This is a genomic window from Alteromonas sp. 009811495 (assembly GCF_028865455.1).
GTDB lineage: Bacteria > Pseudomonadota > Gammaproteobacteria > Enterobacterales > Alteromonadaceae > Alteromonas.
In genome coordinates this window covers 4,151,407-4,266,749 of the sequence record NZ_CP113972.1, presented here as the reverse complement: position 1 = coordinate 4,266,749, position 115,343 = coordinate 4,151,407, and the positions used below count along the sequence as shown (strand labels likewise).

The following is a 115,343-nucleotide window of genomic DNA, read 5'->3' as shown; positions in this document are numbered from 1 at the left end:
CAAAACATACAGTGCACGAAAAATGTATTCTTTTGTCGACTAGTAAAATGTTGAAGTAAACTTATACAATTAGCCGTTGATGTTACTTCTGAGTATCTACCTTTTTTATGCGCCTATTTTCTCTTTTTGCCAGCCTTCTTATTTGCATTCATACAAGCTGTGCCAAAGAACTCGATGTCGTGGTTGGATGGGACAAGCCACCATACGTGGTGTCCGCCGATCATTCCGGTTTCGAAATTGACTTGGTACGGGCCATTTTTGCTGAAATGGGTCATGACATTTCGCCAATTTATGTTCCTTTTGGCAGAACTGCGCGCTTGTTAAAAGACGATGCGGTAGATGTGGCGCTTACCATCAATGATTCACACAAGGTCGACCCTACGCTACTAACCGACTTTTATATCGTTTATCAAAATGTTGCAGTGACACGCGCTGACCGCAATTTAGCTATCACCTCAATTCAAGATCTTACTGATAAAAGTGTTATTGCCTTTCAAACGGCAAGTGCGGTGTTAGGCGAGGAGTTTGGTGGTGCGTTATCTTCTTTACCAACATATATAGAGATGGCACGACAAGATAGGCAAGTGAACATGTTGATGCTTGGAAGCGTTGATGCCATTGTGTTGGACCGTAATATCTTCAATTTTTTAAAAGCGCGTAACGACATGTATGCCAACGATGGAACTGTCTTTCACGAGCTATTCCCAATTACGCCATACCGCGCAGCTATTCCAGACCCAACGTTGCGTGAAGCATTTAATACTACCTTACGCCTATTCATCGAAGACGGACGTTATCAAGCCTTACTCGACAAGTACGGCCTTGAAAACTTATTTAACAAGCTATCTCTCCCTGACGTTCACCCATAAGCTAAACGACTGTATTTGTGGATTGACATCGGCGTTCAAAAAATAGTCTTATTTCTGTAGACAGTGAACTATTTCTGCGACAGCGTATAAAAAGTACGACTGGCTCAACTCTGGGCATGTTTGCTGAAACAAGGAAATAACGATGATTAAAAAAGGGTATGTACTACTGACTACAGTACTTCTGCTGTGCAGTGCTTGTGCAACAAAAGCCACTACTAAAAAACAAATAGACACATGGTTAGACAAACCAGCTCATGTTCAGGTACAAGCAATAAAGGCGGGAGACATTACCTCTGCCGATTTAGTTGCAGGTTATTTGGCTCGTATAGAAGCACGCGATACTAAAGTAAACAGCGTACTTTCCCTAAACCCAAATGCGCTTGAACAAGCGAAAGCGTTAGATAAGCGCATTGCAAATGGTGAGCAGGTTGGCGTGTTAGCAGGCCTTCCGATATTGCTTAAAGACAACATTGAGTCGACTGAATTGCCGACTACCGCAGGTTCACTGGCGTTGTTGAATAATGACACCGGACGTGACGCGCCGATTGTATCGAAGCTGAAAGCTGCAGATGCCATTGTTTTAGGAAAAACCAATTTGTCAGAGTGGGCGAATTTTCGTTCTGAATCATCAATCAGCGGATGGAGTGGCGTAGGCGGCCTTACCCGCAATCCACACATATTATCACGCAGCGCGTGTGGTTCTTCTTCTGGCTCGGGAGCGGCCATGGCACTGCGTTTAGCCTCTCTCGCAGTAGGCACTGAGACGAATGGCTCGGTAATCTGCCCATCTTCAATTAACGGAATTGTGGGTTTTAAACCAACGGTGGGCTTATTGTCACGTACCCACATTGTACCCATCTCATTTAGCCAAGATACCGCGGGCCCAATGTCCGCTACGGTGCAAGATGCTTGGTTGATGACGTCAGTGATGGCAGGTAGCGATGCTCAAGATAAAGCAACTGCTGATGCAGATACGCATATTCCAACATTACCTACGTCCTCTTTAATAGCGACAGACTTAAAAGGTATCTCTGTAGGCGTTGTGCGTTATCGTCAAGGTGATAACCCTCACGTACTTGCCATTTACGAGCAAGCACTTGAGCAACTTAAAGCATCTGGCGCTACGCTAGTTGAAATTAGCGATTTCAATCAGCCAGACAGCTTCTGGCGAGACTCGTACAACGTACTGCTAAGTGAATTCCATGCTTCTATTAATGAATACCTGGCCTCTTCGCCGGCACAGTTACCCGCTCGAGACCTCGAAGGCCTGATAGCATTTAATAACCAAAGTGAGCGCGAACTAGCATTGTTCGATCAGAGTATTTTCGAGAAGTCGTTGGCATCTGATTCACTGGAAAGTGAAAACTATAAGAATGCCGTGTCGCTAATTCAAGATACAGCAGGTAAGAGTGGTATTGATGCGTTGATGGCAAAGCACAAAGTTGATGTGCTTGTCGCACCTTCAAATAGCCCCTCGTTTCTCATTGATGGCGTTTATGGCGATCACTCACCTGCAGGGTTTATCGGTATTGGCTACTTAGCCGCAGTTGCTGGGTATCCGCACCTAACCATTCCTGCTGGTGCAGTAAAAGATTTGCCCGTGGGAATAAGCTTTATTGGGGCGAAGTGGCAAGATGAAAAAGTGCTTGGTATTGGCAGTGTATTTGAAGCAAAACACGGTTTTTACATCACGCCAAGCTTGCTACCTACTCGATTTGATAACCCTGCACTTAAAGCTGTAACAAAGCCTTATCAGCCAAAGCGTGAGGTTAACTGACACATAAAAAAGCCCCGATGTGTCGTCGGGGCTTTCAAATGTGAATAACAAAAAGCGGCAGTATAACTGGCTGTTAGCCTGGCTTTTTCACCCATGCACTACACCAACCGTCTGCATTTACCAGCTTGTTCGGGAAGATGTTACAAGGACGGTATTGCTCACCATCACTACCTTGTACATACATGCAGTTAGCACACTTAGCACCATCAACGGTTGATGATGGGGTGTAGTTTAATGCTTTTGCAGTTGCATCATCTGCACTTAATTGCTCTTGTGCTTGCGCGCGAAGCGCAACGCCACCTAATGTAAGACCAATTACTGTAGAGCCTGACAGCTTAAGAAAGTCGCGGCGATTTACAGATTTCATAACACTCTCCTTAAGAGATAGAAACGATAATGATTCTTTTTTATTCAGCGCCTTAAACGCAAAAACCTGCCAAAGCGGCAGGTTTTTTTACATAACTAGATACTATCTCTTTTTCAAAAAAGATCGAATAAAAACGTACACTTTCTATTGATCTACATTAAATAAACGTCACACGCCTATTTGTTAGATATAGCATCTAGGGCAAAGTTCACTTCGTTTTTAGCGCTATACCGGGCTTGGCGTAGGCGAACTGAGCCAAACGGCTTGTTGAGTGATAACTATCTAGACCTGATATACAGGCGCTCTTCAGCCCTTCAATATCAACAAACCCATCACTTGCAATATAGTCTTTGCTGATATGTAGCTCTTGAATTTCGCCTATGATCATCTCTGTATCGTTGATGAGCGTGAAATGTTGTGCCACTTTAAGCCCGATTTTCACTGCACTTTCTTTTACAAAAGGTGCCGAAAAGGTCTCACTAAAAAAAGGTGTTAGGCCCACGGCGTCAAATTCACTTTCATCCGGTGCATAGCGTGCAGAGGTTTGGTGTGCTTTATCAATCCAGTCGGTACTGACGTGGTTTAGCGTATAAACGCCACTTTTTTTAATATTACCCAATGAGTCTCGTTGTACCGTGTGCGGGCGCATGATCATGCCAAGTAGCGGCGGATTAGCACCGATGTGCACCACCGAACTGATAATTGCGATATTGTGCGTAGTACCATCGGAGGTGCCCAACAGTACCGCTGGCTTAAAGCCGGATAAGCTGTTTATAAGGTTAGCGCGATAGCGCTGCTCCATGCTGTCGATGTCGGTTTTAAACAAGGGGCTAGTCATTTTCTCGCGTGGCCTCTAGTTGAAGTTCATCGCCATGCTGGTACACGTTAAGTTCAATAGGTTGGCAACATACCTGACAGTCAAGTACTTGCACTTGTCCAACATCATTTATTTCATCAATTTCAACGTCGTTAGGGGCCATACAATAAGGGCAAGAAAAGCCCATCGCGCGGGTTAAGCTCATAAAATTTTTCACCGTTTCACTCTAGTACTTTCTGGTACGTGGTGAAGGCGGCGGGTGATCATCTTTCAACAGGTTTTCGCTGTAGGCAATTGGCACACGTAAACGTAAGCCGAGGCGCACGAGAGTTGTTAATTTATCTGTATAAATATACACTATTTGCGTGTTCAGCATTACAGCAATTACTATGCGAAAAGACTTGCCTCCTCGTTATTATTTAACGCATTTTTATGAATTCTTGCACTTCTTTGAGGGGGCAAGCGCGACGCTGTTAACTGATGAAGCGGCGCTTTTTATTGCCAATTTCAAAGCCCTTGATGAAGATAAACAGTGCGTTGTGGTTCGCGCGGCAAATAGAAAGTATGCCGTTATTGATCGCAGGCAGTTTAATTATGCAGAAATTACCGCCCCTCAACAGCAGATAGACTGGTTGATAGACAATGGCTGGTTTGGCGATCTTTCAAGCGCGTCAATAAACGATATTGCCGGTGTTTTAACCAAAGAGGCACTGCTGGGGTTACTTGGCGAGTACACCAGTGTGAGTGGTCTTGCATCGCTGACGAAACCCAAACTAGTCACACTGCTTCGCAATGAAGTTGAACAAAAGGGCTGGCCAGCGAGTTTCTCTAGTGATGATTATTTGGTGTGCCTGTTTGATGAAGCGCTGCGCTTCTTATTATTTTTGTATTTTGGTAACACCAAAAGCCGTTTAAATCAGTTTTCAATGCGCGACTTGGGGGTAATGCGAACACGCGCAGATTCTGTTAGCGACGTTGCGCGTTTTGAAACAAAAGAAGACACGCAGGCGGCATGGTTTTATGCAAACTGCTATCGACAGCTAAATGACTTAAATGATAGCGAATTAGAAACCCTATCTCGAAGTGACTTTCCGCAAACCCATGGTGTGTCTGCATGCTTTTATAAAGATCAATTGTTATACGCCCTCGGACTTAAACTGCTTGGCATAACGCGCAGTCGTGCGTTAGAAGTCTTAGCACGTGCGCAAAGCGATAAAGCAAAAGAAAAGTGGCTTAGAGAAAGTTATAAAGATGGCGCGACAGACGAAGTAAAAGCCGCCCTTGAAGAGATTATTGATAACCCGCAATCAGATACCTTATTAGCCTTTGCTGAAGACTTTTACGCAAGAAAATACCACAAGAAACGCACGAGTGCGGTAACTGACATGCTGCGCAATGCAAGCCGCTCTTTGGAAATAGATGTGAGTCAAAATCAGCAGGTGGAGCGCGGTGTGCTAGCCCATTATGCGCGACATGGTATTGCCGGTTGGCGGACAGAAAACCGGCTGTGGCGCAGCTTGTTTGGACTGCTATTTTGGCAGCAACTATACGAAGAAGATACGCTGGTTACAGAGTTTGATAGGCGACCATTGTCACTTAAGCAAAACAACTTTTATGCTAAGTTCGAGTCAAGTATTGAAGCGTTATTATCGCGCTTAAATTCAAAAGAGAAGTTGCGTTTACACATACACAAAATGGCTACACAGCACTATGGCAAAGTGAATAGTCTGTTTATGTGGTCGAGTCATTTACTTGAGCCCATTGACGCACTGATTTGTCATGGAGCGCTTGACGCAATTTATGCGTTGCTGCGTATGATGAGCAAAGACTTCGAAAACCTTCGCGATGGGTTTCCCGATGTTATGGTGTTTGATGGCACGCTGAGATTTGAAGAGATTAAAGCTCCGGGCGATCAACTACGTCGCAATCAACTCGTTACTATTCAACGGTTACAGCAAGCTGGTTTTCCCGTTGCTGTAACCACTGTGAAGTGGGTGAGAGATCCACAGCAGCCATACGTTGTGGTAGACATTGAAACCACCGGAGGCAACAACAGCTACAATCGCATCACTGAAGTTGGCATGGTGAAACTAATTGCTGGTGTTGAAGTTGACCGCTTTCAAACGCTGATTAATCCACAGCGTCGAATTCCTGCCAATATTACGCGGCTGACAGGCATTTCAGATGATATGGTTCAAGACGCGCCTACTTTTGCCGAGGTAGCTGATGCCGTTGCCCAGTTTACTCAAGATGCGGTATTCGTTGCGCACAACGTTAACTTTGACTATGGCTTCATAAAACAAGAATTCGCACGTTTGGAGCGCGATTTTCGTCGTCCCAAAATGTGTACCGTAAGAGAGATGCGTCGAACCTATCCCGGTTTACCGTCGTATTCTCTTGCTAATTTAACACGACATTTTGATATTGAAATGGAGCAGCATCACCGCGCATTAAGCGACGCTAAGGCTGCGGCGCAATTGTTGACGCTAGTCTTTGCAAAAGATGATGAAAGCGTTGCCTAGTATTTGACACAGTGAACAAAAATCGACAACTCGCGTATTAGTGCTCACATAAGTTTATAACGAGATATTACTATGAGCTTAACTGAAGAGCAGCAATCCCGAATTATCGAAATGGCGTGGGAAGACAGAACACCGTTCGAGGCTATTGAGCGGCTTTATGGCTTGCCTGAGAAAGACGTGATTAAGTTAATGCGTAGCCACTTAAAAGAAAAAACGTTTAAAAACTGGCGCGAGCGAGTGAGTGGACGAAAAACGAAACACGCGAGCTTGCGACCTGTTGGTGTGGATAGAGGCTACTGTCCATCGCAATATAAACCAAAAGGAGCGAATAAGTAGTCTGAGATCACTCCTCGTTTGACGACGCACAGACTGTTGTTATTGGGAGTAGAAACGTTGTTATCTGCTGACGCAGTGGGCTTGGAAATACAAAGGTATTTCCTGCCTTATTAACATTTTTGGCGTGATGAACTTGACGTAACAAGTTAGCGTAAGTGTCGTTGTTTGCCTGTATGTGCTCAATGTCGCACATGACTTTCTCAATAAATTCAGCCGAAGATAAATGACTGTTTTGTTTTATTTCTTCTGCTAGCGCTTTTAATACGTAAGCTTCCCACTCTTTCCGGTAGCTTTCTTCCATCCGCTCCGGAAATAACGAGAGTTCCGATATATCTTGTGCAAGGTCAACGATATCCAGGGGATCATCAAAGCGTAGTCGAAATGCAAGTAATACTTCATCTGATAACTGGGAGATGGGAAGCTTTTCTTTTAGTTGAGAATAGCGACTGGACACGATCACACCTTTTAATCTTTCAATACGTCTAACTAAGCCGTTGGCTTAGTTATTAGACTAAAGTATAAAAAATGAAGCCAAAATTTTAAACCGCAAAAGATTAAAAATAAGTAACAAATTTGCAATGAACTCAAGCTGTTCACGTCGCGTAAAAACGAATGCACTGTTAAAGTGTGTACGCGTTCTTGCTGTTTGGCCCATCATTTGATGGGCCTTTTTTATGAACATGTGCGTCAACCCCCAAAGCTTCGCCATTTGTCTAGTTGCGACTAGGCAGCACGTTCGCGTATATTACAGTTACGTTAACGTGGTTTTTTACGGTGATGAGCGAAACATTCAGACATCAGTTTCCCTCTAGAACTTGGGCATATATCTGCAAGGGCACACGCTTGCTTTTTCGTATGACAAGTTTGTTGTGCGTGGCTTTGATGGTCATTACCACAACCTCTGCACCCGTAATGTCGTCACCTGAACCCGTCATTTCCCCGTCCGTTATCTCTACATCTAGTGTGTCATTAGAAGCAGTAGCCCCCGATAATGAGATTAAGCCCTTCGTGATAGGAGTCACGCCACGTCCGGTTTTTGTGACGGTGGACGAACAGGGTAATCTTGATGGTCTTGATATTGCGCTGGCCAAGGCAATATTTGCCGAAGCAGGAATGCAAATAAGCTTTCAAGTATACCCTTGGAAGCGAATAGTCCATTTGCTCGAAAATGGAGAGGTTGATGTGGCGTTGTCTGCATCAGATTCTGACCAACGGCGTGAGTTTGCGCATTTCTCTTCTGAAGCATTTCGCTTAGGTCATAATCTCCTCTTTACGAGTAAGAAGAACGCAGCATTGTTCGACCCTAATAAAGGCCTTTCTCAACTTGAAGGAAAGTCGGTTCGACTAGGCGTTCAACGGGGTGTGGCTTACTCTCATGAATATGATGAAATGTTAAAGTCTGAAGCGTTTCGCCGTAAACTCGTGGTCGTTGACACGCCTCCTCGTCTGGTCGACCTATTGTTGATTGACCGTGTTGATGCTTTTTTGGGTTCTGAACGAGATTTACATCGCGAAATAATTAAACACGATGCAGAAGGGCAAATTGTTCCTGTGTTTTATTTAATGAACGACCAGGAAGCGAGTTCTCACATTATGTTTTCGAAAGCGTCAGTGCAAACACAGTGGGTTGAAAAAGTTGATGAGGCAATGCGAACACTTAAAGCCTCAGGCCGCTACGACGAAATATTGAGCTCGTTTTAGGTTTAAATGTTTTAAAAACTCACTGCGCGTTTAAAATTCGTCAAATTACTGCGCACTAGGCCCAAGTATTTTATTGTTTGAATGACATTTTTACCCCTGCTAATAGTCGGCTGACACTATCTACCACATCAACTCTGACAAACCATTCGAGCTTGTGCTGTTTTGATGCGACACCACTAAACTCTAGCGAGCCGCCGTGCCCTGTGCCAAGAAAATCTTCAATAAGCTCGGCCCTAGGTCCAAATACCGTATCGATATAGCTATAGTATGCAAAGTATTCAATAGGGTAGGAGGTATTGCCGATGGCGGAAGTAAACTCGCCGCTTGCACCCAACACAATTTTGGCAGCGGCTTCGTCTGTGCGTTGCACTAATTCGAAAAATAGAGTGTCGGCATCGTTTAAACGGTATCTGTACTCACCACGAACAAAGCTACCTTCAATAATGCGCTCTACACTGACTTCGTAACTATGGCGTTCACCCATTCGTGCAGAGTACTCCAACTCAATATATTCCTCTTCATTACCGACGTTAAACGCCTCGCTAGCTTGGGCATTGCCAAGCTGTCCAATGACTACTTCAAGCGCGCTGTTATTTTTTAAATTGCGTACGTGTCGTAAGCCAGTAATCCACCCATCCTTAGACAAACCGGTAGACGAAACACGCCCTTTATAGGTGGGAATAATGCCTACTTCTGTTTTGCCATAACTGGATTTATGACGAAGATACAAACGGCGTGCGTATAAATGGTCAGTCGTGCTGCTGCCAAACGTGTTATGACTTGAAGAAAAGTCATCACCTGTCACCACGAAACTGTTAAGTGACCAGTCATCAGAAAGCGTTAACGCGGGATAATAGCGCAAGCGATATTGCTCGCGACTAGGTCGGTTTGAGCGATTATCAAAGCGCACTTGTACATCAAGTTTTTGTGAGAATGTTAGTTCAGATGCAACGCCATACTTTTGTGTGAATGACGTACAGAAGAGTAGTGCTAACAAAACGGCAATACCGCGCACGCGTAGTCCTTAATTACTCGATTATGCTTCTTATACGTATCTTGCCTGTACATGGGGTTAAAGTAAAAAAAAGCCGGCAAGGGTGCCGGCCATAAGTGGAGGTGGACTCCAATGAGGGTTGAACTAGTTCATTAAACAGTTCGGGAACACACATTTCAAAACAGGGAGATGTCTTAAAACTTGAAATAAGTATAGGGCGGGTATTTAAATAAAAAAATCGCTAAAAATTGATTGTTGTAATCGTATTTATAGAATTTGCTGAATAGCGAATAGCGAATAGCGAATAGCGAATAGCGAATAGCGAATAGCGAATAGCGAGAAAATTGGGCTACACAAAAAACAGCGTGTAGCCCAAAGGGGGGATTAGGCTAAACCTAGTTTCTTCTCTAGATAGTGGATGTTGGTTCCACCTGCAAAGAAGTTTTCGTCGGCCATAATGGCGCGTTGAAGTGGAATGTTGGTTTTAATACCTTCAACAACAATCTCTTCAAGCGCATGGCGCATACGAGCGATAGCTTCATCACGGCTTTCACCGTAGGTAATAAGTTTACCAATCATAGAGTCGTAATAAGGCGGTACGTGGTAGCCTGCGTAAATGTGCGACTCCCAACGAATACCAAGACCACCCGGTGCATGGAACATATCGATAGGTCCAGGGCTTGGGATGAAGGTCTTAGGATCTTCCGCGTTTATACGACATTCAATCGCGTGACCACGAATTTGAATTTGCGACTGATCAATTGACAGCGGTTGTCCTGCCGCAATGCGCAATTGCTCTTTAATCAAGTCGACGCCAGTGATCATTTCAGATACCGGGTGCTCAACCTGGATACGCGTATTCATTTCAATGAAGTAAAACTCACCGTTTTCATACAAGAATTCGAATGTGCCTGCCCCGCGATAGCCAATTTCAATACAGGCTTTGCGACAGCGGTCACCAATTTTTGTACGCATTTGTTCAGAAATACCAGGTGCAGGTGCTTCTTCAACGACTTTTTGGTGGCGACGTTGCATAGAGCAGTCACGTTCACCTAGGTGAATAGCATTACCTTGACCATCAGCAAGTACCTGGATTTCCACGTGACGAGGGTTCTCAAGGAATTTTTCCATGTATACCGTCGAATTACCAAACGCGGCACCAGCTTCTGCTTGCGTGGTTTCAATGGCTTTAATAAGTTCGTCTTCGCTGCGTACAACACGCATACCACGACCACCACCGCCACCTGCGGCCTTAACAATAATTGGATAACCAATACGCTTAGCAATGGCTTTATTGCGTTCTACGTCGTCAGTAAGAGGGCCGTCAGACCCTGGTACACACGGAACGCCTGCTTTTTTCATTGCATTAATTGCCGAAACTTTATCACCCATTAGGTTAATGGTTTCTGCTTTAGGGCCAATGAAGATAAAACCGCTCTTTTCAACGGCTTCGGCAAAATCGGCATTCTCTGCTAAGAAGCCGTAGCCTGGGTGAATAGCAATTGAGTTTGTTACTTCAGCAGCGGCAATAATGCGCGGTATATTAAGATAGCTTTCGGTTGCTGACGCTTTGCCGATACAAATCGACTCATCGGCAAGCAACACGTGCTTTAAGTTTTTATCCGCAGTGGAATGCACCGCAACGGTCTTGATGCCTAATTCTTTACAGGCTCTCAAGATTCGTAGGGCAATTTCACCACGGTTAGCAATTAGTACTTTATCTAGCATAGTGAAGTACTCGCTTATTCAATGATAAACATTGGCTGGTCGAATTCTACAGGGTCTTGGTTGTCTACCAAGATAGCCTTCACAACACCTGCTTTATCAGCTTCAATTTGGTTCATCATCTTCATTGCTTCTACGATACAAAGCGTATCGCCCACTTTAACTTGCTGACCTACTTCAGCGAAAGGCTTCGCTGTAGGTGAAGATGCACGGTAGAAAGTACCTACCATTGGAGACTTAACTACGTGTCCGTCTGGCTGTGCTGGCTCGGCAGGAGCTTCTGATGCTGTTGTTGCCGCAGCTGCTGGTGCATGAGCTACTTGAGGTGCAGCAGGTGCCGCAAAGCTGTAGTTTACTGGCGCTTGAACACCAGTAGGGCCACGGTGAATGCGTACTGACTCTTCGCCTTCAGTGATCTCAAGCTCGGCAATGCCTGATTCTTCCACTAGCTCGATGAGTTTTTTAATCTTTCTAATATCCATGTTCTGTCTCTGCGTTATTTTTGCGATTTCGGTAAATTGATTGCCGCAGTTAGCGCGAGCGAATAGCCCATGGCACCAAGACCAACAATGACGCCAGCTGCAACATCAGAAAAATAGGAATGATGACGAAACGGCTCACGGGCGTGAACGTTCGACAAATGCACTTCAATAAACGGGATATTGACACTCAGTAATGCATCGCGCAGTGCGACACTGGTGTGCGTAAAAGCAGCAGGGTTGATGATAATCGCGTCAACGTTACCCATAGCAGCATGTACACGTTCAATCAGCGCATGCTCCGCATTTGATTGAAAATGCGAGAGGGTTACGTCACTTGACGCAGCCTGTGCCGTCAAGTCATCTACAATGTCTTGAAGCGTTTGTGTGCCATACTTATCGGGTTCACGTTGGCCTAACATATTTAAGTTAGGGCCATTTAATAACAAAATATTCATCTAGTTTGCTGCTATCTTCGGGAAAATGTCACTGTTATTGCCATTTCAACAAACTTTTGTGACAGTTGCACGAAAAAAAGCCAATTTCTTTGCTCGTTTATTGTGTCAATAGATGATTATAGAGATAGAGAAAGATTTCGCAGCAAAATACTGGTCTAATCAGGTGTTTTCGGCGCAAAGTTAAGTGGAATTTTGCGTGCTTAATGGCTTATTGGGAAGACAGTTCGAAAGGCACACTTTGGTAGCCGCCGTGAAACTTTGCTACATAGATGCCGAAATGCAAGTGCGGCAATGACGAAAAACCCGTATTACCGGTGTAACCGATTAGTTGCCCCTGCTGAACTTCTTGACCTTGTTTGACCGCTACTCCCTTGTATTTCATGTGGTAGTATTCGCCTGTGGTGCCATCGCTATGCAATATAACCACGTAATTAGCATGTTTGGCAAAACGACTCGATGCCCCGCCTTTTTTCCCATCGTCTTTAGTATCGATCACCACACCGCTGCGCGCTGCTAAGATGGGCGTACCCACCGGCGCTGCAAAATCCAGAGCATAGCGCGACGAACCTGTGTGGCTAAAATTGCCGTTGAAGCCTTGAACAATGCGGTACTGCTTGGCAGGTTGTAATGGCGGCAAATACTTGATGTTGTCATCGTGAGTCGCGTTTATGTCGCCTACGGTCCATTTTACGCGCATTGTGCGCCAAAATTGGCGCGTGCTGGCTACCTCGCCAAGTACAATGGGGTCATCTGAATCTAAGAATGCGTTTGCGTGCGCAATTGGCTTGCGTGTTGATGCTTCTGATACCCCGTGATGCTCTTTATGGGAATAAAGCGCATCTGAATATAGGGTAAGTGCAACAGGTAGCGGTACATACCGTTTTACGGTTACTTGGTATCGGGTTTTATCATGAGAAAGTGGGGTGAGTTCAAAACAAAATCGACGATTGTCAAAGCACCCTTCATTTTTATTGTTTGCATTGGCTGGTATAAGCGATACGAGCGAAAATACCAACAACACAACAAACACAACACATGAGACAATAAGCCGAGGCTGAATATTGCCCCGGCTTTCTCTATGTTCACTATTGGTTTGCATTTCCATTAACGGTGGCATTGATATGCGAGGTGAACTCGTCTGCGTTCATAAAGCCGGTAACACGTGCTTTATTAATTTCGCTGCCGCTGGTATCGAAAAACAATATTGTGGGCAGCCCGAGTATTTCAAACTCATCAAACACTTCTTGACGCTCTGGTGTATTTTCAGTCAAGTCCATTTGCATCCATACTGTATTACTCAGGGCGTTCACGACGTTTGCCTCTGGGAAGGTGTACTTCTCGAATTCTTTACATGCCACACACCAGTCAGCATATAAGTCGACCATCACGGTTTTGCCTAGCGCATTAGCGTCAGCTATTTTGCGTTGTAAATCGCTTAAGTTTTTGGCGACAACAAACTCAGGGTGCCCTTTCTTATCTCCCCAGTAACCTGTGTTCTCACCTGCTTGATAAATCATCCCAACGCTGCCCATCACGCCCATGGCCACAACAACTGCGCGCAGTAATTTCATTTTACTATTCGGCGTGGCGCGATTTATCGTCCAATAGTAACCAAATAACCCAGTCGCTAGTGCAGCCCACAAGAAGTCGGAATAAGGACTGTTCCACAAACGCTCAATAAAGACGATAGCAACTGCCAGCATCATAAAGCCGAATGTAACCTTAACTACATTCATCCAATTACCCGCTTTGGGTAGCAGTTTGCCGCCAGTCATACCGAATAGAATAAGTGGTACGCCCATGCCTATCGACAATAGGTATAGCGAAATAAAGCCCAATGTCATATCGCCAGTTTGCGCAATAAAAAGCAAAATGCCGGTAAGCGGTGCTGTAGTACAAGGCGAAGCAATAAGGCCAGACAGTACACCCATAACAAACACGCCAACAAAGCTGCCTGGTGTTTGGTTATTACTCATATGCGTGAGCTTTTCTTGATACTTAGCGGGCAGTTGAATTTCAAAGCCACCAAAAAGTGCCACTGCCAATAGCACAAAAAGTACAATGAATACCGCTAATACCACAGGGTGCTGAAGCGCTGCCTGAAATTGTGCCCCTGCCACCGCAACCACTAAACCTAGCAGCGAGTAGGTGATGGCCATGCCTTGCACATAAACAAACGTAAGCCAAAATGCATGCGACGTCGTTTTAGGTTTTCCCTGTCCAATAACAATACCCGACACGATGGGATACATTGGAAAAACACAAGGCGTAAAGGCAAGGCCAATACCTAGTGCAAAGAAAAGGGCTAAAGTAAGCGGTAAATTGTCTTTATTAATTAGCTTTTCAGCAAGAGTGAACTGCTCACTAACCGGCGTGTCGGTGTTATTGGTGGGTGTAGCTGCCGCATTAGCCGCATTGGCACTGTCTAATGCACTTAAGTAAACCACTTTCACCGTTGGGGGGTAACATAAACCGGCGTCAGCGCAACCCTGGTAGCGTACTTTCACCACACCATTATCATCGGCACTTTCGATGGGCAGGGTAATCGTTACGGTGTTGTAAAACACTTCAGATTCACCAAAAAATTCATCTTGGATCATAGTGCCTTGTGGATAGATCGCCTCACCCACCTCGGCTTGCTTTGTAACGTATTTAAATTGCTTTTTATACAGGTAATAACCTTCGGCAATAGAAAAGGTAAGCGTTAAAGTAGTGCCTTGTTGGTTGAAGTCGAAAACAAACGCCTGATCGACATCAAGAAATTGAGGTTCGTTTGCAAAAGGGTCGTCAAACCCGCCCGCAATCTGAGCATTGGCCTGTAGTGCAAAACACGCAAGCATGAGCAGCATACACACAAGCGTGAATGCACGTGCTACAAGTGAACGAGGTGCGCTGCTGTGCTCGCCCGAAAATTTCGATAATGTCGTTGTCATAGCGTATAAATCAATCTTACTTCTTTAACTCGTTATTATTGCAAGGTGGCTTGCAGCCAGTGGCCATAAGCATGACTGGCCTCGGCATTAAGCTCAAGCCATTCTGGTACATCGTATGGGTGTAGCTTGCTCACCTTTTCATATGCTTGCAATACCTTCTGGGTATTCGTTTTGATAATTAGCTGACACTCGGTATCTGTTTCAATCTTACCTTGCCACTCATAAACTGACCGTATGCCTTCTATTATATTTACACAGGCAGCCAGTTTGTTTTGCAACAGAGCGTACGCAATATCGTTCGCAACGTCTTCATTTGGTACCGTGCAAAGTATTAATTTGATTGTCATGGTGCATGCCCTTCTGTCGAATGAATTGTGCATCGACTCAGTCACCACAGTATACGCAGACCGTTTATGCGCACACATTCTTTCACACCTTTAAACGTGTAAGCGTGTTATCGGTCGCTAGCACTGACCGATTGACCGATTCAATGGCACCTTTTCTTGTTATTACGTTCAAAGACCCTATAACAGAGTATGAGAATATGAAAGAGGAACCATTTTGCGGGTTTTATTTATACTTTTTGCCGTATTACCAATTATCGAAATCGCCCTACTTGTTAATGTTGGCAGCATGATTGGTGGTTGGAATACTATTGGTTTAGTTATTTTAACTGCCTTTATTGGCGCTTATTTTGTTAAGCGTGAAGGTATTAGCACCCTTCAAACCGCACAAGCGAAAATGCAGCGCAACGAAGTACCAGGGCGAGAACTCGTAGAAGGCCTAATGCTTGTCGTGGCGGGCGTGTTATTGGTCACGCCTGGGTTTATCACTGATATTTTCGGGTTTATGTTTGCATTACCAGGCTCAAGACACTTGCTTGCCGCGCAAGTAACCAAACATTTGAAAATGCATGTTGTCGCAGGCAGCGCGGGCGTAGCGGGTGCGTTTGGGCAAGGATTTAATCCCAATCAACAAAATCCGTTTAATCAACCTAATTCCCAGCATGGCAATGGTGATGTGTTTGAAGGAGAGTATTCAGATAACACGACCAACGATCCAGATAAGCGCCTTAAGTAGCCGTCAGATTGTGAAAGCGCACCATCGACCTTCACGCCGTTTAGCGCGACAAACGGCGTTTACTTGCCTAGCAAAATTAAGTATTTAGCCAAAAAACCAAATTTTTTACATTTTTTTGCTTAAAAACCCTTGAAGTTGTCTGGGTACTACCCCATCTATCCGTGCAGAAACGATTTTAACTGCTCAGTAATGAGCAACCCAGGCACACAACATTCAGGCAGTCTGAGTGTTGGTAATCACATAAACTTGAATAGTGGAATTTTCAGGAGACTTGAAAATGGCAATTCGTCCTTTACACGACCGCGTTATCCTTAAGCGCGCAGAGCAAGAAAGCAAATCTGCAGGCGGTATCGTTCTGACTGGTTCTGCAGCAGAAAAATCTACACGCGGCGAAGTAATCGCAGTAGGTAACGGTCGCATTCTTGAGAACGGCGAAGTTAAAGCGCTAGACGTTAAAGTAGGCGACACCGTTATTTTCAACGACGGTTACGGCGTTAAAACAGAAAAGCTGGATGGTGAAGAAGTACTTATCCTAAGCGAAAGCGACATTCTAGCGATTGTTGAGTAATTACAACTAACGTTAAAACGAATTTTAGAGGAATTTAATCATGGCAGCTAAAGAAGTACGTTTTGGTGATGACGCTCGCAGCAAAATGCTAAAAGGCGTAAACACACTAGCTAACGCAGTAAAAGTAACACTAGGTCCAAAAGGCCGTAACGTTGTTCTAGACAAATCTTTCGGTGCACCGACTATCACTAAAGATGGTGTGTCTGTAGCGAAAGAAATCGAGCTTGAAGACAAGTTCGAGAACATGGGCGCGCAAATGGTAAAAGAAGTTGCGTCTAAAGCGAACGACGAAGCAGGTGACGGTACAACTACCGCAACTGTTCTAGCGCAAGCTATCGTAACTGAAGGCCTTAAGAGCGTTGCAGCGGGTATGAACCCAATGGACCTTAAGCGCGGTATCGACAAAGCAGTTGCAGCTGCAGTTGAAGGTCTTAAGTCACTTTCTACTGATTGTGCAGACAGCAAGTCTATCGCTCAAGTAGGTACTATCTCTGCAAACTCTGATTCAGAAGTTGGCGACATCATTGCTCAAGCAATGGAAAAAGTAGGTAAAGAAGGTGTTATCACTGTAGAAGAAGGTCAGGCACTTCAAAACGAACTAGACGTTGTTGAAGGTATGCAGTTCGACCGTGGTTACCTATCTCCATACTTCATCAACAACCAAGAAAACGGTACTGTTGAACTAGACAACCCGTTCATCCTATTGGTTGACAAGAAGATTTCTAACATCCGCGAACTACTCCCTACCCTTGAAGGCGTAGCGAAAGCAGGTAAGCCGCTTATGATCATCGCTGAAGATGTTGAAGGCGAAGCGCTTGCTACACTAGTAGTTAACAACATGCGCGGTATTGTTAAAGTTGCAGCGGTTAAAGCACCAGGTTTTGGTGACCGTCGTAAAGCAATGCTTCAAGACATCGCTATCCTAACTGGCGGTACAGTTATCTCTGAAGAGATTGGTCTAGACCTTGAAAAAGTGCAACTTGAAGACCTAGGTACTGCTAAGCGCGTAGTTATCAACAAAGACAACACAACTGTTGTTGATGGTAACGGCGACCAAGAAGCGATTGAAGGCCGTTGTGCTCAAATCAAAGGTCAAATTGAAGAGTCTACGTCTGACTACGACAAAGAGAAGCTTCAAGAGCGTCTAGCTAAGCTTTCAGGCGGTGTTGCAGTAATTAAAGTTGGTGCAGCAACTGAAGTTGAAATGAAAGAGAAGAAAGACCGCGTAGAAGATGCACTACACGCAACGCGCGCAGCGGTTGAAGAAGGTGTGGTACCTGGTGGTGGTGTAGCACTAGTTCGTGCAGCAGCTAAACTTGCTGACCTAACGGGTGACAACGACGACCAAACTGTAGGTATTAAGCTTGCACTACGTGCAATGGAAGCGCCTCTACGTCAAATCGCGTCTAACGCAGGTGCTGAAGCGTCTGTTGTTATCAACGCAGTTAAAGGCGGCGAAGGTAACTACGGTTACAACGCAGGTAACGACACTTACGGCGATATGCTAGAGATGGGTATTCTTGACCCAACTAAAGTTACGCGCTCTGCACTACAGTTCGCATCGTCAATTGCTTCACTAATGATCACGACTGAAGCAATGGTAGCTGAGCTACCTAAAGACGAAGCTGCGCCTGCAATGCCTGATATGGGCGGCATGGGCGGAATGGGCGGCATGATGTAATCAATTGCTGTCTATTTTAGCCCTTTGAAATCAATTGTTTACGTTCAATGTATACAGTTAAGTATACGCAAATGTAGACAATGATGTAGGGCGAAAAGAAGCTTTGAGAAAGGCGTTGGGTTTAGACTCAGCGCCTTTTTTGTCTCTATTGCTTTCCCGTTAGTTTGAGAACGCCAATAGCTTTAGATGCTAGTCCGAATTTTTTACTTTCATCAACTAACTGAGTACTTATAAAAAGTTGGTCAACCTTTTCTTTGAATTGGTCTGGGTTTGAAATATTAAGGTCATCAGCATTGTCAAAAGGCAACTCCATTCTCGCTATGAACGTAATTATTTCATGTCTCTTATTACCCATTTGCTTAGATGGAACTAGGTGAAAAACTCTGAAAAAATCCATTACATTATTAACAGTTGCTTTACCGTTATATATTGATTCTGCTAACGCTGGTTCGAGAGCGTAAGTAATCACTCCAAATGCGGTCAATAAGGCATCTCCATGTCGGCCTTGATAGTCCAACTGATTTACCGAGAGTTGGTAATAAATTTCTATATACCTAACTAGGGTCTCAATTTCTCTCAGTGAATAGTTATGACAGTCGATGGCGCGTTCCGAAAGGGCTACAAAGCTCGAATATAGCTCTTTTGATTGAGTTAAAAGCTCATTAGTTCCTGTTAGTTCTTTAAAGTGCTTCTTGCTAACGTGTGTTTTCAGTGGTTCCGATATTTCAGTTAGTAGAGGTAGTTTGACGGTGAACTTTATAAATTTCTCTAGATACCTCTGTGCATCTACACCTTGACCATAGCAGTGATTAACAGAAGCTCTTATTTGCTCCAAGTTGGTGACTAGAACAAAGTGAATCCCCTTTATGTCAAACGTGTGCTTGATGAGTTCTAGAGTCTCTAGCGCGTAATTGGGTTTGCATCTATCCAGTTCGTCAATGAACACAATTAACTGTTTCTTCTCTGCCGCTTTCCTTAGCACACTTTTCAATTGTTCTAGATTTTCCTTCGCATTAACGTGGCAATGAATAAGTCGATCAACTGCGGAATCAATGGCCTTGTCCGAAGCTTTACTTATATCTTTGTCAAACTCCTCTACGGCGTCTGCCATGTCTTGCCTCAAAACATGAGAAACAGCTGCTTTAAGAACTATTTTTGTACTGCTCTTTATCGCCGGAATAGCCTTTTGGATAAAAGTCTTTTTCTCGCTTTCTGGCATTATGGAAGCTAATGCAGCGATAAGACTTAATAGTGGCTCGTTCGCATGGTCAGCTTGAAAAGCATCTATGTAAACTGTTTCAAACTTGTCTTCCTCTTTTACAAGCGCGATTAACTTCTTGCAAAACTCGGACTTGCCAGTTCCCCAGCCCCCATCAATTACCAAAGGTGTAATGTCCAAATTAGATTCGATGAGTCGTGTTATTGATTCGGCGATAGGTTTTCTGTTGTATTCATCACGAGTTTTAAACGTTAAATCGGACACAAATACTCCCTTTCATGTGAATTTCTTGTTTTAGTTAAATTGTTATTTGGTTTAATAAGTGTTCCCGTATCTCTTTCTCAGAGCTAAATTTCATTGGGCAATCTTGTAGTGGCGGCTGAGCCAATATTTTGTGCGTCTTTGTATAGGAGTAAACTTTGATGATAGTCCTGCGCTTCTGCATCAGTCAGAAATTCTACATCAGGCTTTAACTCTTCAAGTTTGCCTTTCAGTTCAGCTAAGTCTACTCTGAAAAACTCTTTACGGTTGTTTACTAGGTTTATCCGATGCTCATTGAAATGACGATGCAGTTCAGCTTCAAGTGCTGGCGCATCCTCGGAGTAAATAAGAGCATGAACATCAAAAGTGAACGGTACACTGGCGTCTCCAAGTTCACGCACACGGTCGAGGGGCTCAAGTCTTCTGGTCATCCCAATTTTGAATACTCCATCACCAAATGAACCAATATTGCTAATGATATAAACGTAACCGGATTTAGTCTGTTGAGCCATTGAAAGAGCTCGTTCTGATTTTGCTCTTGCCTCACTAAGTTGTGCCTCAAGTTCTTCAAGTTCAGACTTTAAGCGCTCTAGCTCGTCACCAGTAGCTTTATTAGCTCTATCATTGGCTTTAGCTACAAGTTCTTCGTATTTATGTTGCTCTCTTTCTGCTGCCTCTTGCTCTTTTATAAGTTGTTGTTCTTCCCTGAGTTGCCGTCTAGCTTCGGCTCGGTCTTCCTTCTCTTGTCTTAGTTTCTCAGCATATTCGTAAGTGAGCCTGAGTTCTTGTAACTTTAGCTGGAAATAAGACTCCGCTATTTGAATATTGTTAGACTTGTTGAGCTTATCTATGGCTTCTCTGGCTTTAGTTAATCGCTCTTCCATTCTACGTATATTATTCCATCTCACGTTTGATACTGCTGCGTCACATTCATTATTGAAAGCTCTTAGCGTTAGTTTGAGTGCTCTATTTGTCATCGTTTGACCTTCTCTGGCACTGTTATTAACTTTCCACTCAGTATGACAAACGGCAGCTTGTTTGGCTTTAAGCATATCTTTCTGCCGCTCGCGCACAGCAGTAATCTCAGCTTTGAATCTATCTGAAGTTCCAAAGTCGAAATGAGGCTCATAGTACCCCAATGTGGACAGCTCGATTTTTTCATCGAATACAGCCAACTCTCTTTCAAGTTCGTCAAATAGTTTTCGTTTAGTCGCATAAGACGCCCGAAGCGCCTGAATGTTTGATGTGATTACTTCTGACTCGGCATTAAGTTCCTTCACACGAGTCTCAATAGAGCTTATCGGTTGGTACTTATCAAGCAGCTCTGTTGTTCTTTGCTTCGAGTCTTGAAGGTGAGATTTGACTTTGTTGAGCTCTGACTTTAGCTCGCGAGATTTTAATAGTGAAAACACTAGCAACGATATGACTGCGAAAATCAAAGCGTAGGTAATGATATGTCCATAATCACCTGGAAGAGCTTCAATCGAGCCCATAACTGTAATCCGTGTCTGCTAATCCTTCTGACAACATTATAACAAGTGCTCATTCAATACAAAGTCAAGCCATTATTGGGAGTCCTTTCCCTTAGGTGTTATCAGGCTATAGATGCCTCCATCCCCGTATTTATTTCATACTGTTCGTGCATAGCTTGACGTAACTGCTGAGCTTTTGACTCAGGAACTATAAAGCTGTCATGAACAGGAATCACAGGAATAGCTTCTTGCGTTAATGAATCCATAACATCATTTGCAATCTTGCTATCGATATTCTGAAGTGTTTGCCAAGCATTGCGGTAAAGTAAGTCTGAAATAGCCTTATGTCTGGCTTCAAACATCCCTAGAAGGCTACCCGCCTTTTTAGCGTTGACTTTAAGGTGGAAAGATACAGCTCTGACTGCTTGGTTTTTGCTGCTGGTACTGGTCGCAATCAAGGCTATCTTTTTAACTTTGTCTCTTGTTACTCCTTCGATGTCGTAGCAATCACTAGGAGCTTCTGCGCCTGATAAATGATACAGAAGGCGAGGGTGCATCGACTTGTAGTCAAGTTCAACACAAGGCTCTCCATTAATCGTAATGGTGCTTCTGACAACTTGAGGTAGGTTCTGCGCATCACAGTAAAACCTGCCACCAATGCACCATTGCCCTTTGAATATCCGTCTGCATGAGAGGTCAGACTGCGATAGTTGAATGGTTCTGTTGTCTTCAGATGTATATACCCAGTTGTAACTTGTACGTACCTCATTATGTTCCATTATCGACTTTCTCATACGAAGAGTGCTTGGTTCGTCGCTGTAGTTAACGTAATCATAAGGATTGTTGCGAAGAATGAGCGGGTCGATAGGAACAGAGATGTCAGTTACCTCATGTGCTTCCATAAGGCGAGCTTGATTGATACAAGTCTCAGTGGGGAGAATAAGTGACGGAATGCCAGACGTGTAGTTCTCGCTTTTGAATCCTCGCTCAATCTTAATCAAGCCTAGCTGTTCTCCTTGCGCCAGCAAGGTGTTCATCGTGTCTCTGCTGTAAGGCTCCCTACGAAATCTCTTCGGGATAGCTTTTAGGCGCTTACCTAGCGAGTATACGAAACCTGTATCGGCGCCTAAGTTCATCGCACAGGCAAGATTGACAGCTATACACTTAACCGCTTGGATTGTTGGCTTGGTAATACGTTGTCGCCCTTGTGTCAGCTGTTCAGTGAGCCAGTCGGTAAACTGTGAATCTACTCCCTTATGGGTTCTTAGTGGGAAGGTGAATATTGGGTTTGCATTTGGTGTATTGGACTTTCCCTTGAGGGCTTGTGTCCACTGGAAGTTTTCTTGTGGTGTAACCATCAGTTGGTTCATAAGCGTTCTCCTTGTCTTATTCCCCCCTATAGTGCTGCTGGTGGTCTCCTCGTCTGTCGCTAAGTCGCTTTTGGGTTGTATTTACCAATAACTAACCAAGTTATCGTTATAGGTTAATTGATGGATGGATGCACCTCAGACACGTCTAAGGCAGGACTAAGAGACAGAGAAGACAGTCAGGGGAAGTTGAATTGATTGAATTAAAGGTGATAACTGATTGATAGTCAGTCACCGAATAGTTTGGATTGACAAAACAGGGTATGAGAAACGAACGGCTAAACACAAAATAAGTGATTGTGTTAACTTTTCGCTTCCCCCTCCCATGGTCAGGGAGTCGTGTATCCCTTGAATTTAAAGGGCTCGCGCTATATTGGCTAATTCTAATTTTTTGGAGGGATTTTATGGTCATTGGGTCTAACCAACCGATAAGCGAGAAGTGCGGATACAAAGCCTCATCACAGATCGACAACGGCTTTCTACGAGCCTTTCTGGGTACAATTAATACGATTGCATTAGGTGAGATAACTCGATCTGAGAGGGCTTTACAGAGCCTCAAACAGTTAGGCGTGAGGCGCCGTTGTGATAGTGCTGAAGATGTCTAACAGAGGAGTAGTAGACCACATGAATCCTTGGCTTTATATTTCGAATTTACTCGGTTTATTATTTTGCTTAATGAACTCACTGATTATCTTATGCACCGCTCCCTTACTACAGCTTAATTCTTCAGCAATCTTAGCCATGCTCAAGCCTTCTTCTCGTAGCTGGTGGACTCTCTCACGGTCTACAGATTTCTTACGCCCAAACTTAACGCCTTTCTCTTGCGCCTTAGCGATGCCTTCCATCTGTCTTTCGTAACGTAGAGACAACTCGAACTCAGCTACAGCAGCAATCATGTGGAACATTAGCTTGCCGTGTGGTGTTGTCGTGTCGATGCCTTGGTCAATCACAATGAGACCTACGCCTTTATCATCGAGTAACTTCGAGATATTCGCTAGGTCAGCCACAGAACGACCTAAACGGTCTAGCTTGGTCACAACAATAGCTTCACCTTCACGTACGTAATCAAGCATCTTCTCTAACTCTGGACGGTCTGCTGTCTTACCTGAGCGCTTCTCTTGGTAAATCTTAACGCAGCCTTTCGCCTTCAATGCGTCTAACTGAACGTCTAGCTTCTGGCCTGTGGTAGATACTCGTGCGTAACCGATAAGTTGACCTGTCATGATAAATCCATCCTGTTCAATAAAGTCTAAAGGTTAAGTGACCAATAAGATAATGAACGGTAAGTGAACGGTCAATAGGTAAGTTCAAAAAAGTTTACTTTTGTGGACACTCCCTTGTAACTAAACGCTGTAATTGACATGGGAATATTTATTAATATCATGCACCTACCACAATTCAGGAGGATGTATGAAGAAGAATTTGTTTATTGGTCTTGGTGTTAACTTTGGCATAGTGTGGTGTTTTATGTGGTTCCATGACCTTCTAGTAATAAATTTTTCAAGAGCGATTGAGACCATGGACTTTTGGGAAAGTAGAATACGAGAAACTCTAGTGTATTACTTTCTTGATGATGTAATCGGTCTATACCGAAGTACAGCCATAAATACTTGGTATGTAATTTTTATTATTGGACTTGTAGCTGCTTGGATGCTCAGAGCGAGGACGGCAATTTTGATTGAGGCTATTATTAGAAAAGTGTAAAGGGTAGGACACAAATCAACAGGATGCCTCGAATATCCCGCACAAGTACCCTAGGGGGGGATATTGACTGAGCTTCATTGTTGATTGCCCTCTCATATTTTTTCAATAATTTTGCTCTGGTTGTTTTTTATCCAGCTCAGTATTGTCACGAAGCTACTAACACCCTACTCTGTATCTAAAATACTCTAACATGGATGTGAAGTGTAATGGCCCAATACGAAGTGCAAGGTCTTGGAATTACCACTGGTCGTAAACGGAAGAAAGTCTACAGAGCTTCAAGTGAAGAAGAAGCCCGACAATTAGCTTATAAAGACGGAACTGAGGCTGAATCAATCACTGAACTGCCGCCCGAGCCGCCTACTGAAATGCAGCTGGAATATGCCAATGGGATAGGCTTGAAGATTCCTGAAGGTGTCACTGGCGCTGAACTTAGTAGTTTGCTGACCAATGAAGAAGAGCGTGACAAAGTAGCAACGGAGAGACACCGTAAGTTTGCTGAACGTTACGGCGTACAATTCACGAAGTATACCGGTAAGAAAACTCTGTTTGACAGCATTCAGGCTCACCTTACAGAAACTGGTAATGAACGCGATATGCTCAGTTGGTTCACCTATCGCATCTACCGTCAATTGGTTAAGGGCAAGCTTAATGTGCCTATAGAATCACCAGATGATGCGGCAATACAGTCAATAGTCGATGAGCTTATTGAAGACGATAGCATTATAAAGTCAGTCAGGCGCTACAACGGTAGAGACCTGATATGGTTTGGTAAGTGGACAACACCTGATGGTTATACTGTTCAAGGCGGCAGTGAAAGAACTATGGCCTACAAAAAAGCTGAAGAGCTACTAAAAGCCAAACTTGATATTGTTAAGCCAGCAGCAACGCCAGCGCCCAAACCCAATACTTCAACACGCGCCAAACCTAAGGAAGTTGCAAAAAGTGAAACGTCAGGTTGCCTGGGGACATTCCTTTTTATCGCCGCAATACCAACTTCGATAGCATTAAGCTCCTTGGTCGACCTGATATAGCGAGAGCTACGTGAATGGGTTGAGTTTAACTGGTGGTTAGTCATCAGAATTCACGTAGCAGTGCCCGTTTTCTAGCCTAGAAAGTGGAGTGTTGGTTTAGGTTATTACTATTTCACCTTTTTTGGGGGCATGCTCATAGACATCATACGCTCAAATAGCCAATTGCTTTGTCAGCTGCCTCCTTCAACTTCTTCAACTCATGGCCTTTTGAATAGTAGCCGTATGACATCGTCTTGCCCCTTTCATGACCCACTATTTGAGCCGTGATATTTTCTTCAATACCTGCTCGTTCCATAGCTGTGATGTACATATGTCTGAATGAGTGAAAGCCTTTAAGCTTGTTTTTAGTAACGTGCTTAGTTTTGAAGCTAGAGAAAGTCCGGCTTGCTGTTTTACTGCCAATACCAATAACTAGGTCTTCCTCCTGCTTCCTTTCAATGTGCTTAAGTAGCTGCTCACCAATGAAGTCTGGCAAAGGTACTGTGCGAGTAGCAGCCTTAGTCTTACCTTTCTCAATGTTAATAGCGATGATGCCCTCATCCACAACCACATGCCTTTTCCTGAGATTACACAACTCACTGATGCGGCAGCCCGAATAAATACCCAGCTCCACTAGCAACTTATAGACTGGCTTTTCCCAGTTATGTGAACGAATTAGCTTCACCTCATCAGTAGTGAAAGGTTCGCGTTTCTCAGTTTGATGTTCTTCTGCTGATGAGTACTTATGGCCAGAAAAGGGGTTAGCGCCCTGAACTTCCTCCATCGTTTCTGCAAACTCCCAAACCACTTTTAGCCTACTTACCTTTGCTTGTACAGTTGCTTTCTTGTATGACTTCTCCAAATGCTTGATGTACTGGTACACCATCTTCCTGCTGATATCATCAAGTGCAATGTCAGCTTGGTCAATCCAGTCAAACCGCTTGAAACAGAATCTGCTGAAGTCAGTAACGGCCTTATTCACCTTATTTAATGTGTCTACCGTCTTATCCTTTCCCCAATCTTCCTTCCACATCTTGGCGGCCTCAGATATGCGCATTTTATATTTACTGCTGAAGTCTCTTGCGCCATTAGCAGTCATGTAAGCTTCAAGCTCTAGTATTCTACCCTGTTTCCGAAGCTCTTCTGGATAAATAGCTAAGTCCCATACATCTGGATGGTTCTTTCTGTCTCGCTTCATCTCTCGAACCAGCTCTCTAAACCGCTGACTTTCGGTACTCACAGTTGTTCTTAGGGCTTTGCTCTCGAGCTCACCATTCAAGATGTCTCGCTTTCTGCGCGCCTCACGAATGTCGCCAGTATCGAGGCTTACTTGTATGAAAGATTGGTCTGGATAGTGGTTTATTAGGTGTTTGGGAACGCGGCGTTGATACCACCAGATATTTCCGCGTAACTTTAGGTGCTTTGTGTCTGTCTTCTTGCTCATATCATTGCGTAATGTAGCCAACAATGTAGACAGTATTGTTTCCATAACTAACTGAAAGTCAACAGGAAAGAGGGCTGCAAGTGTATTTTCTCGGCATGATGTAATCATCCCCCAAGCTTAACGCTTAAAAGAAAGGCGCTACTCGATGAGTTAGCGCCTTTTTTGTATCTACTGCTTCTCGCTTAACTTTACCCCTAACCACCTAATTCCTTGCGAAAATGTATCGGGCACCGCACTGGTGTGATCGCTATCTGAAATTACGCTTAGTTGTTCTACATTAACTCCCTGCGCTTCGTAATGTTCGAGCAACTCAACAAATTCGTTGGTGAGTGCCATTCTGGCTGTTTCTAATTCACCAATCGACACAAACACATCTGTGTGAATTGGGTTTTGTGTTGATGCTTCATATTTCAACGTCTTCAAAAAACTAAGACTTGTGGTATCGAGTGAAGGGCTACCCAATAGATAGTAGTTAAAAGTAGTGGGTGCGCTAAGTAGTATGAACCCACCAAACTCAGCGCCCATCGAGTAACCTAAGTAGGCTCTTTCATCTGGCAATGTGCGGTAGTGCTCTTCTATGTAGGGAATAATGTCTTGCTGTATAAAGCGAAGGTGCTTATCGCCTTGCCCGAACTGGTATTTGGCTTGTATATCAGGTTTGTCGTGCGGTACAAATGAATAGTCTTTGAAGCGACTAGCAAAGGCTCTTCTTTCACCATAATCAAGGTCGGTTGGCATATTGTGTTGCCAGGAAATACCCACCAAAATTACATCAGGTAAAAGAAACTCTGTTACACCCGACAGCAAGTCCATATGCCATACGGCGTCAGTGGTATAAATAACCGGGTAGTGCTTTAGCGGCTTTACATCAGATAATGCTTGGTCGCTTTCTTCTGTTTTGGTGTGATACGCATCGGGTAGTTTTATGTATAGTGTGTAGTGACCGCCAGTTACTTTGTTTTCGATTGGGTGCGCATGAGTTCTCGGCATTTCATAGGGGGCAGAGGCAGCGAACTCTGCTATAGCAAAAAAGGGCATTAACGCTAGCCACGTAAAAAACATAAAACGCATAAAGCTTTTCCTTAACATAATGAAAGTACAGTAATTGACCTGAATAATTGGCCTTCTAATGTACGCCCACGTAGGAAAGAAGCTTGATGTGTCGCTGATTTATTGCTGATTTACTTGTGATGCCCTTGCTTTCTTACTGCAGAGTTAATTCAACCACATCTTTTCTCGCCGCAACTCTAAGAGTGAGTAAAATGGCATTGTCATTAATGTCGGTAATGTAATCGACGGTATCTGGTAATTGCCCCAGTAACTCAAATGCACCGTTTTCAAGGGTATATCGCCACAACTGAAAGTCATCGTTAATGCCATACAACGTATTACCCTTAGCGATAAAATGTTTATCGCTGCCTTGGTGTTCCAATTCACTAATAAGGGTATTTTCAATGCTACCCACTTGCCAAAATCGTCCCATTGCATCGGTGAAAATAAGTGCGTCACTCTCTGTTTTGACCGCCCACGTTACCGCGTTGTCTGAAAGTGGAGTGAAAGCACCTGTGGTCAGGTCGATACTGACAAAAGTCAGCACGCCTTGGTAAAGAATATTGGCAAGTATGGTTTGTTGCTCGCTATCCCAATGAAACAAATTGCGCACGGGGTAATCAAGTTCAATGCTAGTTTCGGTGCCCGGCTCGAACCCGCTTAAATACCTGTGCTTTAATTCAGATGACGCATTAATTAGCATACTGTTGCCATCTTTTGACCACAGCACATCGCGCACGTAACTATTAGTGGGAAAATGGCTAAAGGGCTTGCCTGAGTGAGGAAAGCTTGCACTTTGTGTGTGCACTTCTGCTGTCCACACTTGCGATGTGCCGTCACCTTCTGACGAGTAGGCAATAAGTGAACCATTAGGTTGATACTTCGCTCTATTTTCCTCCTGAATCGAGCGTATAAGCGTGTAAAAATTGATGTCAGTAGTCTGTACGTCATCCCTATCGGGTTGTGTTTCAAGTGCCGTGTTGTAAGCGGCAAACTGCGCCATAGGGACCGCTACAATATCACTGTCGTAATGGCCTTTTATGGCCAGCATTTTCTTTTCAAAAGGATGGAAAATTGGTGTGCCTATCGCGTCTGTCAAAGGCATAGTAATGCGATTAATAGTGCCATCAAAATCCACGGTAAAAAGCTGCTTTCCGGTACTGAAGATAAGGTCAGCTTGCTCTGGCATGACATTGGGGTAGATATAACTATAGGGCGGAATAACGCCTTGATAGTCAATGGGCGTACTTGAAAGCAATTCCCCGTTGATACTCAGTTTTTCTATATGGAGAATACCTTTCTCGTGCACGGTGGTAAGCGCGATAGTGTTGTCATGCGCCGCGAAATCGAAAGATACAATGCTACCGTTAGCAACGTCATACAGTGGTGAGCTCGCGTTTTCACTTATTACATAGCGAATAAGTCGCCATCGTTCTTGCGTTTTTTGCAGTAATGCAATGGTGTCACCATCTAACCAAATAGGGCTTTTAATTTCCGTATTTTTACACTCCATCAGTGTTGTTGGTGCTTGGGGGCCTGACAATGCCTTATCAAAGTCAAGAGACTGCAGGTGGAAGCACTTCTTCTGCTGTACAGGTGCAGTACAGTTGTTTTCTTTAACGAAAGTAAGTGAAGTTCCATCGTGAGAAAACGCTAAACTGCCGTAGGAGCCAAGCGCTTGTGTTAGCTGAAATTCTTGTTGAGTTTCAATATGCTTTGCCCATAAGTGACTCTGACACATCACCTCAGGAAACCGCTGAAATACAATATACTGCCCATCCGGTGAGTAAGTGCTGGCCAGTTCTCTGTTGTCGGTTGAGGTCAGCAAGCGGATGTCATCTATTTGAAGTACATGCTTAGGATCAGAGGAAGGCAAGAATGCGACAATAGTAACTATCACCGCGACAACACACGCGAAGGCGGCGGGTAACAAACGAACAGGCTTTTTGCTATCTAAGGTAGTCGCTGATGACAGGGCTTGTTTATCCGATATTTCATGAACTGCAGGTGACGAAGTTGGCTTATTGGGTGTTAGCGCGTTTTCCCATCGAATATCCGATTCTAGGCTATAGCCTTTTTTAGCGTGGGTTTTTATAAAGCTCTGCACTTTGCCATCATCGCCAAATGCTTTTCTTAATTGCGCGATACATCGTTGCAGCGTGTTGGGTGACACCACAGTACCCTTCCACACATTGGTTAATAGCTCGTCTTGGCTTACCACCTCACCTTGGCGCTCGGCTAAATAGGTTAAAACGGCGAGCGCTTTGGGTGGCAGTGTTTGGGCTTGTTTATTGTGAGTAATTTGGTTTCGGGGCACATCAACAAAAAAGCCACCAATCCAATATCGTTCCGTCATACGCAATCTAACCAATCAATAATTATCGCATTGTGCTTAGCAATGCGTTTTCGCTGGCAATACCGTATCACTATAAGCTGTTGATAAGAATAAGATGTTTGCTGAACACGCATAAATCAGCAAAAAATCAGCACTTTTTCATGTATCAAAAATCACGTTTTGCCATGTTACTAACCGGCTGCGCTGCAACACGGTGTGAATTTGTTAAGTGCCGCGCCATTTTACCCATCGCCTTTGCACTACTGTGAAGGCGCATCCATGAAAAAGGAAAAAACCATGACAGCGAAAACACGCGGGATGTTTGCACTAATGTGTGTGTTGGGTGTTAGCAGTTTAGCTCCCTCTTTTGCGGGAAATAAGCAACTAATGCCGCCTATGGCTACAAAAGAAGAAGCGCAAATAGTGCACTGGCGAATGCCTGAAATAGAAAAGCGATTTATGGATATTCCAGAGTTGCCTTCACCCTATATAGCGGTTTCGCCCGTGGTGTTAGATGACAATTTACCCGTTAGTACCCTTGCTAAAGCCGGTATTAATACAAAGGAAATTGTCACGCTCGCTGAAGAAATCTCAACAGGTAAATACGGTAAATATGACAGTATGCTAATTGCTCAAAACGGCAAGTTAGTGTTTGAGTCGTACTTTAAGCGTGGACGGGTTGACCTGTCACATCCGCAATCATCAGCAACTAAAAGCTATACCTCTCTGGCGTTAGGTCGTGTCATACAAATGGGCTATTTAAGCATGGACGATTTAGACAAACCGGTATTAAGTTTTTTAGGCAAAGTTGATCGCAGTAAGCTAGTGGACGGGGCCGAGAAAATAACCTTGCGGCATGCGCTTACTATGACCACAGGCATTGTGATAAGCGAAGACGGCTGGGAGGCCATGGAGCAAGATACAGCACGTATTCAGGGGCAGGGTCATATCCAAGCTATTTTAGAAGATAGCGCACCTATTACTGATGAAAGCCAAACGTTTAAATACGGTACTGGCCCTCAATTTGTAATGCAGGTCATAGAAGCCGTGGTACCAGGTTCTGCCAAAACGTTTATCGACAAAGAATTGTTCGGCAAACTGGGTATCACTAATTACCATTGGCGCACGGCACCAAGTGGTTTACCCGAATCTGGTTGGAAGGTAAGCGTAACCGCAAGGGATATGCTTAAGCTTGGTTTGTTAGTGAGCAATAACGGTAAGTGGAATAATCAGCAGCTAATTTCACCTGAATACTTAGACCAGGCCACGCAACGACAAATTATCACAGGTGATGATGATATTTATGGGGGCGGAGAGCTTGTTTCGCACCAAGGCTATGGGTTTTTCTGGTGGGGCACTGACATTGAGCATAACGGTAAAAAACACTATGCGTTTTCTGCCCAAGGTGGTGGCGGAATGTATATTCTGTTAGTACCTGATTTTGACTTGGTTGTTGTGGTTACCGCACATGAACGCGATGACATTACGCAGCAACTGGTTGCTGATCGCATACTGCCACTTGTTGCCAGAGGCTAGGACGCTGACGCGTCCTAATTTTTTGATAAGGCACTTGTCGGAATTGCTGTACGAATGAGGTTTTATGATTTGGTTAGCGCGATTTTCTCGCCGTCATCCAATAAGCGATAAAAGGAATCTTGCTGAATCATTAAACCTTCTGAGTGTTTAATCGGTATGCTTGCGCGGTAATCGTTGGGGTGTTTTACATCAATGGCGAAGAGTTTGTCGTCATAGTGACTATTTACGCTGAATTGCAGGGTATGCCCAACAGTTATCGACTTGGCCGAAAAGTGTGTAAGCGTCTGATCAAATAATACTTTGTCTACTTCGTCTTTAAAGTAACCTCGATACCATGCTGGGCCTGTGGTGGTAGAGATTACAACCGACGTTCTTTCATCTGCAAGTCCAGGGTAGTACATGCGTTGATAGTAGCGTCGATTAATGGTGTTGATCTCATCAATGGAAAAGTCGAGTTTGACTATGTCAGGGTGAATGCCACCGTGAACAAACAGGTGCCCATTAATACGTTCAATGGTGTTTTTGGTAGCCAGCCAGCGACCTAAAAAAGCGTCTTCGCCAAGCAGCTCAGAGGGTGACTTTTCTAGAAAGCCTGCAATGGGAATGTATTTGTTGGCCGCAGACTTAACATTACCTTGCATATTTTTTATTTCGTGATTGCCTACGATAACATGCACTTTACCACCGGCTTTACGGGCATCTTGTTCCAACTTGTAGATAAACCAGAGTAGTTGGGTGGTAGAAAAGCCTCTATCAACCATATCGCCAAGTAACACCAGATGACCGTCGTTAAAAGACCATTCTAGTTCGGGTGTGATGACATTATTGGCTATCAAGAAGTCGCGCAACGCCTTGTAATTCCCTTCCAAATCGCTAATAGCAATAATGGGCGATGAAGTGTCGTATACGGCTTGCTCTATGGAATTCAGTGGCGAAATAGTAAAGTCAAACGTACTGTCATCTAATGCAAAATACGCCGAGGCAGAAACTGGTTCATGCGCAGGGTAGTGCTTTTTTTCAACGCTAAAGCCACTATCACGGTTTCCTCTGATATAACTTACGGCAAGCTTATCTTCTTCATAAAAAACATAAGGGCCCTCGTTACCTACCTTATACGCAAGCGGAGCGTCGCCTAAACTGATAGACGCGTGTTGAGTAAAACCAACGACAGCACCAATCGATACAATAACAAGCGACACCAATAGAAAGTGACCTAGCGAGCGCATTATGGATTTAATCATGATGGGCCTCAGATGAAAATTGGCGAATAAACTGAAGCACTTTGTGTGTCATCATGAGTATAAGATAACCAGCAATTAGCGCTACAGGTGATAGCCAAAAGCCGCGTATTACCTCATTGTTTTCTTGTGCGAGCATAGGGTTTTCTAGCATGCCGATAACGATTGAGTTGCCATCAGCTTCACTCCAAACACCAATGCCATTGGGAATGAGTAAATTGGCAAATGCTAAAGCGATTAGTGCGATGCCACAAAAATACCCAAAACACATAAGACTCACGCTTACTGTGCGCGAAAGCCCCTTTTTAACGAGCGGGATGGCGGCAAAGCCTGTTGGAGGTGGTGTACCATGCTGAATGTGTCCAACATACTGCTGTGCTAATTCTCTTGGGGCGCCCAGACGGTCTAAGATAACCTCAACGTCAGCAATTTCTCCCCGTATTTCAATATCATCAATGGTATCGTAAATATGAGATTCTATTTCTCTAACCACTTCCTGAGCTTCATAATCACTTAATGGGCTCAAGTAGCGATTGAGGTTATCCAAATACTGTCTTACCTTTTTTCTTTCACTCATTGTCAGATTCCTTCTTTTTTAATGGTGCATCCAAAAGCTGCTGTAAATCTTCAACTGAACGCTGCCAGCGCGCACTGAGTTCGTTGAGTTTTTGATGCCCTAATGTGGTAAGTGCATAGAACTTTCTGGGGCGTTGCTCGCCTTCTTGCTGCCATGAGGCGGTTAGCACACCTTCTCGCTTCAATCTGTCCAACAATGGATACAGTGTGCCTTCGGTGATCTGCATTGTGTCGAAAGTGCGAAAGTAATTAAGAAGTGCCAGGCCATACTTGGCTTCGTGCTGCAAGGCACCGAGTACCGCAAGTTCAAGCGTGCCCTTTCGCAACTGCGCATCCCATTTTGCATTGGCGTCGTTTGTTTCCGTCATTTTTAAATGTATAACCTTATACTATGCAATACATAGTATAAGGTTATAGCAATAGAGCTAAGAACTAGCAAGCTGATTAATTGTTAGGCGCCATATTGAGTTGTAAGCAAGTGTTACTTACTGTGCATGTGCTTATCTCGCACTGTGTATTCGCAAAGGTCAAAGGGCTTGAAATCTTAACGGCATAAGCGGGTTGCGTTATAATAACGGCTATATTTACTTACTGAGCACACACATGGCCACAGCATCTGCCGTTCACATCTTGGTTAAAACCGAAAAAGAAGCCTTGTCTATTCTTGAGCAGTTAAAGAAAGGAAAAGATTTTGCTACGCTTGCAAAACGCCACTCTACCTGTCCTTCTGGCAAGCGCGGCGGCGATTTGGGAGAGTTTCGTCGTGGTCAGATGGTGAAAGCTTTTGACGATGTGGTGTTTAAGAAAGAAGTACTTAAGGTACACGGTCCTGTGAAAACGCGTTTTGGTTATCACCTTATAAAAACCCTTTATCGCAGCAAGTAAGCGCGCCATTGCGTTATTTATGCGTGTTGTTACGCGCTACGAATATTGTTGCTCTGATTGCGAGACAGTACTGTGGTTATACTCTGCATATTGATTCTTGCCTGCATGTTTCGCCTGATAGAGTGCTTTGTCGGCATGAGAGTACAATTCAGTTACCGTTAATAGCGCTTCTTCTGGCTTTGCAAATGCAATTCCACATGAAGCCGTCACTATTTTATGAGGCGGGTTGCTGATATGCTCAATGTTCAGTTGGGCAACTTGCTCACACAGTGATTGGCAGAATTTGAGTCCGTTTTCGCGGTTATCGCATGTCGCCACGAACGCAAATTCTTCTCCGCCAGTGCGAAACGCGTATTCATTTGCCCTTCTACTGAGACGAGTTAATAGCTTTCCTACTCGTTCTATTACGGCATCCCCTTCAGGATGCCCATATTTATCATTATATCGTTTGAACTCATCTAAATCTAAAATGATGAGCATTAACAGACTCTTCTCGCGATGAGCGCGATTAATCTCGTATTTCATTACCCGATTAAATTCGCGACGATTTAACAGCCCCGAGAGTTCATCTTCTTTCGCAACCCCTTCAATTGCCTTTTCAGTAAGCCGCACGTAGCGAATAAGGAAATACCACAGTACAAGGACAAACAAAAAAGAGATAACCATCGAAAGGATCAAATAGAAACCACGCTGCTCTTGGCTTCTATTTATGTCGAACTGTGTGCGTTTAAGTACTTCATCTATGGCATTGGTCAGTCCGTCACTAAACGCCATTTTATAAGCTTGATATTGATCACTTTTCAATAGTTGTATGGCTTGGGCCCGTTGATTTTGGGCTGCTAATTCAAAAGCGCGTTTTTCAAGGGCAATTAATTGATTATTAGCTTGTGCGGTATCTTCAAAGAAACGTGCAATGCTAGGGTCTAACTCTGATGCCTTTTGAAGGGATTCATCTAGCGAGGCTTCGTACTTGAGGTATCGGTCACGCCATTTGTCATCGTCATCCAAGGCGGCAGCCAGTGCTGACATAGAAAGCACTTCATCGTGATAGGTAATTTCCTGAGCAAGCAATTTGAGCGAATGAAACTGCGAGCTTAAAGTATACTGTTTATTGAAAAAGTACACGGTATTGGGGGCCGTAAAAATAAGTGCCACTAGCGCAATACTAAGCAATACAAATAATGTTAAGCGCAATGAGTAGATGCGCTTGGGTACAAAGTGACTTTTTTTCAGAGCATCTTACCTATTAATGACCGTAAGGTAAGTGTAGAAGTCTCCCGCTAATGTGTCGAAACTGTTGCTCGTAAAAAACATTAAATTGTTGTGGAGCCTATACATACTAGTTACCGGGTATCCATTTTTCACCACACACACTGTGCTTGGTGTAAATGGCGTAAGGGCTGCCTTTTTCATGGATATCGCGGCGTAATGCTTCGTTGTGATCAACGGTAATAAAGGGCGTTATAGCTGCCGTACCTTCGCTATCTAGCCGGTAATAGCTGCTAGAATAATTCGCAAGCAGCATTCTATTATCAATACCGTTATCGGTTAAACGAACCCGAGTTACTGCCTTAAATGTGGTATTGGGATTGGTAAGTCCTACTATTTTCTTAAAGTAATACCCTTTGTCAGACTGTAGCTGCGAAAAGCTGTTGAGGGTCTCAATGAGGTTTTTAAGGGTGATAGCTTCGCGCTGAAGCATAAAATCGTGGTGTACGCTGCTGCCGTCTTTGCCCGCGGTATAGGCTTGCTCAGACTCCAAGCTACTTAGTTGAGCTTGTCCTTCTTCGGTGTAGTGCACTAATGCTTGTGTATTCATATTTACGTAATAGTCACTGATACCAGCAGGGACAACTTCAAATAACATGATGTCAGGGGTTGCTGCACCACGTTCTTCAGGTGTTTGTGGGCCTTTGGCAACGCATTTGTCTGATATGAAATAATAATACTGCCCTGCCTCAATGGCATAGACTGGCGCTGTCGCTATGCTGCCAAGTACTGTTATTAACAGCATTAATACAGTTCTTATGCGTTGGGTATTTTGTTGGTTTGTATTAAGAGGCATAGCGATATGACCTTTACTATCATTTCTATTTCGGTGAAACGTTATTGTAAGGGCTTAGTACTAAAAGGGCGAGAGGTGCTTCGCTTTTGCGTGTTACTGCACGCGCGAGCGAAGCACAATGGTATCGTCAGTATAGTCTGTCGAAATTTGTAAATTGTCTGCCAATGTCGCAATTAGTGCATCAACATCGTTGGTGTTAAATAGGCCTGCAACTTGTAGATTGGCTAACGAGGTATCGCCAAGCACTACGGTCTTGTCAGTGTAGCGGCTAACCTCTTCAATAACATTTATGAGCGTTTCACCGCGAAATACAATTTTGCCTTCACGCCAACTCAAGTCATTGGCAATATCTTGTTCTGAAATAGGCTCCACAGTGCTATTTGGTAAAGAGAGCACTGACTTTTGACCTTGAACCAAGGTCATCGCATTGTTTGTGGATTTGATCACTGGGGCCAAAAGTCTATTGCCGTCGGTTTGCGTTAACGTATAGCTGGCTACCTCTACGACACCCTCAGTAACAACAAGCTCTAGGTCGCCGCGATGATATTGCACATTAAATGCGGTACCAACGGCTTGAATCGCTTTCCCTGCCGCCAGCACATTAAGCGGTCGCTGTTTGTCTTTGGCTACTTCTATATGAAGTTCACCGCGCAGAAGTTCTATCGTGCGAGACGTATCAGTAAACGCAATATTGACCTGCGAATTGGTGTTGAGCCACAGTGTACTGCCATCTTCTAAACTAATGCTTTTGTGTTCACCGGGTTTAGTCGATGCTTGTAATGAATAGCGCGCCACTTGCGCAATATCGTTACTTTGCGGTTGCGATGAGAAAATCTGAAAACCTTGAAAACTCAACACCCCCACTAACAGCAAGGACGCAGCAATAGCCATCGGACGCTTCCAGCGCAAATTAGCCAAGTGCGTTACGGTCTTATCGCTAGACTCAGGCGCGTGAGGTACGATATCCGCCAACTCATTAAGTACCGACATTTTGTCCCATAGTGCCACCATTTCTAAAAAGGTGTCGCGATGCAAAGGAATAGCCAACCACGCTTTAAGTGCGTTCGTTTGTTCAGCGTCGAGCCCACTCTCTAGCTTAACCAACCACATGCTTGCTTCATCCAGCACGCGCTCGTCGCTTTTTAAAGGTACTACATTGTCTGGCGACTGGTTTGGTGAATTAGTCATGTGCGTCTCTCTTTACCCGCTCACTGTTTGAATGCCCACTACGTATATAAGCGCTTGGCCGTGATTGCGGGCTGCTTTCGCTACCTTGCCGGCGCATAAACAAGGTGCATCGTTTTATACCTTCGGCAATATGTTTTTCCACGGTTTTTTCGCTTATCTCTAACTCTTGGGCAATCTCTTTAAGAGAGTAGCCATACACTTTCTTTAATACAAATGCGCGCCTACATTGTTTTGGGAGCGCGCGCACTGCATCACAAAATAGCTTAAATTCTTGTTGTGTAGCATTGTTGTTGAACGTTTCATCGTCAATACCACTTATCGCGCTTTCAAGCGCTTGTGCCACTTCAACACTGTCGTCGACCATACGCGTATCGGCGCGTTTTAAATGGTCGTATGCCAAATTTTTTGCTGTTTTAAACAAAAATGATTTGGGCTCTTTAATATGCTCTGTCGATTTCGCCTGACATAAACGCACGTAGGTATCCTGGAGAATATCATCCACTTCTTTAGGCGGCACAAGTCGCGATAGCATTTTAGCCATCGAACCACGGGCCGACATATAGGCATTATGTATGGCTGTTTCTATGGGCATATTGTTATTTTTTATCGTTGTTACTTATACAGACGAGTGCGCGGTCATTTTCCCCCAATGTTTTTTCAATTAGCAATGAAAAACATCAATGAGAAATTAAATTTGTTAATAGGTTGTATATAATGCGCCGCTAGTTTAAAACAAAAAAGCAGTTGAATTTGGTAACTTCGCGTTCAAAAAAATACTGAGACGCTAGAGCCTGCAATAAAAAAACTAATGAAAATAATAAGATAATGCCTTTGGGAATACGCCACCGCTCAACGCTAGCTTTGCTGCCATTTACGCCGCGCACTGTGTCGCTAGCGGTAAGTTTGGTAGTTGGTGGGCTGTGCTTACCCGTATGTGCACAATCTGTCTTACCCCACGAGCAGTCTGATGCCCAGTATTTACGCCAAAGTACTGACCCAAGCACCGATAAAAGCGCCGATAAAAGTACCGATAAAAGTACCGATAAAAGCACAAATGCCACAGAACACCCCGCAGTTCACCAGGTAATCGCCTTTTCAATTCCTGCCCAAAGTGCCGACGAGGCACTCATTGCGTTTGCTAGTCAAGCCGGGCTAACAGTTGTCTTTCCATACAACGAAGTACGCCATACTTTTGCAAATGAAGTGAGTGGTAACTATACACCGCAAGAAGCAATAGCAATGCTTTTGGCAAATACGCACTTACAAGCGAATATTGTTGATAAGAGTCGTATAAAAATTGAATCTACACGTAATAAGCCGCGCGATGAGCATGTCATTTCGCGACTATTTAGTTCACTTACAGCGCAAGATGAAAGCTTAGTCACCGTACCTGATGATAAGGGCAATTACCGCATTGAGTTTATCGAAGTAAGAGGGCTTCGTGCGAAGGTAGCGCAATCGGTTGGTATTAAGCGAAATGCCAGTGTCATTATGGACACGATTGGTGCCGTTGATATGGGCAAGTTCCCCGACCAAAATCTTGCTGAAGCCCTACAGCGTGTCTCGGGCGTTTCTATCGACCGCGCTGAGGGTGAAGGTCAGTTGGTCACGGTACGCGGTTTTGGGCCAGAGTTTAATCGTGTATTGCTTAATGGCAGGCCTATGGCCAGTGATAAGCTGGGCCGCGAGTTTAGTTTTGATACCCTAGCCTCTGAAATTGTAAGTAGCGTTACCGTGTACAAACAAAATCAGGCAGCAATGCAGTCGGGTGGTATAGGCTCTACCATTGATATACAAACTGCCAAGCCATTGTCCTTTAAGGGGATGCGCGCTGCAGGTAGTGTAAAAATGCAGTACGACACCAATTCCAAGGCCTATACGCCTTCAACAACAGCGTTGTTTAGTAATACCTACTTAAACAATACGCTTGGCGTATTAGCGTCGTTCAATCAATACCAACGAGAAGCACGTCTTGATGAGGCGCAAATTGACGGGTGGTTGGTAAATACTAATATTCCAGCTGATGAACTATCAGCAAGCACAAACACGCTTTACGTGCCAAGAAATTATGATCAACGAGTGAGGTTTGACGAGCGTACACGAACAGGTGGTACGCTGGTTGTTCAATATCGCCCAAACAGTACGTTTGAATTGTCAGCGGATTACTTAGGGTCAACGTTCGATGTTGAAACATCGGCAACCTCTATGGGTCATTGGTTTACTTCAAGCAATTTAGAGGACGTGACATTAGACCCTAATGGTACGGCCGTAGCGTTTTCTCAAAATAGCGGTCATGCCACCGATTTTCATGCTAGAACCTTCAACCGCTCTTCGTCACTGCATAGTTATGGCGTAGATGCTAACTGGATTGTTGCGCCCAATATTATTATGGATGCGGATGTTTCATACTCATCTGCATCAGTGAATGACAACAATGGCGAGGGTAATGCACTTTCACTCATTGGATATTTAAATCGCTCTTCGTTCGATCACACACGAAACACGGTGCTACCCGCAATTTTTGGTTTTGAAGCCGCCAATCCAGCGCAAGTTAATGCGCTCGGAGAGCCCGTAGGCGTTGGACCTTATCTTGATGCCGCTAATGGTCGCGCACATGTTATGTTGAGACGAGGGTGGAGCATCGATGATGACATTGGCCAAGCAAAGGTCAATATCAGTGTGCTAGGTGAGCAGCAGTGGTTTAGTAAACTTGATATGGGCGCGGCGGTAACGCAGCGAGAAAAAGCTAACGAACGACGAGATAATGAAGCGGATGCCAGACACTGCACTTTTTGTGGGTATTTCGACTCCCCTGATATTCCCGACAATTTTCAATCGGTATTCGACGCGGGTGATGATTTCTTAAGTACTATTAGTGGACACGAGCATATACCTAATCAGTGGTTGCGCCACGACGGCGATACGTTGTTTCGTTTTTTGGAACAAGCAGGCAATGTGAGTTTGGCGCCAGAAACGCGGGGCAGCTCATTTGCAGTGAAAGAAACCGTCTATGCTGCCTATGCACAAGCTGCTATAGAGAAAGATTTCGCGCCGTGGTTTGTTGATATACATGCTGGCATTCGCGCTGAATATACTGATGTAAATGTGACAGGTGTCGATGAGCAACTTTCGGCATTAGTGATACTTGATCAAACCGAGCTGGGGCAAGAATTTGGTGCCTCTGTTGGCATTGAAGAAGCATCTAACTATAGTAATTTCCTTCCTAGTTTCAGTGTTAAAGCGAATTGGCTTGATCAGTGGGTATTTCGCGTTGCCTATAGCCACAGTATTACTCAACCAACACTAGAACAGATGTCGCCAGGCGTTACTTATACCACTACCCGCCAAGGCGGTGATTTACGTGCTCGCATTGGTAACGCGCAATTGAAACCTTTCGAAGCCCAAAACATCGACTTGGCTATTGAGCACTATTATCAAGACAACAGCTATTTGTCGGCGAGTTATTTTCGAAAAACCGTAGATAATTTTATTGTTAGCCAAAGCAATACGCTTTCGTTTAATGGTGTCACCGACCCAAGTACCGGAAGTAATACCAACGCGCCAGATGATCAAGATGAATTAGCGCAGTTTTCAGTAATATCGCCTAACAATGGACGCTCGGCCACCGTTGAAGGCGTTGAAATAGCCGTGCAACATTTGTTTGGTGAGTCAGGTTGGGGTATTCAAGCTAACGCCAGTTTTGTAGATAGTAACGCCGAGCTAGATACAGCCAACGTGCAGTCTACCTTTGCTCTTACTGGCTTGTCAGGGGCGAAAAACATGGTGCTGTTTTACGAGAGAGATGCATTGCAGTGGCGATTGGCGTGGAACCACCGCGACGGTTTCTTGCAATCATTAAACCAAACTCAAAGCACTGAACCCACCTTTGTTAGTCCTTATGAACAGTGGGATGTGAGTGCGTCTTACCAGTTAAGCCCGCATTTATCGGTATTTTTTGAAGGCATTAATATCACTAATGAAACTGTGCATAAGCGCGGTCGTTTTAGTAATCACCTGCTGTTAGTGCAAGATGCCGGCGCTCGTTATGCGTTGGGTGTTAATCTTATTTACTAATGCCTATTTAGGATTTTCTAAACGCTCAATTTCCTTCCACAGTTCTTCTGATTGGGCAGTAAGCATTGAATAAGTTTTTATATCGCCGTTGCGCTGAGCATGCATCGCTTTTTCAAGTAAAGCATCGTATTGCTTGCGAAGTTTTTTGGTAGGGTTTGATTTAAAAAGGCCAAACATTACAGGTACTCACTAATAAAATGTTACCCAATTAACGCACTAAGAGAGACTTTCGATCACATCCCCATCTATTTTTAGCGTAAACGCAAAAAGCGAAGCCACCTGAATAAGGCAAGCTTCGCTTTTTAATGCGCAGTGTATCAATTAAAACTGATACGTAACGTAGGCGCTTATGCTTCTACCTGGTTCAGAGAAACGCTGATAGCCGTTGTCGCTAACGCCAGAGAAAAAGCCACCTGTACCTGTACGCACGTTGTTCATTACTTCCCAGCGGTAATACTCTTTGTCAGTTAAATTATAAATCGCTGTGGTAAAGCGCAAGTTATCAGTAATATCGTAAAACGCCATCAAATCAAACACGGTGTAACCACTTGGGTAATATGCCGGGCCGTCGCCATTGTTAAGTGAGGTGAAGCTCGTTTGCGAGGTTTCATCAACGCCCTTACTGGTAATAGCAACCAACTCAGCGCCCCAGTCACGGTTGTCAGAAACATACGAAAGTGCCATGGTGGCGGTATCTGGTGCAATGGTTTCTAAATCATCACCGGCATCATTAAAGCTCGACGCTGTGTCGTATTCGCCGTTCAATGCGGTGTAAGCAAATTGCCCACGCCAGTTGGCTGTGAAGTCATAAGAGGCTGATACTTCAATACCGTCAACGGTAATTTCTCCGGTATTTTGAGGTTGCGTGAAGGTATCTTCGCTGCTTACTTCAACGGAACAACCAAAGCGACTGCACACCTGCTGGGTAAGTACGGCATCATAAGGGTTTGAGAAAGTTTCATCTTGAATCATGTTGGTGTAGTCGGTTCTAAATACAGACACACTCACGTTACCATTTTCAAAATTACCCACGTAGGTAAGCTCATAATTCATCGACTCTTGTGCTTCTAGCTCACCATTTGCAATACGGTCAAGGTCAATAAACGTGTTACCTGTCACAATATCTACTGCTTCGTCGCCCGAATTAGTGCCAAAGTAAAGGTCTTGAAGTGTAGGGGCTTGATAGCCTTGCGCAATTCGCGCATTGAGTGAATGACCCTTCGCAAATGTGTAGGTTGCCCCTAGTTCACCTACAACAGCACTAAAGTCAGCATCTTGAATACTTAGCCCTGTTGGGTCAGAGAATGTATCGTCAATAGTTGGCGTGTATTCTGTAGTATCGTATCTAAGGCCTGCATTTACGGTGAGTACATCGCTAAGCGTAACAGTGTCAGCAAGGTAGGCGGTAAATATCGTTTTTTCAGATTCAGGTACAAAGCTTTGGTCGCGAATGGGGTAGCCGTCAAGTATACCTGCACTTACTGTAGCGCCTGCATAGCGACGGTCGTACATTTGTGCACTGGCATCAACTTGCTGATAGCTCAGGCCATAAATAATCTCATGATTAATATCACCATTAATTGACTTGGCGATATCGACATTCAGGCTTACTTGTTCTTGAGTAAAATTACGGTCTTCAGAGCGTAAAATAGGGTCGGTGGGGCCAGCGGCAAACAAAAAGTTGGTTACACCAGCGGTATACAATTCTTGGTAATTTAGTCGTACATCGATACTGTCTGCTAATGCCGATTGTACGTTATCAGCACTATAAAATGCACCAAGTCGTTCGCGGTTATTTTGGTCTTGCGAAGTAAAATCAAAATAGGTGCTGCTTTCTCGTGACAGAAGGATGCCGTCGGTATCGCGCTGGGTGTTTTCATAAACCAAACCGAATTGCTGGTGGTCTGAATAATTGTAAGCCAGTTTAATTAACACGGCGTCCAATTGTGAATCCATTGGATCTGCTTGTCCGCGACCTGCCCCCTCAATGGCATTGCCATTACTATGCGCTTGTGTCTCGCTGCTATCGCGCATTGTGTATTGCACTAACGATTCTAGGTTATTCGTTCTATTGGCTACAGTACCGTGAACAAGCCATTCGTCAGACCGCGCATCAAACCCGGTTTTAAGTTTAAAGGTTGTGTCGTCGCCAGTGCTTGCTAAGAAATCGGCGGCATCATTGGTCACATACGTGACTGAGCCTGCCAATGAGCCTGAGCCTTGTGCCACCGCGCTAGGTCCCTTGGTAATAGTGATAGCCTTTACGTGCTCAACTTCTACCTCACCACGACTCGAGCCAAACATACCGTAAGCTGCAAATGAACCAGGGTTAAGGGTTTCACCCTGACCAATACCGTCAATGGTTACTGCAACAGCGTCGCCTTCAAGACCACGAATGTTAAAGCCATCGTTACCGAAGCGGTTACCAGTGTCGTTTACCTGAACACCAGGAATATAGCGCGCGGTGTCTTCAATGTTTGTAATTGAACGCTTTGACAGGGCGTCTGTATCAAGCACAGCCTCAACTGTGGTGGTAAGCGTTTCTTCGCTTTCTGCTTTGGTCACCGCCAATTCAGTTTGTTGTGCCACAGCAGGTAGTGATAGCGCACAGCCTAATGCAATAGAAACTAAAGAGAGTCTAAAAGTCATGTCTTTCCCAAATAATCTAGAGTGTGAGTGAAGTGTTTCGCGTTATTTTCTCGTGCCTGTCAAAACGAGATTCGACACATCCCGGTGTCAAAATTTGATCTAAATACTATTGATAACAATTATCATTTGCAATAGTATATTTTCACTTTTTCACTACCAGAACAAAAAAACACCATGAAAAAACACTCGCTTATCAGCCTTAACTTGTTGCTTGCTAGCTGTCTTAGTGGCAGTGCATTGGCTCATGTTGCTTACTTAAAGCCACTTCAGTTTGAACCTGTTCGCGGCGGCAAAATAACGCTAGACGCTTCGTTCGCCGAGCAGTTTTTTGTGCCAGAAGCGGCCGTTTCCAACGCGTCATTTGAAGTGATAACGCCAAGTGGTAACAAACAGAATGTGGATGAGGTGGTTAACTTGTCTACGCGCAATGTGCTGGAGCACACGTTAGAAGAAGAAGGTACGTACCAGTTTTCTACCGGTAAGCGAATGGGCGCGGTGTTTCGTGTTTACATGAAAGATGGCGAGCGAGGCTCAATGCGTGGTAACGACAAGCCGCTGCCAGAAGGTGCAGAGCTCACTGAGCATTTTCAGTCTGTTACTTTCGCCAGTACCTATGTCACCAAAAAAGGCCCAACTGAGACTGCCCTTAAACCGCGCAACGAAGGGCTTGAGATAGTGCCCGTTATGCACCCTAACAGCCTTTTTAGCGGCGAGAGTTTCGACTTTAATGTGCTTTACAACGGTGAACCAGTTGCGAACCACGAAGTGGCATTTTATGAAGGCAAAGATCAGTTTGCCGAAGAATCAGATGTGGAGAAAGTCACTACGAACAATGCCGGAGAAGCGTCATTCACCCCCGAAAAGCAAGGCGTTTATTTGATGCAGGTTCGCTTGCGCACCGATGCGCCAAAAGGCGCTGATGTGCCGACGTATAGCTACACCACCACGCTTTCATTCGAAGCCTTTTAATCACAACGCAGACCGGAGAAAACAACAATGAAACAAGTAACCGCAGCAGTGAAAACCGCATTCCTTATCGCGGCAGGCGCAGTGGCTTTAGGAGGCACCGCTACGGCTGCCCCGCATAGCGCGAGCGGCATTATTCTTACCTACGACTTAAACAAAGATCAGTCTTTGCCTTTAGAGGAATTTGTTGATGCACGCCGTGCGCGATTTGCTGCCTCTGACAAGAATGGTGATGGCGTGCTTGATGAGAGCGAGTATGTGTACGAGTGGGAAGGCAAAATGGAAACGCGCTTGGCTGAAGACAGAAAAGCCTCGGTGAAGCAAACGCATATCCGTTTTCATGCGGTAGATAAAAATGATGATGATCGCATTACCTTAGACGAAGTTGAAGCCGTGGGCGAACGCAGCTTTGCCCGTATGGATGCCGACAAAGATGGCGTTGTTGCGAAAGGTGACCCTGAACCAGCCCCACGTCGCGCCTCGCAAAGTGATGCCGATAGCGCGCCTACACTTAAGCAGCGCCCTATGTTACGTATGCCAACAAGCCACAATATTGAAGGCTTTGTGACGCTTTATGATCAAAATGGCGATGATGTTGTGACTAAAGACGAGTTTAATGCTGTTCGCGAAGCACAGTTTCAGCGCACCGACGAAAATAGCGACGGGTCGCTTACCGAGCAAGAGTATGTGCTTGAGTTTGAAGATAGGCTTGATGCTCAAATTAAAAAAACATACGACGGGCAAATTAAGCAAACCTACGTACGTTTTGGTGTGTTAGATACTGACGAAGATAAAAAGATGACCTTTGCCGAGTATATGGTATCGGGCTTTGCAGCATTTAATCGTTATGACACTAATGGCGATGGCTTTCTAACGCTTGCCGACCCTGCACCTAAGCCGCGAGAGCGTGAGCAAAACACGACTACTACTGCACAAGCTAGCGAATAATGGCCTTGCGTAGTTTATTGGTAATAACAGCACTAGCGGCGTTAGCTGCTAGTGTTTCGGTTTTTGCTGAGTCATATACATTTCCCGCGCCCAACGGCCAGCCTGCTCCTGTTATCACGCTTGATAGCAATAGCACGCTTAATGAAATTCAGCGAACCAATATCGAAGCACTAGTGAAAGATACTTACCTTTCGCTCGACAGAAATAACATCCATGGCGCGCTTTACGCGTTAAATCAAGGCGATTCTACGCCATTGCCAACATGGCTTTTCAACGCCATTGAGCGGTGCGAAAAATGGTTCCAAAAAACCGAAGGAAACATTAGCTGTCGTAATGGCGCACTCTATGATTATTGGCGAGACTACAGCTATGGAAAAAGCGGCGTTTCAAGCACAAGTTTAAGTACAGACAACGATAAGGCGGGTACGTTGCTCTCGCGTCGCGAAGTAAGGCGCCTTGCACGCGTGGCCAGAATTGCCGATGTAGCGTTTAACAAGAACAATAGCATTGCGTTTTCAGCACCTATTCAGTGGGATTTAACCACCTTTGCATCAGCACTTGTGGTAGAGCGCATTGCCGATTTCCTCTCGTCAGCCGGGGTTTCTGAATTTCATATAAGCGTGGATGCGCTGCAAACGCATTTCTCTACAAACAATGCGAAATGGCAAAGTCAGGTTGATGGGCGTGCGATGGGTTTATCTAACGCAACGTTGGCACACTTGAAGCCGTGGCAACGGCCCGCCTATTTAGATACGCAGGTAGTATCGCAAGAAAAAGGTGTGATAAGCCACAGCGACGGCTGGCCAAGCGCGCGTTTTGAAGTGACGGCACTTGCTAGCAACGCGTTTGATGCTGCATTGCTGCTACATTTTGGCGCAACGAAAACGGCGCAGCAGTCGCTAGATTTAGTGAATTCGCAGCCCTCGCTTGCCCTAAAGCTAGTCGATGCAAATGGACGGGTGTTTACAAGCGACACCTTTGCCTCTCGCACGGGCGTAAGTGATAAAACAGGTACGGTGAGTGATGGAATAATCATAGATGTCGCGCTACCCATGTTTGATATTGCGGATTATCGTGGGCCATACGTCAGTGTGTGGATAAGCGACGACAAAAATAGACTCGTTAAAAGTTTAGCGCTTCGAGGCACCAGTGAACGTTGGCTAAGCGAACTGCGCACATGGTGGCGCAGAGTTGGCAGAAAAGAAGCTGGCCGCAATAACGAAAGCTTAATTGATGGCTTTTCCGGTGCAACGAAGAAAAACAAGCCGCTTCATATAGTATGGGATGGGCTGGATGATTACGGCAATGTAGCCATCGACAAACCGCTCGTTTTGCATGTGGAAGTGGCCAGAGAGCATGGTGGTAGAAGTTATGAAAAAATCTCCTTCGCTATTGATGGGCTAACGCAGCCAATAGAAGTGAAAGGGGGCGAGGAGATTGCTTTTATTAAGCTGTCAGCTAAAGGCGCTTCTCAATAAGCATTCTAGCTACACAGCAACAGTATGCTAGTCAAAAAGAATGCTGGCATTGGCAGTTAGCCTCGCATGTTTGATATCGAGATGACGACCATGTGAAGCAGTTTGGTCTATGTCGTTAGGTAAACAGCCGCTATGCAGCAAGTTCGCAGGGTAGAGTAGCGCACGATTAAACTGCGCCTCTACACAGGCGATCTGTTTAAACAGCGCAGTATCACCATTGATGTACGCTTTAGCAGGCAAGCCTACCGAGGTGGCTTGGCGCTTTAGCGTAGAAAAATAGTGATGATATTGGTTGGCATTAACCCGCTCTAGCCCCGTTTCTTTGTGTCGATAGAAGGCTGTGCCCCCTAAAGGAACACAAAACAAATAGTGAACTAATGCCCATTCATTATCGCGTTGAGTATCAATATGAGGAATACACTGAATGGGAGATAGCTGGCTTGGATGTTGGTTGGCAATAGAAAGCTGCGCCATTGCCAGCTGAGGCTGAGAGGTATCGACCAAAGCCCCGTTTAATTCAGCGAACAGCGCAGGCAACGTGCGATTTAGGTGAGCGACATACGCATCAGGCGCATGACTTCTTACACCAGGGTAAAAGTCATCTGTTTTTTTCTCAAAGCGATGATGCTTGGCGATAACGTCGACCATGCTTTGCGCATCAGGCAAAAAGTCATCAATCACAATGACCGGCGTGGCGCGTTCGCCCACGTTAATTAGTTGGTAGTTTGAAACCATGCGTCTGCGTTTTTGTTCGCTTTATTCTTTTTATCAATAAGCGCGTAAATCTGTGCATTTGACGCTACCAGCGTATAGATACTTTGCAACAAATTTTGCGCATGTAAATCGGCAATGGCTTGTGGGCTTAGTGCCGCAAGCTTGTCTTCGTCTATGGTGTACAGCCCGGTAATTGACGTTTTACTTTCGTTTTCAAACGTAATGTCGAGGGTAAATGGCGTAATAAGATTGTGTTGCACTAGCGCGGCGATAAAGCGCTGATTTTGCGTTTCGCCATCAAGCAGCTGCGCCAATATTTGCTGTTTTTCTACAAGGTAAGAGGTTGGTTCACCCATGTTGTCGAAAAGTGGGCTACCGTCTTGTTCATTGACCGATGAATTATCCATATCGATGCACAGCACACGGTTAGCCTGTGCGTTTGTATTTGACTGCTCTGTGCCTACATAAAAAGGCAGGCGCTCAAACTGTGCAGGAATATAAACCCCATCCCACTGGCCTTGTTGCCAAAACAAATTCTCGTTTTCTTCAAACCCAAGTAACGCCGATAAGCCAAATTGACCCGAGTCATCTAATTTGGTGATTACAACAGGATAGTGCACTACAAGTTTGTTTAGCTCAGACACTACGACAGGTACTAGGTGCTGATTAGCGCTAAGGTTTAAAGCGTCGCTAGTGACTTTAAGGCCTGCATGCTCTTTATTATTAATAGCAACCATGTTTGTCATACGCGGGTCCTTTTTCTTGTTAGTCGATTAAACGGCTTGTAAGCCGAACTGGTGAATTTTATTAATTAGCTCGCGATGTTGTGGCAGCTTTTCTACGGCCATGGCGCGTGCTTTTCTATTTTGCATTAGCTGTTGGCTGGCAAAGTCGGCATTCACCCACTGCTGATGTGCACCAAGCTCAGAGGTAAAGCCCATGCCGTAGAGCACATACTGATAGCTTGCTGCGGGGAATACTTCATTGTTACTGGTGAAGTCTTTATCGCTTGGCGGGTGGTATTGCCACAATGCCAGTAGCTCTTTGAGTGAGTCAGGGATAGTCTGGCTATCACGGTTGTCTCGCCAAAACGCGCTATCATCGCGCTTGCTTAACATATAGTGCAGCTTCAAAAAGTCGATAATGCGTGCCCAGCGATACGAAAAAGTATCGTTAAAGCGTTTAGCCACAATATCCATAACCGCGCGGTTTGCGGGCAGTTGCTCGGCAATCATTGACGCGGACAGTTCCACTAATACCAGCGCTGAGGCTTCAAGGGGCTCTAAAAAGCCCGCTGCCAGGCCAACGGCAACACAGTTGTTTTGCCAAAAACGCTGTCTGTGACCACTTTGAATAGTAATGTCCTTTATATTCAAGTCACCAATACCGTTTAGCGCGCTGGTCTGGCGTACGTAGGTGTCTAGTCGTGCATAGGCATCGTCTTTGCTTTGGTGCCGGCTTGAATATACATGGCCTACACCGCGACGGGACTGTAGCCCAATATCCCACACCCAACCGGCGTCTTGTGCGGTGGAAATGGTGTGTGAAGCAATAGGGCTATGCGCATTCTCGTAAGGTACATGTACCGCTAGCGCTCGGTCGATAAATAACACATCGTCGCAGGGGACAAAGGGTACTTTGAAGTGTTCGCCCAACAAGAGCGATTTAAAGCCCGTGCAGTCTACAAACAAATCACCCTCAATAACGACGCCTTGCTGCGTATGAAGCGCCTTAATGTCGCCATTATCTGCACTTTGCACTTGGCTCACATCGGCTAAAACATGGTTAACGCCAAGGTTTTCAGTGCAATGTTTGGTTAAAAATGTAGTGAACTTGCCCGCGTCCAAATGGTAGGCATAGTTTGCTGTGCCTGCGAACTCTGCGTGACGAATGCTTTTAGGTGCTAAGCCTGCTTCGCATATGGCTTCTTGAACGCATACGGCTTGTGAGAATGACTCATTTAAATCTGGCGCTACCGTTTGCCAGTAAGGCCCTAAATTCCCTTGTGAAAACCCTTGCGGCAGCATCAGTGGATGATAGTAGAAGTCGTCTTCTTCACCGGTCGTCCACTTTGCAAACTTGGCTCCCTGTTTAAAGGTGGCATCGCATTCTTTGATAAAGGTGGTTTCACTTATGCCCAGTGCAATAAGCGTGGAGCGCATCGTGGGCCAGGTGCCTTCACCCACACCAATTATCGGTACATTAGGGCTTTCAACTAGCGTTACTTTAATATTGTTGCGGGTAGCACACTGATGTTGTGCCGCAATACGACCAGCTGTAAGCCACCCTGCGCTGCCGCCACCGACTACTACAATGTGCGTTATGGGAGTTGCTGTTGTCATATCGAGTTCCTGAATAAAAACTGTGGCTACCAAGTGGTAGCCACGAATGTAGGGCCAACAATCGCTGGCCCTAAATACGCGAAATTAAAAGTTTCCGCGCACACCGAAAGCCCAACGTCTGCCGCTGTCTTCAACCAACAACAAGTGATTAGCGAAGCGTCCGCGCTTGTGTACAAACTCTTCTGTTAGGTTAATACCTTCAAAGAAAATTTCTACATTGTCTGTCACGCTGTAGCTACCGCTAATGTCAAGTTGTTGATAAGACTCAACAATAGTTGGGCCGTCACCCTGCCCTTGTGTTAACGACTGAACAAATTCGTCACGCCAGTTGTAGGCAAGACGAATTTGATAGTCGTCAGTTTCATAAAAAGCCACTAAGTTGTAAGAATCACTCAACCCAGTTAGCGCAAATACTTGGTTAATATCGAATGGATCAAGCTCGGCATCACTGTCAACAATTGTGCCGTTGGCAAGTACACCAAAGCCGTTATCGAATGTGTGTTGAAGGGCAAGCTCGAAGCCGTCCACCGTGGCGTCTTCACCATTGTTTGGTAAGGTGTTTGTAAATACCGCTACGGCGTCACTGGCATCTGGCGCGCCTGCATTGCTGCCCGTTGACGGGTCAGTCAGCAAGCTACCATCAGCCAGTTCAAAGGTTTTGTCTTCTTGACTGTTCACGATGAAGTTAGAAACCAGCTTTCTGAAGTAACCAATTGAGGCGTAGCTTGCTTCGTCGTAATAGTATTCAAGTGATAAGTCGAGGTTATCTGACTTAAACGGTTCAAGTGCTGGGTTACCGCTGGTCGACGTTAAATCACCGCCTTGACGCGTTGTTGTGATAACTGTTACTGGCGACATGCTATTAAGCGTTGGTCTAGTAATGGTTGAGCTCGCGGCAAAGCGCGCAATTAAGTCGTCAGTAATTTCTAGACGTACACTGAAGTTAGGTAATAGCACATCATAGTCTGATTCAGTGGCTATGCTTTGTGCGTCACCAAACCCGGCTAGCATTTCGGTTTGATCCAAAATGGTCAGGCCGGTAATAGGGGCTTGTGTGCCGTTAACGGTCACGTCTGTCATTTCGTAGCGCACGCCTGCGGTTGCACTTAAGAACATGTCAGCCACTTCGCCTTCAAAATCGAACTCTAAGTAAGTAGAGATAATATCTTCTTCTACTTCAAAGCTATTGTTACGACGCACCGCATCAAAACTAATGGCTTCGCCATTAACGCTTTGGTAGTAAGACTCTAGAAACGCAAAGTTGGCTTCGCCATCGTGGGCTAACCAAGAGGTTGGCATACGGCCGCTACCACTAACATCTGAAAGGAAGTCGCTACCGGCATCAAAAACGTATTGGCTACCTGCTGGAATTTCAGGTAAATCAGGGTAACCACAGTACGTACAGTGAATACCAACGCCTTCGTTGTCCCAGCGCGTTAGTGATTTGGTTTCGGTGCTGTACTGTGCGCCAAAGCGAATTTCAGTCAGGCCGCTTCCGTCAGTGACATATTCACCGTCAAAACGCAGCTGGCTTACTTCGTCTTCTACTGCCCATCCGCGACGTAGCATTACGTGGGCACGACTATTCGCTTCATCAAGGTGATTACTTACTCCGTCAGGCGTTAGTGCAGGGTTGTAAATAGGGAAACCGTCTGGACCAGTAACAATAGCGCCATTCAACTCTTGCTGCCCGCTATAGATATTCGCGTTGGGCGAGGCAAACATGCTAGCCACAGGTAAGATGTTGTCGTCAACTTGAAAGCGTACACGGTTCGCATACCCGATAAGTGATAACTGATCGCCACCACCGTTATTTGCTTCGCGCTCTGCTTCTGAGTGGCTTAAGTCGAATGACAAGTTCAAGTTATCAGAATACTGATAATCGAAGTTAAGGCCTACGGCATACGTGTCGGTCAAACGGTCAAACGTCTTGGCGTGCATATCAGTTGCCAAACCGACTTCTTGATACAAGTCGATGATAGTGCCGTTAGCATCAACGGTTGGGCTACGGCGATTACCGTTTGTATCAAATAAGCTACCATCATCCCCTACGCCTTGGATATTAGGCGCAGTAAACCAGTGCCCATAAGAGGTGGCTTCTGACTCTACATCGAAATCTGAATAAAGTGCATCTGCTGTAACCACTAGCTTGTCATTAGGGGCATATTGGAATACCAAATTAGCATTGGTACGCGTACGTTCTTCGAAGGTTACTTTGTGATCGTAGTTGCGTGGCGAAAACACGTTGCCTGTCCATGCTTGACCCGACTCAGTGACAGGGGTTGGCACACCAACGTTTTCAAGCCATCCATCCATTTGAGCCTGATTAAGGCGTGTTTTACGTTCTTGGTGTGAAACCGCCAATAACACACCAAACGTGTCATCGTTAAATGTATTGCTAATGAGTCCAGAAAACTGTGGCGTAGTTTCTTCGCTGTTTTCGTCGTAAACGCCTTTCACAGAGCCAGCCATTTTGAAGCCGTTCAGCGCGAAAGGACGTGCCGTATTGATGTTGATAGTTGAACCCACACCACCTGATTGCATAGTAGCCGTAGACGTTTTATGAACGTCAAGGCTGCTAACAAGCTCAGAGGCAATAGTGTCGAAGCTAAACGCGCGCGAATCGTTTTCAGATGCCATTTGACGGCCGTTAACAAGCACCGTATTAAACTGAGGACCAAAACCACGAACGGTAATAAGTTGACCCTCACCGCCCGAGCGGTCGATGGATACGCCTGTAATACGCTGTAGTGATTCAGCTAAGTTGGTATCGGGAAAGTCGCCAATATCTTCTGCACTAATGGCGTCAACTACGCCAGCAGAACTGCGTTTAACATCCATTGATTTTGCAACCGATGAACGAATACCACTTACCTCAATCACTTCTACGTCATTGTTGGGTTGCGCGTCTTGGGCAAATGCACTATTTGCAGAAATAGCTGACGCTAAAACTGCTGCCACTGAGCATGCAAGCTTGGTTTTCCTATACATGATGGTGTGTGTCCTAAAAGTTAGTTTTAATGTGCCAAATGGTGTGCACCCCATGTGGCTTTTCTCACAGCATTTCGCTGTTAACTCTTCAAGACGACACGGTTTGTAAAATCCCCCAAATTAATTTAACAAAATTTTAAAAAGTGCTGTTTACGCATCATTTTTACGCGTCGATTACACCTTTACGTATGTTTGTTTTTTGTACAATAAATGGTGTATTCACAAGATATATGGAACTGTATTGGGTGTATTAATCAACAATATGCCAAATGTTTATAAATGTTAGTTATGACTATGAAGTAAAAGATACTAGTTGTTGATGGTGTTTTCGCGTAGTTTTGATGCGCCATTGCGCGAAAAGTAATCGCTACAAGCGCTTTTCGGCCTTGCAGTATAAACAAAACGATTGGTTGGTTTGGTTTTAATTTCGACAACGAATGATAAGCATAAGCGAATTAAATGGCTTTAATTTGATTAAAGGGTGTCATTCTCGAAAGAGTCCAAATAAGAGGAAAAGCGTGTGAAAATCATAATAATTAATGAATCTACATCGCCAGATCCGCTGAATAATGTGGAAAAGCGCTGTGCAGCTACGCCAAGTAGTGCACAACGACTGGTAAAGAAAGGGGCGACACTGCTGCTTGAAAAAGGTGCTGGTCTGTCCTCTGGTTATTCAGATAAAGAATATGAAGATGTTGGTGTTACTGTTATAGATAATGTGAATGAAGATTTATCATCAGCAGATATGGTCGTAGCAGTTAACAAGCCTACCGATGTTCAATTGGGGCTGATGAAAAAAGGGGCCATTGTGGTGGGCCATCTCGACCCTTTCTTTCAGCAGTCGCTGGTAGAGAGCATTGCCCAAAAAGGTTTGACGGCTATTTCTGTGGAAATGATTCCACGTTCATCTCGCGCGCAGAAAATGGATGCATTGAGCTCACAGGCAAGTCTTGCGGGTTATGTCATGGTAATGCAGGCGGCAAATCAGCTTCCTTCCATCTTACCCATGATGATGACGCCGTCAGGCACCATTAAGCCTGCAAAAGTATTCATCATCGGTGCGGGAGTGGCAGGTTTGCAAGCGATAGCGACAGCGAAACGCTTAGGGGCGAATGTGCTTGCATACGATACGCGCCCTGTTGTGGCCGAGCAGGTGGAATCGCTAGGCGGCAAATTCCTTAAAATAGATATCGGCGAGACAGGGCAAACCAAAGACGGTTATGCGAAAGAGCTCACCGAAGAGCAAAAAGCAAAGCAGCAAGATGCACAGCGTGATGCTATTGCAGATTCCGACATTGTGATCACAACAGCGCAGCTATTTGGGCGTAAACCTCCCGTTCTTATTTCGAAAGATACATTAGCACTTATGAAACCCGGTAGCGTGGTCGTTGATATGGCGGCCACATCGGGGGGGAATGTTGAAGGCTCTGTAGCCGGTGAGACAGTTGAAATAAACGGTGTAAAAGTGATTGGCAATGGTAACTGGAGTCAGTATGTGGCCAAAGCGGCAACCGACATGTACGCCAACAACATTTATAACCTAATTGATGAGTTCTTTGATGACGATAGTAAGTCGTTTGATTTGAATCTTGAGGACGACATTCTGGCCGGTTGTGTGATTGCGCACGATGGCAAGGTAATCAATGACATGCTTATTAACGCCTATAAAGGAGCCTAATCATGGAAATCATCTACTTACTTTTCATTGTACTGTTGGCTGCGTTCTTAGGCTTTGAGCTTATTCGAAAAGTACCTGCAACCTTGCACACGCCTTTAATGTCAGGTTCGAACGCTATTTCGGGGATCACCTTAGTAGGTGCGCTGGTTGCTTCGGGTAGTGATAACAATCTGCTGACCACTATTTTAGGTACAGTGGCAGTGGCCTTGGCAAGTATTAACGTTGTTGGTGGCTATCTGGTTACCGACCGCATGCTTGGCATGTTCAAAAAGAAAGATAAATAAGGAGTACGCAAGTGAATGATATCGTAACCATAATCAACCTTGCGTACGTAGTTGCTGCTGCACTATTTATAATAGGTCTTAAATTACTCAGCCACCCAGATACCGCCAAAAAAGGAAACTTTGTTTCAGCAGTAGGTATGCTAGTAGCGGTTGTTGTTACCCTGCTTGATCAACAAATTATCAGCTATCACTATATTCTGCTTGGCTTTGTGCTAGGCGGTGCATTTGGTGCGTGGAAAGCGAAAACGGTTGAAATGACCGCCATGCCAGAAATGGTTTCTCTGTTTAATGGTTTTGGTGGTGCGGCATCGTTACTACTAGGGTGGGCGACGCTTGCAGGCATGAGTGTGGTAACGCTCAATACACAAAGCACATTTACCTTCGTAACCCTGTTTTTCACAATTTTAGTGGGGGGGATTACCTTTTCTGGCTCTGTGGTCGCGTGGGGAAAACTGTCAGGTAAAATGAGCTCTAAGGCGGTTATTTTTACTGGCCTTCGCGAACTCTCGGTCTTGCACCTTATTGGCATGGGTGTAGTGGGCTATCTATTTACCACAGAACCAAGCAATACCCTTTGGATTTACTGTGCAATAGCGCTGTCATTAAGCTTTGGGTTGTGGGCCACTATCTCCATCGGCGGTGCAGATATGCCAGTGGTTATTGCACTGCTTAACAGCTATTCAGGCGTAGCGGCTTCTGCAGCTGGTCTTGCCACCGGAAATACCATTTTGATTGTGACCGGTCTTTTAGTGGGTGCGTCAGGTCTTATTCTTACCAATATTATGTGTAAAGCCATGAATCGCTCGCTAATGAACGTGCTGTTGTCTGGCTTTGCGAAACCTATTGAGGCAGGTGAGAAGATAGAAGGTGAAATTAAAGTGCTTTCTGCGCAAGATGCCTTTTATGTACTTGAAGCTGCGCAAGCCGTTTTGGTGGTGCCAGGTTACGGTATGGCGGTAGCACAAGCACAGCATGCGGTTCGCGAATTACAGTCGCTGCTTGAAGAAAACGGATGTACGGTAGATTACGCTATTCACGCAGTTGCAGGGCGCATGCCTGGACACATGAACGTGCTGCTTGCAGAGGCTGATGTGCCTTATGACCAGCTGTATGAAATGGATGATGTTAACCCGCGTATGGAAAACTACGACGTGGTTATTGTTATCGGTGCTAATGACGTAGTGAATCCTGCTGCCAAAGAGATGAAAGGTAGCCCGATTTACGGTATGCCGGTCATTGAAGCATACCGTGCTAAGACTGTCTTTGTATTGAAGCGATCAGCGAATGCAGGTTTTGCGGGTGTTGATAACCCACTGTTCTTTAAAGATAACACCCGTATGGTGTTAGGGGATGCAAAAGATACCATCAATAGCATTATTCGCGAATTTGGCGATGACTAAGCAAATGGCTTAGAATCTGTAGTAAGATGCTAAAAAAGGAAGCCATAGTGCTTCCTTTTTTGTTCTATACACTACGTTTAGTATATGAAACCGTAATGCAATTATTTTGCTCAAGAGAAGTAAACACAAATGCTAGTCGCGCCGTATCACATTGAACAGTTTAAAAACTGCATCCTAGTCACGCTTCGCGGTGATTGGGATATGGCGACAAATATCCGGTATTTGGGAGAATTGTCTGACTGTCTTAAAAGGCGAAGCGGAAAGCCGTTTCATTTGATTGTCGATATGCGGTCATGGCAAGACCCAAAGTCTGATTCAAATATGAGAATGAAATCGACCATCAGATTAGACCGGCGTAATCAGTTGAGTGAACTTTGGTTGGAAGACGAAAAAAGCGATACAGGCCATATTGTAGAGAACTTTTTTGCTGACGTTTCGTTTCCCCTCGACAGAACACAGAGTCTCACAGAGTTTTTCTCGCTTTGTGAAACTAAGGCAGAGCCTTTGGTTGTAGAGTACATAAAGTCTTGGGTTGCCCAAAACAGTTGATTCGACAAGTTCGATAAACAAAATTAGTCGCGACCATAGATATTTTACATCGCAACAATAGTTGTGTTGTCTATAATACGCTGCTTAATTTTGCACTTACCATGCTAGGCATGCGCTTAGCTCATTAGATATAGGTGAATACATTGACAGATTGGAGTATCGAAGAAGCAGAGCGCGTCTATGGCGTGTCTCAGTGGGGTGGTGGCTATTTCAAAGTGGGTGAAAATGGCAACGTACATATTACCCCAGTGCCAGAGGATCCAAGTATCCAAATCGACTTTAATTCGGTCATTGAAGACATTCGCAAAGAGGGTGTGCAGTTTCCTGTTGTTGTGCGCTTTCATGACATTCTGCGATCGCAAGTTGCCGGTCTAAATAAAGCATTTCGAAGCACAATCGAAGAAGCCGAGTATAAAGGTGAATACCAAGGTGTTTATCCGGTTAAAGTTAACCAGATGCGCGAAGTCGTTGAAGAGATTGTTGACGCGGGAAAACCGTTTAACTATGGCTTAGAAGCAGGCTCGAAAGCTGAGTTACTGACCGTGTTGGCGATGAACACCAATGAAGACTCACTCACTATCCTAAATGGCTATAAAGACGATGAAGTGATGCGTCTTGCTTTATTAGGTAGAAAGCTAGGCCGTCGCGTAGTGGTGGTGGTTGAAAAATACACCGAGCTGCTGTTGCTGGTTAAGATTGCAAAAGAACTTAATATCGAGCCCATTATTGGTGTGCGCTCCAAAATGACGGTAAAAGGTCGTGGGAAGTGGGAAAGCTCCGGTGGTGAACGCGCCAAATTCGGTCTAACTATCACAGAGATTATCAATGCTGCACGTTACCTAGAAGAGCAAGGTATGGCGCACTGCTTGAAACTTCTGCACTTCCATATTGGAAGCCAATTAACGGATATTCGAGCGGTGAAAGAAGCCATCACCGAAGGTGCGCGTATATATGCAGACTTGCACAAAATGGGCTTTGAACTGGACTACGTTGACGTAGGTGGTGGTCTTGGCATCGACTATGACGGCAGTAACTCGACCAATGAGTCTTCGCGCAACTATAGCATGCAAGAATACGTTGCAGATGTTGTGTATGGCATGAAGGAAATGTGTGACTTGGAAGGCGTTCCTCATCCAAACTTGGTCAGTGAAAGTGGTCGCGCAATTACGGCGCATCACAGCTGTGTTATTACTGAAATTGTGGGTGAAATTAAATCAAACGCGTCTCAAATGGATACGTCAGCAAAAGAAGACGAACATGTTTTCCTTAAAAACATGCGCGAGCTTGCTGATACCTTTGATGAGCAGACCAACATGCATGAAATCTACAATGACGCTTCGCAATACAAAGAGCAGGCCCTTGATGCGTTTAAGCTTCGCGTATTGCCACTAGAAGAACTTGGCAAGATTGAAACATTGTATTGGCAGATAATGGAGCGCTTACAGAAGCACTACCGCAACGAGGAATATGTGCCTGAGGAGCTACAAGAGCTAGATTACAGCTTGTCATCTCAGTATCTGTGTAATTTCTCTATATTCCAGTCTGCTGCAGATACGTGGGCAATTGATCAATTGTTGCCAGTGGTGCCGCTTACGCGTATGAACGAAAAGCCAACAGTTAATTGTTCACTGGTTGATATTACGTGTGACAGTGACGGTAAAATTGACCAGTTTACTATTGGCCGTGAAATTACCGATGTACTGCCTATGCATCCGCTGAAAAAAGGTGAGCCGTACTACGTTGGTCTATTTTTAACGGGCGCGTATCAAGACGTTATGGGCGATATGCATAATTTGTTTGGTCGTTTAAACGAAGTACACATCTACAGCTATGATGACGATCCTGAAGACTTCTATATTGAAGAAGTTGTGAAAGGTTCATCAGTTGAAGACGTGCTTAATGTTATGCAATATAACCCCCGCGCCATGGCATCAGACGTTAAACGTCTTATCGACAAACAAGTGTGGGATGGCAAGCTTAATCCGCGTGAAGGTGTGCGTTGGACTGACTTCTATGAAAGTTGCTTAAGCGGCTATACTTACCTTAAGCAATAATATGTAAATAGCCGGCACTACGATTTGTTAGCGTCGGCTTTTTCGAAAAAACGCTTCCACAACTGCGCAGTGGTCGAATTGATCATATTCGACTCTGCGTTCATGAGCATGACATATCCCACCTTGTGCTCTGGTGAAAACGCCACATCGGCACGATAACCTTTCACCCAGCCACCATGATAATTCAGCTTAACGCCGTCAATATTATAAATACGCCAGCCCAACCCATAATGGGCATCGTCAATCATGCCTCGCCAACCGCGTCTGTAGGTTTCTCGCTTAGTTTTGACCCGTTCGGTCGTGACATACTCTACCATTTCTGGCGACATAACCGTGGGAAACTCACCTAAGAGTGCTTGCAAGTAAATAGTCATATCACTGATGCTCGCATTCACACCTGCCGCGGGAGAAAAGCGGTAATAGTTACTCTCGACATTCCCTTCACGCCATTTATTACGGGCAATGGCAATATGAGGGTGAGCCCAAGATGAAGATGAAAGTAGGCCACCTTTACCTACACTTGCGGTTTTCATTCCTAATGGCGCAAAAAGTTGCGTATGCATTTGCGCCGAATATGACGTGTTGTGATTACTAAAGTAATACTCTAAGGCACCAAATAGGGCGTTTTGGTAGGTATAACATTCGCCAGGTTTACATAAGGGCTCTAATTCGCCAAGCGACTTTAATACGCGTTCTAATGAGTAGTCTGCTTCTATTAGGTTGTCGTAGGCATTGGGCATGAAGCCGCTAGATTGCCCCACAATATGTTGCAACTGAAGTGATTGCATACCATTGCCTTTAAACGGAATATCAGGCAGCAATGTGCTAATAGGCGTAGTCCAAGATAGCTGGTTTTGTTCTACCAGTTTTGCAGATAATAGTGCGGTAAACGTTTTCGATACTGACGCTAATCGAAAAACAGTGTTTTCGGTTATCTTCTTGCCATTGCGCTTAGCCGTTTTACCATAAACGTATACGCGAGGAGCTTTGCCTTGCTCGTAAAAAACAAACGCGTAGCCGGGTACATTAAACTTATCAGCTTCACTTTGAACATACTTTGCATAATCATCCAACCAGTCTGCATGTACTGGAAAAGTATGCGTAATCAGTATGAGTAACAGCCATGTTAGGGATTTGCGCGACATCAATTTGCGCAATGAATTCAGCATATAAGTCGCTCTGTAGGCCGCGTTGCTCAACTAAAAAATGAGTGGCGGTCGTTTTTATTGTTTCGATATTATGCGGATAGCGCGGCTAATGATCAAATTCACGTCTTTTTTGTATGCTCACATAAAAACAATTGTGAGATCCGATTTTGTCGCGCACTGTGTATCAATGCGCTATAGACTAGCACTGTTCATTCAATAAGGCGCTGTAAATTCTTTATGTCAGAGCTTCAACTTAAAAACGGTACTAGTGTTGATTCCCAGACCTTAACTAAAGCTCGGCTAAGTCGCGACCCACGTTTTGACGGTACTTTCTTTGTGGCAGTCAAAACAACGGGGATCTTTTGTCGCCCGATTTGCCCCGCCAAGTTACCGAATGAAGAAAATGTAACTTACTATCAGCATGCGACCACTGCCATGGCACATGGTTTTAGACCTTGCTTTCGATGTCGCCCAGATAGTGCGCCTCACTCGCCAGCGTGGAGTGGCGTGGGTGCAACGGTAAATCGTGCAATTGCGTTGCTATCGGTTATTCCTTCAGAATCAGTGTCTGGTGTCGCAGCACGGTTAGGGATAAGTGAGCGTTATCTCAATAAGTTGATGGTGAATGCATTAGGTTTGTCTCCTAAGTCATTTCAAAATATGCATCGTGCTTTATTCGCCAAGCAGCTTATTCAACAGTCTTCACTGTCGATAACTGATGTGGCATTTACGGCTGGGTATCAGTCATTACGACAACTGCAGCGCGCCATGGCCCAGTATTGCGATACTACACCGTCACAGCTTCGCAAACACCAAAGTCATACTGAACAACAAATCACGTTATTTTTGTCTTATAGACCACCTTACAACTGGCCTTATGTTCGCCAGTTTTTGGCACTTCGCGCTATCCCAAGGATGGAGCAGGTGACAGAAGATACTTACGAACGTTGGTTTGAATGGGAAGGAGCTGATGGCTATTTCAGTGTTAAACACGACCCTAAACGCAGTGGATTTTCAGTAGCACTTACGCTTTCAAATTTAATGCATTTACATCGCGTTATTGAAAACATTAAAGCTATGCTCGACCTTAATGCAGACCCCATATTGATTGAAGAAAGTTTAACCAAAGCGGGGCTTGCGCCGCAACAGCTTACCTGCGGTTTACGACTTCCTAGCGCATGGAGCGTGTTTGAAAGCGGATGTCGCGCTATTGTAGGGCAACAGGTGAGTGTTAAAGCCGCTATTGGGCAAGTATCGTTACTGGTACACCATTTAGGACGGCAGGCGATACATTCACAAGATAACTTGGATGCTCATGCTGAAAAAGCACCAGCACAGTCGCACGTTTATTTCCCAACACCTGACGATGTAGCGTCGAGTGACCTTGCGTTTTTGCGTATGCCGCAGGCTAGAAAAAATGCTATTCGTCAGTTCGCCAGTTTATTCGCGCAAAGTAAAATGCCATCGCACGATGATATTTTATCGATAAAAGGCATAGGACAATGGACACTGGATTGCTTAAGAATGCGCGGTGAACGAAACCCGGATGTGTACCTCTCTGGCGATTTAATAGTACGTAAAACCGCAGAAAAATTTGTCGTGCGTTCAGAAGACGCAGCGCCCTGGCGTAGTTATCTTACGCTTCAGATGTGGCAGTTGAGTGAGCACAATACATAAACACATTAATTAGTTGAAACTGCGTGTTACAAGCACGTATTGAGAGTGCAACAAGAAAAGGGCTTTTATGGAATACACACAGCATATTGAAACGCCTGAAGGCTACGTGCAAGTGCATGCCAACACACAGGGTGTTACTGCGATTGCGTTTGTGGATGCACCCGAGAAAACCGCAATAAGTAATGTGTTAACTCAAGAAGCGTGTGCACAACTTAATGCCTATTTTGCCAGAAAACTTACCCAATTTGACTTACCTTTAGCTGCTGGCGGTACGCAATTTCAGCGCCGGGTGTGGGAAGCGCTTGTGCAAATCCCTTATGGTGAAACGGCGAGCTATCTGGATATAGCAAACGCTATAGGAAACCCTAAAGGTGTGCGCGCCGTTGGTATGGCTAATGGTCGGAATCCTATTGCGATAGTCGTGCCTTGTCATCGTATTATTGGCAGTAACAAAACCCTCACCGGCTATGCTGGCGGTTTGCATCGAAAGCAGTTTTTGTTGAATTTAGAAGGAGCGCAAGGCGTATTATGGCAATAAAAGATCTTCTATCACTGTTAGTGCTAGCAGGTATTTGGGGAGGCTCATTTATATTTATGCGAGTTGCTGCCCCTGAGTTTGGTATCTATGTGCTCGTTGCAATTCGTACATTACTTGCCACAGCGGTTTTACTTCCTTTGCTCATGTTGCGAGGTTCGATTAAAGATATACGGCAACATTGGTTAGCCATTGCGTTAGTCGGGCTTGCCAACACCGCAGTGCCTTTCGTGCTGTTTAACTACAGCAGTTTGCATTTGGAAGCGGGCGTAAACGCAATTTTAAACGCCACAGCGCCTATGTTCGGCGCAATAGTTGCGTGGGCATGGCTGGGCGACAAATTAACTAAATCTGCGATAGCGGGGCTGTTTATTGGTTTTATCGGTGTGGCGGTAATTAGCCAGCAAAAGCTAGGCGAAGGAGAAATAAGTTTTTTACCTATCCTTACAGCGTTACTGGCTACATTGGGGTATGGTATTGCCGCAAGTATGATGAAAAAGTGGTTGCAGGGAGTAAAGCCATTGGTCGTCGCTACGGGTAGCCAAGCGATGGCAAGTGTAATGTTAGCACCGTTTGCACTGGCGACCTTACCCGCTACTATGCCAAGCACCCATGCTTGGGCAAACGCTGTGGCACTGGCCATTGCAGGTACCGGTATTGCGTACATTCTTTACTTTAAGTTAATTGCCAATATAGGCCCAGCAAAGGCGATAACGGTGGCATACCTTGTACCGCTATTTGGCATCGTTTGGGGAGTGTTGTTTTTGCAAGAGCACTTGTCAGCACAAACCATCATCGGTGGTCTAATGATTCTGTTCGGTGTTGCACTGACAACAGGTGTGCTCACAAGGAGGCGGTCTAAAGCACAGACCGCTACTCAATAAGCTGCATCCTCACTAAATTGCTTCCATCGCGCTTTGCTTGATAAAGCGCGTCTTCTGCATGTGCAGTGACTTCATGCATAGCGCGGCTTGATGCGGTATAGGAAATACCAATCGACGCTGTTATTTGTAGGTCAGGTAATTCTGGTAACGGCGGTAATGTGGCAATACCATGACGAATATTCTGAGCAAGATCAAACGCCACATGTGGGCCAGTATTTGGTAACAGGACAATAAACTCTTCACTACTCCATCGTCCTAGTACGTCGCTATCTCGTAAATGATCCGCTAAATACCCCACCACTTTATCCAGAATATCGTCACCTGTGTTTCTTCCGTGAGCATCCACTATGTCGCTAAAACCATCTACATTAATCAGCATCAAACTCAGTGAATTGTGTTCAGCCAACAGTGTTTTATAGATGAGCTGTAAGTTATCTTTTTCGGGCAAGCGAGTAGAATGTCGTACAACTAAGTCTGGCTGCATATCTTTTCTAAAGTAGTACAGCAGGTTGTATATAAGCAGAAACAGAGAAAACACAACAACAAGCAGCGTTACAACACTGAAAATAAACGCCTGAGAAATCTCCGCTTGTCGGTCTTCAAGAGGGCTTAGTAAAAACACAGTCCAGCCAAACTGATTGAGTTTAACTTCAGCAATAAGAAAATCTTTCTGATCAATGGTGACAAGCTTATTGTTAAGCGCTTGCTCGTCTTGAATGGCGATGGGCAGACTTGCATACCAAGGCAATTCTGAAAGATTCGTAAATTCAGAATATGACGCAATAAGTTCTGGATCAGATGACAGCATAATGTCGCCTTGTCCATCGACAAAGAGAAAGTCGTAGCCATACTCCTGCTTGTAGGTATCAAAAACTTCGATAAAGCTTCTAAGGCTTTTACCTACCCCAAAAAAGCCTAAGAATTTTCCAGATTCGTCGTGAATTTTAATATCGATGTAAAAATGGGTATCTTCCCATTTGCCGATGTCTGCAACGGCATCAGCTGGGTGGTCTCGATACTTGAAGTACCAACTTACCTCACCCTCAACAAGATCAATTATCGAGCCGTCAGAATTGTATTGCTTTCTGTCACTTTCTGAGGCGATAAAAAACGATAAGCCAAATTCATCTTCAAGACGATCCAATGTCTTGAAAACAGCAGTCTCATCAATGTTCTCACCGCGCATTAAATCGACAAGCTCAGTGGAGTGCCCCAACGCTTCAGAAATATGAAGTGGTTTAAGCAATTGCTCGACAATTAGCGAAATGGCGGGTGATAAGGATTGTTGTTGCGCGCGACTTTGCTCGGCAACAATTTTGGAAATACTAAAATGAACCAGTGTCACAATGGCGATGACTACCACGGCGAATAACACCAGTATGCTTCGATGCAGTGTTCTAAATGTGTTCACAGACTACGCATGCTCCCTTGCCTGACTGAACGTTATATCGTTAGTGCAATTATAACCGCTGCACTTATGAACTACTAGGTAGTTTGCTGTAAATTTAGACTAAATGACAAAAGCCTATTTGACTAGTGGATATGACGCTTTTTGATGTAATGAAGCACTGACATCTTCATCTACCTTAGTTACACTAGCCTTAATCATTGATATTTACTGTTTATACGTATTAGCAAATTAAAGGAATACTATGGCTTTCTCAGTCGTTGTTTTAGCTGCGGGTAAAGGTACCCGCATGAAGTCATCTTTGCCAAAAGTACTGCACAAAGTTGGCGGTGTGCCAATGGTTCAACGCATCATTAATACCGTTAAATCGCTGGGCGCTGACAATATACATCTTGTTTACGGCCACGGTGGTGACCAACTTAAAGCAACGATTATCGAAGACAACCTAAACTGGTGTTTGCAAGCTGAGCAATTGGGTACAGGTCATGCTGTTCAGCAGGCGGTTCCTCATGTAAAAGACGATGAGGATGTGCTCATTTTGGTTGGTGATGCGCCGCTAATACGAGAAGAAACGTTAAGCGCGCTTAAAGCGGTAAAAGCACAGTGTGACCTTGCGTTATTAACGGTAGAGCTGGATGACCCTACAGGTATGGGGCGCATCGTTCGTGAAAACGACAATATAACTGCGATTGTAGAACATAAAGACGCGACAGACGCTCAGCGTGAAATAAAAGAAATTAATACTGGCATGATGATGATGTCAGGCGCAGACCTAAAACGCTGGTTGGGTGATTTAAGCAACGACAACGCGCAGGGCGAGTACTACCTTACTGATGTGATTGCGATGGCGGCCGCTGAAGGTAAGCGAATTCAATCTGCGCAGCCGCAATCAGCGGTAGAAGTTGAAGGTGTCAATAACCGTTTGCAACTCGCTAACCTAGAACGCGCTTTACAACATCGTCAAGCTAATGAACTGATGACCAATGGTGTAACGCTACTTGACCCATCACGCTTCGATTTACGTGGTTCAATGGATATTGGCAATGACATTGTTATTGACGTAAACGTTATTGTTGAAGGTGAAGTCAAAATTGGCAGCAACGTTACAATTGGTGCTAACTGTATTTTGCGAAACTGCACGATTGCAGATAATGCAGTGATTGAAGCCAATTCAATTATCGAAGATGCTCAAGTGGGTGAAGCGTGCGTAGTCGGCCCTTATGCCCGACTTCGTCCTGGCGCAGTTATGCACAAAAATGCCAAAGTGGGTAACTTTGTTGAAATGAAAAAAGCAGTTTTGGGTGAGGGTGCAAAAGCCAATCACCTTACTTATTTAGGTGACGCACAGGTCGGCCCGAATGCCAACATTGGCGCGGGTACCATCACATGTAATTACGATGGCGTGAATAAATCAAAAACCATTATTGGAGAGAATGCATTTATTGGTTCTAACTCTTCATTGGTTGCGCCTGTGTCTATTGGTGATGGCGCAACGGTTGGAGCGGGCTCAGTTATCACCAGTGCAGTGGAAGATAAAGCATTGGCTGTCGCGCGCGGTAAACAGCGCAATATTGCGAACTGGCCGAGACCGACTAAAAAGTTGTAACAAGGCGCAAATCAGCCTTAGCTAATAAAAAAGCGGAGCGAGTTCTTTAATAAAGACGCTCCGTTTTTTTATGCTTGTTATAGTAGTAGACACAACACGCAAGTTTCAATTTCCCACCAAGGAGCACAAATGCTTTCTACCTTACTTGTTGGATTTGGTTTTTCAGCCCAGACCTTTCATCTGCCATTTCTCAACTATCTTCCAGACTTCGTTGTTGATGGGGTGGTATCTTCAAAACCTGACTTGGTAAATGCAGCGCTGCCCGACGCTACTGTGTATACATCCTTAGAAGAAGCGCTGGAAAAGCACACTTTTGACTTGGTGGTGATCACAACGCCAAATCACCTTCATGCACCTCAAGCTAAACTTGCTCTTGGATATAACTGTCATGTATTAGTCGAGAAGCCATTTACGTTAAGCACAGCCGACGCAGAGGCGCTTGTTAGTCTGGCAAAGTCTAAAAATCGCAAGCTTTGTGTTTACCACAATAGACGCTTTGATGGCGACTTTCTTACGCTTAAGAAGCTTATGGCAGAAGGCACCTTGGGAGATGTTAAGCGATTTGAAAGTCGATTCGACCGCTTTCGTCCTACACCGCGTAATCGTTGGCGAGAGAATGCCGGGCCGGGCAGCGGTATTTTCTGGGATCTTGGCCCTCATCTTATAGACCAGGCTCTACAGCTATTTGGTGAGCCTAAAGCAGTATCAGCTGATATCGTTACACTTCGCGAAGGTGGTCAATCAGATGACTGTTTTGATATTACGCTTCACTACGAAGATAAAGTGATAAAACTCGGCAGTTCTGCCTTTCAAGGCGGCGCTACATTGCGCTTTGATGTGCAGGGAACAAAAGCTAGCTATCGTAAATTCTATTTAGATCCACAAGAAGACCAGTTAAGGGCTGCGTTGCCGTTCACAGATGAAAAATGGGCCGTGACACCACATGAAGAACACGGTGAGCTGGGTAATGAGGCAACTCAGAAGAAAGTCCCCACTCTTGATGGTCAGTATCTCACTTTCTTCAAAGAATTTGCGAAGGCCGTTGCAGGCAATGCTTCTTTGCCAGCAGATGCAAACAGTGTGGTTGCTGTAATTCGAACAATAGAGCTGGCCATTGAAGCAAATGCTGCACAGGCAAAATTGATGTATAAATAAACAAAACGCTTGATCAAAGTTTCGTAATAACATAGCATGCTTTCGAAATATAATTCATAGCTTTCGTTTTGAAAGTTATGCGTGTTTGCCACCTACTGTGAATATAACTATTAACCGAGCGGAACGATAACAATTGAGAAGTAGTAAGTCAGTTGATGTGCGACGTCAGGCAATAGTGACGTGGATAAACCAGCACGGCCACACGCAGGTGGAGGCCTTGGCAGCACAATTTAATACATCTGAAGTCACTATAAGAAAAGACTTAGCGGCCCTTGACGCGCAGGGGTTAATAATTAGACAGTTCGGTGGTGCGGTACCGGCAGTTGCAAATCACAGTGTACCCGACGCGTTATCCCCAAAAACAAGCAATGTCATATCATCGCTTTCTCATATCGGTGAGTGTGCAGCATCGTTGGTTAAGCCTGGCAGCAAACTTGTTATCGATTGCGGCTCAACAACTTCAACAATCCTTCCTTTTTTGTCACAGATTGGTGGTTTGGTAGTGATGACCAATGCGCTGGCGACAGCGAACTACCTTACACAATGTGAGAAAGAGCCTACTGTGCTGATGACAGGCGGTACGTGGGATGCACAATCGCAGTCTTTTCAAGGTGCTATGGCCGAACAATTGGTTAACGCCTATAGTTTTGATATTGCTTTTATTGGCGCTGCAGGTATTGATGTCAACCGCGGTACAACCACGTTTAACGAACTAACAGGTGTAACACGCGCCATGGCCCAAGCCGCCAGTAAGGTCGTTGTAATGGCAAGTTCGAAGAAACTAACTCATAAAATGCCCAATCTCGAATTAGGTTGGGACACTATTTCAGTTTTGATCACTGACGAGGGTATCAGTGCTCAAGATAAACAAAACATCGAAGAACAGGGCGTTGCGGTAATGATTGCTGCGCTTAATGGAGAATAATTATGTGTGGAATTGTAGGCGCTGTTGCCGAACGTAATGTAGTAGAAATTCTACTAGAAGGACTTAAACGCCTTGAGTACCGTGGGTATGACTCGGCTGGTGTGGCATTGTTGCAACAAGATGGCACGCTAAAACGCATTCGTCGTACAGGCAAAGTACAAGAACTGGCTGACGCTGTAGCACAAGAAGACGCACTTGGTGGAACGGGTATCGCGCATACACGCTGGGCAACACACGGTGGTGTTACTGAAGCGAATGCCCACCCTCATTTCTCAACTGACCGCGTGGCAGTAGTACACAACGGCATCATTGAAAACTATGTAACACTAAAAGCGCAGCTTGCTGAAAAAGGGTATACCTTCACCAGTGATACTGATACCGAAACTATTGCGCACACCGTTCACGAAGAATTGAAATCAGGTAAAACACTTTTAAACGCGGTACAAAGCGCAGTTAAAACCTTTCACGGTGCTTATGGCACAGTGATTATGGATAAAGAAGATCCAAGTCGCGTGGTAGTGGCGCGCTCTGGCAGTCCATTAGTCATTGGTTTGGGCCTAGGTGAGAACTTTATCGCATCTGACCAAATGGCATTATTGCCAGTAACTCGCCGCTTTATCTTTTTAGAAGAGGGCGATGTAGCTGAAATCACGCGTCGCGACGTAAGTATCTTTGATAAAGATGGCGCACCTGTAGAGCGTGAAGTTATTGAATCGAATATTGAGCACGATGCGGGTGATAAAGCGGGCTACCGTCACTACATGCTTAAAGAAATTCACGAACAACCTACCGTTGTACGCAATGCACTTCAAAATCGTATAGACGAGAATGGTCTAATGCCTGGCGTATTTGGCGAAGGCGCGGCAGATATCTTTAGCAAAGTAAAACACGTTCAAATTATTGCTTGTGGTACAAGTTATCATGCGGGTATGACTGCGCGTTACTGGCTTGAGCAATACGCGAATGTATCGTGTAACGTAGAAATTGCGTCTGAGTTCCGCTACCGCAAGTCTGTGGTTCACCCAAACAGTTTGCTTATTACCATTTCTCAGTCAGGTGAAACGGCAGATACATTGGCAGCACTACGTCTTGCAAAAGAATTGGGCTACATGTCGAGCCTGACCATTTGTAACGTACCTGGCTCATCGCTTGTACGCGAATCCGACCTTGCCTTTATGACACGCGCTGGCGCTGAAATTGGTGTAGCTTCAACCAAAGCCTTCACTACGCAGTTAACGGCATTCTTGATGCTAACCTTAGCACTTGGCAAAGAGAACGGTATGGCCGAATCTGATGCTAAAGGTATTGTTTCTGCGCTTCATAGCCTACCTGCAAAGCTAGAAGAAACCTTGGCTATCACAGGTGGTATTGAAGACCTAGCCGAAGAGTTTGCTGACAAAAACCATAGTTTATTCTTAGGTCGTGGTGACCAGTATCCTATTGCAATGGAAGGCGCGCTTAAGCTTAAAGAGATCTCTTACATTCACGCTGAAGCCTACGCGTCTGGTGAGTTAAAGCACGGTCCACTTGCACTTATTGATGATGAGATGCCAGTTATCGTAGTGGCGCCTAACAACGAGCTACTCGAAAAGCTTAAATCTAACGTTGAAGAAGTACGCGCACGTGGCGGCATTATGTACGTATTTGCAGATAAAGACGCTGCCTTTGCGGGCGATGAAACTATGCGTGTTATTGATGTACCGCATTGTGAAGAGCCTATTGCGCCAATTATTTACACATTGCCACTACAGCTATTGTCTTACTATGTTGCTTTGATTAAAGGCACCGATGTGGACCAACCTCGTAACCTGGCAAAATCGGTAACGGTTGAGTAAGTGTTTTTTGGTTTGCAGACCTGTGCACGTTAAATAATGATCGAAACAGTGTTTAATGTGCGCAACTAATTTGAAAGTTCGCTACTGGTACAAAGTACGAAACAAAAACGGTCACGATATGTGGCCGTTTTTTGTTCACAATGTATACTTACTGTAAACTTGACAAAACTTGACTCCACTATATACTGCTCGCCATGCAAAAGAGACTTAATATCAAAAGCGCACAAGATGCAATGGAACAAGCTGGGTTGAATCAAACCGCAGTCGCTGAGTCTTTGGGCGTAACAAAAGAAGCAGTTTCACAATGGCTAAATGCCAAATCTTTCCCAAGACCTAATAAACTGTTGAAGCTTGCAAAGCTCTTACAATTAAGTTTTGGAGAGCTTGTAATAAACGATGAGCCGAACGCGCCATTGATTGCTTTTCGCAAAAAAGCAGGCACTAAGACTAAAGATCATCATATAGAAAAAGCGCAAGAAATAGGTCGCTTTTTACGTCACCTAGTACCTTACCTACCTTTTCAAACACTGGAAATGCCACCAGTGCTAAAATCACCAAACCGTGATTATGAATATTTACGTCAAGTAACGTCTAAAGTTCGTACAGATATTAATTTAGGTGAAATTGGAACTGTCGATTTCGTCCATTTAATTCGTCGATTTACTGAGCTCCAAGCAGTAGTGGTTCCAGCTTTGTGGGGTACAAAGCAGCGACATGAGAATGCTATACATATCCACTTACCTGATTCTCAAACAACTTGGGTTTATCTAAATTTAGACACAAACATCCATGATTTTAAGTTTTGGATGGCACATGAACTTGGCCACTGTTTGTCACCTTCTCTGTCTGGTGATGATGCAGAAGATTTTGCTGATGATTTTGCTGGCGCTTTGTTATTTCCATCTGCTCTTGCTGAAAAAGCATATACAGAGATAAACCAGCAAAGAACTAGCGCGGAAAAAATACAGAAAGTAATTGAGTTGGCTGACGAGCAAATCATATCGCCTTATACCGTTTTAGGGCAAACCAATAAATACGCGGCATATAAAGGTTTACCAGAAATTGAGTTAAGTAAGGCGTTCTTTGGTGCGGTCACTAATTTTAACAAACGCTTTCATAACTTAAGTGATACGTTATTAGGCGATATTCAGAAGCTTGATGCACGAGATTTTATAAATAAAACAGAGAACGCGTTTGAGACACCTTTCTTCGAGTTACTTAGAAAATACCTAAAAGAGCAAAACAAGGGCCCTGGATATGTACAAGTGGTTATGGGCATGCCATTGCTCGATGCTCGGAGCATACACTCTGAGTTAACTTAATGCCTCTATCAAAGATACTTGTAGATACCAACTCTTACCTCAGATTAGCACAAACAATACGACCACTATTATTTGTGTCTTTCGGCGACAATGAATATTGTTTATATATCCTGCCTGAATTAAATGATGAGCTAGCTAATAGGCGATTAAACTCTAAATTCCCTTGGGTTGACGAGGAAGAATATTTAGAAAATCGCAAAAGCTTTCCAACTGTCGGTCGTAAGCAAAAAAGAGCTATTCTCACTAACTTTGATTTTATTTGGGATTTTGTTCAAACCGAACTACCAGGTCCATCAAGAGTAGATGCTTTATATATCGCTTACGCTTTAGAGTTAGGCGTTCCTGTTGTCACCGACGACCAAGATATGACAGAGCTTGCAAAAGAATTTGAAGTTCCAGTTATGCCGACATTAGAGTTACTAAAAATCATGCATGACAGTAACCATGCTGATTTAAAAAAGATTAAAGGTATTGTTGAATACTGGCGAGCTATTGGTGACTGTCCCGCTAATTTGCACCGTGATTTAAAAAAGTTCTTCCCCGACCTCTAATTACCTATTCAACTCCTCACTTATTGATCTACATACGTAAAAGAGTAAACTGAACTCAATTGTACTTTTTCGACATTGGTGAGATTTCTCGACATGAGTGACCCTATTCTGACTATTAAAGACGTCGCTGACTATCTAAAAGTTAATGAGCGCACCATTTACCGGCTAGCTGCAAGCGGTGAGCTACCTGGTTTTAAAGTAGGTAACTCTTGGCGGTTTAAGCAAAGTGAGCTGGAGCAATATATTGCCGAACAACACAATCGAGCTAATGAACAAGACCCAAATAAATCAAAAAATAATTAGGAATCAGAATCCATGGCACAACTGGAAAACATTGAAGCAATAGAAAAACGCCTGTGGAAATCGGCTGATACCCTGCGCGCCAACTCTGAGTTGGCTAGTAACGAATACTTTTTACCTGTAATGGGGCTGATCTTTTTACGCCACGCATACAGTCGTTATTTATCAGTTAAAGATGACATTGTCGAAACCTTGCCGAGTCGTGGCGGCAAAACCCGTGCTCTAACGAAAGAAGACTTTTCTAAAAAAAGCGCGATTTACCTTAAAACAGAAGCGCAGTTTGATTACCTGATCGCTTTGAAAGATGCCGATAATCGTGCTGAAGCTATTATTCATGCCATGGAGTCTATCGAAGCTGACTACTCCAATCTGCGTAATCAGCTTCCCAAACAGGAATATAACAATATTCCAAACGATGTTTTGGGCATGCTTTTGCGTACGTTAAACCCTGAAGAATTAAAAAAGGCGACAGGTGATATTTTTGGTCGTATATATGAATATTTCCTTACCCAGTTTGCTGATCAAGGGGCTCATGATGGAGGCGAGTTCTTCACTCCTGTCTCATTAGTTCAATTATTGGTAAATGTGCTTGAGCCAGATCACGGTAAGATATTTGACCCTGCCTGTGGCTCTGGAGGCATGTTTGTTCAAAGTGCACATTTTATGGAACGCCATGCGCAAGACCCTCATGAACTGACCTTCTTTGGGCATGAAAAAAACCGTGTGACAACACGGCTGGCCAAAATGAATCTAGCGGTTCACGGGCTAGAGGGAAACGTAGAAGGTGGCGAATCAGCAATTACTTACTACAACGATCCACATGAAGGCTTATTTGGTACCGTCGATTATGTCATGGCAAACCCACCATTTAACGTCGACGAAGTTGATGCCGACAAGATCAAAGGCGATAAACGTCGCTTACCTTTTGGCTTGCCTGGTGTAAATAAAAACAAAAAAGTTAGCAACGGTAACTATCTTTGGATCCAGTATTTTTACAGCTATTTAAACGCTACAGGCAAAGCTGGGTTTGTAATGTCTTCTCAGGCATCCAGTGCTGGACGAGATGAAGCTAAGGTACGCGAGCAACTGGTGAAAACTGGCCATGTAGATATCATGGTTGATATTCGCGGTAACTTTTTCTATACCCGAACGGTGCCTTGTCAGCTTTGGTTCCTAAATAAAAATAAGCCAGAGCATTTAAACGATAAAGTGCTCATGCTGGACGCGCGTAATGTGTACCGCAAAGTCACTCGAAAAATTTATGACTTCAGCCCTGAGCAGCAGCAAAACTTAACCGCGATAATTTGGCTTTATCGTGGTGAAGGCCAAAGATTTATCGAACTGGTTCAACAATACATTAAAAGGTCGCTACTTGAGGCTGCTCAATGTGAGATTGTGGAAGAGCCAAAATGTAAACCACTTCCAGATTTTACAGAGCAATTAGGTAAGCTAAACGATGCCTTTAAGCCGTTTATGGAAAAGCTACAACAAGGCAAAGTAAACACCGAACCTTATCAAGACTTCCTTAATGCAAAAGAATCTGTAGAGTATGGCTGGGCTGCATTCCAAACTTTAACGAAGGAATTGCAGACCTCATGGGGCAGCAATAAATTCAACGATGCTGCAAGTTTATTGAGTTTTACGGACAAAGATACCTGCTTAAAAGAGCTGGCGGATCAAAGCCGTAACTTAATTAAAGAAGTCGATTTAGCGTATAAACTGGCAACTCGCGTTATCGAACTCGCTGAAGCCAATGAAGCGAAAGAAAGCGAACTTTGGGATAACGCATTACTCAATGGCCGTAGCCGCACTAATCTAAAGAAAACCGCTGATGAAGCTCGCAAGCAGGCGGTAGAGCAACTCAAGCAAGTACGTTATTTCTATAAGCAAGCACACTGGTTATTGAGCCGGTTCCCTGAGGGTAAACTTTGCGATGTTGAAGGCTTAGTGAAACTGGTAGATAAAGCAGATATTGAAGCCGCTGATTGGAGTTTAACGCCTGGCCGTTATGTCGGTGTAGCACCAGAAGAAGTGGATGACGAGTTCGACTTTGAAGAAGCCCTGCGTGATATCCATATTGAGCTGCAAGGCTTAAATAACGAAGCCACAGAGTTAGCCGAAAAAATTGCCCGTAAATTCGAGGAGCTGGGGGTATGACTACCTTGATTGATGTCAAGATTGACAGTTTAGGGCATATCGTAACAGGAAAAACACCTAGCAAAAAAGTTGCGGAATACTTTGATGGAGAGTTCCAATTCGTAACACCGTCAGATCTTAATTTTAAGCACTATTATTGCCGAACCACCGAAACGACAGTAACTGAAGCTGCAAAGGAAAAGCATAAAAACCAATTTATTCCTACTGGTTCTATTATGTTCACATGTATCGGCAACACGATAGGAAAATGTGCTATAGCCTCTGTTGATTGCCTTACAAATCAGCAAATAAATACTGTCATTCCACATCACCAGAATGAGTCTAAGTTTATTTACTATTTCTTAAACCACTATATGGATGTGTTTAGAGGCATAGGTCTTAGTGGTGGTGCTGCTACTCCAATAATAAACAAAACAGACTTCTCGAAAGTTGTTTTAAAGGCTCCAGAAAGAACACTCTGGCCTGAGATTGGTAATTTGCTGTCGAAATACGATGATCTCATTGAAAACAATCGCCGCCGTATTCAATTATTGGAAGAATCCGCTCGCCTGCTGTATCAGGAATGGTTTGTTCACTTGCGCTTCCCCGGCCATGAGCAAATTAAGGTTACCGATGGTGTACCGGAGGGATGGGAGAAAAAGCCTCTCAAGCAAATCGCGACATTAAACTACGGAAAAGCACTAAAAGCAGAAGTACGAGTGCCCGGACCATTTCCGGTTTATGGCTCTAGTGGTGAAGTTGGAAGCCATGAAAAAGCGTTGGTCAAAGGGCCTGGCATTGTTGTGGGGAGAAAGGGCAATGTTGGTAGTATCTATTGGGTCAATACCGATTTCTACCCTATTGATACGGTCTATTTTATATCCTCAGAAGAGAGTAGTTTATTTCTATATCACGCCCTTCAAAACGTGCAGTTTATAAATACAGATGTCGCCGTACCAGGGTTAAACAGGGATATGGCATACAGCCGAGGAATCCTTATTCCTGATGACAAAAATCTCCAACGGTTTTTATCTGAGGTTAAGCCAATACAAGAGCAAATAAACAAATTACAGGACTACAATGATAGGCTCGCTCAAGCACGAGACCTACTACTGCCTAAATTAATGAGTGGCGAATTAACTATTTAAATCAAGGAATGATAATGAACCGAGTACAAGCACAGCAATTACTAAAAATAGCGTTAGCAAATCCAACGGCAGAATTTCGTGATGGACAATGGGAAGCCATTGATGCACTCGTTAACCATCGTCAGAAACTCTTAGTCGTCCAGCGAACTGGTTGGGGTAAAAGCTCGGTTTATTTTATCAGCACTAAAATATTTCGTGATCGCGGTATGGGGCCAACGATTATTGTCTCGCCCTTACTTGCTTTAATGCGTAACCAGATTGAGTCTGCGCAGCGATTGGGTATCGTTGCTGAAACTATGAACTCCACCAATCAAAACCACTGGCAGGCGGTAACTCAACGTATTCTTAATAATCAAATAGATTGCTTGCTGATTTCTCCAGAGCGATTAGCCAACGATAACTTCATTGAAACAGTCTTACAGCCTATTGCTGACCGTATCGCCTTGATGGTGATTGATGAAGCCCACTGTATATCGGATTGGGGTCACGATTTCCGCCCTGATTATAGACGCATTGTTAATATTTTACGCCAGCTACCGGACAACACCCCTGTGTTAGGTACTACTGCTACAGCAAATGATAGAGTCGTTGAAGATATACAAACGCAGCTTGGTGATATTCAAATTCACCGAGGCCCGTTAATACGAGAAAGTTTAGCGTTACAAGCAATGACACTTCCTGATCAAGCATCTCGTTTAGCATGGCTTGCACAAGTGATTCCTACCTTACCTGGCACTGGTATTGTTTATACCCTAACGGTGCGAGATGCAGAGCAAGTTGCTAATTGGCTATGTGAGAATGGCATAGATGCAAACGCCTACCATGGTAGTGTGGAAGCGGAAGGGTTTGAAAATAGTAACTTGTATCGGCAACACCTTGAGGAGTTACTCTTACATAACGACTTGAAAGTGCTTGTTGCAACGACGGCTTTGGGTATGGGTTATGACAAACCAGATTTAAGTTTTGTTATTCATTATCAAGCGCCTGGCTCTATTGTTGCTTATTATCAACAAGTTGGGCGTGCAGGTCGTGGTATTGAACACGCGTTAGGCGTGCTTATGTCGGGAGTTGAAGACCAAGATATTCATGCATTCTTTAGAGATTCAGCCTTCCCTACAGGCCATCAGGTTGACGAAATATTAAACGTACTTGAACAGAGCGATGGACTTTCACTTCGCAATATTGAAGAGCAAACTAATTTGCGCCATGGCCAGATTGAAAAAGTGCTCAAGTTGCTTAGTGTCGAAAACCCCGCGCCAGTAATTAAAGAAGGTAGCCGCTGGTTAAGAACACCTATTCGATACCAAATGGATCATGCCAGAATTGCTCATTTAACAGGACAAAGAGTTCAAGAATGGCAAGAAGTGCAATCGTATATTCAAGATGCTGATTGTAAGATGACATTTTTACGCCGTGCATTAGATGATCATGACCCTACTCCTTGCGGTAAATGTGCATCTTGTATAGGAACCCCGGTAATTCACCAGCATATTGATCCAACTTTGGCGCATCGAGCAGGAACCTTCCTCAAACATGCGGAAATGGTGATCGCACCAAAAGCACAAGTGGCGGCTAATGCGTTCATTGAATACGGCTTTCGCGGCAATCTACCCCAACCACTTCGAGCACAGGAAGGCCGTGTTTTATCCCGCTGGGGAGATGCTGGATGGGGCCGAACTGTTGCAGATAACAAGCATGATGGTCGATTCTGCGATGATTTAGTTGCAGCAATGGCTGAAATGATTCAACAACGCTGGCAACCTAACCCTGCGCCTCAATGGGTATGCTGCGTACCTTCTAGGAACCATCCTGAATTGGTACCAGACTTTGCTCGACGACTAGCCGCAAGATTAGGTTTACCTTTTGTAGATGCGGTTAGCAAAGTTAAAGACAACCAACAACAAAAAGGGCAGCAAAACCGGTTCCACCAATGCCGTAACTTAGATGGTGCGTTCCAAGTGACACAACTTTATCAAGGTCAACCTGTGTTGTTAGTAGATGACATAGTTGACTCGGGTTGGACGTTAACAGTGATAGCTGCATTATTACAACAAGCTGGTAGTGGTTTGGTTTATCCGATTGCTTTAGCTTCATCATCGGTAAAAGATTCATGAGTATTTCCACAACGTTGTCATCAACAGCGCAAGCAACGCTGTTATTGACCAGCTACTTCTCGAAAGCGAGCAGTGAAAAAACTAAACCGCTGACAAATGCAGAGTGGGGTCGATTTGCCTTATGGCTTAAAGAAAAGTCCATTACCCCGGCGGATTTGTTGGTGCAAGACCCTGCACCATTATTGCAAGGTTGGTTTGATTCTCGAATTAGTGCGGACCGCATAATTGAGCTGTTGAATCGAGGCCACAGCTTAGCTCTTGCAATGGAAAAATGGCAGCGTGCAGGTTTATGGGTGGTTACACGCTCTGATCCTGAATACCCAAGACGGCTTAAAAAACGTTTGAAAACTGATTCTCCCCCAGTCCTATTTGGTTGCGGTAATAAAGATTTATTAAATGCGGGTGGCTTGGCCGTTATCGGTTCGCGCAATGCGAGTGAAAGTGACTTAGCATTCACCGATGAAGTTGGTGCAAAAGCAGCCTTGGAGAATATTGCTATTGTATCAGGTGGGGCTCGTGGTGTTGATGAAACTGCTATGTTGGGCGCAATTCGAACTGGCGGCGCTGTTGTAGGCGTTATGGCGGATAGCCTTCTAAAAGCAGCTACAAGTAGCAAATGGCGAAGAGGTTTGATGGACGGTCATGCTGTTTTGGTATCCCCCTTTTACCCTGAAGCAGGATTTAGTGCTGGCAATGCCATGGCAAGAAATAAATATATCTATTGCTTGGCTGATAGCTCTTTGGTTATACACTCAGGCAAAAAAGGTGGCACACTAAATGGGGCTGAAGAAAATTTAAAAAAAGCATGGGTGCCACTTTGGGTAAAACAAACTAACGACAAAGATGCTGCAAATGCTGATTTGGTTGGTAAAGGTGGCCGTTGGTTAGAGGAATATACTACTAACTTTGCTGTCTCAGATTTATTTAACATTGCAAGTAAGCATGAAGAGCAATCCTCAGTAGAACAGGCGGATCTATTTTCTATGCCTGAGCAGCCAGGATTGCTAGATGAACCTGAAATCAAGGCTCCAATTGAGCAAGTTCAACTCGAAGCTGAGCATACTCCTAAAGAAAAAGTGATCGAAGCAGAAGAGCAAGCCAACTCTTCAAACGAAACGATTTCTGGTAGTTCAGAGTCCAAAGCTGGTCCTATTGATTTTTATCAATTATTCATTGAAGAGCTTAATAGGTTGGCTCAAGAACCAATTAAGCTAGAAGATTTGATCGAGCAAACCCAGCTTCATAAGTCACAACTTACAGCTTGGTTGAAGCGAGCTGAAGATCAAGGGGTTGTAAAAAAACTGAATCGCCCTGTACGTTATAAAATTGAGAATAACAATTAGAAGGATTTTTTCATGGCCATGACAGAAGAAACTTTAGTTCAGGAAGTCACTGCGGATTATTTGCTCAATGAATTGTATTGGGATGAATCAATTTATGGCATGCATGAAAAGCTTGGCAAAGAAGGTGACTTAGGAAGGCTTTCCGAACAAGAAACTGTACTGACACGATATCTAGGCGAGAAACTAATTACGCTTAACCCTGGTTTACCTGATATTGCTTACCAGGAAGCGCTTCGTATTGTTTGTGAAGCGTCTTCGTCAACAAATATAGTGGCTGCCAATAAAGAGAAGTATGCGCTACATAAAAATGGCGTTGAGGTGACTTTCCAAAATGAAAAAGGGGATCGCGTTAAAAAACGTCTCCGTTTGTTTGATTTTGATGATTACGATAATAACCATTTCTTGTTAGTTCGTGAATTTTGGATAAAGGGTGATATATATCGACGCAGAGCGGATCTTGTTGGATTTGTGAATGGCATCCCTCTTGTTTTTATGGAAGTTAAAAATGTTCATAAAGATATTCGCGCAGCTTATGAACAAAACCTTGCTGACTACAAAGATACTGTCCCTCACCTATTTCATCACAATGCGTTTATTATTCTAGGAAACGGAATCGATGCCAAGTTAGGTTCAATTTCTAGTAAGTTTGAACATTTCAATGACTGGAAGCGACTGAAAGAAAATGAATCAGGTGTAGTCGATATGGAAACTTTATTAAAAGGGACCTGTTCCAAAAGCAATTTGATGGATATTTTCGAGAACTTTACATTATTTGATGAGAGTTCAGGAAAATTAGTAAAAATTGTTGCTAGAAATCACCAATACCTTGGTGTAAGTCGCGCTATTGATGCAGTGATAAACCGTAATGAACGTCTAGGAAAGCTAGGAGTTTTCTGGCATACACAAGGATCTGGCAAGTCCTACTCAATTGTCTTCTTTGCACAAATGGTTCATCGTAAATTAGGTGGAAACTACAGTTTTGTTGTGCTGACTGACAGGGAAGATTTGGATACTCAAATATATAAAACCTTTGCAGGTTGCGGTTTAGTGGACAACGATAAAGATCCTTGTCGAGCGGATAGCGGCAAAGATCTCAAAGCACTGATCGGCCAGCAGAAAGCCTTTGTGTTTACTCTCATTCAAAAATTCAATGAAAAAGTCGACCCTAAAAAACCTTACTCAGAGCGTGACGATATTATCGTAATAACCGACGAAGCTCACCGAACACAGTATGGCACCTTGTCTTTAAACATGCGAAATGCACTACCAAATGCCAGCTTCATCGGATTCACTGGAACGCCATTATTTAAAGATGATGAGATTACGAAGAAGGTTTTTGGTGATTACATATCAACCTATGATTTCCAGAGGGCTGTTGAGGATAACGCTACGGTGCCATTGTACTATGATGCCCGAGGCGAGGAACTTGTATTTACCGATGATGATGGGAATGAGCACACGGTTGCGGACCCCAAAGGCATTAATGAGCGCATAGCCGAAAAGCTAGATGAACTGGAAATAGAGGATGTAGATGTTCAGCAAAGGCTTGAGCGAGAGTTAAAGCGCGATTACCACATCATAACAGCAACAAGTCGGTTGGATCAGGTTGCCCGTGACTTTGTTAGTCATTATTCAAATGGCTGGGAAACGGGAAAAGCAATGTTTGTGTGTATTGATAAGATCACGTGTGTACGTATGCATAAACTTATCGAATTCTATTGGAAAGAAGAGATAAAAACCAAAGAAAAGGAACTCAGCTCTGCGAGTGATGAACAAGATCTAGCCTGGCGTGAAAGGCAATTGGCATGGATGAAAGAGACGTTGATGGCAGTTGTGGTTAGTGAAGAGCAAGGAGAAGTTGCTAAGTTTGAGAAATGGGATTTGGATATCAAACCCCATAGGCTGCTACTTAAAACTGGATTTGAGCTCGATGATGGTTCTAGATTGGATATGGAAGAAGCCTTTAAGGCTAAAGAGCATCCGTTCAGAGTAGCTGTAGTATGCGCTATGTGGTTAACAGGTTTTGATGTACCAACACTTTCAACACTCTATTTAGACAAGCCTTTGAAAGCACACACACTGATGCAGGCCATTGCTAGGGCAAACCGCGTTGCTGAAGGTAAAAATAATGGCCTAATTGTAGATTATTGCGGGATCTTGAAAAACTTACGGAAGGCATTGGCTACTTTTGCAGGTGCCGGTGACGAAGGCCATGGTGGTGATAAAGGAGAGAAAGAACCAGCCAAGCCTAACGAAGAGTTATTAGAAAGTTTAAATGAATCCATAAATTACGTAGCTGAGTTTTTGCGAAAGTACGATTTTGATTTGAATTTAATAGTAACTGAAACTGGTTTTGCTAAAAATGCGGTAATTGCTCAAGCAAAGGAAGTTATCAATCAAAACGATGAAACTCGAAAACGTTTTGAGGTGATGGCCAGAGAGGTATTCAGTAAGTTTAAAGCGTGCATCAACGTACCTGGTGTGAATTCTTACCGAGACATACGCGATGCGATAAATGTTCTTTACAAGAGTTTACAGTCAGACAAAGAAAAAGCTGACATCTCCGATATCATGAAAGAGCTTTATGGGATTGTAGACGCGACAATATATACAACGTATAAGGTAAGTGAATCAAAGTCTGATAGTGAACGAATCTACGACATCAGTAAAATTGACTTTGAACGTCTTCGTCAAGAATTTGCACGTTCAGAGCACAAAAATACAACAGTTCAATCCCTCAAGCATGCTGTAGAGAAAAAGCTTGCTCGGCTAATGATGCAAAACCCTTTACGTACAGATTATCAATTGCACTATGAACAATTGGTGAAGGAATACAATCAAGAAAAGGACCGTGTACTCATAGAAAAAACATTCGAAGCATTGTTGAAACTAAATGAGGAATTGTCCTACGAAGAAAAGCGTTCTATACGTGAGGGCCTTGACGAAGAATCACTAGTACTTTTTGATCTGCTTAACAAACCTGAATTAAAGCCTAAAGAAATTACGAAAATAAAGAAAGTGGCAATGGAGCTTTTGGCAAATTTAAAGGCAGAACGCTTGCGAGTGGCTAACTGGCAGCAAAAAGAGTCTTCTAGGGATGCTGTCAAACAGCAGATTTTTGATTTTTTGTATGATGAGAAAACCGGCTTGCCTATTGAACAGTACGAAGAGGATGAAATTTCAGATATTACTGATAGAGTTTTTTTGCACATATATAGGGCTTATCCAGAGTTGCCATCACCGTATTATGGTGGGTAACCCCCTCATAGGTCGATCTGCAAGGCAAAGAGAAGTAGTCATTACCTCATTGAGGAGCTCTCATTTAACCAAATACTAATAATTTAAATAGGATAAGTATAAATGGCGGTTTATATAGCTAATTTTGGTCGAGAAAATTATGCCTGGAAAGAATGTTTACAAAGACCGTCAATTGCAACCATGAATGGTGTCGATGTGCACGACTATTGGATCAGTGGAGATAAAGAAAGCTATATCGAATACTGTATACGACACTACAAAACAGCAAGAGGGTTGACCCCAGTTCCCGCAACAGCGTCTCGATGGTTCAAACTAATGAGTATAATTACCGAAACACAAGGTGATTATTGGATCCATAAAGATGGCGATGATATTTGGTGGACCTTGTCAAAATCAGAACCAGCTATTTTTGAGCCACTCACCGAGCCAGTATCTCCAAACCGTGAAGTAATAATTTGTCATAAACCTTGTGAAGAGTGGCGGAAAAAAGATGCTTTGGGTCGGCTATTAAAGTGGAAGTCTATTCATCCAAAAGGGCGTGATTTCCTTTCAACTGAATCTACTCTGCAGCGCCTATCCCCTAAGAATGCTGCATATGCGATTGCTCTTATAAAAGGAGAGTCGCTAGATGATTGGCACAATTCTAAAGATTGGAAAGTAAAACTAGCAAAGTCGGCGTCAAAAGGTGGAGAGGTAAACGTATTTACGGCGTGGGAGCGTGCTCTTTATCGTATCGCTTACACAGCGTTCAACACAACCAAACACGCAGATGGTGGCAAAGTTGAAAAAACGAAAAAAGTAAAAAATATGGGGTTTTCATCACAAGTGGAACTCGAAAATTACTTAGCTAATTTAGCTGCAGACCAAGATTATATGTGTGCTTTGACTGGACTGCCTTTTAACCGTGAAGATGATCAAGAATATACAGAGCTGAACATATCTTTAGACCGTATTGATAGTGACGGGCATTACGAGCCAGGAAACTTACAAATCGTTTGTAAGTTCGCTAATCGATGGAAAGGAGCTGACAATAACGCAAATTTTCTTGATTTAATCGAACAGATTCGACGCTATGCTCAATAGTAGATGGGTATCACCTATCGACTCAGTAAAAGCTTTAATGTATCCCAAAGCAAGTTAATTAGATGGGACAAGCTAGGCTGAGTCGTACCGGTAAATTCGGAGACGGATTTGTTTGAGTCATCCTGCCGCATCTTCGGCTAGTTGTCGATAATAGTTTTCCTCATATTCAACCGATGGAATGTCATTAATAGGTTCAAGTAGTCGTTTGTTGTTGAACCAGTCGACCCAATCTAGTGTTGCAAGCTTGACTTGCTCCAGTCCCTTCCAGGGGCCGTCTTTGTGGATGAATTCGGTTTTGTATAAGCCATTGATTCAGTTATTAATAAAGTTAGTAACTTTTGTTATCTAAGCTATTTCGTCATTATAAAATGGGGAACTCTCAAGCAAAAACAATTCTTCATGAAGATTTTAGAGTGTTTTTTGTCCAATTATATTGCAAAAATCCGGGGAATCGTATTTACTTAGCGAAAATATCAACTGCTTCTAATGGACTAGGCGTCTTTTTGAGTGTGCCTGTAGTAGAGCAATAAAAGCATTTCATCACTTTGACCAGGGAAAAGGAGGCTGAGCTGATGATGCCTATAAAGCGCCTATTACCTGTACTTTTTCTTTATTTATCTGCCTCCATATACGCGGAACCAACGACGCCGCGATACTTTAATGACTGGGAATTCCAACTCTACCAGCTAAAGTACCAATTCGATCAAATCGAAAAGTTTTCGTCTGGAAAAGTCAATGAAGATAGTCATATATTTATCGACCAGACACTCAGCGATCATGGTTTTGACTCCAGACTGTTTGCTGAATTCAGTCGCATTTTGATTGCCTATGCTCAAGGTGATTTAACCTTAGTACCAGATTCCTGCGACGCACTTGACGATGTAATCATCGATTCCTCCGATTCAGCTATACAAGCAAGGCTCACCGCTCTATCTAAAGATAGTGGACGCATTTTTTATTCTTTCATAGAAATGCAACTGCTTGCTAAAGCCGCACAAGTTTCAGAAAGTGAACGCAACAAAAATTCTTCTGTTTATGATCTTGTGTGTAAGCGAGTAATCGAATTACAAAGGTCGTTTCGTGTTTTAGCTGAGTCACCAGTTAACTTTGATGTTGATGCCTTCGGTGAAGCAGTGTCTCGCGCTTTCCCTGAGACTGATGAGATAGTCTATTTTGACGCAAAAGGTGTCGCTCTGAAAGCTGCATTTTTCCGTTATCTTCCGGTTATCTTCCATAAGCTTAACATTCCTAATTCACCCCTGCGAAAGGAATTAGTAGAGGCCATTATTGGCCAGAGTGATACTAAAAAAGTTGGAGATCGGCTACAGCATGTGGTTCTTCGCGTTATCGAGGCTGAGGCATACACTCAGCTATTTGATGTAATTGATACTATTCCACTAGATGCTCTGGAACGCTTTGAAGGAGAGGCAGCGAAAACTATAAGAGCAGAGGCGAAATCCGCTCGCAAGATACTTGATCAAAGTCAATATATTCAGGCTAACGAGCAAATTCAGCAGACCATTGTTGACATTTCGCAACTAATTGCTGCACAGCAGAAGATCATACATTACGTGGACTCTGTTGGTGAAAACATTAAAGTTATTACCTATAACATCAATAATTTAGACGATGCTGACCAGGTCGTTAAACAGGTGGTCGAAGAAGCAGCAAAGTATACGGCTGATCAACTCTGTGACGAACTTTATAGTCTAAATAGTGATGCTGAATTGGGGCCATCATCATGGGGGAAACTACCAACTACCCAGAATCCAGTAGGTTACAGGTTCACTGTTGAAGCAGATCAAAGCAAACGGCGCAGTCAATTTGATAATCGCCAGCTGTTCAAGGCTCGGTTGGAAATTTTGGTGCGTATGCCGAGCGTAGAGTACTTGGGTCGCTGCTCTAACGCAAATAACTTAGCTTTTAAGGCCGTTGATACTGGAATTGTCATTGACCATATTGTTAGGGCTGAAACTATTGACTCAATAGCTAAGGGATTCCGGCGTTTAGAAGTTCAGAAGAACACAATAATCTCAAATATACAAGAGTCACGTCGCGCACTAAATAGTCTGGGCCTTATGGGGGATTGGATAAATAATGCTCCCTATTGGACGATAAACAATGACTTCAGCAAAGTTGATTTAATTTTGCCTCTACGCGAAGTCAATACTACTGTGCCCCTCATCGACAACGGGGAAGTGGTACTCGACCTACAGCAAACTGGTTTGTCAATGTGCGACACCATAACTGCTCAAGTGCTCCCTGGAATTCTACAAGAATGGACCGCAGCGTACCAAGTTCCAATAGCTGATGATTGGACACTTACGTTCAAAGGACAAAGTAGCGCAGCAATTAGCGCGAATAGCTGCAGTGCTTTCTACGAATCAGTGAAAAATAGTAACAGTGGATTGCCAGCTCTAGGTTTGGCTGAGCTAGCCACTGAGGTAGCTCTAGTACTATCTGGTTCGGTGAACGGTGCAAGCTTTGACTGGGAAGTCAACGTGTACGCAAATGTGTTGAACGATGAAGTAACCGTAAAGGGCTTTCAGTTTGGCCCGCCACCAGAGGTTTTGGTCGATCAAATTGAGGGCTATAAACAGCGGCTTATGGGCGATGTTTTGAACGGTCTACCCGTTGACGTTGATTTTTTAATGGACGCTCCTGGATACATTGAGCAACTAAGTGATTTAACTATCCCCTTAGCTTTCCAGGTTTCTACGCCAAATTGCGCGGCCGAGTCGATTCAAATTGGTCTTCATTTACCGAGTCTTGGATTGACGTTATCAGACGAGACACTTAGAACTCAAGTGGAGTCACTTGCTCGATGTGAAGGTACTCGACTGATTACAGATGTGATCGACCAGGAGCTAAGTTGTGATAATTTGCAACTCAGTTTCTTCGGCATAAATATAGAAGGACATGAAGCTGAGGTTACAACAACGGCATCAGATGCACTAATTCAATGCAAGGTTGCAGTGGACACCAAGTTTGCGGGGAAATCGATCAAGTTGCGTGATATTTTAGTAAAAATCACGGAAAACGGTCCTGGTTATGATTTCTCTGAAGTTAAAGACGAAGGTACCCTAACTCGATTTGTGGAAAGCGAAGTTAAACGTGTTCTTGGTGAAGTAGCCAAAGAAGGCTTATTGCTTACTAACGCTCGCTTTTCAAAGAATGCCTTACTAGTTGATGTCACGTTAGACCGCCCCGAATTGTTCGGGAAAGTCTCTTTCGGCACACTCACGGTTCATGCGTCTGGGCGAGTGTCGATTGATGCAGAACTTGATCGCATATTGCAAAACCGAGTTGCGGATATCTTAGAATCAAAACTTGAGACGTTAGCGCGAAAAACTCTTCCAAAAGAAGTAGAACGCGTTGATATCAACATCGAATTGCCTAGTGAAGGCAACCAATTACAAGCTGGCGCTGTTGTAACCCTTAGAGTTAATGATGATCTGCCCGTAATCACAGGCAATATCGATTTATTGCCTAATCCACAATTCTCCATTCAATTCGATGAAGCGGCGATTAGAAATGCACTTCAAGGGCAGATGGCAAGTTTCCTTAAAGACTATGTGAAATTCAGTTCCGGGCCAGTCCAAGCGGGGGTAAAAGACGTAAAATTTGCTCCTAATTACGATGTTATTTTGAGTGCCTTTGTCAATATCAAGCTCGATACATTAGGTGAACTTAAAGCAGATCCTATTTACATTTCAAAAGCAGGAGTTGAATTCGGAGGCCGATTAGAGGTAAGAGTTGCACACACATTGCCGTTGATTCCAGCACCGGTCCCCGTGTTCTTGGTTCGGCCCGGTGTATTCTATGATTTTGAAAAAGAAGAAGTAGGTGCGCTTGGCGCTCTGACAATCGTAGCGCCACCTTTGTCTGAAATCTTACAGATAGACGCTTCACTAACGACAGATGATCCTGAACGCTTCCTTCAGAAACTCGTCCTTGAGGGAGAAATGATCGTGATTAACACGGTCCCCCTTCTTCAAGCGAAAGGTGTGCTCGATTTCAAGAATGCACAAGTGACTTTTGACGGGCAAACAGCCCCAATTTTAGAACGTATATTTAGCGCGTCTATGCGCGGTGCATTCAAACCAAAAGAGGAGCTAGCGGAAATCAACACTAGAGTGACCATTTTCGATGTGGATTTGAGCAAAACGGCTCTTGCCATCTATGTTAATCAGTGCCCAGATAGATGCATTAAAGGCTCCGCAGCCGCAGACTTGGGGATTGGTAGCGGTCAACTTTCGGCTGAATTTGGCCCCTTCATTGTTGATGGTCTCATCCAAATGGGATTTGAATTGAATCTATTTGGCAAAGAGCTCGGGAGCGCTGATTTTGAGGCTGAAATTGCTCGCGCTAAATTGCGGGCGACTGTTTTCGAAGTCTTGACCTTTAGAGTTACCACTCCGTCGAAAAGTCAAATGACCCCCGAATATATTGCTGCAGTAATTGCCTCTCTGCTAAACGTCGACCTTGAGGATATTTTGAAGTGGCTTGAAAACCCTGAAATCAAACTTGCTCCAGCAGGAAAACCAAGTTCAGGTGATGATAGTGGAGATGGGAGTGATGGAGGTGACGAGGGTGATGAAGCTAATGGGGATGATACTGGAGACGATCGAGGTGGAGTTAATCCATGTTGCACCATCCCTCCAACAGAAGAGGAGTTAAGAGATACCACGCAGACTCAAGTTTTGGACGATGCACCACCATCTCGTAATCCAACGGTTGATGGTAATTCAGCCGTCGCTTGTGATTTCAATCACAAAACATGGGGGTTTGTAACACGATGGTCAAACCGTTCACGCCTAGAGTATTATCCTCGCCAATGGCTTACTGATGAAGCGTTTGAGAAAATTTGTGTTAAACGCAATAAGCCAGGAAACTTACGAACTTGGGGAGACATAGATGTATATTACATTGATGACAACTATCGATTGGTTGAGACTGTTGCTGGGTATAACACCAATCGTGAGCCGCTAGCACTTCAAAAAGAAGACGACGACCGCGCATACTACGCCACAGAAAGGTTACCCGTCTATAACGTGCACTACACACACCCGCCAGATGGCGACGAGCCTAGGGCGCGTCGTTTGATCATCGATGGTCGCATCTTTGAGGAATTGGAAGCCTCACAGCAAGTGCAGCGAAAGGTCGAAATTGAAATTCTAAAAGCAGATCTCAACCATTTCCAAGACTTTATTTTTGATGTCAATGAATCGGGCGATTCATGCAAACTAGACCAAGCGGAAACGTTAACACAGCGCGCAGATCGAGCCATTAAACGAATGGTTTTTGACCAAACGGGCTATCGACCATCCTGTTTCGTTGAGTTATATGAACCTTTCTTTTCTGGTTGGCTATCAAACAGCACGTCGCTTGAGATCACAATTAATACCATTGCGCTCAGTGAAACACATAAAGGTTCTGAAAGGTTTTACTTCTGGTTGAATAAAAACAATGACGCTGCCATCTTTGAGCGCCGCTGTCTGCCTTGGTGGCGCTCTGAGCTACGCGGGAATTGCTTTGTGGAAGGCGAATCAGCAACTTTTGACGAATTAAATCAGCGAGCAATTGAGAGCTTACAAGCAGTACGTAGTGCCATTGAACCAAACAAAATACTGCAACTGAATATGGATGAAACCGATCGTTTTATGAACGATGCGATACCATATATTTTGACAGGCCGTACCCCCCCTGAACGTGGAATAAGCATTCCACTTGACTCAGAAGTAGCGAGTTGCGGAGTGACTCACATTACTATGACGGAAGATGAAGGTCGGCTGAAATTCAGAGCGCGAGTGAGTGACGGTCGACAGAGCCGCTTTGAGAATGTCACAGTAGATAAACATGGACAGCACGCCTATTGGGCAGACAGCGGTGCCCAAGTACTAATCGACACTATGGCTAACTTCTTGGTTTGTGAAGACCAGCCCGAGCAGTGGTTGCAAAGCAATCGCATGTGGCTGGAATATTCCGAGGGCGAGCGCAGTTCACAACCCATTTTGTTCTACAGTATATTGGGTGAAGGTGAATATTTCACTGTTACCGATATCCAGCGCGGACAGTCGATTTCGCAGTATACGGTTCCCAAATTTAATCCCTATTTAAAAACCAGTGGTATTGGTTTACTCGACGCAACCAAGGTGCAGCTATATAACCTTATATCAAAACGCGATGGTGCCTGGATTGACATTTATGTTAACCGTAGCCAGCGCATTGAACTGCTAGAACTGCAACTTGACGAAGGCGTTAGTTTTGAATTGCGCCCTTTCGCTTGCGTAAACTACAGCACTGGTCAAGAAGACCTCGGCTGCGAAAATCCGCTTCCACTGCAGGGAAGCAATCAATTCAATACCGTTAGTATCATCAGTCTCGCCAACCTTCAACGTTGTCTGGGCGAACTTCCGAGTAATCCTCGTGTAAACTCTATGAAAGCTTTGCTCAATGTGGAGAATCCAACTCAACGATATGGTATTGGGCCTGTGCGGCTTCTACGCGCCTTATCTGCCAATGAAAATCTGTCCTGTGGGGTCAACTAATGAGCTATATAATTAAAAAGATAAGAAGTGTTTTTCAGACTATCACTTCTGACTCGACGGTTATAAGGAATCGATTGTTTCCGATCAATTTTGTGACCCATCTGTTGATCATCTATTTTTCAATCTTAAGTGGCTACGGCGTTTACAAGAGCATTTTGGTCAAATCACATGATGATCTCTTGAACGGGTTGCGCACGACACAGGTTGTACCTGATATTTTAAAGAACTATTCCACAAGTAGTATCTCTATCGATGGGAAAACAACAGATGACAAGACACTCTCAAACCGTGAATTATCTGAACTGCTTCTCGCTGCTGAAATCGTTGAGAGCCGAGATGTTACGGACCCTGATGCGATTCTTGATGTTGAGAACGGAGGCGTGGGTGCCTGGTTAGCGACGACACTACTAAACACTGACTTGCAATCAGATAACCTCAATTTGGTGGATGCCATGGCGGGCTTGCCGCGAGTATCGGAAGACAGTAAACCAGTAGCGGTGCCGACCCTTGAGGTGTTGGTGCGTTTGTATCGCAAAACAGGTTTCGGTGGCGATGGGCAAGAGAGTACCTTTGATGATATCGATGTTTATAGTGAAGCACTTGCTAAAAGTTTGGCGGGCATGAACCCAGAGCTTTGCCCATTGACTGTTGGTTTATGCGGTGTCCTGAATAAGATCACATTCACATCAAATGGGCGCGACAGCATCAAAAATGTTGATATCGCATCGTCGATTAAAAATGTTATGAAAGACCCATACCGTCATTACGATCCAGCGCTGACAACTAGTTCATATCAGCTCGCACCCATGGTTTTCAATCCTTCGGGTGTTGGTGGTGTTTATTATGCGTCGTCACCAGGTGCAAGCGCCCTCGATCTGGCCAATCAAAACTGGTTTATCGAGGAGCCATCACAGCTTAGTGAAGCAGTATTTCGACTATCATACTTGCTAGTGAATGAGCTTTACCGACACGATAACGTAAAAGACCCGCGCTTCATTTATCAGGCGTTTCGAGGCGAAATTCAGCTCGCGCTGTTTATCTTAATTAGCTATCTCGCCATCCTTTTGATTTGGCGGGTAATTCAGGTAGTGGTCAGACAACCAACAGAGAGTGACTGGGTGCGTCGAGCGTTGATTCCATCGGCCGTACTAACCCGTGGCAACATTGATATCGAGAATTACGAACGTGAATTAATCAGAAGCCGCGGCTCGATCGACCAACTTATAAACGTGCTACCTCTCATTGGCCTCTTTGGGACAGTTTACGGTATTTCGGGTGCGCTACCCAACGCTGCAGCAGCTGTAAGTGGCTCTGGCCCTGCCGCAGCAGCGAGTGTAAATGCACTGTTCGAGCAGTTGGGACTCGCGTTTATAACAACGGCGATTGCGGTGGCCGGGGTGATTATCCTGGAATACTGCTGGGAGAAAATTCAAACTTTTGAAGAAGTATTGATATGGAAACACCTTCACGATAAGGAAAATCCATGTCCATAGAGCATCAATTTAAAAAACTAAGAAACCCCGCATTTGCGCACTCATTCGCCGACTTAATGATGGGGGCTATGGGAATTATCATCGTCCTATTAACATTCTTGAAGATTGTCGAGATTAAAGGGCAAGGCAGTGTAACGGCTGATAGTGAACTTACTTTACCGCCAGGGCTACGTGATTTAAACGCACATCCTCTTGTCAGACTTCGACTTATAAGTTGTGGGTCGACGATTGAGTCGATTTCGAATGACCTAGCGATGAAAATTGAGACAATGCCTGTCGAAGTGTTAACTACTGCTCGCCAGAATCCCTTGGTATCAACAGGCCGCATTGGGGATTGCATTGTACAAACCCTAGTTTTTCCTCAGGGGTTACAGGGTGCACCGCTTCAACTTAGTGCGATTGAGTACTCAGAATACCCGATAAATTTCATCTTTAATATTGGTGGGTTTGCACTTCAAGAGCGGCTTCAACCGTTTCACGGTGATGCGGGAATCGTGGCGGTAATAAACCCCGAAAATCGCAATATTATCGAGATAAGGTAGGCGTAATGGATACGTCAGAGCTGAGCGTCTATAAAAAGAAACGAGCTAAGATTCGATTATCTTATTTACTGCTCGATATTTTCCTGGGTGGCTTTATTGTTGGTGTTGTATTGATGACTACTTTAGGACGCCCAGCGAGCAACGCACCAGCAATTGGGTCGGGTGGATACCCCTTTGTGCTGGTAGAGTTTTATTGGGACCAGGATTGGGACTCGGGACTTAACGTGTTCAGCCCTTTGGTCTCACATAGTTCACAATTGGATCAGCCAATCACGCCTGAACATAGTCTTCATGCTTTGGGCTTTGCCTCACCCGCAAATGCCGCTAACTCTCGCTTATGGCTACCCTATGATTTGTTATCTGGGTATTTTGATGTTGGTCAATCCTTTCCTGCGCAGAGTGTCAGCATGGATGGATTTTATTTAGATCCCACAGAAGGGCTCCAAATGACTAATTCAGAGCGTGATCCTACAGTCGACGGCAAAGGCTATGGGTATTTATGGATAGAAAACCCGTGCTATGGGAAGTGGAAATTTGCCCTGCGCCACGTTGAGGAAACCTTGTCTAGTTCGACTCAAAATGTGATGGTACGTGTCAGCTACTCCCAAGGCGAACTCGATAAAGACTCGAAAGTTGATGAGAATACCTCAGGCCCGATAAATGCAGCTATTAAAGCCGACTCTGCACTATACGAAACGATCGCCGGTTTGAACGAGATTGAGATATCACTTGATGCAGAGGTATTGAAACGAGCCGAATGCCCAGCATCTTAGTTAATAAGTGCCTTTTTGCTTTAAGATCACGAATTCTAAAACGGCGCAGATCCTAGTAATTCAGTTGCTTCTTATCAAACGTTCCATGTATTTAAGCGGCAATTCTGTTGAGCCACGCACTGGAACATTAAGCCCAAGAGGCTTCAGCACATCAGCAACTTCAACCATAAACGTTATACAATCATTTTCTGAGAGCGCGTAAGAACGAAGAACTAGGTCGCTATTGCCGGCGAGACCCAACTGTTCCATAGGCGATGCAGTTAAACCAAAAGCACTGTCGTAGTCGTCCTTATTTACCTTTATCCGCAAACATTGTTGCATCGAACTTGTATATTTCTCCTTACCCAAATAGCCAGCTACAGGGTCTCCGAAGTAAGAATTCAATGCAGAGATAGCATCCGCATCAGTTGTGTGGCCAATACTTGTTAGAGTAACATCACCGTTGTGTTTTATATGGGTGAAGGACACAAACGCATGTCCAGGAAGGTTGAGTGGTGCATCAGGAGAGGGGCGAGCACACAGAGCAATTTCATAGATACCACTTGGATCGGACATGTTGGAGAGATCGATTTCCTTAGCTAATACATTAGGTATATGAACAATCAAATAGACAAGTAGAGCAATGAATACGGATTTCAGCATTGTTATTTCCCTTTATTGATAATTAGCTCAACGAGCTTCTAAGTATGCATTGTCACAGTGCTGTCTCAAGTGACGTTATTTCATTTTACAACTTAATTATTATTAAATGAGAGTGACACATGGAAGTCAAGGTGAGCAGTTCGCTTGAGTCATTCCTAAGATTTCGTGAAATGACAATTTAACTTACCAGATGGAAACACTGTCTTTCTACGGTAATTATAGTAATAAAAAACTAGGGTTCATTTGCATAGCAATATTATAAATCTTCCTGAGTAGTTTAATCAGGGAGAATATGCCAACTACTTATTAACAACTTTATTGTTTCGATAATTTTAAAATCAATCTGAAAAACGTAGAAAATTAACAACTTTAATATTTTTATCGATTTTACCTCCCCCAACAAAACAATAGGTTATTGCATCATTTGTTAACAACTATATTGTTCACCAACACGTCAATAATGTTAAAAAGTAAATAAAAAACGGGGCAGTGAAATGCCCCGTTTTTTTAATCTTTCAACACACTCTAAGTTTTTACTTTTCTCTAGAAACCCATAAGTGCAGTAAGTCAACGCCGATAGTAGCCGCTGCTAACGCAGTGATATCACTTTGATCGTATGAGGGTGCCACTTCCACTACGTCCATACCCACCAAGTTGATGCCCCGTAACCCCTGAAGAATTCGAAGTACCTTGTCTGTCGATAAACCACCACACACTGGCGTGCCAGTACCCGGTGCAAACGCGGGGTCGAGGCAGTCGATGTCAAACGTTAAGTAAACTGGTAGGTCACCAATAGTATGTTTAATCTGCTCAACAATATCGTGTGGCGCCATATCATTGGCTTGCATGGCATTGATTACCGTGAAGCCGTGATTTTCCTGTGTATAGTTTGTACGAATACCAATTTGTATTGATTTTTCTTTGTCAATTAACCCTTCGTTTGGGGCGTGATAAAACATAGTGCCATGGTCGAATCGACTGCCATTGCTATACGTATCGGTATGGGCATCGAAATGAACTAGCGCCATTTTGCCAAATTTTTTCGCGTGTGAACGCAGCAATGGCAAAGTAACAAAGTGATCGCCGCCAAAACAAAGCAGGGTTTTGCCGGATGCTAAAATCTCGTCAGCCGCCATTTCAACGCGGGCGCAAAACTCTTCGCTATCTCCGGCAGAGAAGACTAAATCACCTGCATCACAAACGTGACACTGTTCTGCTAACTTAAAATCCCACGGAAACCGTTGACCTTCCCACGCTAAGTTGATTGACGCTTGACGAATTGCATCTGGCCCCATGCGAGCACCTGAACGACCCGAGGTTGCCATATCAAATGGCAATCCTAAAATCACGACATCGGCATCTCCCTTAGTTGGATCTTGCGTTAATGGCGCGCGCAAAAATGTCATTGCATTTGAGTAAATAGAGTTATCAACTTGATTGAACACGCTACTGGTTAAAATAGACATTAAAAGTCCTCAAAATAAACATAACCATTTAAAACTAACACTAGCTCACTACAGATTGTTTCACATTCATTTTTGATTTAACGAAAGGTGTACATAGTCATTCCGTTATCGTGCTTTAAAAAACGCAGAGTAAAGCTCAGTTATTGTATTAAGTCTATGAAAATTATTTTCTACAAAGCGAGTTTAAGTCATTACGTGTGCTCACCTTGCTACAGGTGTGTATTAACCGTCTCGATTATTTCACTGGCGTGTGGGTGGTGCTTCGACACGATGATGTGCACAGGTAACTGCATCAGTAAATCAGTAGTTAACGCATCGCCGTAATCTGTTTGCTGGTCGGTTAAGTAGGTTAAAAAATAGGGCAGCTTATCTAATTCAACTAGGCGTACTCCTTGAGAAAATGTCTTTACGTCATAGCGTTTTGAAAGCGGGTGTTGGGCCTGTAAGTAGCGCTCAATAAAAGTAAAACTATTTTCAGATAAAGCGGCGTAGGCCACGGTGCTAATTTGTTCGATTTGCGTGACGGGCGTTGTATCGTGCTTGCGTATAGCACTTAAGTTTATGAAATACAGAGGCTTGTTGCTGATATAAAATGTTTTATGTAAAGCCTTTGTGGGACTTACCGCGGTACTAATGTCATAACGTCCGGCATGCAGGTTATCGATGCCCCTATTTAATGAATCAAAAGCAAACGCTAGCGAGTATGGTGTATTGGCAAATAAGTGCTGCGCTTTTTCAACGGCAATGCCGCTGGCAACGCCATCTTTTGATACAAATTCAAAGGGCGGCTGGTTTGTATAAAAATACGTAATGGTTTGCGGTAGTGTGTTTTCTAGAGAGGTAGCCTTGGCAAGGCTATGTGTAGCGAGAGCTCCCAGTATTACGAACTTTACTAACCAAATAACTTTCGGCATTGCACTCTCATACTTCTATAACTGTCGAAAACGTTAACGCTACTTTCAAATACTCCTTTTACGATTTCCTTCAAGTGTTAGGTGAATGTCTGTTGTGCTCTAACATTCAAACTAACGGTTTACCTTTATTATAGTGCAAATCCCGAATCTCGCTTTTTTTCATCATTCTTAGCTATCAAAAGCCTTGTGTGCCGCGCCTTTCAGACTAAAGAGGCATACAGCATTATTGTGTACCGTGGTAAAGTGAGACAAGTGGCATTACCAGTAAAACGTTTACAAAATGCACGTGTGCAACCAATATACTGAGTAGAGTGGCAAGCGCGTAAAATCTTTACAGTACCTCGGTGACAAACATGGTCGCGCTAACCTGTTTAGGCTTTTGTAAAAAAGAGCAGTAGTAACTGTTCGCATTGTTTTGCAGTACACATTTAGGAAGCTGATGCTATATCGATTGGTTTTGTTTTTTTTATTAGTGCTAAGTTCGTTAGGGCTTTCACAGCAAAGCCATGCCTATAATCACCATGTCGTCTTAACGCCTTCAATTGAATCTATCGATCCAACCCGAGATATCCTGTTTTATGCAGATGAGGCGGGAACACTTTCTGTTAACGATGTAAAGGCCCTAAGTGCAGCTCAATGGTCTGAAATTCCTGATGGCAACCCAAATTTTGGCTTTACTGATCATACGATATGGCTGAGTTTACGAGCGGTAAATAGCAGCGACAAGCCACTGCCTTTATACTTACATATTGACTATGCACTACTGGATAATATCGAGTTCTTTGCTTATTCCACCGAGCAGAAAGAGACAAATACGCCCAGTGATTATTACGCATTAGGTGACCTTAAGCCGTTTGCCGAGCGCCCTGTTGACCATCCTACATTTGTCATGCCGTTTGGCTTAGCGCCTTACGAGTCAAAAGATATCTATCTGCGGATAGCGACGCAAGGTACATTACAAACGCCTATTTCTATTTGGCAGCGCGAAGCGTTTTTACAGCATTCAAAAGACGTGGCGTTTCTTTATGGGTACTTCTTAGGTGCTTTGCTCATTATGAGTGCCTATTACTTGTGTTTGTCGGTTATAGTCAAAGACAAAACGTATCTACTATACAGTATTTATATAACGTGTATGGCAGGTGTTCATGGTTCACTAGATGGCTATACCTATAAGTGGTTTTGGCCGTTTGCTACACAGTGGCATCAAGTGTCATCGCTGGCCTTTATCTCTGTTGGTATTACCGTTACTATTTTCTTTACCCGTGCATTGCTGCAGCCTCCCAAGACAAGTCTACTCAACGGTTTTACCAAAACTATTGGTCTAATCGCCTGTGTGTCAGCCATCGTCACGTTGTTCTTACCTTACCATTTAGCAGCACAACTCAATGCAGGTATGACTGTAGTTGTGATGTCTAGCGTGTTTATTACTTGCATTGCGATGCTGAAGTATAGCCCGCGTATTGCGCAGTTTTTCTGTTGGGCGTGGTCTGCTTATTTTGCGGGAATCATTGCTAAATCATTGACCAAAATGGGCGTCTTACCTTCAACATTTATTACGGAATATGGTGGGAATATTGGCGCGCTTGTTGGCATTGTCATTATCGCTTTGGCGCTGGCCGATCGCATCAATACTGAGAAGCGAAAACGAGAGAAAGCGCAGCAAGAGTCTATTGATAATTTAAGGCGTTTTGAAACCCTTTATGAAAATGCCCTTGAGGGAATCTTTACGTTGTCAGAGCGAGGTGATTTGCTAGGGGCAAATCCAGCCTTCTTAGATATTGTTGGGTTGGACAGCGTTGAAGGTTATGACGGCAACTGGTTGACGTTAGATGGCTACGTAATGGAGTTTAAAGAGTATATTGCCTTGATTGAAGCCATTAAAACGAAAGGTCAGGTGCTCGATCACGAGACAAAAATGACGAATAAACAAGGTGGCTATATTTGGGTGACCATTTCAGCGCGCTTGGTGAGCGAAAAAGGTGACAATAAAATTGAAGGTACGCTCATTGATATTAGCGAGAGAAAGGCCTTTGAACAGCAACTACAGCACCTTGCTGAACATGATCCCCTTACCGGTTTCTATAATCGTCGGGCATTTGAAACTAAAACTTCAGACTTGCTAAATCGGGTTAAGCACAACGAAGACAAAGCCTGCGTACTCTATCTTGACTTAGATCAGTTTAAAATAGTTAACGACCTTTGTGGGCATACTGCCGGTGATCTTCTGCTGCAAAAGTTAAGCAAGCGCCTACAGGAAGAGGTACGAAAACTTGGTGATGACCAATTTATTGCAAGGCTAGGGGGAGATGAATTTGGTATCTTACTGAGTAATTCGAGTCTGCGAACAGGGCAGCGCGCTGCAGAGAAAATTCGCCAGTCGGTGGAGCAATTCTTATTTTTGTGGGAAGGCAAGCGCTATACCGTAGGCGTTAGTATCGGCTTGGTGGAATTATTGCCATATCACCTTTCGGTAGAGCAAGTCCTCGTGATGGCTGACACTGCATGTTACATGGCAAAAGATCGTGGGCGAAATCGCGTTCATGTATTTGTAGAAAGCGATCAGGACATGCAATTTCGTCAGCTAGAAATGCAATGGGTCAATACCATTAAAGAAGCGCTGGAAAAAGACCAGTTTTTCTTGGTAGCGCAAAACATTCAAAGCAAAGCCCCAGGTCCACATCAACATCATTACGAAATATTACTTAGGTTAATGAACACAAATGGGAATCTGTGCTCACCTGGACAATTTCTTCCCGCTGCCGAGCGCTACAATTTAATGCCCAATATCGATCGCTGGGTAATTAGAGCCTATTTCTCTTGGCTAAGTGAAAACCCTGAGCATTTGGCACAGCTAGATTGTGCAAGTATCAATTTAAGTACACACAGTATTGGCGATAAGTTTTTTGCCAATTATCTCATAGACGCGTTTGAACGATACGCCATTCCAGCTGAAAAAATATGTTTTGAAATAACCGAAGGCATGGCAATTATCCATCTCGACAATACTCAGGCATTCATTGAGCGGTTTAGGGAGTTAGGGTGCCGGTTTGCGCTCGACGACTTCGGTACAGGCTTTTCATCTTACGCCTATCTTAAAGACTTGCAGGTGGACTATCTGAAAATTGATGGTGTGTTTGTAAACAATATTTGCGACGACGAAATAAGCCTTGCGATGGTGAAGTCGATAAGTGAAGTTGCAAAGGCCATTGGCATAGAAACCATAGCTGAGTTTGTAGAAGATGAAGCAACGCTAAATAAGCTTTCTGAAATAGGTATTGACTATTTTCAAGGCTACCACGTGCACAAACCCAGCCGATTAGACGCGAACGTATTTCACCTCGTTTAGCGCCTGAAATGTACCAAAGGCACGGCTAAAATTGATAGCGATAAAAAAGCCCGATAGCAGCTGTAGCACTACTATCGGGAAAAACGCAATACACGAGAATTGCGCCAGTAAGAGCTAAATTGAGATTGCAAAACAACTAACAAACACAATACCTGATAGTAGGAACTCGTTATCAAACACTGTGTTTTTAGCGCTAGTAGCTCACAAAAAACACCGAGAAAGACGGAATTCAGTGGATCTTTCTTAGTACTCAATCGCATTGAAAGAAGCGAACTTGTGGGTAACAGAGGACACTGTTGAACGCACAAATACAACGCTACTCTCTAAGCAATGCAAATGTTACTGGCATTGAGAACAGAAAATGTACCCAGAGTACAAAGATTCATACTCATCGTCCTCACCGCGTTCGTCCCCTCTCAGGCCATCGCTGACTCTACACATTAAAAACGAACAACTTTGTTCGATTTCGAACTGGTGAATCAAAAAGACCTAAACTGAAATTCCGTAAGCACATGTAATTTAATACTTTTTATGATTGGCACGCCTTTTTCTTACGTTTATTGAAAATAGAAAATGGTAGAGCACCATGAAAATTGAAATCTCGCAAAAAAAGTCTAATCGCCGGTGGTATGCACTTGGTCTTGTAGTGGTTACTTTTCTTAGTCTGGCCTTTGTTTTTAATCAGGAAGAAACACTTGTGGTGTCAGCAAATGAGATTGATGTACTACAGGTAGAGCAAGGCAACGTTGATTTGTATAGTCAGGCCTTTGGAGAGTTGTTTTCCGAACAAGAGCGTTTACTCACTTCTCAGGCATCTGGAAAAGTAGCTGAAATTTACTTGCGGCCAGGGACGCAGGTCGAGCCCGATACCGTCATATTGTCGCTGGCAAACCCAGAGTTAGACCGAGCACATCAGTCTGCACTTGGTGACTACAATGCACAAAAGGTGCAATTGGAATCTTTTGATTTAGAACAGCAAAATGAGCGCTTAGACTATCAAAGCCGCATTGCCGACATTGAAGCTGCGCTAGAGCGAGCCAGACTTGAACTAGACGTTAATAAGCAGCTTTCAGAACGTGGCGTGTCAGCAAAGCTTGAAATACAGCGCGCAGAGCTTGTTGTAAAACAAGAAGCTAAGAAACTCGCGTTCGAACGTGAAAAATATCAGCACTTTCTCAAAGTACAGGCCTTTCAATTAAAGCAACGTCAAATAGAGCTGGAACAACTTCACCAGCAAGTAGCTTTGCTTCAGCATCAGCTCGACGATATGCAAGTAAAAGCAGGTATACACGGCACACTACAAAGCCTTGATGTTGAGATTGGTGAAACCTTACCTCAAGGGTCGGTATTAGGGCGTGTAGGCTCAGTAGATAAACTGCTGGCACGCCTTCGTATACCGCAACATCAAGCTGACCAAATCACCGTAGGTGCGCCCGTTGAACTGACGACCAGAAAAGGCCTGATCACTGGCGAAATTAATTTAATTGAGTCTGTCGTTAATAACGGGGTTGTTATTGCCGAGGTCCGCCTTACCAGTGACTTACCCGCCGATGCTAGACCGCTAGCCCCCGTAACTGGGCAAATATTTATGAAAACTCAACATAACGCACTGTATGTGCCGCAACTGGCCGGACTGCGCCCTCTATCGCAACTAGAGCGATTTGTGATGAAAGAGGGTGAGAGTCAGGCGACTAAAAAACGCATTCAATTAGGTGATTTAACCAAAGGTAAGCTCATTATTCAGTCTGGTGTAGACGTGAATGATCGCTTCGTATCACAAATGCAGGACGCTTGGACTGCACATAACAAAATGACAATTAGACAAGAGGGATAAATGATGGGAAATAATATCGTCGTCAGTATGGATAGTATTCACAAAAAGTACATTGGTTCAGAAATTGAGACACATGCATTACAAGGTATTTCTCTTGATATCTATAGTGGAGAATTTGTTGCTATTACCGGACCATCGGGCTGCGGGAAATCTACATTACTTACTATTATGGGGTTATTAGATAGCGCAACAGAAGGCACCTACCAAATTAGTGATATTGACACCCAAGGGCTAAGTGTAGACCAGAGAACGCAGGTTAGAAATCAGCATATTGGCTATGTATTTCAATCGTTTAATCTTATCGACAGCATGACGGTGTTTGAGAATGTGGCGCTTCCTTTGGAGCATAGGGGAGAAAAGCCCGAAGCCATTAAGGATGCAGTGGTTGAAGCGCTTGATAAGGTGGGTATGCAACACCGAATTAACTACAAGCCCAACCAATTGTCAGGTGGTCAACAGCAACGTGTAGCGATTGCCAGAGCGCTAGTAGGTAAACCAGATTTAATCCTTGTTGATGAGCCTACAGGTAACCTAGATACCAAAAATGGTGATGCCGTAATGAAGCTACTCATGGAGCTGAATCAGCAAGGTTCTACCATAGTGATGGTGACTCACGATAGTCGGTACAGTGGTTTGGTGCACAGACAAATACAACTGCTCGATGGCAAGATCGTGGGTGAAAAACAAGTCAACTTCGTTCGTGAGCAGGGGGTCGCATGAGGTTGTATATCAATGCATTTAAGCAAGGTATAGCAAGAGTATTTACGCTACCTCGCTTGAGCTTACCATTAATATCGACACTGGGATTAACGCTTGCAGCGGTACTTACCGTGGTGGCGGTAGCGAATACATTGTTGTTTAAGCCCTTGCCGGATGTCAACGAAACAGACTTACATCAGGTGGAGCTGCAATTAGAATTCAACGAAGGGCTAATTGTTCCGTTTTTTAGCGATTTGCGCCGCGTGGCGTCGGCTAAAAATTACTGGGGTAATGATCTTGAATGGGCCTATATTTCGCCAGGGAACACCACTATTGATGTGGCTAACAGCGATATCAATGTAACTACCTTTAATGCATCAACAGGATCGCCAGAGGTGCTTGGATTAGCTCTACTCAATGGTCAGGGTAGTAATATTGAAAATGCCGAGGAAGGCGTGTGGATTTCAAAAAGCTTGTGGGAATCAGCGTATAGTAGCGCGACGGATATGACCCATATGACATTGCGTCTTGAAGGCAGCGACTATCCTATATTCGGCGTATTTGATAATTACACGAGCTTGAATACCGCAAGCTTAACTGGTGATACAGCCGAGCAAGTTTGGCGCTTTCAAAAGCTAGAGCAGAGTTTGGCTCAGCCAGATACCATTACGTTGAATATTGGTCCCATCACCGTTGTTCGCGGGCCTAAAGGTGATCTGCCGCAGCCCAGTGACTTAGAAAACTGGTTTGTGGATTATGCCAACAACGAAATTACCATCGACCGCGCCCGAGAGTTTTTGCTAAGTAAGAAAACCGTGGGTGAAGTGTCAAGTTACCGAGATGCGTTTATCGGTGACAGTGAGCAACTTGTGTTTGTCTTAATTATCGCCATGGTGAGTCTGCTTATTATGGCATGCCTTAACTTACTCAATATGTTTATTGCCCACTATCAAAGTCGCAGTAAAGAATTTGCAATTCAAATGTGCATGGGGTCTTCAGTAGGCAAGCTTCGTCGACTTATCTTTGTTGAGAATCTGCCCATGTTTTTGATGGCCACATTACTTGGCTTACTCGCGGCAGGCTGGTTAATTGAAGTACTCCCCGTTCTTGCGGGCGACAATTTACCACTGTTGGACCAAATTTCAGTGGATGTAAGTAGTGTAATACTCGCCCTTATTTTTATCGTTTTTATTAACGTAGCGTTTGCCACTATCGCATTGTTGTATGTCGATAAGATGACCTTAACGGACAGTCTCAATTCAAGTGGTAAAGGAACGCCAGCTCAGCAGAATCAAACCATAAGCAAGGCACTGATGGTCGTGCAGCTGTCATTGGCGTGCGTATTACTCACTGCTGCAAGTGTGTCAGTAAAAGATAGCTACAACAATGCTTACAGAAACTTAGGTTACAGCATGCCCAATGCGTATGAAGTTAGTATGGCTGTAGCGGATGATACATGGCGTACATCACTTGAAGAGTTTGATAACTACCAGGGCAGCGAATGGCAGCAACTGCGCCAAGCGTTTACTGAGCGTCTATCTGCTTTAGACGGTGAGGTGTTTGACATTAATGCACTTCCGCTGACGGGTAATGTGTCAATGAGTGCCTATCCTGATCCAGATTCTGGCGACTCCGTCATGATCCGTCCTATGATGTGGGCCCCTGGTGTATTTGATGCATTTGAAATCCCGGTAATTGCAGGGCGTGATTTAAACCTTGATGATGTTGGCCTGCCTAATATTCTTATTTCTCAATCATTTGCTATTGAACGTGCAGGTGAAGCCAACTGGATGTCTATGGTAGGTAAAGAAATAAAAATGGGTGACACTGCTGAGGACATTTTTAAGGTAGTTGGCATCGTACATGATATTGACCCAATGCCGTCAGGCACGCTTAATGTTGATGCGCCAGAGGTGTACTTTAGTAGCCCGACAAGAATGAACTTCAATACGTTATCGGCAGTGATTATCATGCCCGATGGAGAATCGTTAAACCTTGAAAGCGTAGCAAACCTTGTCAACGGTCTTGACCCCCGATTAGGAGAGTTACGTGTCGATTCAATGAGCGAGCGTTGGGAGTCAGTAACACAGGCAACTCGCCTTAACATGTTAGTTGTGGCAGGTTTGGCCTTGTTAACACTGGTACTGGCGGTCATCGGTGTGTCTGGTCTGAGCCAAATGACGGCAGGTCAACGCAGTTATGAACTGGCAGTCAGAATGGCTACAGGTGCAAAACAAGCGCGCTTATTACAGTTGCTGATGAAAGAGTCACTTTGGATGTTAATCATTGGTTTAAGTCTTGGCGCAATTGCTGGAGTGTTAGCTTATCAATATATGTTAGGCTTATTTGAAAATGCACCGTCTCTGGATTGGAGTGCAACAATAGGTATCAATGTGCTTCTTACATTCGCCATGCTGGTATCGGTTGCTATTCCCGGATGGCGAATTATACGCAAAGATCCAATGCGGACCTTACGAGAGCTATAGATAGTAGTGAGCGCATAAACTACACAAAGCCCCTGTCCCCAAAGACTGGGGCTTTCACTTAAGGAGTCACATGCAAGTTTCAAAAGGAATGATAGTTGTCGTTGATGATGACGAAGATATTCGTTTAGCACTGTCGATGCTGCTGTCAAACCATGGTTATCAAGTACTAGAGGCGAGTAGTCCTAAACAGTTGGCGCGTATTGTGGCGCAGCAGCTACCTCAACTAGTGTTGCTAGATATGAACTTCAGCCGTGATACGACAAGTGGAGGAGAAGGGCTTGAGGTGCTTTCTCAGCTCACACAGCAAAATATTCGTACGGTATTGATGACTGCATGGGGAAATATTGAGCTTGCTGTTAAAGGGATGCAGCTTGGTGCTGCGGATTTCTTTGAGAAGCCGTGGGATAATCAAAAACTTCTCGATGTCGTGGACAAACATATTTATTCGTCTACAGAATTAGGCAGTAACGCACATCGCAGAGCAACCACAAAACCCGCTAAACGGGCCAATGCATGGGTTGCCCAATCGCCTGCAATGCGCCAGTTAGAAGAGATGATTGAACAGGTGGCCAACACGCAAGCAAGCGTACTTATTTTAGGTGAAAATGGAACGGGTAAATCACTATTGGCTGAGCGCTTACACCTACTTTCAAACCGAAATAGTGCACCGTTTGTCTCGGTAAATATGGGGGCTATTCCTGAAAATCTCTTTGAAAGCGAACTGTTTGGACACGTTAAAGGCGCGTTTACTGATGCCAAAGATGCACGCAAAGGACGATTTGAGTTGGCGCAAAACGGCACGCTGTTTATGGATGAAATTGGTGCCTTGCCAAATGCCGTGCAGCCAAAGTTGTTACGCGTATTAGAAAGCAATGAGTTTGAGCCGGTGGGTTCAAGTACAACGCACAGTGCTGATGTCAGAATAATTAGCGCGACAAATGCCGATCTTAACGACATGGTGGAGAGTGGTAATTTTAGGCGAGATCTTATGTTTCGTTTAAATACTTTTGTACTCTCCTTACCGCCCTTACGAGAAAGAAAAGAGGATATAACCTTACTCGCCACGCATTTCATTGAATCGTTTTCAGCTAAGTACCAAAAAGCAAAATTAACGCTGAGTGATGATGTAGCCATTTTACTTAATAACTACTCTTGGCCGGGTAATGTGCGCGAGCTTAGCCACGTAATTGAACGTGCCGTCATTTTGTGTCGAGAGACAGAGATTTTGCCTGCTCACATTATGTTACCTGACGACACTCAGTCTAAGGATGAGCGCAATTCAAACGTGTTACGTTCTTTAGATGATGTGGAATATGACATGATTACTCACGCCCTCAAAAAGTACCAAGGCCATGTTAGTAAAGCCGCTTCTGCATTAGGTATTTCTCGTAACGCGCTGTATCGCAGATTGGAAAAATACCAGTTAAGCAAAGAGGATTTCGAAGTTGATTAAAACGCGGCGCTCCGTGGAGTTCAAAATCAAAGTTGCGCTTGTCTTTACTGTGCTTATGTTCCTTGTCATGGCGGGTATTATCGGCGTTGCGTTTGAATGGTCGTTGTTGGCAATCTGCACCATGCTATTCTTTTTATCATACCCGCTTTGCTGGGCAGCATGGCGAGTTTGGGATTTTTGGTGTTCATCCATTATGCGCGTAAGTACCTATGTGCAAAGCGTCAATATGGGGGAATCTAGTACGAGCTTAGCAAGGCGAGGCTCGTCTGTACTCATTGATGATCTCGTTAGAGAAATTGAACTGTTACAATCAAAAAGTGCAATAGGAAGCACATCGACCCAACTACTCCCTATTCTGCTATCGCAGTTGTTTGAAGATATCCCTATTGTCATTATCGCTTTCGACGACAACTTCACATTAATTTATGCTAATCGAGAAGCGTATGCCATGCGCGAGGTGAGCTTATTGCAGGGCATGCATGCTCAACAACTGGGCTTTACAGTTAGTAAAGACCAAATCCATCATCCAGCACTGACGCGAAGTTGGCGCTGTCAGTCGAGTGCACTTAATTATATGCAGCAGTCAGCTTACCTTTTCACTGCCATCAATATTGACTCAGAACTTAAACAAAGTGAGCAGGCCGTACAGAATAACATCGTTAGAGTGCTAAGCCATGAGCTGCGAAATACGCTTACACCTATGTCGTCTATGGCGGATACATTGTTATCGATGTCTAATTGGGATCTTGAGCAAGTGCGCAAAGTGCTGAGCAGAGTAAAAAGTCGCTCTGATGGGCTACTTAGCTTTGTAGAGCGATTCGCAGAAGTGGCAAAAATACCCGAGCCACAATATGAGCGTTTCGATTTAACGACGGTTGTTGAGCAAACCAAGACGCTTTTAGGCGAAAAAGACCAATTGCGTTTTTCAGGTCAACACACCTGTTATGGCGACCCACAGTTGTTAGCTCACGTACTTATAAACCTTGTTAAAAACGCATTAGAAGCGGTCGAAGAAAACGATGCCATTATCGACGTGCAATTCTATTTAAGTGATTCGCAGCAACACCTTATTGTTACAGATAACGGTACGGGGTTCTCAAATATTGAAAACGCGAAAACGCCGCTTTTTACCACCAAAGAACACGGGGCAGGTATTGGCTTAGCGTTTGTCGAATCAGTTATCAGCAAACACGATGGAAAGCTAGCACTCTTGAACGGCGCAAATGGAGGCGCCAAGGTTGAGTTGGTGTGGCCCCTTCAGTACAACTAGCGATTGCTTGTTCTTCTAATATTAAAATACGTTTGGTTAGAACATTTGGCGTATATGTTTAAAAACACGATATTTGCTTAAGTAGCATACTGCCGCTCGCGTTATTCCATTTTGCTATATGAAAATAGTATTAAGAATACGCAAGAGCTAAGCATTCTACTAACTAGTGTAAGGGAAGATCCGTGTTTGATAGTTATATGGTAAATAGTGCCAATGAAAGTCGCCTGCCTAAATGGTTTATTTACTTTATTTGTTTGTGCTCCATGGCTCCTATTGTGTTTAACCTTATGGGAGGAGATGCATCAGTCCTAAGCTATTCCAACAATTCTTCAATAGTACATAGTCATGTGGAGTTTGCAACGCAAGCATCGACCCTGGCGGGAGTTGATGATGACAAGAAAAGCATTGGTCAGTTTGTCGACCATATGTTTTACGGTCTACCAGGCGCTTTTTGGCACATTATTTGGGAATGGAGCGCTATTGCAATTGCGTTTGTTAGTGCCATCTTAGCGTTTGCCCACTATCGTGTTCGCAAAAACTTTGTTGTTCCCTTTATTGGTGTTGTCATGCTTTGTGCTGGAGTGATGGATTTATACCACACACTAGCAGCAGCTCGGTTGATAGAAGTTTATGCTCCAAATAGTCAACTCATACCATTTACCTGGGTTGAAGCAAGGTTGTTCAGTGCAATTGGTTTTACAATAGGTGCCGTTATCCTATTGTTATTTAATATAAAAAAGTCTCACCACATTCCTATACTTGCGCTTACTGGAGGGGGGTTGCTCATATCAGCGTTTGTGATCATGGGAATTACCAACCAAAGTGTAACTTTACCAGCGAGTCAATACCCAGACGCTACAATTACTCGCCCTTTTGATGTGATTCCCTTAGTGTTGTACACAATTCTGGGAGCTGTTTTATTTCCTATTTTATATCGAAGAGCCCCCTCAATTTTTTACGCCAGCGTAATCTTGAGTATGGTTCCTCAAATAGTAGCTCAACTGTATATGGCATTCGGTTCAAGTGCACTTTTTGACAACGGGTTCAATATTAGCCATTACCTAAAATCTTTGTCATATCTTGTCCCGTGTATTGGCATCATAATTGACTATATCGCCATATCTGAACAGGGTTCAAACATTACTAAAAACCTAGAAAACCTTCATCAGAACATAACCGACAAAGTCTCAGAGTCTGTTAGAGAGCTTACTACTATGGCAAAGAAAGTAGGTGAAGGAGCTAGCGTAGTTTCGTCTTCTAGCGAGAAGTTACGACAATTAGTTAATCAACAGTTTGAGTTCACCACTCAGTGTGCATCGGCGATGGAAGAAATGACAGTATCTGTTGATGATGTGAGCATGAATACTAGAAATGTCGCAGATACATCCCATCAGGCGAATGATAGCGCCTTATTGGGTAGCAAAACCGTGTCTGCCAGTATTAATTCTATGGAAGAAATAGCGAAGTCTGTTTGCTTGGTCGCAGAAAAAATAGAGTTGCTCAATGAAAGTAGTGAGCGAATCAATAAAGTTGTGTCGGTGATAAGTACAATTGCAGACCAAACCAATTTACTAGCGCTTAATGCTGCGATTGAGGCCGCCAGGGCAGGGGAACACGGAAGAGGTTTTTCTGTTGTGGCAGATGAAGTACGAAGTCTTGCTGCGAAAACACAGAATGCCACTAACCAGATAGTCGAAACAGTTGAGTCAAACTTAGCTGATACGCAAGTATCAGTAGAACGAATGCGCCTTAGTATGGATATGGTTAGTAAGGGCTCAGACTCGGCTGCCTCAGCAAAGATCAATATGGAAAATATTGTTTCTAGTTTTCAACAAGTCACCATGATGATTTCACAGATTGCTACAGCTAACGATCAGCAAGCTGCAGTATCGAAAGATATTTCTTTACAGCTGAACCAAATTAACGAGATTAGTGCTGAAGTCGTCAACACAATTTCCAATTTAGCTGCCTCAGCAGAAAATCTGTCATCGTTTTCAGAGCAAACACTTCTTCTCGCAAATGAGCTTTCATTTGAGAACAACCACTAATAATAAATATAAAGGTTCTAAATATGAAATACCTGACTTTAGTAGTATTTACTGCTCTATCTATGTTTGCTCAAGCAAAACAACTTGGCGCTATTAGCACCGCAATATCTAAAGGTGATGTCGACGTAACTTTTCGATATAGAGTTGAAACTGTCGATCAACATTCTTTTTCAAAAAATGCGTTAGCATCAACATTACGCTCTAGGTTGAGTTATCAATCAGGCAGGGTTCATGGACTATCAATTGGTGTTGAGGTTGATAATGTTACAAGCATAGGAACAGATAAATTCAATAGTACCGCTAATGGTAATACTATTTATCCACTGGTAGCTGACCCTGAAGGAACTGATATAAACCAGTACTTTTTGAAATACACGAATGACAGCTTTGTTTTTACTGCAGGAAGGCTAAGAATTAACCATGGAAACCAAAGGTTTGTTGGAGGTGTAGCGTGGCGTCAGAATGAGCAAACGTTTGACGGCTATCGCGTGGAATGGCAGCCGCTGAAGAAGTGGCAATTAGACTACAGTTATGTCTATAACGTTAATCGCTTATTTGGTCCTGATGGCCCGAACTCAAACGCGCCGGGTACCTTCAAACTACTCCAATCCGTATACAAGGCTACCGATACACACGCTATATCAATGTTCAGCTATTGGCTGGATTACAAAGACACAACATCGTTATCAACAGAAACTCAAGGTATCGATTACCAAGGTGGTTATCAGAATGTCAAATGGCGCACTGTTTATGCCAAACAAAGAGGCTTTGAAAATAACCCTGAATCGTATTCTTTGGATTTTTGGTCGCTCAAGCTCGATATGGGGTTAGGGAAATCAAATATATTTGTTGGCCAAGAGTCGCTAGAAGGCGATGGCAACAATGCGTTTTCTACCCCTCTTGCAACGCTTCATAAATTTCAAGGTTTTGCTGACCAATTTATTGCTACACCTAAAAATGGATTGGTTGATTTATACGTGGGTGCAAACCATAAGTTTTACAAATTAAATGCAACTGTAACTTATCACGAGTTTGAAGACTTCGATAATAGAAAGCTGGGTAACGAAGTCAATGCAGTTCTAAGTTACAGCGTAAGCGACAGAGTAAAATTACTGTTTAAATATGCTAGATATAATGCTGATTCTCACAAGGAAGATACAGAGAAATCATGGCTTCAAGTCAACGTCAGCTTATAGAGCTGTGTTTGTATTATAGGATTAATTGGGGTCGCCTGTGATAGTTACACTTGAATCAAAAAACTTAAATTTTATCATTCCAAATAGAGACTGTTTTACTCTTTACGCACAGTTTCAGAGGAATACTGTTTTCATGAAGCGACATGGGTTTTTAAAAACAGTTGATGAAGCGTGGTCAGCATTGTGTGGCGATGCGGGAACCTGGTTCGTAAGAGATATTGGAATATGGGTTATCCAGTGCAAATCTACGCATCAATTGATTGGTACCACTGGATTTTGGGAATCAAAAAGTAAGACTCGAGTTTTTGAGCTAGACCTTCTTCCTTATGCAGTAAATCAGCAGACGAAGCGAGAAATAGTGAAAACCATGTTCGAATATCACAAGAATAATTTCGGTAATCTTGATTGCTGCTATGAAACCATATCAGAGCTAGTTGTGGAATAAACTATTAGGTAGCCAAGACACAGGTGGTACATTAAAACTCGCAAGCACAGAGTGAGGGTTCGCGTTATACTCAATCAAGAGCGTTGATGTTTTTCATAGGTAAAACGTGAAGCTAAACAAAGCTACCGAATTAATTCGCCTGCGCATTGCACTTATCATAGGTGCCTGCCTTGTTTTAGGTTTTACGGTGGCAGATGTTCTGCTCTTACCCAGTAGTATGTACTCGCTTTACTTTTTCGACCGTCTTCTCTTGCAACTACCCATCATTGCCGTGGTCGTCGTTTTCTCTTTTTGGCACCGTTTTGCGCAATGTAAACAGTTTCTCTTTACCGGACTGTTAGTGGCACTGACCTACAGCAATTATTGGCTTATTTGGTCGTGCTGGCATGAATTTCAATTCGCTTTTCCATATGAAGGCACCATTTTGTATGCTTTCTTTTGTGTATTCGCGCTAGGCATTCCTTTCAAACTGGCCGTTGCTGCGAATACCATCAATATATTGGGGTTTTTGGCGCTAATGTGGTTTGCGCCAGTGTATGGTGACAGAGTCGCTATTTCTATTGCCTTTGTGTGCGGCTCTCTATTTATCTGTGCCTATGCTAAGTATCGTCTCGATCGCAGCGTAAGTATGCTTAAAGAGAGTAACGACAGGTTACTAAAATTAAGCAAGTATGACCCATTATCAGACCTACTCAATCGGCGAGCACTACGCGAGCTAAGCGTGAAATTGCTCGCACTAAGCAAGCGTCACAAGGTGTCTATGGCAGTATTGATGCTCGACCTTGATGATTTTAAGAAATACAACGATAACTTTGGTCATCAGCAAGGTGATGACGCAATAAAACTGCAAGCCGATATTATGCGTAGCGTATTTAAGCGAGACACGGATATTTTAGGTCGCTATGGCGGAGAGGAATTTATTGTTGTGCTAAGTGATATCACTAAGCAGCAAGTGGCAGTGCACTGCGATGCGCTGCTTGATAAGTGGAAGCAAAAAAATGTTGTTCATGCGGATGGTGCTAAACATCCGACGATGAGCTGCTCTATAGGCGCGGTAATCGCATCTGACTTACGTGATATTACTATAGACAAACTCATCGATAAGGCCGATCAGGCTCTCTATGTTGCTAAAGAAAAGGGTAAAGCACGTACAGAGTTAGTGACGTATGAGAGATAGCCTTAACAAAATACCTGTATCTTTGTCGTTTAATGTCTGGTTAACAATGTTGTGATCTCGTGTTAACTCTTCATTATCAACTTTGCTTATAAATGCGTCGAAGTTGTTGCTATAATTGTAAAAAATGCGATAAAAGTCCGTAAATGTCGTTTACTTGCATTGAACAAAAGTACTCATATCCGTAGAATGCCCAGCTGCAATTTTTCCCCTATTACTATGAGTATTTTATGAAGCAACAGTTTTCTTTACGTGCCTCAGTATGCTTAGCGCTAGCTACTTTAGCCTCTTCATCTGCGCTAGCTGCTGGTTTTCAAGTTAATGAACACAGTGCAAATGGCCTTGGTCGCGCTATGGCCGGCCAAGCGGCTAAGCCAGAGAATGCCTCTATTCTTGCAACTAACCCCGCTGCTATTGGTGTATTTAAAGAAGCTGAATTCAGTGCATCTGCAAGCTTTATTGACCCAAATGTAGACATTGATGGTGCAGTAACATACAACCTAGGTGACACAGTAGTAAGCGCAAGCCCAGCAGCGGAAGACAACATCGCTGATACGGCAATTGTGCCAAGCTTTTTCTATGTTTCTCCTATTAATGACAAGCTCTCTGCTGGTGTAGGCGTATTTACAACCTACGGTCTTCGTTCAGACTACTCAGATGATTTTGGTGCGCTTCATTTTGCTGACACGGCAGAAGTAAAAACGGTAACGTTAAACCCTGCTGTTTCTTACAAAGTAAACAAGCAGCTTATGGTCGGCTTTGGTTTAAACATTACCTATGCAGAAGCTGAGATTGGCTCTGGCGTATCCGATACATTAGCAGGTACGGTTGCTGGCTTAGCGCCGACAGCAGAAGCATTAGGCATTACCCTACCAACACTTACCCCAGGTGCTTCACTATTTAGCATGGAAGGGGATGATTGGGGCTACGGCTGGAATGCAGGTATTTTCTGGCAGCCAACTGATGTGACAAATATTGCGCTTTCATACCGCGCAGAAACTAAGCTCGAGCTGGAAGGTGCGGTGTCGTCACAAACACCTATTTTCCCTATTAACCTTAATCAGCCTGGTAGCCTAGATTTAAACCTTGCGGCAACGACTGAATTAGCTATTGATCAAAAAATTGATAGCCAGTGGTCTGTACAAGCAAGCGTAGTGTTCACAGATTGGAGCACATTTGAAAAGCTTGAAGCTAACCTGGAAGATGGCGTTGACTTCCTGATAAAAGAAGAGAACTTCGACGACTCTTGGCGTGCGGCTATTGGTGTGACTTATGTCTTGAATGACGAGATTACACTTCGCGCTGGCTATGCGTATGACGATGGTGTGGTGTCAGTAGAGAATCGCTCTTTAAGTATTCCTGATACTGACCGCCAGTGGTTCTCTGGTGGTTTGACGTATACGATGAGTGACGACACTTCAATTGATGTAGCGTACGTGTTTATTGATGGCCGCGAAGCGAAAATCGACAAAGACAGAACGATTTTAAGTAACGTTCTACCAGGCACTGACTTTACGACTAACTTTTCTGGTACTCAGTCAGCAACTGCTCATATTCTTAGCGTACAGCTAAATACACGCTTCTAATTTTCATGCACAAGCTAATAAAAAGGCAGCCACTGGCTGCCTTTTTTATATCTGCTCAAACAACTCTTGTAAGCAGGTAATTGCTGCGCTTATCTTTTTAGGGACAAGGTCTCTTTTTGGTGTAACGGCATACACGGTGTAATCCGGCAATTGCCAGTCACAAAACAGTTGTTTCATTTCACCTGATTTAAGAAGGTGACGGATCTCTGGCTCTGGTAACACCGCATAACCCACCCCGTCTTTCGTTAGTTGAATTAGGGTTTGCATGGAGTTGACATCAATACGCTGTGCATCGAGTTCGTAACTTTCGTGTTGTTTGTGCTCCATGGTATAGGTATCGATATGACGGTGCGAAATGTACGTATACTCGTTAAGTTGTTCGGGCGTTATGAGTGTTTTACTAGCCAACGGATGTGATGACGATACACATAAAATGCGTTGCCATGTTGCTAGCTCTAGACTACTAAAATTAGTGTCTGAAACAGGTGCAAAACACAGTACCAAATCGGCGCACGATGCGATGATATCCTTGGGTTCGTCGGTAAGCGTTAACGACAGAGAAAGTTTGGGAAATGCTTCGCATAAAGTGCGCAAAGGCTCACTTAGCAACCCGCCGCCAAACCCTTCTGGCGCAATAATATTGATTTTACCAGATGGATTGTCTTGCAGACTTTCAATCTGCTGTTGTGCGACGTGTGCCGTTTCAAGCATTCGCTTGCTAGTATCGTAGTAAATTCGCCCAGCTTCTGTCAGACTCAAGCTTCTGGTATTGCGATTAAACAAGCTTAGACCGATATCTTGCTCTAGCTTTCTTAGCTGTTGGCTTATTGCAGAAACCGTCATGTGTAACTCTCTTGCGGCTACACTCATGCTGCCACTATCGGTGACTGCAACAAACACCTGTAGTGATCGTAAAAGTTTTGAATTCATGGCGCCTTAGTCATCCTTTTATGGCCGTAATGTTCAATTTTCGCTTGTTATTATTATTTTTAATTGCTTGTGCGCTTATTTCGCTAGCATGGTAATAGTATTAAATTTTTGCAATGAAATAGCGAAGTCTGCCGTATTTTATCGCCAATTAGCGCTTTTCTGGCTTTCTTTACTAAATCTTTACTGGTGAAAATTTATTCTATTTAGCTGCATATTAAATATTAATATGCACGATTTTGGTGAATTTGTATCCATTTTGTAGATGTTTTGTTTTAAGAAAGTA

At 44.0% G+C, this 115,343-nt stretch carries 89 protein-coding genes and 1 pseudogene; 52 read left to right on the top strand and 38 right to left on the bottom strand.

From position 1 onward, the window contains the following. Window positions 1-107 precede the first annotated feature (107 nt). Window positions 108-869 carry a substrate-binding periplasmic protein gene (locus OZ660_RS19065; protein WP_274742043.1) on the top strand — a complete coding sequence of 254 codons (762 nt, stop codon included), beginning with the start codon at window positions 108-110 and terminating at the stop codon, window positions 867-869. 142 nt (window positions 870-1,011) lie between these two features. Continuing rightward, complete coding sequence (locus OZ660_RS19060; protein ID WP_274742042.1) at window positions 1,012-2,646, top strand: amidase; 1,635 nt, start codon at window positions 1,012-1,014, stop codon at window positions 2,644-2,646. Between the two features lie 73 nt (window positions 2,647-2,719). Here OZ660_RS19060 and OZ660_RS19055 read toward each other — a convergent pair whose 3' ends face one another. The 3 genes from OZ660_RS19055 to OZ660_RS19045 all read right to left on the bottom strand — a co-directional run bounded on the left by OZ660_RS19055 (window position 2,720) and on the right by OZ660_RS19045 (window position 4,035). Beyond that, window positions 2,720-3,013, bottom strand: a complete 294-nt coding sequence (locus tag OZ660_RS19055; protein WP_159625618.1) for a high-potential iron-sulfur protein — start codon at window positions 3,011-3,013, stop codon at window positions 2,720-2,722. A 208-nt stretch (window positions 3,014-3,221) separates the two neighbouring features. Then, entirely contained in the window at window positions 3,222-3,851 is a 630-nt protein-coding gene (locus OZ660_RS19050; protein ID WP_274742041.1) for a flavin reductase family protein, read from the bottom strand. Beyond that, window positions 3,844-4,035, bottom strand: a complete 192-nt coding sequence (locus OZ660_RS19045) for a CPXCG motif-containing cysteine-rich protein (RefSeq protein ID WP_159625620.1) — start codon at window positions 4,033-4,035, stop codon at window positions 3,844-3,846. The genes OZ660_RS19050 and OZ660_RS19045 overlap by 8 nt, the downstream gene beginning before the upstream one ends. A gap of 184 nt (window positions 4,036-4,219) precedes the next feature. On the opposite strand from OZ660_RS19045, the gene OZ660_RS19040 reads away from it, so the two are divergent. Further along, the gene (locus OZ660_RS19040) at window positions 4,220-6,352 is read left to right on the top strand and encodes an exonuclease domain-containing protein (RefSeq protein WP_274742040.1); all 2,133 of its coding nucleotides are present in this window, start codon (window positions 4,220-4,222) and stop codon (window positions 6,350-6,352) included. 72 nt (window positions 6,353-6,424) lie between these two features. Next, window positions 6,425-6,688, top strand: coding sequence for a TIGR03643 family protein (locus OZ660_RS19035; RefSeq protein WP_202262892.1), 264 nt, complete (start codon window positions 6,425-6,427; stop codon window positions 6,686-6,688). Window positions 6,689-6,695: 7 nt separating this feature from the next. Here the strand turns inward: OZ660_RS19035 and OZ660_RS19030 are convergent, their stop codons facing one another. Further along, window positions 6,696-7,142 carry a hypothetical protein gene (locus OZ660_RS19030; RefSeq protein WP_274742039.1) on the bottom strand — a complete coding sequence of 149 codons (447 nt, stop codon included), beginning with the start codon at window positions 7,140-7,142 and terminating at the stop codon, window positions 6,696-6,698. A 428-nt stretch (window positions 7,143-7,570) separates the two neighbouring features. On the opposite strand from OZ660_RS19030, the gene OZ660_RS19025 reads away from it, so the two are divergent. Then, complete coding sequence (locus OZ660_RS19025) at window positions 7,571-8,389, top strand: substrate-binding periplasmic protein (protein ID WP_274743476.1); 819 nt, start codon at window positions 7,571-7,573, stop codon at window positions 8,387-8,389. Between the two features lie 70 nt (window positions 8,390-8,459). Here the strand turns inward: OZ660_RS19025 and OZ660_RS19020 are convergent, their stop codons facing one another. The 7 genes from OZ660_RS19020 to cutA all read right to left on the bottom strand — a co-directional run bounded on the left by OZ660_RS19020 (window position 8,460) and on the right by cutA (window position 15,325). After that, complete coding sequence (locus tag OZ660_RS19020; protein WP_274742038.1) at window positions 8,460-9,404, bottom strand: hypothetical protein; 945 nt, start codon at window positions 9,402-9,404, stop codon at window positions 8,460-8,462. Between the two features lie 363 nt (window positions 9,405-9,767). Continuing rightward, window positions 9,768-11,111: an acetyl-CoA carboxylase biotin carboxylase subunit gene (gene accC, locus OZ660_RS19015; protein ID WP_202262889.1), complete on the bottom strand. Its 1,344-nt coding sequence runs from the start codon at window positions 11,109-11,111 to the stop codon at window positions 9,768-9,770. 14 nt (window positions 11,112-11,125) lie between these two features. Then, window positions 11,126-11,590 carry an acetyl-CoA carboxylase biotin carboxyl carrier protein gene (gene accB, locus OZ660_RS19010; RefSeq protein WP_274742037.1) on the bottom strand — a complete coding sequence of 155 codons (465 nt, stop codon included), beginning with the start codon at window positions 11,588-11,590 and terminating at the stop codon, window positions 11,126-11,128. Window positions 11,591-11,604: 14 nt separating this feature from the next. After that, window positions 11,605-12,045, bottom strand: coding sequence for a type II 3-dehydroquinate dehydratase (gene aroQ, locus OZ660_RS19005; protein WP_202262887.1), 441 nt, complete (start codon window positions 12,043-12,045; stop codon window positions 11,605-11,607). A 208-nt stretch (window positions 12,046-12,253) separates the two neighbouring features. After that, window positions 12,254-13,150, bottom strand: coding sequence for a M23 family metallopeptidase (locus OZ660_RS19000; protein WP_274742036.1), 897 nt, complete (start codon window positions 13,148-13,150; stop codon window positions 12,254-12,256). Continuing rightward, window positions 13,131-14,978, bottom strand: coding sequence for a protein-disulfide reductase DsbD (locus OZ660_RS18995; protein ID WP_446698944.1), 1,848 nt, complete (start codon window positions 14,976-14,978; stop codon window positions 13,131-13,133). The genes OZ660_RS19000 and OZ660_RS18995 overlap by 20 nt, the downstream gene beginning before the upstream one ends. Before the next feature lie 35 nt (window positions 14,979-15,013). Then, window positions 15,014-15,325: a divalent-cation tolerance protein CutA gene (gene cutA / locus OZ660_RS18990; RefSeq protein ID WP_274742035.1), complete on the bottom strand. Its 312-nt coding sequence runs from the start codon at window positions 15,323-15,325 to the stop codon at window positions 15,014-15,016. A 214-nt stretch (window positions 15,326-15,539) separates the two neighbouring features. On the opposite strand from cutA, the gene OZ660_RS18985 reads away from it, so the two are divergent. The 3 genes from OZ660_RS18985 to groL all read left to right on the top strand — a co-directional run bounded on the left by OZ660_RS18985 (window position 15,540) and on the right by groL (window position 18,307). Then, a complete protein-coding gene (locus OZ660_RS18985) occupies window positions 15,540-16,058 on the top strand; it encodes an FxsA family protein (protein WP_274742034.1) in 519 nt (172 codons plus the stop codon). Between the two features lie 277 nt (window positions 16,059-16,335). Continuing rightward, window positions 16,336-16,626 (top strand): co-chaperone GroES, encoded by a 291-nt coding sequence (locus OZ660_RS18980; protein WP_012520088.1) that lies wholly within the window; start codon window positions 16,336-16,338, stop codon window positions 16,624-16,626. A 40-nt stretch (window positions 16,627-16,666) separates the two neighbouring features. Then, window positions 16,667-18,307 (top strand): chaperonin GroEL, encoded by a 1,641-nt coding sequence (gene groL, locus OZ660_RS18975; RefSeq protein ID WP_202262885.1) that lies wholly within the window; start codon window positions 16,667-16,669, stop codon window positions 18,305-18,307. Window positions 18,308-18,452: 145 nt separating this feature from the next. On the opposite strand, the gene OZ660_RS18970 is transcribed toward groL, so the two are convergent. From OZ660_RS18970 to OZ660_RS18955, 4 genes are all read right to left on the bottom strand, one after another. Further along, window positions 18,453-19,790 carry a KAP family P-loop NTPase fold protein gene (locus OZ660_RS18970; protein WP_274742033.1) on the bottom strand — a complete coding sequence of 446 codons (1,338 nt, stop codon included), beginning with the start codon at window positions 19,788-19,790 and terminating at the stop codon, window positions 18,453-18,455. Between the two features lie 83 nt (window positions 19,791-19,873). Next, the gene (locus tag OZ660_RS18965) at window positions 19,874-21,280 is read right to left on the bottom strand and encodes a DUF4041 domain-containing protein (protein ID WP_274742032.1); all 1,407 of its coding nucleotides are present in this window, start codon (window positions 21,278-21,280) and stop codon (window positions 19,874-19,876) included. A gap of 101 nt (window positions 21,281-21,381) precedes the next feature. After that, window positions 21,382-22,629: a hypothetical protein gene (locus OZ660_RS18960; RefSeq protein ID WP_274742031.1), complete on the bottom strand. Its 1,248-nt coding sequence runs from the start codon at window positions 22,627-22,629 to the stop codon at window positions 21,382-21,384. A 635-nt stretch (window positions 22,630-23,264) separates the two neighbouring features. After that, window positions 23,265-23,849 carry a recombinase family protein gene (locus OZ660_RS18955; RefSeq protein WP_274742030.1) on the bottom strand — a complete coding sequence of 195 codons (585 nt, stop codon included), beginning with the start codon at window positions 23,847-23,849 and terminating at the stop codon, window positions 23,265-23,267. Between the two features lie 187 nt (window positions 23,850-24,036). On the opposite strand from OZ660_RS18955, the gene OZ660_RS18950 reads away from it, so the two are divergent. Together OZ660_RS18950 and OZ660_RS18945 are read left to right on the top strand one after the other, a co-directional pair. Then, window positions 24,037-24,330: a hypothetical protein gene (locus tag OZ660_RS18950; RefSeq protein WP_274742029.1), complete on the top strand. Its 294-nt coding sequence runs from the start codon at window positions 24,037-24,039 to the stop codon at window positions 24,328-24,330. A gap of 206 nt (window positions 24,331-24,536) precedes the next feature. Further along, window positions 24,537-25,361, top strand: coding sequence for a hypothetical protein (locus tag OZ660_RS18945; protein WP_274742028.1), 825 nt, complete (start codon window positions 24,537-24,539; stop codon window positions 25,359-25,361). A gap of 142 nt (window positions 25,362-25,503) precedes the next feature. On the opposite strand, the gene OZ660_RS18940 is transcribed toward OZ660_RS18945, so the two are convergent. The 3 genes from OZ660_RS18940 to OZ660_RS18930 form a co-directional block, all read right to left on the bottom strand. Next, the gene (locus OZ660_RS18940; RefSeq protein WP_274742027.1) at window positions 25,504-26,892 is read right to left on the bottom strand and encodes a tyrosine-type recombinase/integrase; all 1,389 of its coding nucleotides are present in this window, start codon (window positions 26,890-26,892) and stop codon (window positions 25,504-25,506) included. 60 nt (window positions 26,893-26,952) lie between these two features. Then, the gene (locus OZ660_RS18935; RefSeq protein ID WP_274742026.1) at window positions 26,953-27,855 is read right to left on the bottom strand and encodes an alpha/beta hydrolase; all 903 of its coding nucleotides are present in this window, start codon (window positions 27,853-27,855) and stop codon (window positions 26,953-26,955) included. 133 nt (window positions 27,856-27,988) lie between these two features. Beyond that, entirely contained in the window at window positions 27,989-30,190 is a 2,202-nt protein-coding gene (locus OZ660_RS18930; RefSeq protein WP_274742025.1) for a winged helix-turn-helix domain-containing protein, read from the bottom strand. Window positions 30,191-30,448: 258 nt separating this feature from the next. Here OZ660_RS18930 and OZ660_RS18925 point away from each other — a divergent pair, with 258 nt between their 5' ends. After that, a complete protein-coding gene (locus OZ660_RS18925) occupies window positions 30,449-31,705 on the top strand; it encodes a serine hydrolase domain-containing protein (RefSeq protein WP_274742024.1) in 1,257 nt (418 codons plus the stop codon). A 62-nt stretch (window positions 31,706-31,767) separates the two neighbouring features. Here OZ660_RS18925 and OZ660_RS18920 read toward each other — a convergent pair whose 3' ends face one another. From OZ660_RS18920 to OZ660_RS18910, 3 genes are read right to left on the bottom strand one after another with little or no spacing between them, the layout of a single operon-like run. Beyond that, window positions 31,768-32,946: a metallophosphoesterase gene (locus OZ660_RS18920; RefSeq protein WP_274742023.1), complete on the bottom strand. Its 1,179-nt coding sequence runs from the start codon at window positions 32,944-32,946 to the stop codon at window positions 31,768-31,770. Further along, a complete protein-coding gene (locus OZ660_RS18915; RefSeq protein WP_202262873.1) occupies window positions 32,939-33,520 on the bottom strand; it encodes an HAAS signaling domain-containing protein in 582 nt (193 codons plus the stop codon). The genes OZ660_RS18920 and OZ660_RS18915 overlap by 8 nt, the downstream gene beginning before the upstream one ends. Further along, a complete protein-coding gene (locus tag OZ660_RS18910; protein ID WP_274742022.1) occupies window positions 33,513-33,887 on the bottom strand; it encodes a PadR family transcriptional regulator in 375 nt (124 codons plus the stop codon). Before OZ660_RS18910 ends, OZ660_RS18915 begins: the two co-directional genes overlap by 8 nt. A gap of 235 nt (window positions 33,888-34,122) precedes the next feature. Here OZ660_RS18910 and ppiC point away from each other — a divergent pair, with 235 nt between their 5' ends. Further along, the gene (ppiC, locus tag OZ660_RS18905; protein WP_159625658.1) at window positions 34,123-34,404 is read left to right on the top strand and encodes a peptidylprolyl isomerase PpiC; all 282 of its coding nucleotides are present in this window, start codon (window positions 34,123-34,125) and stop codon (window positions 34,402-34,404) included. A 36-nt stretch (window positions 34,405-34,440) separates the two neighbouring features. Here ppiC and OZ660_RS18900 read toward each other — a convergent pair whose 3' ends face one another. The 4 genes from OZ660_RS18900 to OZ660_RS18885 form a co-directional block, all read right to left on the bottom strand. Next, the gene (locus tag OZ660_RS18900; RefSeq protein ID WP_274742021.1) at window positions 34,441-35,559 is read right to left on the bottom strand and encodes a GGDEF domain-containing protein; all 1,119 of its coding nucleotides are present in this window, start codon (window positions 35,557-35,559) and stop codon (window positions 34,441-34,443) included. Between the two features lie 184 nt (window positions 35,560-35,743). After that, entirely contained in the window at window positions 35,744-36,469 is a 726-nt protein-coding gene (locus tag OZ660_RS18895) for a hypothetical protein (RefSeq protein WP_274742020.1), read from the bottom strand. A 93-nt stretch (window positions 36,470-36,562) separates the two neighbouring features. Continuing rightward, window positions 36,563-37,657: a FecR family protein gene (locus OZ660_RS18890; protein ID WP_274742019.1), complete on the bottom strand. Its 1,095-nt coding sequence runs from the start codon at window positions 37,655-37,657 to the stop codon at window positions 36,563-36,565. Further along, window positions 37,650-38,249, bottom strand: a complete 600-nt coding sequence (locus tag OZ660_RS18885) for a sigma-70 family RNA polymerase sigma factor (RefSeq protein WP_202262868.1) — start codon at window positions 38,247-38,249, stop codon at window positions 37,650-37,652. The genes OZ660_RS18890 and OZ660_RS18885 overlap by 8 nt, the downstream gene beginning before the upstream one ends. 233 nt (window positions 38,250-38,482) lie before the next feature. On the opposite strand from OZ660_RS18885, the gene OZ660_RS18880 reads away from it, so the two are divergent. Continuing rightward, window positions 38,483-41,731: a TonB-dependent receptor gene (locus OZ660_RS18880; protein ID WP_274742018.1), complete on the top strand. Its 3,249-nt coding sequence runs from the start codon at window positions 38,483-38,485 to the stop codon at window positions 41,729-41,731. A 3-nt stretch (window positions 41,732-41,734) separates the two neighbouring features. Here OZ660_RS18880 and OZ660_RS18875 read toward each other — a convergent pair whose 3' ends face one another. Next, window positions 41,735-41,908 carry a DUF6435 family protein gene (locus OZ660_RS18875; protein ID WP_159625672.1) on the bottom strand — a complete coding sequence of 58 codons (174 nt, stop codon included), beginning with the start codon at window positions 41,906-41,908 and terminating at the stop codon, window positions 41,735-41,737. Between the two features lie 144 nt (window positions 41,909-42,052). Then, the gene (locus OZ660_RS18870) at window positions 42,053-44,380 is read right to left on the bottom strand and encodes a TonB-dependent hemoglobin/transferrin/lactoferrin family receptor (RefSeq protein WP_274742017.1); all 2,328 of its coding nucleotides are present in this window, start codon (window positions 44,378-44,380) and stop codon (window positions 42,053-42,055) included. A gap of 174 nt (window positions 44,381-44,554) precedes the next feature. Between OZ660_RS18870 and OZ660_RS18865 the strand changes: the two genes are divergently transcribed. The 3 genes from OZ660_RS18865 to OZ660_RS18855 are packed head-to-tail and all read left to right on the top strand — an operon-like array spanning window position 44,555 to window position 47,772. Next, complete coding sequence (locus OZ660_RS18865; RefSeq protein WP_274742016.1) at window positions 44,555-45,349, top strand: DUF4198 domain-containing protein; 795 nt, start codon at window positions 44,555-44,557, stop codon at window positions 45,347-45,349. A gap of 27 nt (window positions 45,350-45,376) precedes the next feature. Then, on the top strand, window positions 45,377-46,294 hold the full coding sequence (locus OZ660_RS18860; RefSeq protein WP_274742015.1) for a calcium-binding protein: 918 nt from the start codon (window positions 45,377-45,379) through the stop codon (window positions 46,292-46,294). Then, window positions 46,294-47,772: a DUF2271 domain-containing protein gene (locus OZ660_RS18855; RefSeq protein WP_274742014.1), complete on the top strand. Its 1,479-nt coding sequence runs from the start codon at window positions 46,294-46,296 to the stop codon at window positions 47,770-47,772. The genes OZ660_RS18860 and OZ660_RS18855 overlap by 1 nt, the downstream gene beginning before the upstream one ends. 27 nt (window positions 47,773-47,799) lie before the next feature. On the opposite strand, the gene OZ660_RS18850 is transcribed toward OZ660_RS18855, so the two are convergent. From OZ660_RS18850 to OZ660_RS18835, 4 genes are all read right to left on the bottom strand, one after another. Next, a complete protein-coding gene (locus OZ660_RS18850) occupies window positions 47,800-48,507 on the bottom strand; it encodes a DUF6445 family protein (protein WP_274742013.1) in 708 nt (235 codons plus the stop codon). Then, entirely contained in the window at window positions 48,486-49,232 is a 747-nt protein-coding gene (locus tag OZ660_RS18845) for a SapC family protein (RefSeq protein ID WP_274742012.1), read from the bottom strand. Before OZ660_RS18845 ends, OZ660_RS18850 begins: the two co-directional genes overlap by 22 nt. Window positions 49,233-49,259: 27 nt before the next feature. Next, the gene (locus OZ660_RS18840) at window positions 49,260-50,828 is read right to left on the bottom strand and encodes a tryptophan halogenase family protein (protein WP_274742011.1); all 1,569 of its coding nucleotides are present in this window, start codon (window positions 50,826-50,828) and stop codon (window positions 49,260-49,262) included. A gap of 84 nt (window positions 50,829-50,912) precedes the next feature. Next, complete coding sequence (locus OZ660_RS18835; protein ID WP_274742010.1) at window positions 50,913-53,819, bottom strand: TonB-dependent receptor; 2,907 nt, start codon at window positions 53,817-53,819, stop codon at window positions 50,913-50,915. A 520-nt stretch (window positions 53,820-54,339) separates the two neighbouring features. Here OZ660_RS18835 and OZ660_RS18830 point away from each other — a divergent pair. The 5 genes from OZ660_RS18830 (at window position 54,340) to speA (ending at window position 59,784) form a co-directional block, all read left to right on the top strand. Beyond that, entirely contained in the window at window positions 54,340-55,497 is a 1,158-nt protein-coding gene (locus tag OZ660_RS18830; protein WP_274742009.1) for an NAD(P) transhydrogenase subunit alpha, read from the top strand. A gap of 2 nt (window positions 55,498-55,499) precedes the next feature. After that, window positions 55,500-55,781 (top strand): NAD(P) transhydrogenase subunit alpha, encoded by a 282-nt coding sequence (locus tag OZ660_RS18825; RefSeq protein ID WP_202262859.1) that lies wholly within the window; start codon window positions 55,500-55,502, stop codon window positions 55,779-55,781. A gap of 11 nt (window positions 55,782-55,792) precedes the next feature. After that, window positions 55,793-57,181: an NAD(P)(+) transhydrogenase (Re/Si-specific) subunit beta gene (locus tag OZ660_RS18820; RefSeq protein ID WP_202262858.1), complete on the top strand. Its 1,389-nt coding sequence runs from the start codon at window positions 55,793-55,795 to the stop codon at window positions 57,179-57,181. Between the two features lie 129 nt (window positions 57,182-57,310). After that, window positions 57,311-57,730, top strand: coding sequence for an arginine decarboxylase (locus OZ660_RS18815; protein WP_274742008.1), 420 nt, complete (start codon window positions 57,311-57,313; stop codon window positions 57,728-57,730). A gap of 143 nt (window positions 57,731-57,873) precedes the next feature. Next, window positions 57,874-59,784, top strand: coding sequence for a biosynthetic arginine decarboxylase (gene speA / locus OZ660_RS18810; protein ID WP_226431843.1), 1,911 nt, complete (start codon window positions 57,874-57,876; stop codon window positions 59,782-59,784). A 17-nt stretch (window positions 59,785-59,801) separates the two neighbouring features. Here speA and OZ660_RS18805 read toward each other — a convergent pair whose 3' ends face one another. After that, window positions 59,802-60,953: a serine hydrolase domain-containing protein gene (locus OZ660_RS18805; RefSeq protein WP_274742007.1), complete on the bottom strand. Its 1,152-nt coding sequence runs from the start codon at window positions 60,951-60,953 to the stop codon at window positions 59,802-59,804. Between the two features lie 216 nt (window positions 60,954-61,169). Between OZ660_RS18805 and OZ660_RS18800 the strand changes: the two genes are divergently transcribed. From OZ660_RS18800 to OZ660_RS18790, 3 genes are all read left to right on the top strand, one after another. Then, entirely contained in the window at window positions 61,170-62,609 is a 1,440-nt protein-coding gene (locus OZ660_RS18800; RefSeq protein WP_274742006.1) for a DNA-3-methyladenine glycosylase 2 family protein, read from the top strand. Between the two features lie 67 nt (window positions 62,610-62,676). Further along, complete coding sequence (locus OZ660_RS18795) at window positions 62,677-63,147, top strand: methylated-DNA--[protein]-cysteine S-methyltransferase (protein WP_274742005.1); 471 nt, start codon at window positions 62,677-62,679, stop codon at window positions 63,145-63,147. Next, complete coding sequence (locus tag OZ660_RS18790; RefSeq protein ID WP_202262852.1) at window positions 63,138-64,028, top strand: DMT family transporter; 891 nt, start codon at window positions 63,138-63,140, stop codon at window positions 64,026-64,028. The genes OZ660_RS18795 and OZ660_RS18790 overlap by 10 nt, the downstream gene beginning before the upstream one ends. Here OZ660_RS18790 and OZ660_RS18785 read toward each other — a convergent pair. Then, the gene (locus OZ660_RS18785; protein ID WP_274742004.1) at window positions 64,018-65,439 is read right to left on the bottom strand and encodes a sensor domain-containing diguanylate cyclase; all 1,422 of its coding nucleotides are present in this window, start codon (window positions 65,437-65,439) and stop codon (window positions 64,018-64,020) included. The two genes, OZ660_RS18790 and OZ660_RS18785, sit on opposite strands and share 11 nt — an antisense overlap. Before the next feature lie 241 nt (window positions 65,440-65,680). On the opposite strand from OZ660_RS18785, the gene glmU reads away from it, so the two are divergent. From glmU to OZ660_RS18720, 13 genes are all read left to right on the top strand, one after another. Then, entirely contained in the window at window positions 65,681-67,042 is a 1,362-nt protein-coding gene (glmU, locus tag OZ660_RS18780) for a bifunctional UDP-N-acetylglucosamine diphosphorylase/glucosamine-1-phosphate N-acetyltransferase GlmU (protein WP_274742003.1), read from the top strand. 129 nt (window positions 67,043-67,171) lie between these two features. Beyond that, window positions 67,172-68,197, top strand: a complete 1,026-nt coding sequence (locus OZ660_RS18775; protein WP_274742002.1) for a Gfo/Idh/MocA family oxidoreductase — start codon at window positions 67,172-67,174, stop codon at window positions 68,195-68,197. A gap of 133 nt (window positions 68,198-68,330) precedes the next feature. After that, entirely contained in the window at window positions 68,331-69,122 is a 792-nt protein-coding gene (locus tag OZ660_RS18770) for a DeoR/GlpR family DNA-binding transcription regulator (RefSeq protein WP_274742001.1), read from the top strand. 2 nt (window positions 69,123-69,124) lie between these two features. Then, window positions 69,125-70,957, top strand: a complete 1,833-nt coding sequence (gene glmS / locus OZ660_RS18765) for a glutamine--fructose-6-phosphate transaminase (isomerizing) (protein ID WP_274742000.1) — start codon at window positions 69,125-69,127, stop codon at window positions 70,955-70,957. Window positions 70,958-71,151: 194 nt separating this feature from the next. Next, window positions 71,152-72,279: a helix-turn-helix domain-containing protein gene (locus OZ660_RS18760; protein ID WP_274741999.1), complete on the top strand. Its 1,128-nt coding sequence runs from the start codon at window positions 71,152-71,154 to the stop codon at window positions 72,277-72,279. Window positions 72,280-72,353: 74 nt separating this feature from the next. After that, on the top strand, window positions 72,354-72,830 hold the full coding sequence (locus OZ660_RS18755) for a DNA-binding protein (RefSeq protein WP_274741998.1): 477 nt from the start codon (window positions 72,354-72,356) through the stop codon (window positions 72,828-72,830). Between the two features lie 93 nt (window positions 72,831-72,923). Further along, window positions 72,924-73,133 (top strand): helix-turn-helix domain-containing protein, encoded by a 210-nt coding sequence (locus OZ660_RS18750; protein ID WP_123324127.1) that lies wholly within the window; start codon window positions 72,924-72,926, stop codon window positions 73,131-73,133. Window positions 73,134-73,145: 12 nt separating this feature from the next. Further along, entirely contained in the window at window positions 73,146-75,287 is a 2,142-nt protein-coding gene (locus OZ660_RS18745) for a class I SAM-dependent DNA methyltransferase (RefSeq protein WP_274741997.1), read from the top strand. Further along, window positions 75,284-76,414 carry a restriction endonuclease subunit S gene (locus tag OZ660_RS18740; protein WP_274741996.1) on the top strand — a complete coding sequence of 377 codons (1,131 nt, stop codon included), beginning with the start codon at window positions 75,284-75,286 and terminating at the stop codon, window positions 76,412-76,414. Before OZ660_RS18745 ends, OZ660_RS18740 begins: the two co-directional genes overlap by 4 nt. 14 nt (window positions 76,415-76,428) lie before the next feature. Then, entirely contained in the window at window positions 76,429-78,528 is a 2,100-nt protein-coding gene (locus OZ660_RS18735; RefSeq protein ID WP_274741995.1) for a RecQ family ATP-dependent DNA helicase, read from the top strand. Then, a complete protein-coding gene (locus OZ660_RS18730) occupies window positions 78,525-79,871 on the top strand; it encodes a DNA-processing protein DprA (RefSeq protein WP_274741994.1) in 1,347 nt (448 codons plus the stop codon). The genes OZ660_RS18735 and OZ660_RS18730 overlap by 4 nt, the downstream gene beginning before the upstream one ends. Before the next feature lie 12 nt (window positions 79,872-79,883). Continuing rightward, complete coding sequence (locus tag OZ660_RS18725) at window positions 79,884-83,129, top strand: type I restriction endonuclease subunit R (protein WP_274741993.1); 3,246 nt, start codon at window positions 79,884-79,886, stop codon at window positions 83,127-83,129. Between the two features lie 102 nt (window positions 83,130-83,231). Continuing rightward, window positions 83,232-84,212 carry a hypothetical protein gene (locus tag OZ660_RS18720; protein ID WP_274741992.1) on the top strand — a complete coding sequence of 327 codons (981 nt, stop codon included), beginning with the start codon at window positions 83,232-83,234 and terminating at the stop codon, window positions 84,210-84,212. A gap of 117 nt (window positions 84,213-84,329) precedes the next feature. Here OZ660_RS18720 and OZ660_RS18715 read toward each other — a convergent pair. Continuing rightward, window positions 84,330-84,524 (bottom strand): annotated as a pseudogene (locus tag OZ660_RS18715) (IS3 family transposase); the annotation flags it as partial. A gap of 260 nt (window positions 84,525-84,784) precedes the next feature. On the opposite strand from OZ660_RS18715, the gene OZ660_RS18710 reads away from it, so the two are divergent. The 4 genes from OZ660_RS18710 to OZ660_RS18695 all read left to right on the top strand — a co-directional run bounded on the left by OZ660_RS18710 (window position 84,785) and on the right by OZ660_RS18695 (window position 93,571). Further along, window positions 84,785-90,763, top strand: coding sequence for a hypothetical protein (locus OZ660_RS18710; RefSeq protein ID WP_274741991.1), 5,979 nt, complete (start codon window positions 84,785-84,787; stop codon window positions 90,761-90,763). Next, window positions 90,763-92,256 carry a MotA/TolQ/ExbB proton channel family protein gene (locus OZ660_RS18705; protein WP_274741990.1) on the top strand — a complete coding sequence of 498 codons (1,494 nt, stop codon included), beginning with the start codon at window positions 90,763-90,765 and terminating at the stop codon, window positions 92,254-92,256. The genes OZ660_RS18710 and OZ660_RS18705 overlap by 1 nt, the downstream gene beginning before the upstream one ends. Continuing rightward, on the top strand, window positions 92,247-92,798 hold the full coding sequence (locus OZ660_RS18700) for a hypothetical protein (RefSeq protein WP_274741989.1): 552 nt from the start codon (window positions 92,247-92,249) through the stop codon (window positions 92,796-92,798). The genes OZ660_RS18705 and OZ660_RS18700 overlap by 10 nt, the downstream gene beginning before the upstream one ends. Window positions 92,799-92,911: 113 nt before the next feature. Next, window positions 92,912-93,571, top strand: coding sequence for a hypothetical protein (locus tag OZ660_RS18695; RefSeq protein ID WP_274741988.1), 660 nt, complete (start codon window positions 92,912-92,914; stop codon window positions 93,569-93,571). Between the two features lie 60 nt (window positions 93,572-93,631). On the opposite strand, the gene OZ660_RS18690 is transcribed toward OZ660_RS18695, so the two are convergent. From OZ660_RS18690 to OZ660_RS18680, 3 genes are all read right to left on the bottom strand, one after another. Next, window positions 93,632-94,213, bottom strand: coding sequence for a hypothetical protein (locus OZ660_RS18690; RefSeq protein WP_274741987.1), 582 nt, complete (start codon window positions 94,211-94,213; stop codon window positions 93,632-93,634). Between the two features lie 533 nt (window positions 94,214-94,746). Continuing rightward, the gene (speB, locus tag OZ660_RS18685; protein ID WP_274741986.1) at window positions 94,747-95,679 is read right to left on the bottom strand and encodes an agmatinase; all 933 of its coding nucleotides are present in this window, start codon (window positions 95,677-95,679) and stop codon (window positions 94,747-94,749) included. A 209-nt stretch (window positions 95,680-95,888) separates the two neighbouring features. After that, window positions 95,889-96,593 carry a substrate-binding periplasmic protein gene (locus tag OZ660_RS18680; protein WP_274741985.1) on the bottom strand — a complete coding sequence of 235 codons (705 nt, stop codon included), beginning with the start codon at window positions 96,591-96,593 and terminating at the stop codon, window positions 95,889-95,891. A gap of 439 nt (window positions 96,594-97,032) precedes the next feature. On the opposite strand from OZ660_RS18680, the gene OZ660_RS18675 reads away from it, so the two are divergent. The 11 genes from OZ660_RS18675 (at window position 97,033) to OZ660_RS18625 (ending at window position 114,130) form a co-directional block, all read left to right on the top strand. Then, window positions 97,033-99,939 carry an EAL domain-containing protein gene (locus tag OZ660_RS18675; RefSeq protein WP_274741984.1) on the top strand — a complete coding sequence of 969 codons (2,907 nt, stop codon included), beginning with the start codon at window positions 97,033-97,035 and terminating at the stop codon, window positions 99,937-99,939. Between the two features lie 586 nt (window positions 99,940-100,525). Beyond that, window positions 100,526-101,773, top strand: coding sequence for an efflux RND transporter periplasmic adaptor subunit (locus OZ660_RS18670; RefSeq protein WP_274741983.1), 1,248 nt, complete (start codon window positions 100,526-100,528; stop codon window positions 101,771-101,773). Between the two features lie 3 nt (window positions 101,774-101,776). Next, window positions 101,777-102,493 (top strand): ABC transporter ATP-binding protein, encoded by a 717-nt coding sequence (locus OZ660_RS18665; protein WP_274743474.1) that lies wholly within the window; start codon window positions 101,777-101,779, stop codon window positions 102,491-102,493. Beyond that, window positions 102,490-104,958 (top strand): FtsX-like permease family protein, encoded by a 2,469-nt coding sequence (locus OZ660_RS18660; RefSeq protein WP_274741982.1) that lies wholly within the window; start codon window positions 102,490-102,492, stop codon window positions 104,956-104,958. Before OZ660_RS18665 ends, OZ660_RS18660 begins: the two co-directional genes overlap by 4 nt. 70 nt (window positions 104,959-105,028) lie before the next feature. Then, window positions 105,029-106,411, top strand: coding sequence for a sigma-54-dependent transcriptional regulator (locus OZ660_RS18655; protein WP_274741981.1), 1,383 nt, complete (start codon window positions 105,029-105,031; stop codon window positions 106,409-106,411). A 13-nt stretch (window positions 106,412-106,424) separates the two neighbouring features. Then, on the top strand, window positions 106,425-107,681 hold the full coding sequence (locus tag OZ660_RS18650; protein ID WP_274741980.1) for a sensor histidine kinase: 1,257 nt from the start codon (window positions 106,425-106,427) through the stop codon (window positions 107,679-107,681). 182 nt (window positions 107,682-107,863) lie between these two features. Beyond that, entirely contained in the window at window positions 107,864-109,729 is a 1,866-nt protein-coding gene (locus OZ660_RS18645) for a methyl-accepting chemotaxis protein (protein WP_274741979.1), read from the top strand. A gap of 23 nt (window positions 109,730-109,752) precedes the next feature. Next, window positions 109,753-110,925 carry an alginate export family protein gene (locus tag OZ660_RS18640; protein WP_274741978.1) on the top strand — a complete coding sequence of 391 codons (1,173 nt, stop codon included), beginning with the start codon at window positions 109,753-109,755 and terminating at the stop codon, window positions 110,923-110,925. A 133-nt stretch (window positions 110,926-111,058) separates the two neighbouring features. Then, window positions 111,059-111,370 carry a hypothetical protein gene (locus OZ660_RS18635; protein ID WP_274741977.1) on the top strand — a complete coding sequence of 104 codons (312 nt, stop codon included), beginning with the start codon at window positions 111,059-111,061 and terminating at the stop codon, window positions 111,368-111,370. 106 nt (window positions 111,371-111,476) lie between these two features. Then, the gene (locus tag OZ660_RS18630; protein ID WP_274741976.1) at window positions 111,477-112,547 is read left to right on the top strand and encodes a GGDEF domain-containing protein; all 1,071 of its coding nucleotides are present in this window, start codon (window positions 111,477-111,479) and stop codon (window positions 112,545-112,547) included. Between the two features lie 227 nt (window positions 112,548-112,774). Beyond that, entirely contained in the window at window positions 112,775-114,130 is a 1,356-nt protein-coding gene (locus OZ660_RS18625; protein WP_274741975.1) for an OmpP1/FadL family transporter, read from the top strand. Between the two features lie 45 nt (window positions 114,131-114,175). Here the strand turns inward: OZ660_RS18625 and OZ660_RS18620 are convergent, their stop codons facing one another. Next, window positions 114,176-115,060 (bottom strand): LysR family transcriptional regulator, encoded by an 885-nt coding sequence (locus OZ660_RS18620; protein ID WP_202262838.1) that lies wholly within the window; start codon window positions 115,058-115,060, stop codon window positions 114,176-114,178. Window positions 115,061-115,343 lie beyond the last annotated feature (283 nt).

Coding starts and splice junctions, on each gene's coding strand:
- OZ660_RS19065 (WP_274742043.1), top strand. CDS start 108: ATGCGCCTATTTTCTCTTTTTGCCAGCCTTCTTATTTGCATTCATACA.
- OZ660_RS19060 (WP_274742042.1), top strand. CDS start 1,012: ATGATTAAAAAAGGGTATGTACTACTGACTACAGTACTTCTGCTGTGC.
- OZ660_RS19055 (WP_159625618.1), bottom strand. CDS start 3,013: ATGAAATCTGTAAATCGCCGCGACTTTCTTAAGCTGTCAGGCTCTACA.
- OZ660_RS19050 (WP_274742041.1), bottom strand. CDS start 3,851: ATGACTAGCCCCTTGTTTAAAACCGACATCGACAGCATGGAGCAGCGC.
- OZ660_RS19045 (WP_159625620.1), bottom strand. CDS start 4,035: ATGAGCTTAACCCGCGCGATGGGCTTTTCTTGCCCTTATTGTATGGCC.
- OZ660_RS19040 (WP_274742040.1), top strand. CDS start 4,220: ATGCGAAAAGACTTGCCTCCTCGTTATTATTTAACGCATTTTTATGAA.
- OZ660_RS19035 (WP_202262892.1), top strand. CDS start 6,425: ATGAGCTTAACTGAAGAGCAGCAATCCCGAATTATCGAAATGGCGTGG.
- OZ660_RS19025 (WP_274743476.1), top strand. CDS start 7,571: ATGGTCATTACCACAACCTCTGCACCCGTAATGTCGTCACCTGAACCC.
- accC (WP_202262889.1), bottom strand. CDS start 11,111: ATGCTAGATAAAGTACTAATTGCTAACCGTGGTGAAATTGCCCTACGA.
- accB (WP_274742037.1), bottom strand. CDS start 11,590: ATGGATATTAGAAAGATTAAAAAACTCATCGAGCTAGTGGAAGAATCA.
- aroQ (WP_202262887.1), bottom strand. CDS start 12,045: ATGAATATTTTGTTATTAAATGGCCCTAACTTAAATATGTTAGGCCAA.
- OZ660_RS19000 (WP_274742036.1), bottom strand. CDS start 13,150: ATGGAAATGCAAACCAATAGTGAACATAGAGAAAGCCGGGGCAATATT.
- OZ660_RS18995 (WP_446698944.1), bottom strand. CDS start 14,978: ATGACAACGACATTATCGAAATTTTCGGGCGAGCACAGCAGCGCACCT.
- cutA (WP_274742035.1), bottom strand. CDS start 15,325: ATGACAATCAAATTAATACTTTGCACGGTACCAAATGAAGACGTTGCG.
- OZ660_RS18980 (WP_012520088.1), top strand. CDS start 16,336: ATGGCAATTCGTCCTTTACACGACCGCGTTATCCTTAAGCGCGCAGAG.
- groL (WP_202262885.1), top strand. CDS start 16,667: ATGGCAGCTAAAGAAGTACGTTTTGGTGATGACGCTCGCAGCAAAATG.
- OZ660_RS18965 (WP_274742032.1), bottom strand. CDS start 21,280: ATGGGCTCGATTGAAGCTCTTCCAGGTGATTATGGACATATCATTACC.
- OZ660_RS18960 (WP_274742031.1), bottom strand. CDS start 22,629: ATGAACCAACTGATGGTTACACCACAAGAAAACTTCCAGTGGACACAA.
- OZ660_RS18955 (WP_274742030.1), bottom strand. CDS start 23,849: ATGACAGGTCAACTTATCGGTTACGCACGAGTATCTACCACAGGCCAG.
- OZ660_RS18950 (WP_274742029.1), top strand. CDS start 24,037: ATGAAGAAGAATTTGTTTATTGGTCTTGGTGTTAACTTTGGCATAGTG.
- OZ660_RS18945 (WP_274742028.1), top strand. CDS start 24,537: ATGGCCCAATACGAAGTGCAAGGTCTTGGAATTACCACTGGTCGTAAA.
- OZ660_RS18940 (WP_274742027.1), bottom strand. CDS start 26,892: ATGATTACATCATGCCGAGAAAATACACTTGCAGCCCTCTTTCCTGTT.
- OZ660_RS18935 (WP_274742026.1), bottom strand. CDS start 27,855: ATGCGTTTTATGTTTTTTACGTGGCTAGCGTTAATGCCCTTTTTTGCT.
- OZ660_RS18930 (WP_274742025.1), bottom strand. CDS start 30,190: ATGACGGAACGATATTGGATTGGTGGCTTTTTTGTTGATGTGCCCCGA.
- OZ660_RS18925 (WP_274742024.1), top strand. CDS start 30,449: ATGAAAAAGGAAAAAACCATGACAGCGAAAACACGCGGGATGTTTGCA.
- OZ660_RS18920 (WP_274742023.1), bottom strand. CDS start 32,946: ATGATTAAATCCATAATGCGCTCGCTAGGTCACTTTCTATTGGTGTCG.
- OZ660_RS18915 (WP_202262873.1), bottom strand. CDS start 33,520: ATGAGTGAAAGAAAAAAGGTAAGACAGTATTTGGATAACCTCAATCGC.
- OZ660_RS18910 (WP_274742022.1), bottom strand. CDS start 33,887: ATGACGGAAACAAACGACGCCAATGCAAAATGGGATGCGCAGTTGCGA.
- ppiC (WP_159625658.1), top strand. CDS start 34,123: ATGGCCACAGCATCTGCCGTTCACATCTTGGTTAAAACCGAAAAAGAA.
- OZ660_RS18895 (WP_274742020.1), bottom strand. CDS start 36,469: ATGCCTCTTAATACAAACCAACAAAATACCCAACGCATAAGAACTGTA.
- OZ660_RS18890 (WP_274742019.1), bottom strand. CDS start 37,657: ATGACTAATTCACCAAACCAGTCGCCAGACAATGTAGTACCTTTAAAA.
- OZ660_RS18885 (WP_202262868.1), bottom strand. CDS start 38,249: ATGCCCATAGAAACAGCCATACATAATGCCTATATGTCGGCCCGTGGT.
- OZ660_RS18880 (WP_274742018.1), top strand. CDS start 38,483: ATGCCTTTGGGAATACGCCACCGCTCAACGCTAGCTTTGCTGCCATTT.
- OZ660_RS18875 (WP_159625672.1), bottom strand. CDS start 41,908: ATGTTTGGCCTTTTTAAATCAAACCCTACCAAAAAACTTCGCAAGCAA.
- OZ660_RS18870 (WP_274742017.1), bottom strand. CDS start 44,380: ATGACTTTTAGACTCTCTTTAGTTTCTATTGCATTAGGCTGTGCGCTA.
- OZ660_RS18865 (WP_274742016.1), top strand. CDS start 44,555: ATGAAAAAACACTCGCTTATCAGCCTTAACTTGTTGCTTGCTAGCTGT.
- OZ660_RS18860 (WP_274742015.1), top strand. CDS start 45,377: ATGAAACAAGTAACCGCAGCAGTGAAAACCGCATTCCTTATCGCGGCA.
- OZ660_RS18855 (WP_274742014.1), top strand. CDS start 46,294: ATGGCCTTGCGTAGTTTATTGGTAATAACAGCACTAGCGGCGTTAGCT.
- OZ660_RS18850 (WP_274742013.1), bottom strand. CDS start 48,507: ATGGTTTCAAACTACCAACTAATTAACGTGGGCGAACGCGCCACGCCG.
- OZ660_RS18845 (WP_274742012.1), bottom strand. CDS start 49,232: ATGACAAACATGGTTGCTATTAATAATAAAGAGCATGCAGGCCTTAAA.
- OZ660_RS18840 (WP_274742011.1), bottom strand. CDS start 50,828: ATGACAACAGCAACTCCCATAACGCACATTGTAGTAGTCGGTGGCGGC.
- OZ660_RS18835 (WP_274742010.1), bottom strand. CDS start 53,819: ATGTATAGGAAAACCAAGCTTGCATGCTCAGTGGCAGCAGTTTTAGCG.
- OZ660_RS18825 (WP_202262859.1), top strand. CDS start 55,500: ATGGAAATCATCTACTTACTTTTCATTGTACTGTTGGCTGCGTTCTTA.
- OZ660_RS18815 (WP_274742008.1), top strand. CDS start 57,311: ATGCTAGTCGCGCCGTATCACATTGAACAGTTTAAAAACTGCATCCTA.
- OZ660_RS18805 (WP_274742007.1), bottom strand. CDS start 60,953: ATGCTGAATTCATTGCGCAAATTGATGTCGCGCAAATCCCTAACATGG.
- OZ660_RS18800 (WP_274742006.1), top strand. CDS start 61,170: ATGTCAGAGCTTCAACTTAAAAACGGTACTAGTGTTGATTCCCAGACC.
- OZ660_RS18795 (WP_274742005.1), top strand. CDS start 62,677: ATGGAATACACACAGCATATTGAAACGCCTGAAGGCTACGTGCAAGTG.
- OZ660_RS18790 (WP_202262852.1), top strand. CDS start 63,138: ATGGCAATAAAAGATCTTCTATCACTGTTAGTGCTAGCAGGTATTTGG.
- glmU (WP_274742003.1), top strand. CDS start 65,681: ATGGCTTTCTCAGTCGTTGTTTTAGCTGCGGGTAAAGGTACCCGCATG.
- OZ660_RS18775 (WP_274742002.1), top strand. CDS start 67,172: ATGCTTTCTACCTTACTTGTTGGATTTGGTTTTTCAGCCCAGACCTTT.
- glmS (WP_274742000.1), top strand. CDS start 69,125: ATGTGTGGAATTGTAGGCGCTGTTGCCGAACGTAATGTAGTAGAAATT.
- OZ660_RS18760 (WP_274741999.1), top strand. CDS start 71,152: ATGCAAAAGAGACTTAATATCAAAAGCGCACAAGATGCAATGGAACAA.
- OZ660_RS18750 (WP_123324127.1), top strand. CDS start 72,924: ATGAGTGACCCTATTCTGACTATTAAAGACGTCGCTGACTATCTAAAA.
- OZ660_RS18745 (WP_274741997.1), top strand. CDS start 73,146: ATGGCACAACTGGAAAACATTGAAGCAATAGAAAAACGCCTGTGGAAA.
- OZ660_RS18740 (WP_274741996.1), top strand. CDS start 75,284: ATGACTACCTTGATTGATGTCAAGATTGACAGTTTAGGGCATATCGTA.
- OZ660_RS18735 (WP_274741995.1), top strand. CDS start 76,429: ATGAACCGAGTACAAGCACAGCAATTACTAAAAATAGCGTTAGCAAAT.
- OZ660_RS18730 (WP_274741994.1), top strand. CDS start 78,525: ATGAGTATTTCCACAACGTTGTCATCAACAGCGCAAGCAACGCTGTTA.
- OZ660_RS18725 (WP_274741993.1), top strand. CDS start 79,884: ATGGCCATGACAGAAGAAACTTTAGTTCAGGAAGTCACTGCGGATTAT.
- OZ660_RS18720 (WP_274741992.1), top strand. CDS start 83,232: ATGGCGGTTTATATAGCTAATTTTGGTCGAGAAAATTATGCCTGGAAA.
- OZ660_RS18710 (WP_274741991.1), top strand. CDS start 84,785: ATGATGCCTATAAAGCGCCTATTACCTGTACTTTTTCTTTATTTATCT.
- OZ660_RS18705 (WP_274741990.1), top strand. CDS start 90,763: ATGAGCTATATAATTAAAAAGATAAGAAGTGTTTTTCAGACTATCACT.
- OZ660_RS18700 (WP_274741989.1), top strand. CDS start 92,247: ATGTCCATAGAGCATCAATTTAAAAAACTAAGAAACCCCGCATTTGCG.
- OZ660_RS18695 (WP_274741988.1), top strand. CDS start 92,912: ATGACTACTTTAGGACGCCCAGCGAGCAACGCACCAGCAATTGGGTCG.
- OZ660_RS18690 (WP_274741987.1), bottom strand. CDS start 94,213: ATGCTGAAATCCGTATTCATTGCTCTACTTGTCTATTTGATTGTTCAT.
- speB (WP_274741986.1), bottom strand. CDS start 95,679: ATGTCTATTTTAACCAGTAGCGTGTTCAATCAAGTTGATAACTCTATT.
- OZ660_RS18680 (WP_274741985.1), bottom strand. CDS start 96,593: ATGCCGAAAGTTATTTGGTTAGTAAAGTTCGTAATACTGGGAGCTCTC.
- OZ660_RS18675 (WP_274741984.1), top strand. CDS start 97,033: ATGCTATATCGATTGGTTTTGTTTTTTTTATTAGTGCTAAGTTCGTTA.
- OZ660_RS18670 (WP_274741983.1), top strand. CDS start 100,526: ATGAAAATTGAAATCTCGCAAAAAAAGTCTAATCGCCGGTGGTATGCA.
- OZ660_RS18665 (WP_274743474.1), top strand. CDS start 101,777: ATGGGAAATAATATCGTCGTCAGTATGGATAGTATTCACAAAAAGTAC.
- OZ660_RS18660 (WP_274741982.1), top strand. CDS start 102,490: ATGAGGTTGTATATCAATGCATTTAAGCAAGGTATAGCAAGAGTATTT.
- OZ660_RS18655 (WP_274741981.1), top strand. CDS start 105,029: ATGCAAGTTTCAAAAGGAATGATAGTTGTCGTTGATGATGACGAAGAT.
- OZ660_RS18640 (WP_274741978.1), top strand. CDS start 109,753: ATGAAATACCTGACTTTAGTAGTATTTACTGCTCTATCTATGTTTGCT.
- OZ660_RS18635 (WP_274741977.1), top strand. CDS start 111,059: ATGAAGCGACATGGGTTTTTAAAAACAGTTGATGAAGCGTGGTCAGCA.
- OZ660_RS18625 (WP_274741975.1), top strand. CDS start 112,775: ATGAAGCAACAGTTTTCTTTACGTGCCTCAGTATGCTTAGCGCTAGCT.
- OZ660_RS18620 (WP_202262838.1), bottom strand. CDS start 115,060: ATGAATTCAAAACTTTTACGATCACTACAGGTGTTTGTTGCAGTCACC.